Origin of the sequence: Solitalea lacus (genome assembly GCF_022014595.1) — a bacterium.
GTDB lineage: Bacteria > Bacteroidota > Bacteroidia > Sphingobacteriales > Sphingobacteriaceae > Solitalea > Solitalea lacus.
Genome location: NZ_CP091740.1, coordinates 173,015 through 288,357, shown reverse-complemented (window position 1 = coordinate 288,357; position 115,343 = coordinate 173,015). Strand labels below are relative to the sequence as shown.

Below are 115,343 nucleotides of genomic sequence, written 5' to 3'. Positions count from 1 at the left end.
GTCATCTCCTCAATGGGAGAAAAAAAATCGTTGTAAAATTTATGTGCATGAGAATGTTCAATACACAATTTTTGAACATTATTCTACCTCAAATGACTTAAGTCCAATGGCATATTCAGTTGAATTAAGAATTGTAGAAGAATAATAATGAATTCATAACATAAAAGATTAAACTCCATAGTTAACCGCTATGGAGTTTTTTCGTTTAACTACCTTTCTGCAAGCCGTACAGATCCAGTTTTTGCCCTACCCTCATGTGGTGGACTAAGGAGGGATAAGCCAAAAACTGATCTTCGGAAAACTCATTCTATTTTCCTTTATAAGTGGTTACTGGACTGCTTATATAGGGGTGTTACTGGATCGGAATATATAACTGAAAGGAAATTAGGCGTTCCTCATTCCGAAGCTACCTAAAATTCCGCCAGATTCGTAAAGCTATGCTTTACAAGCCCCAACGCTTTTCAGCTTGGAACATTTTAGTCCAATACATTACCCTTATAAAATCTTCCAGGCTTACCCAACCCTTCGCTTTCTGTCACAATTTTTGTCCACTTCTCCATTCGTCATCGTAAAGCTGCCTTTATCTTTTAAATCTAATTCCGCTAAAGCTTCATCCATTTAAAAGCTAACCGCTTTACACGTTTGGCTCGCCTGCTTGTCGTGAAGGGCTGCGGAACTGATCATAGCTTTTGAGAGCCTACACACAAACCTAATTCAAAAGCTTCGCCAGTTCCTTGTGCAAAGCATATCAAAGCATCGCCCTAGCGGGCTTCTTTGCTTTGACCCTTCACTTAACTCGCAGCGGCGAGCACGTTCTGTCGTTGCTATCAATTAACTCAGTCATAAATCATTTTTTATCACTATTTACATGAAAAATTCACAGGTTAACACTATTTCTATGGTTTCCGAAATCTCTTTACGGTATAACCCAAAAGTAAAGGCATCAGATATGAAAACCGTTCATTCATCAAAAGACGCTTACACAATTTTTAAAGGGCATTGGGATGACGGATTGATAGGATTTTTGGAAGAATTCAAGATTCTCTTATTAAAGCGCAGTCATAAGGTAATCGGGATTTATCAGGTTTCCTTGGGTGGGGTTTCAGGAACAGTGGTAGATGCGAAGATCATCTTTGCTGCTGCATTGTTATCGCATGCATCTGCTATTATCCTTTGTCACAATCACCCTTCTGGGACATTAAGTCCAAGTCAACAGGATATTCAACTAACTAAGCAGCTTAAAGAAGCCGGAAGGGTGTTGAATATTGAGATATTGGATCATTTGATAATAACGAGTGATAGTTATTACAGTTTTGGAGATGAGGGGCTTTTATAGCCTCTCTCTTTGACTTGAAACTTATAATTTTAATAATCATATTTATTGTACTTTTGAACTTATGGCAGCATCTGATCAAATAAAAAGCTTAATCAAATCGTTTGGAGATGGGGACGATGAACGTTTTTTTTCTTCTGCAATACAAATAGCGGCATCAGAGGCCCGTCAAGGTCATACTACAATTGCTCAAGAGCTAAAAGAATTGATTGATAGGGCTAGAAAGAACAGATCATTATCTTTTGTTGGTCGGAATAAAACCATTTCAATTTCTCAACCAAAACGGGAACTTAATGAACTTATTGATGTTTTTCAGCCTCAGCTAAAGCTCGATGATATGATTTTGGATACGCATGTTCAGAGTGCGTTGGAAAGGTTAATAGCAGAACAGCAAAAGTGGGAAATAATCAGGCAGCACAATCTTTCTCCTAGAAGAAAAATACTTTTGATAGGTCCACCGGGTTGTGGTAAAACAATGACAGCACAAGCAATAGCTGGTGAACTTGGAATTCCTGTTTTTATAATTCGGTTAGATGGGTTGATGTCAAAATTCATGGGAGAATCTATTTCTAAGTTAAGGCAGATATTTGATGCAATGCCTGATTATAGAGGAGTATACTTATTTGACGAATTTGACTCGATTGGGTCTCATCGTAATCAAGGACAAGATGTTGGAGAAATTAAAAGGGTATTAAACAGTTTTTTAATTAACATCGAGAAGGATCATAGTAATAGTATTATAATTGCTGCAACAAATCTACCAGAGTCCCTAGATAAAGCACTGTTTAGACGTTTCGATGATATAGTTACTTACCCTTTGCCCGGTAAGGCAGAGATTGTTTCAACTATAAAGAAAAACACTTCAGGATTCTCTTTTGATACTAAAATCAACTACAAACAAGTTTCCGAAATCGCAGAGGGTTTAAATTATTCAGATATTGTAAAAGCTTGCGAAGAATCAATTAAAGAAATGATTCTTAGTGAAAATAATGTTTTAAATAAGGACTATTTTATAGCCTTATTAAGGAAGAGAAAATCATAGATGCCAGAATCAGTACAACTACCTCACCTCCAAATTAATGGATATAAAACCGATGAGCCGTATCGATACCCTCGATTGGTAAACATTCAATCTAGATTAGTTGAGCGTGATAGAGCTGCTCATGGAGCAAGAATATTAAATCAGCTTAATAATATTAAAGCACGATTTGAGGAATTGCAAGCAGTGCAACTTCCTCAAAATGTTGAACGAGATGAAGCCATTTATGTAGAATTTGTTTCAGAGTGGAGTTATCCTTTAAAATTTGAAAGTTTATATGATTCTCGAGAGAATTATCAACTTTTAAAGATATCTAATGAAGTGATAGAAAATCAAGAGAGATATCGGGTTCTGGTAATGCTTAAAAAGGGAGGGATTAGTCATTTTATTAAAGCAGTTGAGAAATATTTAGATGAAAGTAGGGACAGAATAAAAATAGATGAAAATGGTAACGAAACACGTAGAACTCCATCCAACAATGCATTATTAGCAAATGTTGAATTAATTCAATTAGCATCTCTTGAAGCATTCTGGAGTGATGCACCAGAAAAACCTTTTCCAAATGTTGAGCAAGAAGTTTGGTGGGAAGTGTGGTTTAGAAAAACTTCCAATGATGATGAAAAGATGCTCAAAGTTCTTAATAATCTTAATTCAATAGGAGCTCAAATTACTAACTCTGATATAATTTTCCCTGAGCATACGATAAGATTAATCAAAGCTTCGGCAATACAACTTTCTCGGTCCTTAATGTTGCTGGATAATCTCTCGGAATTGAGATCACCACAAGAGTTACCAGAGTTTATCACGGATGAAGAAATTACAACTCAAGATAAAGAAACGTGGCTGCAAGATTTAATTAATCGAACGGATAACAGAATCTCTGAAACGCCTGTGGTTATTTGCCTAGTTGATACAGGAGTTAATAATCGACACCCTCTTTTAAGCCCTTTTCTTCCTGACGACAGATTATTTACATTGAAAGATGGCTGGGGAAAATATGATAGTTGGAGTGGAGGTGGACATGGAACAGGAATGGCAAGTTTAGCTGTTTATGGAGACTTAACGGAGGCGTTGGCTTCTCCTGAGCGAATACAAATATTTCATGGATTAGAATCATTTAAATTAATTCAGAGGGATGTAATTAATGAACCTGAATTATATGGTAGTATAACAAAATCAGCGTGCTATACTCCAGCAAGTTCGAATCCTCAAAATCCAAGAGTCTATTGTATGGCAATTTGTGACCCAGATTTTGCATTTAAAGGACGCCCTTCCTCTTGGTCTGCTGCCATTGATAAAATTATTGTTGGAGAGCCAAATAATCAATTGGACCCACCGCAAATATTTGTTGTTAGCGGAGGCAACGTCCATATTGAGGGACATAATGAATATCCAAGTAAAAATGAAATTGAATCAATTCATGATCCGGGTCAATCTTATAATGCAATTACTGTAGGCTCATATACAAGAAAAGAAAGATTAAGTGCCGAAGAACAAAACAACGGGTTTTCAGCATTAGCTCCATATGGAGCTATGTCGCCTTCTTCTTCAACTTCATTATTTTGGGATTCCCAATGGCCAAATAAACCAGACGTTGTTATGGAAGGTGGAAACAGGGCAACCAATGGAACATTTACATTCCTTAGCAATAATCTAAGGTTATTAAGTACCCATAATAATGGGGCTAAAATTTTTCAATCATTTGGAGATACTAGTGGAGCTGCGGCATTGGCCTCAAAAATGGCTGCTGAAATAATGACTAAATACCCGAATTTATGGCCTGAAACTATTAGGGGTTTGATGATACACTCAGCAGATTGGACAAGTGCAATGTTGGGAAATGGGAGAGTCGAACAATTTACTGAACCAAGAAAGAGAGCTTTATTACGCACAGTTGGCTATGGAGTTCCTGTTTTGTCCAAAGCATTATATAGTGCTTCAAATTCATTGACTATAATTGCAGAAAGAGAAATACAGCCTTTCTTACAGAATAATAATAATGATCCGAAATATAATGAATACCATCTTTTTAAACTTCCTTGGCCAGTTGAAGTGTTAAGAGATGTTTTATATACTAATGATGTTAAACTTACTGTAACTTTATCTTATTACATTGAACCTAATCCAGGAAACAGGAGATATTCCAATAGTTTTCAGTATCATTCTCATGCATTAGATTTCATTGCTATAAAACCGAATGAATCTCTTGACATTTTTAAACGTAGGATTTCCTCCGCTTCTGAGCAAGAAGAAATGGAAGAAAGTATAGATACAAGTGGTGAACCCTGGGTTTTAAAAAGGCTTAGAAATAAAGGGTCGATTAAAAAGGACTTTATAGTGATGTCAGGAGCGGATCTTTCAACTAGAAATATCATTGCAGTGTTCCCTAAAAATGGATGGTATAAAACAAGAAAGAAATTAGGAAAAGCAAATACCAAAGTGAGGTATAGTCTAATAGTCTCTCTTGAAACACCAAGAACAGAGGTTGATATTTATACTCCTGTACAAACTCAAATATCAATTGAAAACATAGTCGAAATCCCAATTAATGTTTAAATCAGCGTACCTTTTAGTGTACCTTCATATGAAGGTTTAAATAATAAATAGATTGAAAATCAACTAATTAAATTACATAAAAAGGGTGACGCACAAGCATGAGTGCTGGAGTTTTTCATAACACTGAGATTAGTTATAAGCATATTCCGCAAGATAGGAGCTAGCTAAAATTCAATAATAGGGACACAGAACAGATTCTTACCTTTTATAAGGTAAAAATTGAAAGTTCTTTGTCCCTATTTGTTTCTATAAGTGCCTACTTACAATTCTGGCAAGACGTCTTTTAAACGCTCATCAGTAATCTCCCCTGGGCCTCGCAAATAGTTAAAGGTAACGATCATATTAGAGTGCTGTAAAAGGGAATCATCGGACGATCATATTTTCTATCTTTGACGAGTTCTGTTAGAAATCTGTACTCTTTTTTGTACCCTGAAGCTTCTTAAAAGAAATTTAATAACGAGAATTAACATATTAATTAACCCGCATTATTGATTTAAATAGTTCAATAACAGGAGAAAACAAACTAATTATAGAAGGCTTAATTAACCTTCGGGGTGTAGCGTAGCCCGGTATCGCGCCAGCATGGGGTGCTGGAGGTCGTCGGTTCAAATCCGGCCATCCCGACATAGAAATAAGCTTTCTATATATAAATAGAAGGCTTTTATTGGTAAATCCAAGTAATAATCTATTATTTATCTGATGGTAATTTCGTCTAGTACCAAGGCTCAGCAACAAATTTTACTTTATAACCATTCAGTTCCCAATTCAAAATCTTCGGCAATTGCTGAAATAAGCGAAGTTGGAGCAGATGGAAACCTTAGAATTAGGAATGTAACCCAGCCAACGCTGACCGTTTTTCGTCCGGCCGATGAAAAAGCGAATGGCACCGCAGTAATTATTTGTCCCGGTGGTGGTTATGGATTGCTGGCATTTAGTCACGAAGGGACAGATGTAGCCAGGTTACTCAATGATTGGGGAATAACAGCTTTCGTGCTGAAATACCGTTTGCCCAGTGATGAAATTATGGTAGATAAAAGTATTGGTCCGCTACAGGATGCCCAACGGGCAATTCAATTGGTTCGAGCGCGGGCAAAGGACTGGAAACTTAATGTAAACAGTATTGGAGTAATGGGGTTTAGTGCAGGTGGGCATTTGGCCGCGTCGTTAGCAACGCATTTTGGTAGAGCTTTTATCGATAATCCTGATAAAATTAACCTGAAACCCAATTTTATGATTTTAGCCTATCCGGTAATCAGTTTCAGTAAGGAAATAGGCCATGCCGGCAGCCGGATAGCATTGTTGGGTCCTGAACCCACAGGAGAGCAAATAAAACTGTTTAGTAATGAACAGCAAGTCAGTAGCGAAACGCCGCCTGCGTTTATTATGCATGCACTTGATGATAAAGGCGTGTCGGTTGCTAACAGTACCGCCTTTATGGGGGCTTTGGAGCATAATAATGTTAAGTTTGAAAAATACTTTTATGAAAAAGGCGGACATGGTTTCGGCTTGGTTAATCGGGCAAGTACCATTGCATGGACCGCTTACCTCCAAAATTGGATGGTTAAAAACAAATGGATTCATGTCAATTCCGCTTCCGCCAATTGAACCATTCAGAAAGTTGCAAATTTTTATCTCAAAATGATCCTTAAACTCTATCTTGGACTAGGTTATGACCGGTATACCAATGGCAATATATACGGTAATATAGTAAACTATTCGATTTATCAGGTGGCGGTCAAGTAGAGAGGAAAAACTGATGAGCTTCCAAAGATGCATGGACCTTAGTTAACTGAATAAGAAACCGTACTCCTTTTTAGACTCGTGACTTTCGAGTTGATAAGACAACATAGATTTATACAAATATTCCTTCTTCAATACATTTTCATAAGCTTTAAAAATTATATATAATATATTGTAAATTAGGTATATATAAACAATACAATGCTTTAGGAAAAACAAAATTCAACTATGAAGGAGCTAGAAACAACAACTATCAACGATTTTAAAACGAACTTTCAGGGCGATGTACTTTTATCTTCAGATGTAGGGTATGACGAAGCACGCCAGATCTGGAACGCTATGATCGATCGCAAACCCCGACTGATTGCCCGCTGCAAATCACCAGAAGATGTCGTCCAGGCCGTTAAGTTCGGTCTTCAACATAATCTGCTCATTTCCATTCGGGGGGGAGGGCACAACATTGCCGGTAATGCCGTCTGTGATGATGGCCTTATGATCGACCTTTCATTGATGAAGAGCGTAGTGGTAGATCCGAATACCCGAAGGGCAATTGTTGAACCTGGCTGCACCCTAGCCGACTTCGATAAGGTTGCGCAGGCTCATGGTCTTGCCACTCCGTTGGGTATCAACTCAACTACTGGTGTTGCCGGACTCACACTCGGCGGCGGCTTTGGTTGGTTGAGCCGGAAATACGGTATGACCGTCGATAATCTCCTCTCAGCAAATGTCGTTATGGCCGATGGTAATCTAGTACGAGCGAGCGAAACGGAGAATTCTGACCTTTTCTGGGGTTTGCGTGGTGGCGGTGGGAATTTCGGTATTGTCACTAGCTTTGAGTTTCAACTTCATCCCGTTGGACCAAACGTATTGAGCGGACTTATTGTCTTTCCTTTCGACGAGGCAAAGTCTGTTCTTACACAGTTCGCCCGTTTTACTGAGACGATGCCGAATGAACTTAATGTGTGGATGGTTACTCGAAAGGCCCCTCCACTTCCGTTTCTGTCAGAAAATGTTCATGGGAAGGAGATAATTGCACTTGCCTTGTGTTACCTAGGTGACCCTGTTGAGGGAGAAAAGCTGATAGACCCACTGCGCGGCTTTGGCACGGTTCTAGGCGAGCATATCGGTGTGCAACCTTTCACTGCCTGGCAGCAAGCTTTCGACCCGCTCCTTACTCGAGGTGCGCGCAACTATTGGAAGTCCCATAATTTCAGTCGTATCAGTGAGGGTGTGATCGACAATATTATCGAATATGCAAGCAAGCTGCCGTCATCGCAGTGTGAAATCTTTATTGGTACGATTGGGGGCCAAACAGCCCAAGTAGCGCCTGAAGCGATGGCATATTCATGCCGAGATGCTAATTACGTAATGAACGTTCATGGCCGCTGGGAGTCGGCCCCTGAGGATGAAAGTTGCATAGCTTGGTCGCGCGAATTCTTCGCCAAGACTCAACCGTTCGCCAGTGGAGGAGCGTACATCAACTTTCTCACCCAGGACGAAGCTGAGCGAATTTCGTTTGCCTATGGTTCTACATACAAACGCTTAGTGGAACTCAAGAGGAAATATGACCCGATGAATCTTTTTCGGATGAATCAGAATATCAATCCGGCATGAAAAAAGTTGTGCCAGAAGTATAGGTTGAGCACTTCATAGAGAAGAATTTAAATCATCTAAATAGGTGCTGGAGGGCGGCGTTTCAAATCCGGCCATCCCGACTTTTGGAAAGCTCAGCATTTGCTGGGTTTTTGTTTTCTATTTATAAGCTATTTCATTTACATACTAGACTGGAAGTCAAAAAATTATATTTTTACTCATAGGTAATATCAAGAGAGTGCAAGTTTTTAAACTTGCACAATTATTGCATTATAAAGAAAATTCTATAAATAGTAGTATTAAAATACAAACCACCACAACCTATACCTATGAGGAAGTACTGGTTGACCCTTCTTGTAAATTTTATTTGTCTGAGCCTTTTTGCACAGCAGGTACAAAAAACTGTATTTGAAATCTCGGCTCAGGTAATGACTGATATGGGTTATAACTTTAATCAAGTTAATCCCGATTACTTCGATGTAATGCGTCCTACACAATTGCCGGCATTTAAAAATCAATACGGTACCGACGGTAATGTCTATTTTGGTGTACGTCAGTCTATGCTGGATTTTAAAAGTTTTACACCGACGCGTTTGGGTAAATTAATGACCCGTTTAACATTTGACTTATTTGGTGTGGCAAATGATGCCGGTCGTACGACATTTCATATGCTTTACGCTTATGTGGAGTTAGGCATGGTAGGTTTTGGTCACAACTGGAGCTTGTTTTGCGATTTTGACGGGTATCCAAATACGATTGAATACTGGGGGCCGGTAGGTATGTCTTTGTGTAAAAACGTCCAGTTACGTTTTATTCCACTTAATGGCGCCAATCGGCTGGCTTTTGCACTTGAACGCCCAGGAGCAAGTGCTGACCAAGGCATATACAGTGACAGGATTGAGCTACAAGATGTAGATCCAAAGTTTGAATTACCCGATTTGTCAGCAGAATTTCGTATGACACGTAAATGGGGCTATGCTGAGTTAGCAGGGCTAGTTCGTAAAATTGAATGGGTTGACCAAGGCACTCAGCCTTTTAATCTCGGAGGAAAAGCCGTAGGATGGGGACTTAACCTAAGCACTAATCTTAAATTAGGAAAGAAAAGTGTATTTCTGGGACAAGCAATCGTTGGGGAAGGAATTGAGAATTATATGAACGATGCACCGACAGATATAGGAATCAAAAATCAATTAGGGAATGTTAATTCACCTGTTAAAGGAGTTGCATTGCCACTTTACAGTTACTCCGCTTACCTTAATCATCAATGGAATAAACAGTTCAGCAGCATAATTGGCTATTCATCAATAGTTATTGATAATTCAGACGGACAAAGTGCTCAAGCCTTTCGTATAGGTCGCTATGCTAGTACCAATTTATTGTATTACCCAGTGCCTAATCTTACTGCAGGTGTTGAACTGCAGTGGATTAATCGTGAAAATTTTAACGACGGATGGAAAACATCTGCCACTAAAATTCAAATTAGCCTTAGATATTTTTTTAGTAAAGTCTTTGTACTACATAAGGAAGAATAGCCCCATGATGATATTTAACTTTTAAATGGGGAGGGTAATATTTGTCTTTCGATACAAATGGGAGGGCCGTCAAATCCTTAAAAAATTGTTCTCCGTTTTAAAAAAGTGTTGCTTTTTTTTCCATGCTTCTAAAAAACACACAAGCCTTTTTATAAACCAGGATTGCATCTTGAATGCTTATGCTTTTCTGAGTTCAGTTCTGCAACAGTAGTAGGTTGAAATGGCCCATCGTAGGCCTGGTTGATGCTATAAAGATGGAAACCAATATTATGGTTACTCAAGATTTTACTGTTGGCGAAAAGCGACGAGTGGGCGCTTTTTTTATGTGGCGTGCTTAAAGGCGTGATGATTGCTTTTCGGGTTAACAGCAATAGTCGTTTAACTGATTGTAAATAATCGTCTTGCTTCTGTTTTGTGTTTCTATTACTACTTATGTATCTTTCCGCCCGAAATCAGTCATCAGATAAGTTGAATAAAATTTCTGAGAATAGCATGTCTTTTGTAGATAGTGATTATAAGCAGAATAAGGTCGCTTTTAAGGCCTTGTTCGATTTATATGCGCCTAAAATTTACAAGTTTGGCTATTCTTATCTGAAGTCGACTTATGATGCCGAAGAGTTGGTTCAGGAAGTTTTTATACGGCTTTGGAATCAGAAAGCATCGCTTGATGAGTCCAAAAATATCAAGGCTTATGTTTTTAAAACGGCAGTCAACCTTATTTATGACCATTTGAGAAAAAGGAAGCTTGAAAAGTTACACACGGAGCTTGCTTTATTTCAACAAAGCGAAGAAGATGATTCAACCTGGAACAACCTCGCCCTTATTGATCTTCAAAATCAATTAAACGGCTTAGTTGCTCAAATGCCCGAACAACGAAGGCAAGTATTTACAATGAGCAGGTTTGATGGCTTGAGTTATGATGAAATTGCTCAACAGTTAAATATTTCTAAACGAACGGTAGAAAATCAGATTTACCGTGCAATGACTTTTCTGAAAGAGCATATTGATTCCAAGTACATGTTGTACCTCGCATTCTTCTATTTCTCTTAATACAATCCTTTTTTATTTTTTTAATGAGCGCGTGAGTAGTTACGATTACTTGTACGTATTAGTATTAAATGACCAATTTTAAAAGATGATCATGCGTCTTTTAGCGAGCTTATAATTATGAAATCAGAAAACAAGGAAAAAATCATTCAATCGTTTTACAACTGTGAAATGGAGTTTGAAATTAAGAATGATTTATATAAGCAATTGGAGCAAACAGAAAGTTCGGCAGAGGAACAAACATTAACAGCGCCGCTGTTCGAAAAGATTTGCGAGACGATTGCTGAAAATGAAAAACTGCAAAAAAGAAGAAAGTTGATTCGTCTGATGACTTTGATTGGGTCAAGGGCAGCAATCTTTATTTTTGGAATGCTGATCTATGTTTTTGCTCTTCAGCCTTATTTTAACAGAAAGATCAATGAGTCAGAAATTAGAATTATTGCCGGCAATAAATCGAGTTCACAGACTATTTTACCTGACGGCTCAACGGTTTTTTTAAATGCAAATTCTGAGTTAACCTATAAACTCAACTCTTCTGACAAAAGGGAGGTGTTTTTGAAGGGAGAAGGCTGGTTTAAGGTTGCCAAAATGCCCGAAAAAACATTTATTGTACATGCCGGTCAGTATAAGGTAGCAGTACATGGAACGGTTTTCAATGTGAAAGCTTATCCTCAAAATAAAGAGGTAATAACCACACTGCAGGAAGGTTCTATTGAAATTTTACCCGAAAACGATATTAGTGCAATTAAACCTACCCTAATGATTCCGGGCCAACAGTTTACGTTCAACAAAGAGAAAAAAGAGTCAAGCTTAACTACAGTTCAGCCTGAGCTGGCTTCGGTATGGAAAGAAACAGAGGTGAGATTTGAAAATAAAAACTTCGGGGACCTGCTGAAAATTCTGGAAAGCAGATACAATGTGCAGTTTGAGGTTCATGATCCATCATTGTTTAAATACCATTATGACGGAAGCATTAGGAATGAAAATATTATTCAGGTGCTGAATTTAATTAAAGAAACACTTCCAATTAAATATCAGCTGGTTATGGGCAATGTAATAATGATTGAGAAACAACCTTAATGTATTAGATAAACCAAAATTTATTGCTTATGAAATAAAAAAGATTACAAATGAGGAATTAATAAAAAAGTGCCGAAAGAAAGGTCGAAGAGTCTTTCGGCACGCAAGATCAACTTAAATGAACTTTTGAATTAATCTTTAATTAAAACTATGCAAAAAATAATTAAAAACTACTTTAATCCTATAAATGGATGGAAAAAAGTAGGGTTTAAGTGTATGCTGATTATCCTGTTAGTAGCAACTTTTGATTTAGGAACAGCATATTCACAATCACAAAATCTAACTCTTGATTTTGATAATACACCTATTACAGAGGTGTTTAAGGTTATAGAGGCAAAAACTACTTATCGTTTCTTTTATCAGCGCGAACAACTTGATGTTAATCGAAAAGTTTCGTTGCATGTAAAAAACAAATCGGTTCAAGATGTATTAAACTCATTGTTCGGTGGCTCAAATGTTAATTTCACTATTCAAAAAGACAACCTTATCCTTCTTAAAACCACTAAAACTAGTCAGGGTACAAAGGAAGAAAGCCGCAAAGTAACCGGAATCATCACTGATGAGGAAGGGACTGCTTTGCCAGGTGTTGGGGTTAGTGTTAAAAATTCGACCATTGGCGCCACTACTGATTTTAATGGAAAGTATGAAATAATCGTTCCATCGAGCGGATCGGTATTGGTTTTCAGCTTTCTGGGAATGACAACGCAAGAAGTTAGGGTTGGAGGCAACAGTACCATTAACATAAAGTTACTTAGCAATGTCATTGGGTTGAAAGAAGTTGTCGTGGCAGTAGGTTATGGTTCAGTAAATAAGAAAGACCTCACCGGATCGGTAGCAACTATTAATACTAAGGATTTTAATAAAGGAATTGCTGTTAACCCAGTTGACTTAATTCAGGGTCGTATGCCTGGTATTAACGTAGTTAACAATGGAGGAGAGCCAGGAGCAGGTGCATCGGTTCGTATCAGAGGGTCAAATTCTGTGCGTTCTGGTCAGGACCCTCTATATGTAGTTGACGGAGTTCCATTAGACATTACAGATGCCCAACCTAGTGGGGCAACCATTACCGGAGCGGGTAGTGCCGCAACCAAAAATCCGTTAAACTTCTTAAATCCGGATGATATTGAAAGCATGGATGTATTGAAAGATGCGTCTGCCACCGCTATTTATGGTTCACGTGGAGCAAACGGTGTTATCTTGATTACAACTAAAAAAGGAAAATCAGGCAAAGGTGTATTGACTTATTCGGGAAGTACCTCAATATCTGAACTTCCAAAGCAATTGGACTTATTGAACGCTGAAGAGTTCCTTGCATTCAGAACAGAAAAGGGCTTAACCGGTGGTGATTACGGGGCTAACACCAATTGGCAGAGCCAAATTTACAGAACAGCTCGAACGCAAAGTCACAATTTATCCTATGGAGGCGGTAATGATAAAGGCTCATACCGTGCTTCATTAAGTTATTTAGACCAGGAAGGTATCATTAAAAAAACCGGATTAAAGAAGTATACCGGAAGATTTAATGTGATCCAAAACTTGATAAATGATAAATTACGTTTGGAAGCTAATTTAACTGCGGCTCGTACCGGCGATCAGCGCGTTCCTATTGGAGAAACCGGAGGCTATGAGGGCGATGTGATTTTATCGTCATTAAAATTGAATCCTACCTTGCCTGTTTATAACCCAGATGGTACGTTTAAACAGATGAGTGCTGACGTGCGTAACCCATTGGCAATGATTGACCTGACAAGCGATAATAATCAAACTGACCGTGTTTTAGGTAATATCAGCGGATCTTTTGAAATTATCAAAGGCTTGAAATATAAGATCAATCTGGCTGCTGACCAATCGAATGCATCGAGGAAAGTGATGCAAAATCAAAACCTTATTTATTTAACGAATAAAGGCACTGTGGATATAAGCAATGTTTCTCTGTCGAGTAATTTGATTGAGAATTATCTGACTTATGATTTTAATATTAATGAGAATAACCGTTTTAATGTACTGGCAGGTCATTCATACCAACAGTTTAAAACTTACAGCTATAAGTTTAGTGAAGACGGATTTACCATTACCGACTTTGACTATATCAATAATTTAGGTTTAGGTAATGCTAAAGCGGCTACTGTTGGCTCGTCAATTGTTAAAAATGCGTTGCAATCATTTTTTGGCCGTGTAAATTATTCCTTAAATAATAAGTATTTAGTTACTGCTACGCTAAGAAGCGATGGTTCAACCAAGTTTGGTGCAAATAATAAATATGGACTATTCCCTTCAGCTTCGGTTGCATGGAAATTAAATGAGGAAGAGTTTGTTAAAAATTTAGGTGTTTTCAGCAACCTGAAAATGCGTTTAGGCTGGGGTATTACCGGTAACCAGGAGATTCCTAATAAGATATCTCAAATATTGCTAGGTTCTTCTTCTTCTGGTTTATCAGCCATTTTAGACGGATCGGCCAAAAACGTAACTCCAGGGATTACACTTACCCGTACGCCAAACCCTGATATTCGGTGGGAAAAAACCAACCAGGTAAATGCCGGTATTGATTTTGGATTTGCCAACGGACGTATTACCGGTACCATCGATTATTTCGATAAAACCACCTCCGACGTATTGTTGGAAGTATTCTCAATTTCTCCTGCTCCAACCACTAAAGTATGGTCAAATGTTCCTGATATGAAAATTAAGAACAGGGGTGTTGAGCTTGGTTTAACCGGTATCATTTTAAATAAAAAAGATCTTACCTGGGATGCAGGTGTAAACATCACTACCATTAAAAATGAGGTATCGGGCTTGCCAATGAGTCAGATCACAACGGGCTCGCCAAGTGGTCCGGGTATTACCGGGTTCTCTTCGCAGGTTATTAAAAACGGCTATCCAATTGGTACTTTCTGGGGACGTAAATTCTTAGGGTTTGATGAGTTAGGTAATAGTGTTTTTGAAAAAGACGCCGACGGAGTTGAAATTCAGCAATCTTTAGGATCGGCGCTGCCGAAGTTAACCTATGGTTTTAATACAAGCCTAATTTATAAAGGGTTAGATCTTGTGTTAAACTTTAATGGTGTTTATGGCAATAAGGTTTACAACAACGTTGCAAATATTATCAGTCAGAATACTTTAATTTCTAAAGAATGGAATGCAACGAAAGAAGCTGCTCAAAGTACAGAGAATTCAAACGGTACATTGACTTACAGTAGCCGTTTCATTGAAAATGGATCGTTCTTACGTTTGTCAAATGTAACATTGGGTTACACAGTCAATTTGAAAAACATTAACTGGTTGAGTAAGTTCCGTTTCAATGTAACGGGCAACAACCTGTTTGTAATTACTGATTACTCTGGTTACGATCCTGAAGTTAATGCCGATCACTCATCAGGAGGTGTACCTTCAATGGGTATTGACTGGACAACTTATCCCAAAGCTCGTACTGTCGTTTTCGGAGTAAATGTTGAATTCTAAATTCTAAATGACAATTAAACATGAAAAAAATATATATTCTAGTTAGTGCATTGGCTCTTATCATAAGTTCTTGTTCGGTAAAAGAGGAAATTTTAGATGAAGTTAACGGAGGAAATGTTGTTACTGATAATAAAAATGTTGAAATGATTGTTGCCCCTGCTTATGCTTACTTAAGAGATTTGAATAGCAGATCAGGTGTTTGGGGTGCCTTATTGGCAACTACTGATGAGTTGGCATGGCCGGCAAGAGGGGCTGATTGGGTTTCAGTTGACTATCAGACACTTTGTACGCACAATTATAAACCAACTAATATTTATATCCGTAACACCTGGAATAGCTTTATGCTTGGTGTTACCCGTTGCAATGTGGCGTTACAGTATTTGTCGGCTTTCCCTAAATCAGAGAAAACGGACGTTTACATTGCCGAAGTGAGATTCATCAGAGCGCTTTGCATGTTCAAGCTTGCGGATAACTTCGGAAAGTTTCCGTTCAGGGAGTATACTGAAACCGATTATTCAAAACAACCAACCATTTATAATCGCGAGCAGGCTGTTGAGCGTATCATTAAAGAGATCAATGAGATTATTCCGGTATTAAAGAATAAGTCAGAAGTTCCTTATGGAAGAGTATCAAAAGCAGCGGCTCAAATGCTATTGGCTAATGTTTACTTAAATCATGAGGTTTATACCGGAAAAGCAAAATGGCAGGAAACAATTAAAGCTTGCGACGATATTATTAACTCGAACCTGTATAAAGTTGCTGATGACTATTGGGGTTTGTTCCAATATGATAATGCCAACTACTTACAAAGTACCGAGTCAATTTTATCGGTTATTTATGATGAAACCAATGGTTTAACAGGCTTAGCATCGCCTTCAATTACACTACATTATAGCCAGAAATTTGGGACCTATACAAGTTTATTGAATGGATGCTGTACTACTCCGGCTTTTGTTGATACCTGGGATGTTAATGATAAACGCTTTAAAGATACCCGCTTAGTTAGCCAGTTAGGCTTTAATCAGGGTTTATTAATTGGTCAGCAATATTCAACTGCTGGAGTTGCATTAAAGACACGTACCGGAGATCCACTAATCTATACAAAAAATTTCAGCATTTCTAACTCAAAAGAAGAGCAAGGTGTACGTATCGTTAAGTTTGCTCCTAACCCTGCTTCCACTTCTCCAGGTCAAAATGCCGGAAATGATTTTCCGTTGTATCGTTTATCTGATACGTATCTTATCCGTGCTGAGGCGAAATTTAGAGCAGGTGATGTTGCCGGTGCCTTGACCGATCTTAATTACATAAGAAACACCAAACGTGGGCAACCAGCTTATACTTCGCTCGATTTAGGTAAAATTTTGAATGAGCGCGGATATGAATTGTATTGGGAGGGTAATCGTAGAACTGATTTAATCCGCTTCAATAAATACACAGCTCCTCGTGCTGAGAAGAATTTTGAAACACCTGCTTACATGGTGTTACTGCCAATTCCTATTAGCGCAATTGAGGCCAATCCTAATTTAACTCAGAATATAGGATATAATTAAAAGAAACGATTGTAAGAAAGTTAACCACTATTGGCGGCCTTTGTTTTGTGAAGGCTGCCAATGGTTAACTAATGCATTGTTTACTTTTACAAGGCTCCGCTATGATCATTGCATAAGTGATTTCCTGGTAATTTTTATAATTATATAAATGAAACAATTCGTAATTGCATTGTGCTTTACAATGTTTACAGGCTCGCTTTTGGCCCAAAAAATACAGCCGGTCCCTGTTTGGTTAAAAACAGCCATATTTTATCAGATCTATCCGCAGAGTTTTCAAGATACCAATAATGACGGCATTGGTGATATTAACGGTATTACTCATCGGCTTGATTATATTAAATGGCTGGGTTGTAATGCAATTTGGATCAACCCTTGTTTTGAGTCTCCTTTTTTTGATGCCGGATACGATGTGACTGATTATTACAAAGTGGCTCCTCGATATGGTACCAATCAAGATCTGGAGAACTTATTTAAAGAAGCTCATAAACGAAACATCAAGGTTTGTTTAGACTTGGTGGCGGGACATACCTCCGATCAGCATCCATGGTTCAAAGCATCTCAGCAACAAACACTAAACGAATTTTCGGACCGATACATCTGGACGAACGATTCAACCTTAAAACCGGAAAAGTTTGTTGCCGGTAAATTTGAACGAAATGGCACTTACCGTAAAAACTTCTTTGAGTGCCAACCCGCATTGAATTATGGCTATGGTAAACCCAATCCCGATAATCCATGGGAACAAGCTGTAACAGCAGAAGGGCCTCAAAAGACAAAATCCGAGTTGATCAGGATCATAGATTTTTGGATGGATAAAGGCGCTGATGGATTCAGGGTTGATATGGCGGGCTCTTTAGTAAAGAATGACCCTGATTTAGTGGCAACAAATAAGTTATGGAAAGATATCCGTTCTCATTTTCAGTCGAAATATGCTGATGGGATTTTAATTGCAGAATGGGGTGATCCGGCAAAATCGATCAAAGCTAATTTTATGATGGATTTTCTCATCCACTTACGCAATTCAGGTTATAGTTCTATGTTTTTTAATAAAGAAGGCGTTTATCGACATGATACCTGTTATTTCAGTAGCCAGGGTAATGGCTCTCCGGTCAATTTCATCAACCTCTATAATCAACAATTAAAAGAGGTTGTTGCAGGCAAAGGGTATTTGTGTTTGCCAACTTCCAATCATGATTTTCAGCGTCCGGCAAGTGGCGACAGGAATACCATTGAGCAGTTAAAGGCAGCTATGGTTTTTTTCTTAACCCTGCCAAGCGTTCCGTTGGTTTATTATGGCGATGAGATTGGGATGAAATACATCAGCGGATTACCTAATAAAGAAGGCAGTGTGTTAAGCAAAGGAAATCGTGCCGGAACAAGAACTCCTATGCAATGGGATAAAACCAAAGGTGCAGGTTTCTCGAGTGCCGATCCCGAGAAGTTTTATTTGCCATTGGATTCTTCATTGATCCGTCCTGATGTGGCTACTCAATTAGCTGATACAAACTCACTACTTCATTTTACCCGTAAACTGTTGACTTTAAGAAGCTCTTCCAAGGCTTTGAAAACAGAAGGAACTATTCAGTTTTATAACACTGCTGAGCATACATATCCCTTGGTTTATCAGCGTAAGTTCAAAAACGAAACCTTCTTGATTGTGATCAATCCTTCAGCTAAAGAACAAGCAATTCAAATAAAGTCTGATAAAAACGTTAAAAAGGTAAACCCAACGCTTATTGATGGGGTAGAGTTGAACACTGATAAAAGTAAAGGACTAACCATTACAGCTAAGACCTACGGTTACGGCATTTTCAAGTTAAACTAAAACCAATGTACGAATGCGAAAATTCATACTGCACTTAATTACAGCTTTTGTATTTATTTTTTTTAATGCTAATGCTCAGGTTAACCCCTGGATAATCAAAGCCGACAAGATCGACCCATCCAATTATTCCGGGGTAAGTGTTGCCAATGGAATGATTGGTATTGTTTCATCACCAGAGCCTTTTAAAGTTAAAAACATTGTACTCGCTGGGGCGTATGACCTTTATGGCCGGGGGCGCGTAAGTAACTTTATTAACAGTATTAATTTGTTGAATATGGGCTTGTCAGTAGATGGGAAGTCAATTTCGGTAAATAATATCAACAACTTTACTCAACATCTGAATATGAAGAAAGGAAGTTTCACTTCTTCATTTAATGTTGGTGAAAAGGCTACTGTAAGTTATACTGTTTATTCATTAAGGCACTTGCCTTATTCGGTACTGGTTGATGTAAGTATAAGCGCCAGTCAAGATTTGGAGATAAGCGCTGTTAATAACATGGAAACTCCTGATGCATTACGTGATGCCCAAAATTACTTTAATGAGATTGCTCGTTCGCATGTAAGTATCAGTTTGCTTACCACAACGGCTAAAAGTCCTACCGGTAAAATTGGGTTGGCAGCATCAACCACCTTTTTATTTGATGAACCTAAAGATCGGCAGCCAAACATAATTCATGCTATGTATGATAATAATAAACATAGCATGCGCTTTACAAAGAAAATAAAAGCAGGAACTACCTATTCATATGCAATAGCAGGTGCTATTTTGAGTACAGCTCATTATCCCGATCCATTAAATGAAGCTGAGCGACTTACAATTTTTGCAAAAATGGAAGGTAAGCAACGCTTAATTAGTTTGCATAACAAGGCTTGGGATGATTTATGGAAAAGTGATATTTTGATAGAAGGGGATGATCAGGCCCAGCAAGATGTTAGAAGCATGCTGTATCATTTGTATGCTTTCTCGCGCCAAGGCTCCGGAATGTCTCTGTCGCCAATGGGATTATCGGGTTTAGGATATAACGGACACGTTTTTTGGGATACCGACATTTGGATGTTCCCTCCTTTGTTGGTTTTACACCCCGAAATCGCAGAATCGTTAATTGATTACCGGTTTAATCGATTAGAGGCGGCTAAGCAAAATGCATTTGCCCATGGTTATAAAGGCGCAATGTATCCTTGGGAAAGTGCTGAATCAGGCGACGAAGAAACGCCTGTTTGGGCGTTAAGTGGTCCGTTTGAGCATCATGTAACAGGATGTGTTGCTTTTGCTGCCTGGAATTATTATTGTGTTACACAGGATAGAGAATGGTTGAAAAGTAAAGGTTGGCCAATAATTGAAGCTACTGCCGATTTTTGGGCTAGTCGTGTTGAACGAAACGGCCCCTATAAATTTGATATAAAAAATGTTGTAGCAGCTGATGAGTGGGCCGAAAATGTAGATAATGATGCCTATACAAATGCCGTAGCCAAAGTAAATCTGGAAATTGCTAACCAAGCTGCAAAGCTATTGGGTAAATCAGAAAATGCCGATTGGAGCCTAGTAGCTAAAAATATTCCTATTCTTCAATTTCCTGACGGCGTTACCCGTGAACACGTCACCTATAATGGAGAACCAATTAAGCAGGGTGATGTGAATTTGTTGGCTTATCCGCTTAAAGCAATCTCTAATGAAGAGCAAATCAAGAAGGATCTTGAATACTACCAAACAAGGGTTCCTGTTTCAGGTACTCCAGCGATGACTCAGGCAATTTTTTCCTTGCTCTATGCACGTTTGGGAGATGAGAAACAAGCCTATCATTATTTCCTGGATGCATTTGTTCCAAATTTAAATCCTCCTTTCAGGGTAATTGCAGAAACCAAAGGCGGAACAAACCCTTATTTCGTAACTGGTGCCGGCGGGGTATTGCAAGCGGTTTTAATGGGGTTTGGAGGATTAGATATTACACCAAAAGGCATACAACAAGTAAAAAGTAAACTGCCTGCTCATTGGAAATCATTAACAATAAAAGGAGTGGGACTACAGAAAAAACTTTATGAGATAAGGCCCACAGCCACATTGAAGGAGAAGTAAAGAGGACTCAGATGTTTGAAGGAACTAACATTAGCTTGTCATGCTGAGGTACGAGGCATCAGTTAATTTAATGGACTTCTGTTATGTTCCGCATTATCCCTCGGAAGACGCTCTGTTTAATTAAATGACTCATTCATATGTTCAGAAGAGATTTTATTAAAAATATTGGCCTGTTAGGAGCAGCAGTTTCTGTGCCGGTTGGTGTAGTTAACGCAGTTGATAAAAATGATGATCCAACAACAATTGGTGTTGCCGAAATTGTTTTAAAGGGACAGGTTTTGGGTCAAGGGCAAGGCGTAGCCGGAGTTTCGGTAACTGATGGCATTAACGTTACACGAACAGATACAAAAGGAAATTATCGTTTGCTGAGCAATAAAACCGCTCAGTTTGTTTATATCTCTATCCCTTCGGGGTTTCAGATAGCAAATGAAAATGGTATTGCCAGGTTTTATGTGCCTGTTGATAAGAAAGAAAAGAGCTTTACAACCAATTTTAATCTGGTAAAACTGGAGCAGCCGGATATAAAACATCAGTTCGCCGTTTGGGCCGATCCTCAAATTCAGAATAAAAAAGATGCTGACTTACTTTTAACAACCACCGCCCCTGATTTGCGTGAACTTGTAAAGAGCTACGGAGATAGTGCATTGTTTCATGGCATTTGCTGTGGTGACTTGGTGTTTGATAAACATGAACTTTTTGCTGATTACAAGCAGGCTGTAGCCGTAGCAGGTATTCCATTCTTTCAGGTTCTGGGTAATCATGATATGGATTTTGTGGATGTTCGCAGTGATGAGCAGTCGACAGAAACCTTTAAAAGCATTTTCGGGCCCACTTATTACTCGTTTAATCGAGGTAAAGTACATTATGTAGTGCTTGATAATGTATTTTCCATTGGAGCAGGAAAAAGATACATTGGCTATTTAACCGAAGCTCAATTAAGCTGGTTGGAGCAAGATTTGGCGTATGTATCTAAAGATACCCTTGTTATTGTAACTATGCATATTCCGTCTGATTCAGGCGAGAAGAGTCGACTAGGATTGAAAGAAGAGAGTATTTCAGGCGTCTTGTCGAATCGGAAACAGCTGTACAAAATTTTGGAACCATTTAATGCTCATATCATTTCTGGGCATACTCATTGGAATGAAAACTTAGTCATCAGCGATCGGTTGATGGAACATAATCTTGGTACGGCATGCGGTGCATGGTGGAGTGGTCCGTGTTGCGGCGATGGAACGCCAAACGGCTATGGTATTTTTGAAGTGGATGAAACCCGTTTAACTTGGTTCTATAAATCAACCGGAAAAAATAAAAATCATCAATTTTGTGTGTACGAAAAAGGATATCATAAAAGTTATCCTGATCATGTTTTGGTAAACGTTTGGAATTGGGATGAAAAATGGAAAGTAGAATGGTTGGAAGATGGTGCAGAGAAAGGTGAAATGGAACGAATTGCCGATTTTGATCCGCAAACTCTTGAACTTTACCAGGGTTCAACTTTGCCAGCCTATCGCAAATGGGTAGAACCAATAAAAACAGAACATCTGTTTATGCTAAAACCTTCAACATCTGCAAAACTTATTATGATTCGTGTAAGAGATAGATTTGGAAATGTTTATACAGAGGCTAAAGTACTAAGCTAAGTGAGGATAACAATTCTTTATAACAGAGCGGCAGAAAGGCCGCTTTTTTTGAAGAATACATAGAGTTTGTTTAAAAATAGATAGTGTATAGGGTTAGATAAAATGACAACAACCAGTCCTTACAATAAAAGCAATATCAAGCAGAAATGGGGGTGCTTGAGGCTGTTCAGTTTTGTAATAAATTTAATCAATAAACAAGAAGTCCGAAGGCTGGGATCATGGTAGTTTAATCCCTATTGAACAGATAATTAATACTCATTTAATTGCAAGTAATTGCTCAAAATGATAAAAAGGTTGTCTTTGTTATTGCCGACGGAATTCCTGCAGATGTTATGGAAAAACTCAATCTGCCTAATTTTAAGCAAATTATTAAAGATGGAGCCTATACCAGAATGTATGTTGGGAGAAAAGGGAGGATATAGTGAAACTCCTACGATTTCAGCTGTGGGGTATAATAGTTTGTTAACAGGAGTATGGTTTAACAAACATAATGTGCCCGATAATGATATTAAAAATCCTAACTACAACTATCAAAAAATTTTCAGGCTGTTTAAGGAGCAGGAGATAAGAAATAAATAATTCATTGTTTGCAGAAAACAGGAAATGATCAATTTTCAAATGTCTTTAATCAGTTTAGATTAATTTCAGATCAATTCCTTACCTTTGCCCCCGAAATTTGCTAAGCCTTATGACCTTGCTATTCTGTCATAATCAATTGTTTAGCTAATAGGCGAGTTCTTTATATTCTAAAATATAGCTGCGGTCTTTTCTCAGGTAGATAAATCCTTATGAAAAGACTGTTATTGTTTTTATATAAATTATGCTTGCATAATAATTTAATAGAATCTTTTAACCGATTAATTACTGCACAGTGCCAATTTTAATTTTCTTTTTGTGTCATTGGTTTATTTCCTTGTTTTTCCAAACTTTCTTTCTGCATCGTTATGCTTCGCATAAAATGTTTACTACTAATAAATTTTGGGAAAGAACATTTTATTTCATGACTTTCCTGTTTCAAGGATCATCTTTTTTAAATCCTCGGGCCTATGCAATTATGCACCGCATGCACCATGCATATTCAGATACAGAGAAAGATCCGCATTCTCCCCACTTTTTTGACGATGTATGGCAAATGATGCTTGAAACTCGCCGCATTTATAATGCTTACGTTACCCGGTTAAAAGAACCTGAAAACGAATTTAAAGGTAATTATCCTGAATGGGCATGGCTTGATAAATTTGGCGATTCACTGATTACTCGCTCTTTCATGGGGATAATTTATGTTGCTGTGTATGCCTATTTTATTTTTGGTTTAGGCTATTCTCCATTTTTCTTTTTGCTATTGCCAATTCATTGGTTAATGGGACCTATTCATGGAGCAGTTGTAAATTGGTGTGGACATAAATACGGATACTCAAATTTTGATAATGGTGATAAATCAAAGAATACGACTCCAATAGAATTTTTAATGTTAGGTGAATTGTTTCAAAATAATCACCATAAATTTCCTAACAGTCCGAATTTTGCAAAAAAATGGTGGGAATTTGATCCAGTTTATCCTGTAATGAAAGTACTTCATTGGGTAAGGATTATTCAAATTAGAAAAGTTACTGCTTAAAATATATAAAGCCTTCGTATTCACGAAGGCTTTTTTATTGACCGGTATTGAATAAAAAGTTATTTTGATTTATTATTTCAACTAATTATGAAAAGGGAAAACATTAGTTCAGGGGCCAAATGGGAAGATATTGTTGGCTACAGCCGTGCAGTAAAAATTGGAAACATTGTTGAAGTTTCGGGCACTACAGCTGTTGTAGAGGGAAATATCGTAGGTGTAAATAATTTCTATCTGCAAACAAAAACAGTTCTTCAAAAAATAAGCGATTCATTAGAAAAGGCGGGAGCAAGTATGAATGATGTAGTGCGCACTCGTATATACGTAACTGATATTAATTATTGGGAAGAAATTGGTCGTGCACATGCAGAATTTTTTAAAGATATAAAGCCGGCAACATCCATGATTGAAATAAAAGCTCTTATTGACCCATTATTGCTCGTCGAAATTGAAGCTACGGCTATTATAGCACCAGAGTAGTTTCTTTCTTAGAAATTGTCTCCATAAACGTATTTATACCTCTATTCAATTATTGAGAAAACGTAGTAATACGCAAAATGAAAAGAATTGATGCAAAATGTGTTTAGTTGAATTATTTTAACATCAATTCAATAAACTTATACAGCAGATAACTTTTCATGAAGCAAAAACTGGCGATAATTGGTTCGGGGATAGCAGGATTAGGTGCAGCATATCACCTTAAAGACTATTATGATGTTACAGTAATTGAACAAAACAAAACTGTGGGAGGGCATGCTCATACCATAAGTATTAAGGAAGGAGATAAATTAGTTCCAATTGATACAGCTTTTATGGTTTTCAATAAAAACATGTATCCTAATTTATATAATCTATTTTCTGAACTTAATATACCTATTAAAAAAACCGAGGTTTCTTTTGGTATTCAGCAAAAAAGAACCGAAAGAGAATACTTGACTTCAAGTATAAACGGCATGTTGGCTCAAAGGGGAAATATTTTTAATATAGACCATTTGAACCTAATGCTTCAAATAATAAAGCTAAATAAAAATTGTGGGAGTGATTTAGATAGCAACAAGTTTGCAAATTATAGCCTCAAACAATACGTCAATGAAAAAGGCTTTAGTTATAGCTTGTTAGAAAATTTTTTGGTTCCGGTTTGTTCAGGAATTTGGTCACTTCCTCCACATAAAGCAAATGAGTTTCCGTTTGAATTTCTAGTTCGTTTTCTTAAAAACTGCGGCATTTTGGGCGATCATGGCAATAATGATTGGTATACCGTTGAAAATGGCAGCCAGACTTACATTAAGGTTTTAACTCAAATAATTGAGAAAAATATACAAACCAATCGTAAGGTTGTATACGTAAAGCGACAGAAAGATCTTGATAGGGGTGGGGTTGTTTTATATTTTGAAGATGGTACTTATGAGAAATATCATAAAGTTGTATTCGCCTGTAATGCCGAACAAGTCTTGAGAATTTTAGAAGATGATGCAACAAATTTGGAATACAGCTTGCTACGTAATTTTAAAGTTGAAACGAATACTGTAAAACTTCACACCGATGAGTCAGTTATGCCTAAAAATAAAAGGGCATGGGGTGGATGGAATTACAGGGTTGAAATGGGCAGAACTACTGCAATTTATTGGCTAAATAGGTTACAACAAATAAACGCAAGCCAAAATTATTTTATATCAATTAATGACACTGGATTGGTTGCAGAGGATAAAGTGCTGAAAACTATAGATCGTGAGCAACCTGTTTTTGATTTAAAGGCTATTAAGGCACAGGAATATTTGCCTAAACTTAATCAAGTGCCTGAAAATGAGGGTATGGAAAAAACCACGTATTTTTGTGGTAGTTATTTCAAATACGGGTTTCATGAGGATGCATACACTTCAGCAATAAATTGTTCAAATGCCCTAATAGGGCAAATGAAATATTCACAAGTTGAAATATATAAATGAATTGGGCCGGTTGATTTTTCGGCCCAGCTAAATATTAATGATGGCTATCTTCTTCGTGTGAAGGATTTTCCAATTCGTGTTTACGTTGTTTTTCGAAAACAAGGATAATACAAATAGGTAAAATTAACCCTATAGCAATTACAGAAGGAATCACGTATTGAGCCGGAGCAAGATAAGCCGCTAATGTTGATAACATAATCTTTAAAAATATTTAGCGCAAAAATAAAAAAGCCTGAGCAAAAATTAAGTTAAATTAGAATAAAACTTCTATGAATTCCTGTTTGTACGAATGTTTGGTAATGCATAATCGTTTAGAACCTCGCAAAAGCAGGTTTTATTACAAGAATATTATGTTCTACCTCAACCTGGATGAAATTGATCTGATTGCCCGTAAACGTTGGTTTTTCAGTCGAAATAAGTTTAATATCTTCAACTTCAGAGATGCTGATCATTTAAAAAATGATGAAACAGCAAACCATGAATCAATAAAAGATAGAATTGTTGCTCGATTTGAAGAAAACGGTATTGCGGTTGGAAGTCAGCGTATTATGCTTTTAACCAATGTTTGTACCTTTGGTTACTTGTTTAATCCTGTATCTTTCTATTTTTTGATGGATGAATACAGTGATCCCGTTTGTGCAATTGTTGAAATTAAAAACAAAATCGGCGAACAACGGAATTATTTTATAGGTCGGGAAAATTTGAGAGGTCACCGCTTCTTCCTAGATACACCTAAATTTTATGGATCTCCATTTATCAGTAATAATGTAAACGTTCATTTTAATCTGGAAGTTCCCGGCAAATTGTTCTCAATTAAAATTGATGATCAAAATGTTGAAGGACGCAGAATGTTTATAAGCACCATGATGGGGAAAAAATGCAAATTAAATGCACTAAATCTCCTTTGGTTTGCAATTGTGTTTCCATTTGTAACACTACGAATGGTTACACTATTGCGTTGGCACTCAATAAAATTGATGTTCAAAATTATTATTAGTCCAAACTCATTTGGTAATCAGGACGTTCAGCGTGAAACTTACAAGCCTTACCGTCCTTAATAAATGGTTTTTATTCAAGTTTAATATTTCCAAAGGGAGTTTCTATTACATCCCCTGCTTTTAATTTAGCTCGTTTGCGGGTTTCAACAGCGCCATTAACTTTTATCTGATTTGCCTCAACCAAGGCTTGAGCATGCCCGCCGTTTTCGGCAATACCGGAAGCTTTTAGCAATTTAATCAGCTCTATATATTCCGTATTTAATTTAAATGAAGTCATCTTATAAAAATTTAAGGAGGCAAAGATAAAGAAATAACACTCATAGCTTGATTAATGAACTTTTCACAAGTCTAAAGCTGAGAAGTAAAAATTACGCATATCTTGTTACCTTTGGAAATGTGAAGAAAAATATCCGGCTGGGTGCTTGGATATGGCACTAATATTAATGAAATTGTAGAGATGGAATCGAAAAGACAATTAAAATTTGCCCGTCAGATACAAAAGGACTTAGCGGATCTTTTTCAGCAAGAAAGCAGTAGTCTTTTCCCTGGTAATTTTGTAACTGTGACCAAAGTTCGAGTAACACCTGATTTAGGTATTGCACGCATATACCTAAGTTTCTTAAATACTCAAATTGCGCAGCAGTCGCTAAATTCAGTGAAGGCTCAACAGGGTGAAATAAGGTATAAATTGGCCAAAAAAATCAAGGATCAAGTACGTGTTATTCCTGAGCTGGAATTCTTTGTGGATGACACTCAAGAATATGTTATGAAAATGAATAAGTTGTTTGATGAAATTGAAAAACAACCCAAATCATCGGAAGAAGAATAAAAAAGAAAGGTGAACGATATATTGTTCACCTTTCTTTTTTATTATTTAAATGAGGGTCCTGGTTTTATTTTCAAGTCCATTAATCCATCAAACAAGGCATTGGCCTCTTTGGTATAACCCATCGCCCGGTAATACTTAAGCAAATCAAATACTGCTTTAAAATGATATGGGTTTGCAGCAATTGCAAGTTTATACTCATCGGCAGCCTCAATCATTTCTCCTTTACCCTCTCTAAGTTTAGCCTTGGTATAAAAATAATCAGCCCTTGAAAAATTATCAGATGCTTTTGGTAATGAATTAAATAAGTTTTCGGCAGTGCCAACTCTATTTATGTTTGCCAGAAGGCGTATAAGTCGAGTTTGATACCTTGAGATTGATCTTTGATCTTTTATTAAAGGTTCAATAAAATAAGTAGCCGAATCAGCATCCCCGCTTTGATAGTAGTATTCGGCAATACGCAGCGTGAAATCGGGGCGGGGAGTGCCGGCGGCATTTAATAACTTTTGAGCTGATTGCAAGGTTGCAATAGCATTGTCATATCGTTTATTGTTGGCAAGCGCATCTGCATACTGTCCTAATAGTTCATAGTTTTGGGCTTTTTGCTCAACTTGTTTTTTCAATGTTTCAAGAGCTTCATTATAACCTAACTCAGCTCTGGTAACAGCTGCATACGCAATTTGCTCCTCCCGGTTGTCTCTTAAATAAGTAGAAGTTACAGGAACTGATTTAATAAAGTCATCAGCAGCAAAAACTGCATCAGCAATTAATGCGTTGCGGGTATAAAATTGTTCTATTGTATTTACCAATTCTGCTTTAACCATTGGATCACTCTCAAGGCTAAGAGCCTTGTTGTATAAAGCAGTCTCAGTTTGTATTGATGCAGAAGAGTTACCCTGATTCAGCGATTGAGATTCCAATAGTTTAGCTTTTGAAACATAAAGCGGGGCGTAATTTGGGTTTATTGTCTCCGCTTTTTTCAACAAAGATTGGGAAGCCTCAAAATTGCCTGTGACAGAATGATGATCTGCATAAGCTAGCAATACTGGAAGGTAATTGCTATCATATTGTAAGGCTGTGTCAAGCAATGCTGTATTTGGGGCCTTACGGTTTTCGGTGTTATTAAATATATTAAGATAAACCTGGGCCCAGTTGCTCTTTAAAGCCTTGCTATCACCAGAAATGGCAGCTTGTTCTTTTTTTACCATTGCAGCTATGAAATTATATAAGCCAGGATCCTTTGTTTTAAGATCATGTGAGGTGCACATCGACTTAAAATCAAGAGGATGAACCTTCTCAACTTCAAAATAGGCCGGATATGCTTGTGCATAATACTCATGTTCATTATTAGCTGAATAGTAGTCTAGCATTCTGTTTTCAGCCATCGCTTTTAAATACAATGAGCGAATTGTTCTTAGTTCATCATCTGTTAATGCTTTCATGTGAAATAAATGCACAAACTCATGCAGTAACACATTTCGTTCTCTATAAGCACCACGCTCAACATATTCAATTCCGGCGGCCCCACTGCCAACACCACGGATATCCATCCATTGGCGGTTATCAAAAGTTGTAGCAGTTCTGAAATAATTGCTGTTCATGGCAGTTGCCAAATCAACATGTAACGGGGGGACTGCAAATGTTAAATTTTGCTTTGACAATAATGGATAGTAGGCTGAAGCCGAATACATTTGGCTGGCCACCCATTTTTTTACAGTTTCTCCAGTATAATAGTTTATATCAGGAAAAACAGCTAAAAATCCTTTTTCATTATTTATTTGAAGTGATTTTAAGGCAGTTTCAATAGAATCATAACTAGCTAGATAAGGAATTCGCTTCGATTTTATTACTGCAGCTAAGCCATTATGTGCTGGTCCATAGTTCTTTTTCTTTGCCAGAATGCTTAAAAAAATTGCCTGGGCCGAATCCAATCGCTGTTGACGATTCATATTAAAGGCCATATAATAAATTGAACCACGCATCATGGCCGGAAGAACCGAGTTTGGATATTTCTTCTCAACAAGGCGTGTAGCATCAATAGCCTCCTGAAGTTTATGGTTTTTAATCAGTTGCTCTGATGCAGCAAGCTCTTTGTTCACAGCATCATCATTTTTTTCTGCATAGTTAGAGTATGTTTGGGTGGTATGGCCATTGCCCCAATGCCAGTGAGTTTGAAAATGAATCGGGTTAATGGCGATAGCCAATTGCCACTGTGCTTCCATTTTTAATAACTGCGTGGCATCGCGTCTCCTCCAAATGGCATAACCATAATTGAATCGGGCATCGGCATTAAATGGATCAAGCTCAAGCGCTTTTTTTAAAGGAGTTTCTGCTAATTCTGGTTTTTGATTCCAGAAATGAACATCAGATTCCAGTAGGCACACGTCTGAATTTTGGGGAAATTGCTGCTGTAATTCTTTCGCAATCTTTAAGGCGTCATCATATCTTTTTTGCAATAATCTTACACGGCCGAGTTGAAGCATGGCCTCAGCATACAAAGGTTTATCTTTTAGAACAGTGATTTGTTCACAGGTTTGAGCTGCTTCAGATAACTTCCAAGCCCAGGTTTCCAGTTGTGCTTTTAACAATAAAGCTTTCGGATTTTCTTTTCTGCGCAGTAGCACTCCATTGACTAGTGAGTCAGCTTTTCTGAAATCATTGGTAATTAAAAAATATTCAGCATTTACCAACCGCATTTCTATACCTGGGTTCTTATCTGCTGAGATTAGTTGCAAAGCATCGTTCCACATACCTAATTTAAGCATGCGTTCAATTTTCGGTTCAGGTTTTAACTCTTTATTGGTTAATAACGAGGCACGCTCTTTATCTAAAGCTCGCTTTGCGGCAGCTGTACTATCCGGGTTTATTGCTGACGAATTTAGACCTAGAGCTGTAAATAATGCAACTAAACAAACTTCTTTAATCTTCATTGCTAGGTTGTAAGTACTTTAAAATTCGGTTCGGAACAAATTTGGCGTAATAATCCAATTTGAAATGCAAAATGTCAAATTTTTTAAAATAAAGTTCTTAAATTATGATATGATTCAAAATTTAATATTTAACGAATTGTTAATCAAAAATTTTCAAACAGTTTAATTAAGTCGGGTATCTTGCTTGAAACAAATGAATGCGCTCATGATACAAATCAAAAACAACCCCACAACTCCGCAAGCTAATTTTAAGACGTCATCTGAAAAACAGGAAACAACTAGTATTGGGCTGATTTTTCATATCGATCAGTTAGCAGAAAAGCGATTTCAGGATTTTGAAAGGCATTATGTAAGTAGAAACATTTATTTCAGCGATAAAGTACAAGAACGCTGGGACGATTTTTTTGATAACCTAGATGACCTTAGGTTAAAATAAAATTCTACAATTATATTAATTTGCAGTATATTTGTAAAGTTAATCTATAAGCCATCGAGACAAATCCAGATACGCGCAAGCGGTGGGGCCAATGAGAAAAGGCCCTTTTTTATTTCCCAGAAGTCATGGTTGATTGCTTCTCCTTAAACAAGGCTTAAGGGTTTGAAACCAGGATTGATTATTTTATCATTTGTTATTCCCAACCAATTGTTCAAAACTGTAGCATACACATTTCTGAAATCAATCTGGTATTTTATATCACCGTTATCTAAATCATTCAGGTTCGGTGCAGTGTTAAATATTCCTGCTTTTTTAAGCTTTCCACTAAATAGAAACAAATTGTTGGCAGTTCCATGGTCCGTTCCTCCACTGGCATTTTGTGAAACTCTTCTTCCAAATTCAGAAAAGGTCATAATCAAAGTATCATCAAAATTGCGGGTTGATTTTAAATCTTTTATGAAAGCGGCAACTGCTTCGGAAAAAGCTTTTAATAGGCGCGATTGTTGTCCGCGCTGCGCAATATGAGTATCAAACCCACTCAGTGAAACATAATAAACACGGGTTGAAAGGCCTGAGTTAATGAATGTTGCAATGGTTTTAAGCTCATTGGCGAACTGAGAAATCGGATATATTGCCGTGTTTTTATAAAGCTTTGCCGTATCATTGATGTATTGAGCCGAGGAATAAGTTTCTATCAGTGTTTTATACAAATAACCCAAATTATCCTCATTAAGAAGGTTTTGCTTGGCATCATTTACCGCCATCTTAAAAAATGGTTCGCGTGTGGTTCGGTATAACTGTTCACTGTTTTTTACGGCAATACCTTTGTTAGTAATTCCTTTTAAGGCTAGTGATAAAGATTCATCTACTTCAATTGCTGTATGTGGAGATTTGCACTCGGCACAGTTAGAATCCAGGTAACGACCAATCCAGCCAGTTGGGAGATATTCGTCAGAACCACTGGCAGTATGCCAAATGTCCATGGAGCGGAAATGCGAACGATCGGGGTTTGGATAACCAACGCCATTTAAAATACTCATTTGTCCCTGGTCATAAACCTCCCGTAATGCATCCATGGCAGGATTAAATCCTTGGTAATTATTTAACTTGATGACCTCATTTTCTGCAATATTTAACGAAGGACGTTTTTTGTAATAAAGGTCATCTCCAAATGGTACAATTGTGTTTAAACCGTCATTCCCTCCTGAAAGCTGAATAATCACCAATCGCTTAAAACCGATGTTGTCAGCTGCAATCAATTCTAAGGGCTTTATAAAAGATGGGATTAAAAATGCTCCTGATGCCAGTGCTGTATTTTTAAGAAAATCTCTGCGTTTCATACAGTTATTATTGAAAAAATGGGTAATACCCTAGCAAAGTTGATACTCAGGCATTGATACCAATTGTATAATCAGTTCCTTTACCGTTTTGGATGATAATTCGGATAACAGATTTAGCTTTCTCTTTGCTAAATCAGGAGCAAGTAAATAATCGATCAATTGTTCCTGACTCATGGATTGTGGCAGTTCTTGCATAAATTGGTCCCAGTCTGGAGTCGCTTTCACTCTGCGTTGTATTTGAGTAGTCATTTTTTTCATCATGGCCAGTTGTGCTTCTTCCTCTGGGTCTGGTTTACCGGCTAATTCAATAACGCCATTATTTAAAATGACCGAAGGAATTTTTAACCGGTACATGAGTGTTGAGCTGTCAATCCAGTTTTTTCCACCTGGCCAGCCGCTTACATTGGGTGGATAGAAAAGCATTTGACCTAGCGCCCTTTGTAAAAAAAGCAGCATATCAGTGCTTTCGTAGCTTATATAAAACTGACGGTTTAAACCAACAATGAATTCTATTGGAGACTTGATATTGGCACCAATATTTTCTGAAGCATAAAACCAATCAGCCGTAAAAAGTAAGACCATTGTACTCCCAATGTTATAATTGGACTGATAAAAATGCTCCGCAAGTATGTTCACATGTTGTGGGTTTATTTTATCATTAACAAAAAACTTATACAGTTTGGTGCAGATGAATTGGGATGTTTCCTTATGTTTAAGAATAATGTCGATGATGTCAGTTCCGTCAAAATTACCGGTTTGTTCCATAAAAGTTTTCGGTCCAAAATCGTGTTGGTTAGCTCTGAACACAAACTCGGTGGTTAATGGCTTAAATCCCCATCCGGTAAAGGCTCGTGCTGCTTCTTTAACATCCTTTTCGGTATAATTGCCACGGCCAATCGTAAAAAGCTCCATTAGTTCACGGGCAAAGTTTTCATTAGGGCTATCTTTACGGTTTTGTTGATTATTAAGAAATGCAAGCATGGCAGGAGATCTGGAAACCTGCACCAACAATTCCTTAAAATTTCCCAAGCCATAGTTGCGCATAATATTGTTGAGCTGCTGATTATGAATTGGATTGAAACTTCTACAAGCGAAATGACCGTGCCAAAACAAAGTCATTTTCTCACGTAATTGAGCATTTGTAACGCTCATTTGCTGAATCCAACGGGTGTTAAGGTTTTCAGTACTTTCTTTAAAAAACTTACGCATTGCCTTACGATTTTCCTCACTCATCATTTCCTTTCCCTTCATTTCTTCCAAATCGAGGTTTAAATCTAACTGAGAATAATCATTAGATTCTTCAAAAATTGCCTTAACTATTTTAGCAATTGGCTTATTGTGTAATTGCTGTAGTTTTTTATAAGAAATTCCAAACCCGGCGCGGGAATACAAATGTTGAATAATTTTGGCGGTAGCTTTTTCCATAAATGTCAGTTAACACATCTTTGACCATCTGTTCTGAAATTGGTTTAACTAAGAATTTTAATCTTCTAGAAATACTATCAAATACTTGATAATAAATTAAATAAGTGGATTGACTAATTAATTTAAGTACCTTTGTCATTATAGTTGTTACTATGAAGAGATTTGCTTTTATAGGGCTGATGATGTTCATAGTTCTATCATCATCGTGCCAATGTTGGGCAAAGGGACACGCATATTCAGATTGGCTTTCCATTCTCTTAATTCAACCCGAAAATTCCTTTTCAGAAGTAAAAGAAGAATCCATTAGTTATTTGTCTCAAAATTTGTCGTTGGTTGCAATAGGTATAAGTTTTTTAGCCGGTGCAGCATTTATGGGATTTATTTGGGAAATTATTCAAGAATGGGAAAAGCATCATCATCCACATCAAAATTAAAGCCTCGAAATCTTCTAAAAAAAACTAAGCGGTGTTAGAGGGGCTAACTTCCAACAATGAAATTCTATGTGTAAATTACTGATTACAAATTTGTGCTAGAGGTAATTTTGTATAGTTTTAAGTTTAATCTGTAAAGCTTTATTTATAATCGATAAATCGTATGAAGAAAATTATTGGAGCCTTGTTACTCCTTGGAGCAATCAATACGGCTCAGGCGCAAGAAAATCCATTATGGATGCGTTATCCGGCTATTTCTCCTGATGGGAAAACCATCGTTTTTAGTTATAAGGGAGATTTGTACAAGGTGCCATCTGGGGGAGGGCAGGCTATTCCTTTAACCATGCATGAAGCACATGATTTTATGCCGATATGGTCGCATGATGGGAAATCAATAGCTTTTGCTTCTGATCGTTATGGTAATTTCGATGTGTATGTAATGCCGGCATCGGGTGGAGAGGCTAAACGCGTTACCTATCATTCTTCAAATGATTTTCCATCAGATTTCAGTTCGGATGATAAAAATGTAATTTTCAGTTCGGTTCGACAGGATATTTTTACATCGGCTCAGTTTCCTTACGGACGCATGCCTGAGTTGTATAGTGTTCCGTCTGCAGGAGGAAAAACAACCATGCTGAACTCAAACTCCATGGAAATGGCTCGAGTTAGCAAAGACGGAAAGAAAATCATTTATCAAGATTATAAAGGTTATGAAGATCAATGGCGTAAGCATCATACGTCCGCTGTTACCAAAGATATTTGGCTATTTGATGCAAATGCCAAGACCTATGCCAAGCTAACCAATTTTGCAGGTGAAGATCGCAATCCAGTATTTGGGTCAAATGGTGAAGTGTTTTACCTGAGTGAGGAAAGTGGAACTATGAACGTTCACCAAATGGCTGCAAACGGAGGAAATAGTACAAAAATCACTTCGTTTTCAAAAAATCCTGTAAGATTCTTAACCATCTCAAATGACAACCAGTTGTGTTATTCTCAAAACGGAGAACTTTTTACACAAAAACATGGTGCGCAACCTCAAAAAGTTTCTGTTCAAATTTTGATAGATGGACGAACCAATACAGAAAAGGTATTACCTGTTGGGTCTGGAGCAACGGAAATGGCACTTTCGCCTAACGGAAAGGAGATTGCTTTTGTGTTTAGAGGCGAAATTTTTGTAACCTCTGTTGATGGTGGAGTAACTAAGCGGGTTACCAACACTCCAACACAAGAACGTTCAGTAAGTTTTAGCCCGGATGGCCGTACGTTATTGTTTGCAGCGGAGCGGGATGGCAACTGGGATGTTTATAAAACCAGTATTAAACGCAAGGAAGAAACCTATTTTTATTCATCAACCTTGTTAAACGAAGAACCTGTTATTGCTACAAAGGTTGATGAGTTTCAACCAGCTTACTCGCCTGATGGTAAAGAGATAGCTTTCTTGGAAAATCGTGTTACGTTGCGTGTTTACAAAATCGCTGATAAGTCAGTGAGAACACTTTTAAGCGATGATAGCAATTATTCATATTCAGACGGAGATCAATATTATTCATGGTCGCCTGATAGCAAATGGATTTTAGCAAGCTTCAATGAACCCAATCAATACTTTAATAATGATATAACGTTAATATCAGCTGATGGGAAGCAAAAAATGGTCAATTTGACTCCAAGTGGTTACGGAGAAGGTAGCCCAAGGTGGTCAATGGGTGGAAAAATGATGATCTATTTTTCTGATCGCGATGGAATGAAGAATCATGCAAGTTGGGGTGGACAGCAGGATATTTATGGTATGTTCTTTACTCAGGCCGCATTTGACCGTTTCATTCTCAATAAAAATGATTTTGCTTTATTAAAGGAACAAGAGGAAAAAGAAAAGAAAGAGAAAGACGAAGCGAATAAAAAAGAAGAAGTGTCAAAAGACAAACAAGTTGCCAAGGTTGATGACAAGCTGATTAAAATGGAATTGGATGGAATCGAAGATCGCAAAGTGCGATTAACAATCAATTCGTCCAATATTTCTGATGCGGTAATGTCGCCTGATGGAGAAAAGTTATTCTACTTAACTAGTTTTGAAAAGGGATACGATTTATGGGTTACCGAGCCCCGTACCAAAGAAACTAAAATATTGGCTAAACTAGATGGCGGTCCTGCTGGGCTGGAAATTACTAACGATGGTAAATCTCTATTTGTAATTTCTAAAGGAAGAATCACTAAAATTGAGGCTGAAAGCGGTAAAACTACTTCTGTGGGCATTAATGGCGAAATGCTGCTCAACGGATACGGCGAACGCGAATACATTTTCAACCATGCTTGGCGCCAGGTTAAAGAGAAATTTTATGTTACTAACCTGCATAATGTGGATTGGGATTATTATGGGAAGGAGTACAACAGATTTTTACCTTACATCAACAATAACTATGATTTTGCCGAGATGATGAGTGAAATGCTTGGTGAGTTAAATGCATCTCATACAGGTTGTCGTTATTTTGCACAGGCTGATGGTGGGGACCAAACGGCAGTTTTAGGATTGTTGTATGATGAATCGTACACTGGTAAAGGCCTAAAAATTGCAGAAGTATTGGCAAAAGGGCCGTTCAGCATATCAAAAACAAAAGTTAAAGCAGGTATTGTTGTAGAAAAAATTGATGGAGTTGAAATTACCGAGGATAAGGACTTTAATCTCTTATTTAATCGTAAAGCAGGAAAACTTACCTTGGTTTCGTTTTACGATCCTTCATCAGGTACTCGTTGGGAAGAAAGTGTAAAACCAATTAGCTTAAATGAGCAAAATGAATTGCTTTATACCCGTTGGGTTGAAAACAGAAAAAAAGAAGTAGATAAACTTTCAGGAGGCAAGGTGGGTTACGTGCATGTGAGGAATATGAATGACAACAGCTTCCGTACCGTTTATGAGGAGGTTTTGGGTAAAAATGCTCAAAAGGAAGCATTAATTGTTGATACGCGCTTTAACGGCGGAGGGTGGTTACATGATGACCTTGTTACCTTGCTTAGTGGTAAGAAGTACATCGATATCTTCCCCAGGGAGAAACATCGTGGTCAGGAGCCATTCCGTAAGTGGACAAAATCATCGGTTGTACTGATGGGAGAAGGCAATTATTCAGATGCACATATGTTCCCTTATGCTTATAAAGCCAATAATATTGGTAAGCTGATAGGGATGCCTGTACCTGGTACCGGAACTGCTGTTTGGTGGGAAACTCAAATTGATCCTACTTTAGTATTTGGTATTCCACAGGTAGGAATGCTGGACATTAATGGTAAATACCTTGAAAACCAGCAATTAGAACCAGACGTAAAAGTTGCCAACGATCCAAGTGTAGTTGTTACTGGTGTAGATCAACAACTTGAACGTGCCGTAAATGAATTACTAAAAGGTAGTTTGAAGGCAGAAAAATAATTGTTTAGTAATGTTGCTTCAGGGAATAAGAGCTAAATTCTTTCCCTGAAGTAACATATTAATATTTATTCCTTTTCGCCTCCACTGAAAACAGAGGTTACAAATGACAATAGTAAGCTGAATAAAAGTGCCCACCAAAACCCATCTACAGTAAACCCTTCAATCAGTTTATCTACCCAAATAATAATTAGGGCATTTATAACAAATAAAAATAGTCCGAGTGTTAAAATGGTGATAGGGAATGTGAGGAAAACCAGGATAGGCTTCACTATGGCATTTAATATTCCCAAGACTAAGGCTAATAGGATTGCTGTCCCAAAGGAGTCAATATGAACGCCCGGCAAAATGTACGACAAGCCGAAAGCTACTGCCGCACTAATTATCAGTTGAACGATTAAATTCATAAGAATGTTTTTCTTTAAGTTATTAAAAGCTTCCGATATATGGAATATTATAGGCTATAAACTTCTCCGCTAAGGAGGAGTAGATTAGTCAAGTAATGCTTTAATATCCTCTGTAGTTAATGATTTCTCAAATGAATCTTCAACCGTTATTAACGAACTGGATAGTGATTTTTTCTTCTTTTGCAGTTTTAAAATCTTCTCTTCCACGGAGTTTTTAGTTATGAACTTATAGATAAATACATTTTTGGTTTGGCCTATACGATGTGCGCGGTCAATGGCTTGCTGTTCAACGGCAGGATTCCACCAAGGATCAAGCAGAAACACATAATCCGCTTCAATTAAGTTGAGACCAGTTCCCCCGGCTTTTATCGAGATTAAAAACAATTGAATATCATCATTCTCCTTAAAGGCTTTAATGTTCGCACTTCTGTTTTGTGTGGCTCCATCCAAATAAGCATAATTAATATTTAGGCCATCAAGTACATTTCTAAGCAACTGCAAATGCTTTACAAATTGTGAAAACACAAGTACTTTATGACCTCTGGTCAATGTATTCTGCAACAGTTCAATTACCAATGAAAATTTCCACGAATCAAATTTGTATGACTCATCAACCAGTTTAGGGTGATTAGCAATTTGGCGCAAACGGGTTAAACCCTGTAATACCGGAATCTGCGATTTAGCAACGCCACTTTCTGTTATTAAGCGCAATAATTCATTACGGTAGAATGATTTGGTTTCTTCATATACTTTTTCTTGCTCCTCACTCATTCCGCAGTAGAAAATCTGCTCCGTTTTATCCGGCAACTCTTTGGCAACCTGGTCCTTGGTTCTACGTAAGATAAACGGTTTTATTAAAGCTTGTAAGCGAAGAAGCTTTTCCTCGTCTTGTTTTTTCTCTATTGGAATGATAAACTCATTTTGAAAATAGGTATGCGATCCCAGTAAGCCAGGATTAACAAATGAAAGTTGTGTCCATAAATCAGCAACAGTATTTTCTACCGGTGTACCGGTAAGTATTAATTTATGCTTCGATTTTAGCGTTTTAACTGATCGGGCACTTTTGCTATGGGGATTTTTGATATTCTGACTCTCATCTAAAATGATGTAATGAAAGTAGAATTTTTCCAACAACTCATGATCAATCCGAACAATGCCATAGGTGGTTAAAATTAAATCGTATTTGGCAAATAGTGAAACGTCTTTGTCACGAGCAGCTCCAGTAAAAACATGTACTTTTAGTTTTGGGGTGAATTTCTTTGCTTCACTAATCCAGTTATCAATTAACGAGGTAGGCATGATAAGCAGTGAGGTTTGATGAACGTCACTCTGCTCTTTCACCTTTTGTAAAAGTGCCAGGGTTTGAACGGTTTTTCCTAAACCCATATCATCGGCAAGACATCCGCCTAAATTATAACTACTCAGGAAATTGAACCAGTTGAAACCTGCCTTCTGATAAGGCCTTAATTCACCTTTAAAATGTTCGGGAATTGGAATGTCTTCAATTTCTTCAAACTGCTCTAAACGGCGAAGTTTTCTATCCATTGTAACTTCGGCCAGCTCAGAATTAGCATACTCTTGCACCAAACCAACAAAATGCTTTTTAAGTTTAAGGTGTTTGTTTCCTTCGGCAAAGGCGAACAAGTTACCATAGGTATTAAACCAACTTTCAGGAATTATTGCAATTTCGCCTGATGGCAATGTAAACTCTCGTTTTCGATTAAGAATATGATGTTTTAGATCGATAAACGGAATTTCATACGAACCAAATCTGACAATTGCGTGGATATCAAACCAGTCATTATTTTCTTTAAACGAAAGGTTGATTGACGATTTTCCAAACACATAACGTTTATCTCCCGATTGATCAATTGCAAAGCCGGTTTTTTGTAATTCCTCGAAATGTTCATTGAGCCATTCATGAAGCGAAAACTCATCCGGTTCTGCTGACAATCGGTGTAAGTGAAAATGGTTAGGTATTTCTAGTGTTAAGCCTAAAGTAAGCAGTTCGTTCGCTTTTTTTTGTTCCCAGTTTACAGACCTTTTTATGCGGTGAAAAGCGTAGTTTTCATCTTTTTTTTCAACCGACACGGAAACAGCTGATTGTGAACCGAAAGGGAATTTGTATTTTCCATAACGGAAACTCAAGTCTAAACTTGGAATTTCCTTTTTTAGGTTGAGTTTCAGTTGTGGTGCTGCTTCGTATTTCTCAGTTATTATATCAAAGCCTTCGGCATAAACGTGATGCTTTTCAATCAAAGGAGCAACAAACTTTTCGAAGTACGTTTTTTCAGAAGAACGCGGAATCTCAATAAAGCGCTTGTTTAAGAACGGAACCAGTTTTTTTCCTTCCAATTCACCTTCAAAATTATAAAGCGTGTCATTTAGCAGCATCCAGGCGGGCTGGTTGGCAATAATTTGCGCATCCTTAAACATAAACTCAATGCGCTTGTCTTTATATTTTATGGTAGGAAAATAGCGGGTAGCATCTTCATTCCGTCTGAAATGAAACAGGACCGAAGCAGGTTGTTCGGCAATGCTAATTGATTGCCAGGTTGGGTTGCCTTCTTTCCCCATTTCAAAAACCGCCTTATTGCGCATTAATTCAATAGCTTGACTCAAAGTTGCTTCAATAAAGGGTTGTACTTTGGCCTTTAAGGCGTCAGTCCAGAATTTGGTAAAGAATTCACGCGGACGAATTGGCTGTTTGTGAAAGCGACGGATGATATTTTCTTGTTCAACCTGTTCTAAAAGCGCGATAAGTTGATGGTCAGTATCATCTAAAAAACGAGCAAATTCAGAAGAAGTATGTGAAAACAGGCGTTTATGTACGAGCGAGTAAGTGTACTCACGATTCATTTGAACAATATGGGGCTCAAACAAATAACCCAAAAACTCATGCTGCAACAACGAGTAAACAATTTTAGATGGTTTATTGCTATCAACCCGTAACATATCTTCCTCTGTAAATTAAAAATGCGGGATGCTGATCACCGACAAAATTTTAAAAGTAGCAATTATTCTGAAAAAGACTTCCAAATGCAAGTAAAAAATGAAGGATTTAATTGAAATTTAACAGTGTTGGAAAAATTGAAGCTGTTACCTTTCATAGTTAGCTTAATAAAGATGAAGTGCGGACCTGTTCGGCATCATTCAAGTCGACAATAATAGTTCCGGCTACTAAATCACCTAATCGCTGGTTTTTTTTGGTATATTTTACGGCTATAAAGGCCGGAATACCATAAATGAAAATATCGATTGGATCAAATAATCTTCGCATGAAAGACTCATACAATCCAATTTTATTTCTGTCAAGAGTTAAAACTTTCAGATTGAAGATATGGTGACCCAGTGTTCCGCCTGTAATTCCTTCTACAATTACAAAATAGACAATCCAATAAATCAATAATGGGAAAGCTGTCCAGCCTGTTACCTGTATGGTTTTTTCGGTTTCAGTTCCAAACAGATGTATATACTGGAAGATAATTAACACCCATAAAGAGTAATCAATAAGTGTGGCGAGTACTCTCTTGACCAGATTTGGCTTATATTTCATTATTATTTAGTTCCGGTTTCAAACCGGGGCCAATATTAATAATTATTCTAATAATGAAGCATCTTTAATAACTATTGTTTAAGCAACAGGTAATGCAAAAGCAAACATGGCACCTTCTCCAAGTTCACTTTCAACCCAAATACGGCCACTTTGGGCTTCAATAAAATCCTTAGAAATTGCTAAGCCTAAACCGGTTCCTCCGGTAGTTTTATCAATGCCCGGAACTTTGAAATAACGATCAAAGACTTTGCCCCTATATTTTTCTTCAATACCCTTGCCATGGTCCTGTACAGCAAAAACTACCTCGTTGTTATCATTATATACATCAATTTCAACGCTACTATCGGTAGGGCTGTACCTTATGGCATTGGACAGGAAGTTTACCAACACCCATGCAGTTTTTTCCATATCGGAATTCACCATTGGTAAATTCTCGGAACAATTTATTTTAAGTTGCAATGATTTTTGCTCGGCCATTACTTTTATCGCATTTACTGCATAGTCAACGATGGCTTGTGGTTTTGTTTTACGAAAACTCAATTGTATGTTTCCGGTTTCAGCCTGAGCCAGATCAAGTAGTTCGGCTGTTATTTTAAGTAGCCGTTGAGAGTCATCGGCAATGTTATGAATCAGTTGCTTTTGTTCGGCATTAACTACTCCAATTCGATCATCTTCCAGCAACTTTACACTCATTTTTATCGATGAAATTGGTGTTTTCAATTCGTGTGAGATAGTAGCAATAAAATTGGTTTTAGCTTCATCTAACTCATGAAACTTAGTGATATTTTTCAACACAATCACTTTGCCCAAAGTTTTACTTTCATTATTTACATCAAATACTTCCTGAACAAAATAACTTTCCTTACCATTAGCATAAATTTTTAACTCTTTACCAATAAATTGGCCACCAAGAAGGGTCCGCATTAAATCATTAACTAGTGCTACATCCGGAGCATGCTTGCCAAGCAGGTATTCATTTTTGCTTCCCAAAACTGAAATCGCCTGTGGATTGGTAAATAATACTTTGCTGTTTTCATCCAACACAATTATTGGATCATGCATATTATTGATAATGGTTTCAATGCGCTTTTTCTCAAAGAGAATTTTGGCCAAGTTGCTGTTTTCATAAGCATCCAATTGTTTGGCCATGCTGTTAAAAGCTTCAGCCAGTTCTCCAAATTCATCTCCCGACTGGAAATGCAATCGTTGATCGTAGCGCTTGTTGGCAATTTGCTTGATCCCTTCTGTTAATTGTCGAATTGGATTGGCAATATATCCAGGGAAATTGATAATGAAACTGAAGCATACCATAATGCAAATGGCCAGTAACAGCGAAATATAAATAACTGCTTGTTCGGCATTTTTTTGAGCAGTATTGTTTTTTCGCACCAGAGCTTGCATGTTCATCTCGCTAAGTTTAAAAAGCTTCTCACGTATGCTCAATATTAATTCTGGAGACAAAGAATTTTGTGTTAATTGCATGAAGCTAAGATTTATCTCATCAACCAATTCTTTCTCTCCAACTTCTGTAATATTTTGTTTTTCAAGCTTAAGGTTTTTCTTAAATAAAATAAGGGCGGTTTGAATTTTGGCAGGATCTTTTCCCTGAAGTTCATCGAGCTGCTGCAACATTACCTTGGCGTACTCAATTGACTCATAATTGTCTTTTAATATAGTTTTTGAGTCTCTTCCCATTTTATAAATATAATGCGTGCCTGTAAGGCCCATTATTAAAATAATAATGAAAAGAAACCAGAGTCCAAGAGTGAGTTTTGTTTTAGTTTTCATTTTAATGAAATAGAAGAAAGGGAGGTAACCCGATGAACTGTCTCTTAAGTTATGTTTGCAAGATTAAAAATTAAACTGAAACAGGTTAAAATACCAAGGGCCAGCAATAGCGAAATATGCATAATTGCTGCATCGGCTGTTTTTTGAGCTGCAATATTCTTATGTTCTAATGCAAGCATATTTAACTCGCTGATTTTATAAATACGGGTGCGCATTGAATCGGCTAAGGTTGTTGAAGAAGGATTTTTAAGATACAGTTCAAAATCTTTGCTTAATTGCTCAACAATTTCTTTTTCACCAACCTCGGTAATGTTACTTGCTTCAAGGTTCAAATTTTTTTTGAACAGCTGAATTGCCTCTTTTGACTTGACAGAATCCTGATCCTTCATTACGTCAAGCGCCTTAATCATTGCTTTTGCAAACCCAATTGATACATAATTGTCTTTTAATATTGCTTTAGAGCTTTGACCCATTTTATAGATGTATCGTGTGCCACTCAGACCCATAAATAAAATAACAATAAATAAAAACCATAGTCCGAGTTTATGTTTTGTTTTCGCTTTCATTAGTTTATTATTTTAAAGGTTCAACAATAGTTTATTGAAATAAGGTGATTCCTTATGACAGTATTACTATATCAATGTCTTTATCTTCTATTTTTTGCAGGAGCTTCTCAAAAAGAGCTTTCCCTGTCAGTACTTTCCACCAACTAAATTCGGGCTTTCCTAAGCAAATAGTGGTTATGCTATACTTTTCAATAGTTTCCAGCATGCCTTCGGTCACATCATCACTTTTAAGTTTAATTACTTCGGCACCCATTTCCGTCGCCATTTTAAAATTGTTGATCAAATGTCGTTGCAAGTCAAGTTTGATTTTATCCATACTTTCATGCGGAGTTTGTACATATAAGACCATCCACTTTGAATTATAATAGGCTGCCAGTCGGGCCGTTTTTCTAATAATGGTTTTGGCTGAATGTTCTTGCGTACTAATGCAAGCCAAAAATACTTCTTGTCTTTGCCGGATAGTTTTTGGGATCTCAGTATCAATTTTCCTAACTACCTGCCGAGCCACTTCTTTTAAAGCAAGTTCTCTTAACTGAAGAATTTTATCACTTTGAAAGAAGTTGTTTAAAGCAGTAGGCACCTTGGTTACATCATAAATTTTGCCTTCCTTCAGTCGGGAAATAAGCTCATCCGCTGTTAAGTCTATATTTACCACTTCATCAGCCATCAATAAAACACTATCGGGAACCCGTTCTTTAATTTCAGCACCACTAATTTTTTGCGCTTCTTCATTAATACTTTCAATATGCTGAATGTTTACTGCGCTGATAACGTTGATGCCTGCATTTAAAATATCAACTACATCCTGCCAGCGTTTTTCATTCTTACTGCCTTCAATGTTGGTATGTGCAAGTTCGTCAACAATTACCACGTCTGGTCTTATTGTTAAGATTGCATTTAGGTCCATCTCATCTAGTTCTTTGCCCTTATAAAAAAGTTTCCTACGTGGAATTACAGGTAGTCCATGCAGCAATGCATGTGTTTCTTTACGATTATGGGTTTCTATATACCCGACTTTAACATCAATGCCGTTTTTTTGTAAGGATTGCGCCTCTTGCAACATGCGATAAGTTTTACCAACACCGGCACTCATGCCGATGTAGATCTTAAACTTTCCGCGCTTTGAGCGTTGAATGAGATTTAAAAAACTTTGAGCCGTTTGATCTTTCTCTGGCATAATTAGGAATAATAGTGTATGGAATAGCTTGAATGCAACTCTCCATCATCATTGTTTCTTATCTTAAAACGAAATAGACAAGGAAGTTGTGATAAAAGCATCATTGTTTACCAAACTGTTTTCCTTGGTAAAAACCGCATTCTTGCTGTTTAATAATTTTCCTTCAATCCTGAATAATGCATTTTTAATGGGGGCATAATCAAAGTTTAAAGAATATCCTGATGCTTTGAAACCATCAGGAGCTTCTGTAGTGATGATCACTTCATTTTCGTCCTGATAATATTCATAACGTGCCGCCAAAGCCACCTTGTCATTAAACACATATTTGGCTATTAAAGCTCCTCCAAACCAATTGTTCATGTCTGAGGAACCTTTAGTTTTTTGTTCCAATCCATAATCAACTCCAGCAATAAGTCCAAATTTTGATGTTAATTGCAAAATGCCGTAAAAATTATTGAAATAACGCATTAAGCGAACACTATCCGGTTTGTCGTTTCCAATAAATGTGCTATAATTCAATAAAACCTTATTATTGGGTTTATAGGTTACCTGAGTGCCAAAAGCAGGAGTAGAGTTTCCATCAATGCGTGTGATACGCTGCCAGCCGTTTAAATACATAGAGGCGAAGGTCCATTTGCCATTGTCGGAATCATAATTCAGCTTAATGCCGCTCTCGTAATAAGGGGAGTTATCGGCAATAATGCTTCGGGTTAGGTTCCAACAGCTTGGTGAGTGAGCGCTTTCAAAACCTAGGTGAGAGGCAAAAATTCCGGCATCTATCCATAAGTTTTTTTTAGCCGCTAACTTTACACCGGCATTGGCTTCATATATATTTTTTAATACTCCCGGCTCTCCCGAAAGATTGGCATTTGAATAGGATCCAGTCATTAAAGCAAAATTCCCCCTTACCCGGTCAGAAGCTAGAGAACCCTTCACAAATCCCAGGTTTAAGTTTAATTCATTATGCCTGTTGTGTGAATATATAAACCCTTCCTTATTATGATCGGCCGGCTTATTAAAATCATAAGAATAATAGACCTCCAGAAACCCAGAAAACTGGAAATTTTTATCCTGTGCACTAACTTTTCCAATGATTGTAAATAGTGACATGACAATAAGTAATTTCTTCATTCTTTTTAGTAAAAAATAGTCGTTAAACATTAAATTAACAGGGAATAGCTACAGCCTTTATTTTATTTGATCTAATGCAACATTTAACTTCAATATATTAATCTTATTAGGTCCCAAACCAAAAAATTGTTTTTCCGTTTGCTGATCAATTAGATTGTACAACTTTTCAACTTCAATTCCCCTGATTTTTGCAATGCGAGGAACCTGAACTCTTGCTGCTGCTGGAGATAGGTCTGGGTCTAAACCACTTCCCGAAGCAGTTACTAATTCCACAGGAATTTCTTCTTTTTTTACTCCTGGGTTATGCACCATAAAGGTGTCAATTCGGTTCTGAACGATTTTTAAATAATCGGGATTGGATGGACCTTTGTTTGAGCCACCCGAACCAGATGCATTATAGTCAATTGCTGATGGACGACCCTGAAAGTATTTATCGGCGGTAAATTTTTGACCTACATTGGCATAGCCAACAATGCGGTCATTAAATAATACTTTTTCACCGCCACCATTTCCAGGAGCAAATCTTGCAATTCCGGAAAGTGATAGTGGATAGATACCGGCAAGTAATATTGCCAATAAACCGGTAAGAATTACTGAAGGAAGAATATATTTTTTCATTTTATTTCTGATTTAGAAGAAGCTTACAAAAACAGCGTTATTACCAAGTCAATCAATTTTATGCCTATAAATGGAACAATAATTCCTCCCATTCCATAAATCAAAAGGTTGCGACGCAACAGTTTGCTTGCCCCGATTGGTTTGTAAGCAACACCTTTTAATGCCAATGGAATTAACAACGGAATAATAATAGCATTGAAAATCACTGCAGAAAGAATGGCCGATTCGGGACTGGTTAATTTCATAATGTTCAATCCATGTAAAGCAGGGATAGAAGCCATAAACAGAGCCGGAACAATAGCGAAATACTTAGCCACATCGTTGGCAATTGAAAAGGTAGTAAGTGTACCGCGCGTCATTAACAATTGTTTGCCAATCTCAACAATCTCGATCAGCTTGGTGGGGTCGTTATCCAGGTCAACCATGTTGCCGGCTTCTTTAGCAGCTTGTGTACCGCTATTCATAGCAACACCCACATCTGCTTGTGCTAGGGCTGGCGCATCGTTGGTTCCATCGCCCATCATGGCTACCAATTTACCATGAGCCTGTTCGGCTTTTATGTAGTTCATCTTATCCTCTGGCTTTGCCTCAGCAATAAAATCATCCACGCCAGCTTTTTCTGCGATGTATTTTGCTGTTAACGGATTATCTCCCGTAACCATTACAGTTTTAACACCCATTTTACGCAAACGCTCAAAACGTTCAGAAATGCCGGGCTTAATAATGTCCTGCAATTCAACTACTCCCATTATATGTTCATTTTCTGAAACCACTAATGGAGTGCCTCCATTAGATGCAATTTGTTTAACTCGATCTTCTGTTTCAACAGGAATTTTGTTCCCGGCCTCTAGCACGATATTGCGAATGGAATCAAATGCCCCTTTACGTATACGACGATTAGCACCAATGTTAACGCCACTACAACGCGTTTCAGCTGTAAAGCCTATGTATTCTGCCTGTGCAGGTTTAAGGCTAGCAATGTTTATACCTGCCAGTTCAATAATTGATTTTCCTTCAGGGGTTTCATCAGCTAAAGAGCTTAATACACTCGATTCGATGAGTTGCTTACGATCGCTGCCATTTACTGGCCAGAAATTGGTGGCTTTACGATTGCCAATAGTGATGGTTCCTGTTTTATCTAACAACAAGGTGTCAATATCACCAGCAGTTTCAACTGCTTTACCCGATTTAGTGATTACATTGGCACGTAAAGCGCGATCCATACCGGCAATGCCAATTGCCGAAAGGAGCCCCCCAATGGTTGTTGGGATTAAACAAACAAACAGCGAGATTAAGGCTGCAATCGTAATTGGCGTGTTGGCATAATCAGCAAAAGGTTTTAAAGTAATGCACACAATTACAAATACCAAGGTGAAGCTTGCCAACAAAATGGTTAAGGCAATTTCGTTAGGCGTTTTCTGTCGTGATGCACCTTCTACCAAGGCAATCATTTTATCTAAAAAACTTTCACCCGGCTCGGTAGAAACACGCACGATAATTCTGTCTGACAAAACTTTCGTTCCACCGGTAACAGAAGATTTATCACCGCCAGCTTCACGTATTACAGGAGCAGACTCACCGGTAATCGCTGATTCGTCAATGGTTGCTAATCCTTCAATGATTTCACCATCGGTAGGGATGATGTCGCCAGCTTCGCAAATAAAAATATCGGCCTTTTTTAATTGTGAAGAGGCTATTATTTGCTCTTTTCCAACAAGCAGGTCATCAGCTTTTTTAAACAAGCGGGCAGGAGTTTCTTCACGGGTTTTGCGTAAGGTTTCAGCTTGTGCCTTACCACGAGCTTCTGCCAACGCTTCTGCAAAATTGGCAAATAATACCGTTAGCAGTAAAATGATAAAAATGACTAGGTTATATGAAAATGAACCTTGTCCGGAATTGTTTAGTGAATAAACGGTCACAAAAAGCATTATCACAGTTCCTAATTCAACGGTAAACATTACTGGATTACGGAACATGATTTTGGGATTCAGTTTTATGAATGCTTGCTTAATTGCCTCTTTAACTAATGAGGTTTCAAACAATGGTATATTTCTGGATTTTTTCATTTCTTTTTTGATTATGCAGATTACTTCATTGTGAAATATTCGGCAATTGGTCCTAATGCTAAAGCAGGAAAATAAGACAGTGCATTGATAATGATGATTACGGTTAAAGTCATCACCCCGAAAGTGATTGAATCGGTTTTCAAGGTTCCGGCTGATTCAGGAATGTATTTCTTGCCTGCCAATAAACCAGCAATGGCTACAGGGCCAATGATTGGCAAGAAACGCCCAAGGATAAGCACAAACCCTGTAGTTACATTCCAGAAAATATTGTTATCACCCAAGCCTTCAAAGCCAGATCCGTTGTTGGCATTTGATGAGGTGTATTCATACAGCATTTCTGAAAAACCATGGAAGCTGGGGTTGTTGAGCCAGTTGCCTGGCTTAACGGCCCAGTCTGCTGCCGGATGATTCACAATTACATAAGAAGAAATCGCAGTTCCGGCCAATATCAAGAGCGGACTTAACAATGTAATCAGTGCGGCGATTTTCACTTCGCGAGCTTCAACCTTATGTCCCATAAACTCTGGGGTGCGACCAACCATCAACCCCGAAATAAATACTGCAATAATGAGATAGATATAGTAGTTTAAAATACCTACACCACAGCCTCCGTAAAAAGAGTTGATCATCATTCCTAATAATTGGAACATCCCCGAAGCCGGCATGCTACTATCGTGCATAGAATTTACCGAGCCCGTGGAAATAATAGTGGTCATGGTACTCCAATAACCTGACAGGGCCGGTCCAAAACGGACTTCTTTTCCTTCCATGGCTCCTGTTGGTTGTGAAATACCCATTTTTTCAATTGCCGGATTGCCGTTTAACTCTGAAATAAGAGATGGGACAACCAAACACAGCATACCAATGGTCATTACGCCATAAATGACATAAGAGAGTTTCTTGCGGTTTAAGTAGAAACCTAATGCAAAGATCATTGCAATAGGAATAAGCACTTGGGCAACCAGTTCGGTAACAGCAGTGAAATAGTTTGGATTTTCAAGTGGATGAGCTGAATTTGCACCAAACCAACCTCCTCCATTGGTTCCAATGTGTTTAATGGCGATCATTCCGGCAGCTGGACCACGTGATATTTGAACGTGATCTCCCTGAAGGGTTATAATTGAATCTTTTCCTTCATAACTAGCCGGGGTTCCATTAAAAATTAGTATGATGGAAACAACAACACATAATGGCAATAAGATACGAGTGTTTGTTTTAACGAAAATATCCCAAAAGTTGCCAACGTTAGTAGTTGTTTTTGCTTTTAGCCCATTAAATAAGGCAGCTAAAGCAGTAATACCTGTAGCAGCGCTAACAAACATCAGGAAATTTATTACTAATAGCTGTGTTAAGTAAGTTACACCTGCCTCACCAGAATAATGCTGTAAATCGCAGTTTATCATAAAACTGATAACGGTATTGAATGCTAAATCTGGAGTCATATTTGGATTACCGTCAGGGTTTAATGGAAGAAACCCTTGAAAAACCAATAAAAGGAAGCCCAAGACAAACCAAACCATGTTGATAGTTAACAAGGCTTTTAAGAACTGCTTCCAGTTCATTTCTTGTTTTGGATTTATGCCTGAGAATTTGAAGAAAAATCGTTCAAGCGGGGCCATAAAATCCGACCAGATTTTTTCACCGCCAAAAACTTTGGAAATGTACTTACCTAGTGGTATGGCTAATAATACGGTTAGAACGTAAGTAAAAGCTACTCCTATAATTTCTGTGTTCATGGTTAAAATTTTTCCGGTTTCAGTAACACGTAAACGAGGTAAATAAATACCGCAATTGATATAATGAATAATACAGTCATGGTTAAGCCTAAAAATTATATTTTCTCGAAGAAATCGATTGATTTGAAAAACAGCCAAAAACAAACTAGTCCGGCCATGATTAACGCGATGGTCATTTTGATTTTAGTTTAAAAAAATGCGAATGGTTACAGCAAACAGAATTAACAGACTAAAGCCTGTAGTTAAAATTTGATAAGGAATAAGGGCAGTTGTGCCCTGTCGTTTTTGTTGAGCCTTCATGATGGGTTAATATCTTTATGGATACGGTATGCCAAAAGCTATTCCTCAATAGAAGTACTTTAATATAGATTTATAAAAAGGTTTGATTTGTAGCGATATGAACTGAAATATTTTTAGCATCACAAAAAGATCAAGGATAGCGACCTTTTCATTTTGGTAGGGTATTGTCAAAATGGATGGGGGATCTAATTCAAAAATATAAACAATAAAAGGGGCCCCGTTTGAAAGCAGCCCCTTTTACAAATTATTTTTAAAGTTCGGATTTATGGGTTTTAGTTATTTTTTGGAGGTAGCAGCCGGCATATAAGATAATTCGGGATGTAATCTGCCATTCTTATGATCATATTTTTTGGTAACCGTCCAGGTTTTTTTCATTAAGGCGGCCCCCTCTTCACCTAACATCTTATCAAGTTCTTGAGACCGCTTATAAAAATCGGCTTCACTTTTAGCTCCCTGTACTACAATAAATGCAGGTTCTAACCCAATGTCGGCAATATTGAGTCGGTAACCACTTGATACTTTTTTCTTTTCAAATAGGGCTTTCCATTCTTTAGCAATTTGTATAGCTTCTTTTGTTTTGGAAGGATCGAGATAATAGAAATCCCAGTGGCGGAATGTTTGATCAGCCGGAAAATCAGGCATGTAAGAAAGATCGGCTCTGTAACGAACCATAAAATCGCGGTGAGTATAAAAGGTGCCATCATACTGGTTCATTTTGGCTTCAAACGTCTCTTTTCCCACCGCTTTTTCCAAATCAGTAAAGGTTTTATCAACCATATCCACAGCGCCATATCCACTTATTGGGATAACATATATAAAGGTAAAATCGTCGCGGCTAGCTACCCAATAAGGCATCGCCCCATTATTATGTTTCATCATGATATCAGCCAATCCTTTAGCTGCCTGGACATACTGATCCACCTTTTCAGGAATCACCATGTCTTCATGAACAAGATACAGCTGGCCTTTAGGTTCTTCCTGGGCTTTGATCGTGGTAAAACTGAAAAGGCTCAACAACGTCAGAATGAAATTAAAAATTGAACGGGTTTTCATAATCACCTCCTTCATTTAAGTTTATTAATTGGTTACAAATGAGTTCAACTTTAGAGTCGATATAACTTATAGAATGATGGTAATGAGCATTAGCGAGAGGCAACTGCTATTTATGAGGGATACAGTCTGAATGAGTTTGCTGTTATCTTAAAGTTACAATAATTTAATTAAGTAAATGATAGTTAGCGTTTTATAGTATAGTCGTGCTTGGTAGATTAGAAGTCTATAGGTTGTTGTGGAACGAAAGTTTAAAGAGTAATGAAAAATATAGTTAGAAAATATAGTTAGAAAGAATAGTTATAAAATTACTTAAATTAAATAACTCACCTTTTTAAATTTTATACTCTTCAATTTTCCGGTAAAGCGTAGTCAATCCAATATTGAGTAACCTTGCGGTTTCAGTTTTATTGCCACCTGTATGTTGTAGCACTTTTTTAATATGGAGCTTTTCAACAGAAGCTAAATCAAATGAAGAAAAGCTTGGCGCTTCACTAGCAGAGTAGTGTTGAATCTCGAAAGGCAAATCAGTCGCACTAAGGTCCTTCCCATCACATAAAATTATAGCTCTCTCCATAATATTTTTCAATTCCCTAATGTTTCCCTGCCAATTATAATCCTTTAATCGATCTATAAATTCAGCATTCATAGATTTAATAGGCTTGTTATTTTTAGCAGAGAAATAGCGCAAGAAAAATGAAGCTATCTCTTGAATGTCAGTTTTGCGTTCTCGCAGCGGGGGCAAGCTTATTTGAAAAACACTCAATCGGTAATATAAGTCAAGGCGGAAATGACCCTTATCGCTTTCTGCTTTTAAATCGCGGTTGGTGGCTGCTATAACTCTTACATTTACTTTGGTAGGTTTGGTGTCGCCTATTTTTAAAAACTCACCGCTTTCCAACACTCGTAAGAGTTTTGATTGCAAGTCGATGTTCATTTCTCCAATCTCATCCAAAAAAATTGTTCCTCCGTCAGCCTCTTCAAATAATCCTTTTTTATCCTTAATAGCTCCGGTGAATGAGCCGGAACGGTGACCGAACAACTCACTTTCAAGTAATTCTTTTGAAAAAGCTCCGCAGTTAATGGCAACAAATGGCTTGCTTTTACGGCTGCCCTCCTGATGTATTGACTGGGCAAAAACCTCTTTCCCTGTCCCTGTTTCACCTAAAAGCAAAACTGTGGCATCAGTGGTGGCTACTTTTTTTGCTAATGCTATGGCTTCTAATATTTGTTTCGACTTTCCAATAATATTCTTGAACAGGTATTGTTCCCCGCTTTTTTTGTTGGTACGTAATATTGCTTTTTGACTTAAAGCTTTATCCATTGCTTTAGCTACCAAGGGAATAATCTTGTCATTGTCGTCGCCTTTAGTAATATAATCAAAAGCCCCGTTTTTAATGGCCTTTACGCCATCGGCAATCGTTCCAAATGCAGTTAACACAACAATTTCAATTTCAGGGAATCTTGTTTTTATGGTTTGTGTCAGCTCAACTCCGTTTGCATCGGGCAGTTTGACATCGCTTAACACCACATCAATTTGTTCAAGTTCAAGTTTTTTTAAACCCTCTTTTCCTGTTGCCGCTTCTATAACTATATAGCCTTCTAAAGAAAGTATACGCGCAAGTAGTTTCCGAAGTTTTTCCTCGTCATCAATTATCAGTAGTGTGCCTTGATTCATCTTAAGAAGAATAAAGAACAAAGGAACAAAGAATTAAACTTATTACGAATTAAGAGTTACTTGTTGAAATTCATAATTCATTTATTGGCAAGAATAACCCTTAAACATTCCTGAATCTTTCAAACAATTACTTTTACTTAAATTGCGCGTTAATTCATAATAGATGAAGAAGAAGTACTTAGTTCTGTTAGTTTCAGTTTTTGGCTTATTTCAGGGGGTTAATGCACAAGAAAAAGACAAGCCCAAATGGGATGTTAATAATCCTGGATCACCATCAAAAAAAGTGAGTTTTACAGTCAGGGAAGGCACCTGGATGAATTTGGATGTTAGTCCGGATGGGAAAGAAATTCTATTTGATTTGCTGGGCGATATCTACGTGATGCCAATTACTGGAGGGAAAGCCAAACTTCTCAGAGGGGGATTGGCTTACGAAGTTCAGCCAAGATTTAGTCCTAATGGGAAGATGATTTCATTTACTAGTGATGCCGGTGGAGGAGACAATATTTGGCTTATGAACCACGATGGATCTAGTCCTCGTCAGCTTACTAAAGAAACCTTCCGATTACTTAACAATGCCGTTTGGACGCCTGATAACCAATATATTATTGCCCGTAAACACTTTACAGGTTTTAGATCACTAGGTGCGGGAGAGATGTGGATGTATCATATTTCGGGGGGGGAAGGACTACAGCTCACTAAAAAGAAAAATGATCAACAGGATGCAGGGGAGCCGGCCCTATCTCCTGATGGTCGTTTTTTGTATTGGAGTGAGGATGAAACTCCTGGTCCATTATTTCAATATAACAAGGATCCTTACTCTGGAATTTATGCTATAAAAAGTATGGATCTTAAAACCGGCGAAGTTCATGAAGTAACAGGAGGTCCTGGAGGAGCAATCAGGCCGCAGGTTTCACCCAATGGAAAGCTGCTGGCATTTGTAAAGCGAATAGGATTGGAAAGCGTACTCTATCTTCAAAATATTGAAACAGGGGAAGAATGGCCAATTTATCAGCCATTGTCTCATGATCAGCAGGAAGCATGGGCTATTTTTGGTCCTTATACCAACTTCAACTGGACTCCTGACAGTAAAAACATCATTATTTCTGCAAAAGGCAAAATCTTGAATGTTGATGTAGCACAAAAAAAGGCTAAGGAAGTACCATTTGAGGTAACAGCTGAGCATACCATTGCTGATGCCCTACATTTTCAACAAGAGGTTTATAAAGATGAGTTTGAAGCAAAAATGATTCGACAGGCGGCAACTTCTCCTGATGGTAAAAGGTTGGTTTTTAATGCCGCAGGTTACTTATATGTAAAAGAATTGCCAAATGGTAAGCCTGAGCGTATAACCAAAGGAAACGATTTTGAATTTGAACCCGCATTTAATTTAGAAGGCAGTGCATTAGTTTTTGTTTCATGGAATGATAAAAGCAAAGGGTCATTAAACAAGTTTGAGTTTAAAACTGGGAAAATTGTAAAGCTAACTTCTGAAAAGGGTTTCTATTTTTCACCATCGTATTCCCCCAAAGGAGACAAAATTGTGTTTCGCAAAGGAAACGGGAATGAGTTAAGCGGTTTTTCATTTGGGAAAAATCCAGGCATTTATACCATACCTGCCTCAGGAGGCACGGCTAGTCTCTTATGCAAAGAAGGAAGTCAACCACAGTTTAACAATGATGGAACACGTATTTTCTATTTAACGAATGATGACGGGAAGAAAGTGTTTAAGAGTGTTGATGTTAATGGAACCAGCCCAATTTCGCATTTTTCTTCACAGTACGCCAATCAGTTTGTTGTAAGCCCGGATAATAAATGGATTGCATTTACAGAGCTGTTCCAGGCGTATATTGCTCCTTTCCCTGCAACTGGATCAACAGTTGACCTTTCGGGTAAAACCAGTGCTATTCCGGTATTTAAAGTGTCTAAAGATGCAGGCACCTGTTTGCACTGGTCAAGGGATAGTCAAAAACTGCACTGGTTATTAGGGCCAGAATATTTCACCCGATCAATTCAAAATTCATTCAATTTTGTTGAGGGCGCACCAGGTAAACTTCCTGCTTTAGATTCAACAGGAGTTAAAATTGGGCTAACCCTTAAGTCAGATGTACCTGAAGGTAAGATTGCTTTCAAAGGAGCACGCATTATTAGTATGAAAGGTGATGAGGTAATTGAAAATGGAACAATCGTAGTTGAAAAAAATAAGATTATTGCAATCGGAGATATTACTTCAGTTTCAATTCCTTCCGATGCCAAGGTGATTGATGTTGCTGGTAAAACAATCATGCCTGGCATGGTGGACGTGCATGCTCATATTTCAGCGGGAGCAGGAGGGGTTTCTTCAAAAACTCAATGGCCATATTATGCCAACCTTGCTTTTGGAGTTACTACCACACATGACCCATCTAATAATACAGAAATGGTGTTTAGTCAAGGTGAAATGGTTAAAGCTGGTTTATTGGTTGGTCCGCGTATTTATTCAACCGGGACTATTTTATACGGGGCCGATGGGGATTTCAAAGCGGTTATTAACAGTTTGGACGATGCCCGTTCACATTTGCGTCGTTTAAAGGCGGTGGGTGCTTTCTCTGTTAAAAGTTATAATCAGCCACGTCGTGAGCAACGTCAGCAGGTAATTCAAGCTGCACGTGAATTGCAGATGCAAGTGGTGCCGGAAGGAGGTTCTACTTTTACTCATAATATGAGCATGATTTTGGATGGACATACCGGAGTTGAGCATAACATACCTGTTTCGGATGTGTATGAAGATGTGAAACAATTATGGAATTCAAGTAAAACACAATATACACCTACCTTAATTGTTGCTTACGGAGGACTAAGTGGAGAGTATTATTGGTATGATAAAACTAATGTTTGGGAAAACAACCGATTGTTAAACTTTACTCCTAAGGCGGTTATTGATGCACGTTCCCGTCGTCGTCAAACCACTCAAGAAAACGATTACAATCATATCTCCGCGTCAAAAGTTTGTAAGTACTTAAGTGATGGGGGAACAAAAGTAAATATGGGTTCTCACGGACAAATTCAAGGTATTGGGGCGCATTGGGAATTATGGATGCTGGCCCAAGGAGGAATGACGGCCTTGGAGGCAATTCGAAGCGCTACCTTAAATGGAGCCCTCTATTTAGGGATGGATAAGGAAATTGGATCATTGGAGATTGGTAAACTTGCTGACATGATTGTGATGAATAAAAACCCGTTGGAAAATATTCGCAATTCCGAAAGCATTAAATATGTAATGTTGAACGGACGTTTGTATGATGCTGAATCAATGAATGAGATTGGAAATTATAACAGGCCACGGGGTAAGTTTTTTTGGGAAGAAGGCAATAACAGTGAAAATTTCCAGTTTAACAGTTTAACAAACAGTTTCCTGCATAGCGGTTGTAGTTGTTTTGGAGTTCATTAAACTCAGAAGTTAAAATACAAACTGCACATATAAAAAGGAGGATCTGCTTATTAGATCCTCCTTTTCTTAAGTATTGATACTCAGTTTATTCAACTTCAATCTCTCCCTCAAAAACGTATTCTGCAGGGCCTTCCAAATATACATCGCTGAAGTTAATTCCATCAGTAGTAGTTGCCGTAACTGACAAGTCTCCACCCATTGCCTTAATTTGAGTAGTATGTGTTCCGGTAATTCCTTTCTTTTTCATCATGGCTAAAGCCACGGCTGTAACTCCTGTGCCGCACGCAAGCGTTTCATCTTCAACTCCGCGTTCATAAGTACGTACTATCAGATGATCACCTTTGTCTTCAACAAAGTTTACATTGATGCCTTCCGCTTTGAAGCGGTCATTGTAACGAATAGACCTTCCTTCTTTAAAAACATCCAGACTCTTTACATCAACTACCTCTGAAACATAATGAGGAGAGCCAGTATTTAGGACAAAATGATCGGGCTGTTCTTCAATTCCTTTTACGTCTATCATTTGTAAACTAACGCCTTTGTCGGTCATTTTGGCATAATGAGGGCCGTCTACAGCAATAAAATTGGTTTCGGCATTAAAAATGCCTAGATGATTGGCAAAGGCAGTTATGCATCTGCCGCCGTTGCCACACATGGTACTTGGATTGCCATCAGAATTGGCATAAATCATTTCGAAGTCATATCCGGGATGATTTTGCAGTAACATAATTCCATCTCCTCCAATACCAAAACGGCGATCGCATAGATGGCGGAATAGTTCTGTATTGATAGAAATGGGCGAGGTCCTATTGTCGATTAATACAAAATCATTTCCTGCGCCTTGATATTTAAAAAACTTAAGTTTCATTAAATTTTAAATTTGATATACTAAAACTTAAATACGAATCGTTTCGTAGTTTGTAAGTTCAATTTTACAAAACTAAAATAAAAGGCATTTGGTTTTTGTAATAAACGAGTATTAATTTTGAGTTAGAAGGAATAGTAAAATAGAAAACATGAAAAAAATAGCTTTAACATTATTAACTGCCTGCGTTGGTGGTGTAGTGGCCGTTGGGGCATACAAAGTTTTCGAGAACAAAAGCGAAATTTCAATTGAAGACAAACAGAATGTGAAGTTTGTTAGTTGGGGTGAAAAAGGGAGCATGGTTGGCTCAGCCGGCGATGTTGACTTTACCGGTGCAGCAGCATTGGTAACCCCCGGTGTTGTGCATATTAAAACTACCTATACTTCTGGTAGGGGGCAGCAGCAATATAACCCATTCGGTGATATGTTTGACGATTTCTTTGGGGGAAGAGGGCGGAGCCGTCAACCTCAAAAAGCTTCAGGTTCGGGAGTGATTATAGCTCCTGATGGTTACATTGTTACCAATAATCATGTTGTTGAAGGTGCCGATGAAATTGAAGTAGTGTTGAATGATAAACGCTCGTTTAAAGGAAAACTTATCGGTACTGACCCAAATACTGATTTGGCTTTGATTAAAATAGAAGAGAAGAACCTACCTTTTGTTAAATATGGTAACTCTGATAATGTAAAGGTCGGGGAGTGGGTGTTGGCAGTAGGTAATCCTTTCAATCTTACCTCAACCGTTACAGCCGGAATTATAAGTGCAAAAGCCCGTAATATAGGTATTTTGAGAAATGATGATCCGGACTCTCGTCCAATTGAAGCATTTATCCAAACCGATGCAGCAATTAATCCTGGCAATAGTGGGGGCGCATTGGTAAATACTAATGGTGAATTAATTGGAATTAATGCAGCCATTGCTTCTCAAACTGGAGCTTATGAAGGATATGGTTTTGCTATTCCTGTTAATCTTGCAAAAAAGGTAATTAACGATATCTTAAATTTTGGAACTGTACAGCGTGGTTATTTAGGTGTTCAGTTTAATGAAAACAGTGCCGAGCTTGCTCAGGAAAAAGGTCTGAAAACTATTAACGGTGTGTATGTTGAATCCGTTATGGAAGGTGGTGCTGCTGAAGCTGCTGGGGTTAAATCAGGAGATTTAATTACCAAAATTGAAGGTAATGTTATTAAATCGGGTGCTGATTTGCAGGAACAGATTGGTTTACACCGTCCTGGTGATGCCGTGAATTTAACGGTTTTACGTGCTGGAAATGAGAAAAATATTAGAGTGATTCTTAAAAATGCCGAGAACACAGCATCATTGGTAAAATCAACTTCGAGTGCTGCATATGATAAGTTAGGGGCTAAATTTAGTCCGTTGAGTGATGCAGAAAAACGCAAATATAGAGTCCAAAGTGGCGTGAAAGTAACGGCCTTAAAGGAAGGCGGCGTGTTAGCTCAGTATGATATTCAGCAAGGTTTTGTTGTTACCCGAGTGAATGGTAAAACTGTTTCTTCAGAAGAGGATGTTAAAGCGGCCTTAAAAAACAGTAAAAATGGCATGGTCAATTTAGAAGGAATTTATCCGGACGAACCAAGCTCTCGTTACAGTTTTTCATTCCCTGTTGCAACGAAATAAAATTATAATAAGTTTAAATGAAAACCGACCAGTACTGGTCGGTTTTTTTGTTTATGGGGGTAATGTAATTCAATTCAAATGTCATATTATCAAAGCATTATTAAAAGTTGATTAAATAATACTACAACACTTAAAAACTAAAATTAGGTGGATTTTCTTTCTTGTTATGTAATAATTGTGTAATTTAAATATTGATTTTCGTCGTCCTATTCGTATAAACATTCGTTTTCGTTCAAGTTACTGCTGATTACTTGCATTGCCATTCAAATTTTATCGGTTTAAATGAATTTAAGAACAGTACTTTTTTATCATAAATAAATTGTGAACCATGAAAAAACTAATTTACGCTCTCTCTCTTTTATTAATCTTTTCCCCGCTTACATTGCTTGCCCAAAAGCAAATTGACTCAACCGTAGCGAAGTCAATTATTCCAATTGGAAAACAGGAGCTGTTAAAAAATGTAGATCTCATTGCTAATATCAGAGCAGCCGGAAATGCCTATTTTAATGATGGGTTTAATAACTTCCGTTTTCAAATGGAACAATTCAGGCTTGAGTTTAAGGGAAATGTTAGTAAGCGGACATTCTTTCGCTTCCGTGATCGATACACTCGTCCGGCCACCTCTGAATCCGTAGATAATATCAGCCGCTCAACAGACCTTGCATTTGTTGAGTTCAAAATGAAAAAGGATTCGGAGTTTTGGTACATGTCGATTGGTAAAATGTGTGCTGATTGGGGAGGATATGAGTTTGATGCTAACCCTATTGATATTTATCAGTATACTGATTTTATTGATGCAGCGGATAATTTTTTAACCGGTATTGGTACCCGATTTAATCTGAACAAAAACCATTCTTTGTCTTTCCAGGTATTAAATACCCGTACCAAAACCTTTGCAGAATTATATCCTGGTGATGTTAATTTTGTACAGGAAAGCAAAGCTCCTATGGCTTACATCGCTAACTGGAGAGGAAATTTATTGGATGGTAAATTACAAACCATATGGTCGTATAGTTTATTCAATGAAGCCAAAAACTTTTTTATAAACTATGCATCAATGGGTGTACAGGTAACCCCATCTAAAACGTTCAGGATTCAATTTGATTACAAATGGTGTAGTGAACAACTCGACCGCGAAGGTATTATCACAAAGTACATAGTAAGTGGGCCTGCTTATGATAACAGAACTGCTCAAGGAACAGTTTATAACAGTTATTGGACTCGGCTTGATTTTAGGGTGATTCCTAAATTGAACTTGTTCTTTGTAGGTTTTATAGATAAAGGCCGTTGGGATAATGCAGATACTTATTATACTAATGCTGATTCCAAACAACAAATTTATACAGGCTATTGTTATATCCCTGGAATTGAAGTCTTACCTTCTAAAGACTTAAATTTAAAAATCTTTGTAAGTTATGTGGGTCATAACTACCGCTTTACAGATTTTTCTAAAACAACTCTAAATAATGTAGATTACAATAATAACAGAGTCACTTTTGGAATAATTACGCCACTGGTATTCTTATAGCTTGAATTGAAAGCCAATCTTTAATATTATATAAATATGTCATCAGTTAGAAAAGAGCACGATTTTCTTGGAGAAAAAGAAATATCAAATTCGGTGTACTATGGGGTACAAACTTTACGAGCGCTTGAAAACTTTAGTATTACCGGAATTCCTATTTCGAAAGAGCCATTGTTCATTCAGGCTTTTGGATATGTAAAAAAAGCGGCGGCATTAGCTAACCGTGACAGCGGAGTGCTGGATCCTAAAATTGCAGAAGCAATTGTATATGCAAGTGACAAGTTAATTGCAGGCGAATATAATGATCAGTTTGTTTCAGATCTTATCCAAGGGGGAGCTGGAACATCATGTAATATGAATGCCAATGAAGTTATTGCAAATATCGGTCTGGAGTATATGGGGCACAATAAGGGTGATTACGAGTATTTGCATCCCAATAACCATGTGAATTGTTCGCAATCAACTAATGATGCTTACCCGACTGCGTTTAGGATTGCTCTTTATAAGAAGATAGATATTTATGTTAAGGCATTAGAAGCGTTACAAACGGCATTTTCACGCAAAGCAGAAGAGTTTAAAGATGTTCTGAAGATGGGGCGCACCCAGTTGCAAGATGCTGTTCCCATGACATTGGGTGATGAGTTTCATGGCTGGGCAACAACCATAGGAGAAGACATTCAACGTATGCGGGAATCGCAAAAGCTAATTTGTGAATGTAATATGGGGGCTACTGCTATTGGGACTCGTATAAATGCACCCGAAGGCTATCCTGAGCTTTGTACAAAATATCTTGCTGAAATCTCAGGTATTCCAATTACACTGGCAGAAGATTTAATTGAGGCTACATCTGATACGGGTGCCTATGTTCAGATCTCAGGAACGCTTAAAAGGAGCGTCATAAAAATTTCAAAGATCTGTAATGATTTACGTTTGTTATCATCTGGGCCAAGAACTGGGTTGAATGAGATTAATCTGCCCAAAATGCAGCCCGGATCTTCAATTATGCCTGGAAAAGTAAATCCTGTAATTCCAGAGGTGGTTAATCAAACAGCTTATTACGTTATTGGTGCTGACGTTACCATAACTTTGGCAGCAGAAGCAGGTCAATTGCAACTAAACGTGATGGAACCCGTAATTGCCTTTAGTTTATTCACCTCATTGGAATATATGACCAATGCCATTCATACGCTTATTTCAAAATGTATTAACGGGGTTACTGCCAATGTAGAAGTTTGCCGCAATCTGGTAATGAATAGTATCGGTATTGTAACTGCTCTTAATCCGATTTTAGGATACGAAGAATCAGCGTCTATTGCCAAAGAAGCACTTAATACAGGCAAATCTGTTCATGATATTGTAGTAAAAGAACGCAAAGTAATTTCACAGGAGAAATGGGATGAGATCTATAGCATGGAAAACATGATTCACCCTAAATTCATTAAAGAATAAATTAAACAAATAAAGAATATCTATATGAAACGCTCTCTCTTTAAATTAGTCTTAATTGTGCTAGCAGTAGGGTTTACGGTTACTGCGCTTGCACAAAACACCAGGGTTAAAATTTTGGCTACCGGAGGTACCATTGCTGGAGCTGGTGCAGCTGCGGAAAGAGCCGCTTATACAGCAGGCAAGCTTCCTATTGATGAATTATTGAACGCTGTTCCCCAAATTCATAAACTGGCAAAAATAACTGGAGAACAAGTAGCATCAATTGGTAGTCAGGACATGTCAATTGAAGTTTGGCTTAAACTGGCTAAGCGGATTAATGAGATTTTTGCCAAAAATGAGGCCGATGCTATAGTTATTACACACGGGACTGATACCCAGGAAGAAACAGCGTATTTTCTTGACTTAGTTGTGAAATATAACAAGCCGGTAGTTTTGGTTGGCGCAATGCGTCCTGCAACCGCAATCAGTGCCGATGGACCTAAAAACTTGCTAGATGCAGTGGTTGTTGCCGCCGACCCTAAGAGTCAGGGTAGAGGTGTAATGCTAGCAATGAACGAACGTGTTTTTGATGCCCGTTCGGTAACAAAAACTAATTCTACTTCACTTGAAACATTCCTTTCAACTAATTTCGGGCCTGTTGGGTTGATTTATGATCAAAAGGTGCAATACTATTATAACCCTGTTCGTAAGCCAGGAAAGGATACTCCATATGATGTGTCTGGATTGACCAGTTTACCAAGAGTCGATATTGCATATATGTATGCTGATGCTGACCCCACTGCAATTGAAGCATTTGTTAAAGCTGGAGCAAAGGGCATTGTATTTACCGGTGTAGGTAATGGCAATATGAATAAGAAAAACTATGATGCTATTAAGGCTGCCACTTCAAAAGGTGTTGTTGTAGTGCGTGCTACCCGTACTCCTGGAGGTAGGGTTACCCTGCATGATGAGGTGGATGACGACGCTTTAGGAACGGTAGTTTCTGATGACCTTAATGCTCAAAAAGCCAGAATTTTATTGATGCTTGCCTTGACAAAAACGTCTGACAAAGCAAAGGTTCAGGATATGTTCTTCCAATATTAATAGCATGGCATGGATTATTTTATAGAAATCACGCCTTTTCCGTTATTGAAGTTTTGATTAATAAAAGCTTTCTCGGGATTTACGTGCCCTGGAAAGCTTTTTTGTTTTTCTATAACGTATATATCATGTAGGAAGTGAAGGTATTGGCTACGCCTCTTTCATTAGCTTATATAATTTTAACTATCATCTATGATTTGGCTACAATTCATTGTTCTACTGACCATGATTCTTATCGGCTCCCGTTTAAAAGGAATCGGTTTAGGGTTAATGGGAGTGTTGGGTATGTTTATCTATGTGCAGGTATTTCGATTACGCCCAACTGAGCCACCGCAGGATGTAATGTTGATCATCCTTTCAATTGTGACTACCGCTGCTACATTACAAGCCGCCGGGGGATTGGATTATCTGGTAAGTATTGCAGAGCGGGTGATTCGTCGTAATCCGAAGCAAATTACCTTTGTGGCCCCAATAACTACTTATGTACTCTGCTTATTTGCAGGAACTGCTCATATTGTTTATTCATTGCTTCCAATTATTGCAGAAGTATCAGCAAAAAAGAGAATTAGACCTGAAAGGCCATTAAGTGCTTCAGTAATTGCTTCTCATTTAGCGTTAACAGGCAGCCCTATGTCGGCAGCAACAGCAGCATTAGCAGCTATTTTGGCATATCCAGGGGCTTCAATTGATGTTATGAAAGTGTGTATTCCGGCGTGTTTGTTAGGGGTACTTGCCTCCTGCGCATCTGTATATAAAATGGGGAAAGAGCTGAATCAGGATCCTGAGTTCTTGGAAAGAATGAAAGATCCAGAATTTGCCAAAAGCTTGGAATCGGAAGATGACGCTAATATTAAGGAGTTAAAACCAGGAGCTAAGATCTCCGTAGCAATATTTGGTATTGCAATATTTATGATTTTAATAGGAGGGGCGTTTCCTCACCTTGTGCCCGAAATGGCAGAAGGATCTGCCAATTTTAGTGTTAATGCTGATGGATCACTTAAAATGGTTACAATTATTGAAGTAGTTACTTTGTCGGCAGCAGCACTAATAATGTTAATCACAAAAACCTCACCAGCCGAGATCACAAAGGCAAGTTTATTTACCTCAATGGCATCGGCCGTTGTATCGGTATTTGGAGTGGTTTGGATGAGTTCCACCTTTATGGCGAATAATGAGCCTGTGATTAAAGAGCTGATGGGTACGATTACGGCTTCATATCCATGGCTATTTGCGGTAGCCATTTTTATTATGGGAATGTTGATGTTTAGCCAAAGTGCAACTACTAAAACGATGATGCCATTAGGGCTCACTTTAGGCCTTGCTAATCCATCTTTAATTGCAATGTTTCCGGCTGTAAACAGCGATTTCTTTTTGCCGGGCTATCCAACCTTATTGGCAGCCATAAACTTTGATCGAACAGGCTCTACAAAAATTGGCAAGTATGTGCTTAATCATAGTTTTATGATTCCTGGATTGGTAGGTATTGCTGTTGCCATTATTGTAGGATTTATTTTAATTGGTCTGTTGGGAATAGGAAAATAAGGTAATACACCTGATAATTTCTACTTATTATTTGGGATGTTTGATAAAAAACAATAGAATGAATCTAAATAAGACCCATTATAAGCGTTTTTTCAATTTTTAGATACATTTGTGTTCCAAAATTAAAATCTCGTAAAAATGAGTAGTTCTTCATCTTTTTTTACATCATCACTTGGGCGAAAGTTTGTGATGGGGATCACTGGCATCTTCTTAATTACATTTCTTATTGTTCACGTGGGAGTAAACTCACTGATTTTTTTTGACAAATCAGGTGAATTGTTTAATGCCGCAGCTCATTTCATGGGAACCAATTGGGTTATTCGCTCCATGGAAATTGTATTATTTGCAGGCATCATCTTACACATTATCCAATCATTAATTCTTACTCGTCAGAACAAGGCGGCTCGACCGCAAGGGTATGCTATTTCAGGATCTAATGTTAATAGCAGTTGGTACTCACGTTCAATGGGTTTACTGGGTACATTGATTTTGATCTTTCTTATCATTCACCTAGGCGATTTTTGGGTAAAAGCCCGCTTCGATGCCAAAGGAGGAATTCCTGAAGGTGCTGCTGGGATGCACGATATGTATTCTGAAATGAAAGAAGTATTCAGCAACATTGTGTTAGTAATTGTTTATGTGTTGTCTATGATTTCTTTGTCATATCACTTAATGCATGGTTTTCAAAGTTCATTCCAATCGTTAGGATTAAATCATTATAAATATACTCCGGCAATTAAAGCTATTGGTAAATGGTATTCAATCATTGTTCCTGTATTATTTGCTTTAATGCCTCTTTACGTTTATTTCGTTATTAATAAGTAAAATCTGATCATAACATGGCTTTAGATTCAAAAATACCTGAAGGCCCTTTGGCGGAAAAATGGAAAAAATACCGTTCAACCGTTCCATTGGTAAACCCTGCAAATAAGCGTAACCTTGAAATCGTAGTTGTCGGATCAGGTTTGGCTGGTGCCTCAGCTGCTGCTTCTCTGGCAGAGATGGGTTACAAAGTGAAAGTTTTCTGTTATCAGGATTCCGCTCGTCGTGCGCACTCAATTGCAGCACAAGGTGGTATCAACGCAGCGAAAAACTATCAAAACGACGGTGACAGTGTTTATCGTTTATTCTATGATACAATTAAAGGTGGTGACTACCGTGCACGCGAAGGAAACGTTCATCGTTTGGCAGAGGTGAGTGGTAACATCATCGATCAGTGTGTGGCTTCAGGTGTTCCTTTTGCCCGCGAATACGGAGGATTGTTGAGTAACCGTTCTTTCGGTGGTACTCAGGTGCAACGTACTTTTTATGCTGCCGGTCAAACAGGACAGCAACTGTTGTTAGGGGCTTATTCCGGCTTGCAACGTCAGGTGGGTATGGGCTCGGTGAAAATGTACACCCGTCATGAAATGTTAGACGTGGTAATCATCGATGGAAAAGCACGTGGTATTATCGCCCGCGATATGGTTACCGGTAAGCTTGAACGTCATTTCGGACATGCTGTATTGTTATGTACTGGTGGTTACGGCAATGTGTTCTTCCTTTCAACAAATGCGATGGGTTGTAACGTAACTGCAGCCTGGAAAGCACATAAGAAAGGTGCTTTCTTCGGAAACCCATGTTACACTCAAATTCACCCTACCTGTATCCCTGTTTCAGGTGATCACCAATCGAAATTAACCCTTATGTCGGAATCGTTGCGTAACGACGGTCGTATTTGGGTTCCAAAGAAAAAAGAAGATGCAGAGGCTTTACGTACACGTAAAAAAGGCCCTAATGATATAGCTGAAGACGATCGTGATTATTACTTGGAGCGTCGCTACCCTGCATTCGGTAACTTGGTTCCTCGTGACGTGGCTTCACGTGCTGCTAAAGAACGTTGTGATGCGGGTTACGGTGTTAACGCTACCGGTCAAGCGGTTTACCTTGATTATGCTGCGGCGATTGAACGTTATGGTAAAATTGAGGCCACTAAGCATGGCATCGAGGCTTCTCCTGCAAAAATTATTGAACTAGGAAAAGCTGTTGTAAAAGAGAAATACGGAAACTTGTTCGATATGTACGAGCAAATTACAGGTGTGAATCCTTACAATGAGCCAATGCAGATTTATCCGGCAGTACACTATACTATGGGTGGTGTTTGGGTTGATTATAACCTTATGACTACCGTGCCTGGTATGTATGCCTTAGGAGAAGCTAACTTCTCAGATCACGGAGCTAACCGTTTAGGTGCTTCGGCCCTGATGCAAGGCTTGGCAGATGGTTACTTTGTAATTCCTTACACTATCGGTGCATACCTGTCAAATGAGATCCGCACCAAGGCAATTCCTACAGATCACCCGGCATTTGTGGAAGCCGAAAATAAAATAAAATCTCAAATTGACACTTTATTAAATATTAAAGGAAGTAAGACCGTAGACTATTTCCACAAGAAATTAGGTAAGATCATGTGGGATAAATGCGGAATGGCTCGTAATGCAGAAGGTTTAAAACAAGCTATTGAAGAAATTAAGGCATTAAAAGTAGAGTTCTGGAAAGACGTTCGCGTACCAGGTGCTGCAAATGAACTTAACCCTGAATTAGAGAAAGCTGGTCGTGTTGCCGATTTCTTGGAATTAGGAGAGTTAATGTGTAAGGATGCTTTGAATCGTAATGAGTCTTGTGGTGGTCACTTCCGGGAGGAGTACCAAACAGAAGAAGGCGAGGCGATGCGTGATGACGAAAGCTTTGCATATGTAGCTGCTTGGGAGTTCAAAGGAGAAAGCTCTTGGGAACTTCATAAAGAAGAACTTAAATTCGAGAATATTAAAATTGCTCAACGCAGTTATAAATAACAGATAAGAAATAAGAGTCGAGAATTAAGACAGACTTCTTGGCTCTTAATTCTTGATTCTTTAATCTAAAAAACTACTCAAAATCATGAGTGACGGAAATATGAATTTGACGCTGAAAGTTTGGCGTCAAAAAAACGAAAATCAAAAAGGAGAGTTAGTAACCTATCCGGTTAAGAATGTATCACCTGATATGTCTTTCCTTGAAATGTTCGACGTGTTAAACGAAGAATTGGTTGAAAAAGGACAAGAGCCTATCGCATTCGATCACGATTGTCGTGAGGGTATTTGCGGTATGTGTTCAATGTATATCAACGGACGTCCACATGGTCCTAAGGAAGGTATTACTACTTGCCAATTGCACATGCGTTCTTTTAACGATGGTGATACAGTTGTAGTAGAGCCTTGGAGAGCAACTGCTTTCCCTGTAATTAAGGACTTAGTAGTTGATCGCTCATCATTTGATCGTATTATTGCTGCCGGCGGATTCATTTCGGTTAACACTGGTAACGCTCAAGATGCAAACTCTCTTCCAATTTCTAAAGAGGATGCGGATAAGTCATTTGAAGCGGCTGCATGTATTGGATGTGGTGCTTGTGTTGCTACATGTAAGAACGCATCAGCGATGTTGTTCGTTTCGGCAAAAGTATCTCAATTGGCTTTGTTGCCTCAAGGACAGCCTGAGCGCTATTCACGTGTTCAAAACATGGTTGAGCAAATGGATAAAGAAGGTTTTGGTAACTGTACTAATACCGGAGCTTGCGAAGTGGAATGTCCTAAAGGTATTTCATTGGAAAATATCGCACGCATGAACCGTGATTATTTCACTGCAAAAGTGGCTCATTAATAGAGCATAAAGTGCGTGAATAAAAAAAGACAGCCTAAAAGCTGTCTTTTTTTATTGCAAACGTTTTAAGAGTATTAGTTTTTTGCTTGAGCATCATGTTTTAATTGGTTGACCGAAATCTGCAGAAATACGTTGAAAATATTTATGAAGCAAATGATCGTGGTTTTCAAAAAGCGGAAATCTCGGTTTTACGTCAAGCCGATGCAGCTTCATGCCTAAAAAGTAGTTTATTGGAGTAACCATCGCTTCCAAATTTGGCTTTTTCGCAGTATCAAAAAATGTGAGTATATTAACTAAAGTCTAACGGCTGTCACATAATTTGAAAAACTATGCACATTACCTTTCACGGGGCCGCACAAAATGTTACCGGCAGTAAACATCTGATTAGTACACGTTCAGGCAAACAGATTTTGCTTGATTGTGGAATGTTTCAGGGAGGTGGAGCTGAAACTGAAGGGTTGAACTCTCATTTCGGCTTTAATCCGCAGGAGGTTGACACGTTAATCTTGTCACATGCCCACATTGACCATTGCGGACTAATTCCCAGGTTGGTAAAAGAAGGGTTCAGTGGAAAAATTTATTGTACGCCTGCTACAATAGATTTAACGAAATTGCTGCTTCAGGACTCCGCCCGAATACAAGATGCTGATATTAGTTTCATAAATAAAAAGCGAAAGAGAGAAGGGCGACAACTTTTAATCCCCTTATATACTTTAAAAGATGTAGAGGCTTGTTTTGATCAGTTTGTTCCCATTAATTATGGTAAATGGTTTAGAATTGATAATGAAGTTGAAGTTTTGTTTACAGATGCGGGCCATATTATTGGGAGTGCTGCAGTTCATTTGAATATCAGGGAAGAAGGGGAGCAAATCCGGATTACTTTTAGTGGAGATGTTGGAAGATACGGAACTGAAATATTGCGATCTCCCCAATCATTTCCTCAGGCACAATATATCATTTTGGAATCTACTTACGGAAATACTTTGCATGACGATGCTGCGCCTGCAGAAAGAGATTTGCTTCATTACATTAAACATACCTGTTTTAAGAAGGGAGGAAAACTGATTATTCCGGCATTTAGCGTGGGGCGTACTCAGGAGCTTTTGTACCTTCTAAATAATCTTGAAAACGCAGGTGAATTGCCTCCTATAGATACGTTTGTTGACAGCCCACTTTCAGAGCGAACAACCAGGGTAGTTAAAAGTTATCCAGAATACTTTAATGAAGATGTGGAATCTATCTTAAAGTATGATAAGGATCCATTTGATTTTAAGGGCCTTCATTTTGTTGAGGATTTGGAAGAGTCAAAGGCGTTAAATTTTAGAAAAGAACCTTGTATTATAATTTCTGCCTCGGGTATGGCGGAAGCCGGTAGAGTAAAGCACCATATTGCCAATGGAGTAGGCAATGAGAAGAATACTATTTTGTTTGTGGGGTATTGTGAGCCAAACTCATTAGGAGGGCGGCTATTAAACAAACCTGAAGTTGTGCATATTTTTGGCACGAAGTATTTGGTAAAAGCCGAGGTCGGCAAAATTGATTCATTAAGTGCTCATGGAGATTACAAGGATTTGTCTAAATTCTTGTCTAGTCAAGATCCTTCTAAAGTGAAGGAAGTCTTTCTTGTTCATGGTGAGTATGAGGTGCAACGAGAGTTTAAAGAAAAACTGCAGCTTCAGGGCTTCAATCATGTTGAAATACCGTATCGACATCAGCAGTTTACGATTTAAAAAGAAAAGCAGTCTAAATTAAGGCTGCTTTTCAGTGTTTATTTAGGTCGATTATAATTTAGTTTGCAGAAATATCCCCGCCACTTGATTCATTCTTTTTAACATTCTTTGGATTGCCTTTGTATGAAATATCTCCACCACTGCTTGCATCAGCAGTAAGTTGCTGAGTAACAGTAATGTCGATATCAGAACCACTACTAGCTTGGGCAACGCAAATTGTCGATGTAAGTTTGTAAGCGTCTACATCGCTGCCACTTGATGATTTTACATTAAAAGATTTTGCTGTGCCGCTAAGTTCGGCATCAGAACCACTAGATGTTTCGCAGATCAATTCATTTACATTAAGATTAAGTTTTAAGTCGGCACCTGAAGAAGCTTCGGTAAACAATTTGTTAGCTTTAATCTGGTTGGTTGATGAAACATCGGAGCCACTACTGGCAACAATAGAGTTTAGATCTTTGGCTGTTACATAAACTTTACGGGTTTGGTTATTCCAGCTCCAGCTCGACCAACTGCTTTTTTCTTCATAAATTTCCAAAACACCGTTTTTAACAACAGTCTTAATTTTGCCAATAACATCATCGTCTGCAGTAACTGTAACTTTCTCAGTAGTTCCTTGCGTTATGTAGACATCAATGCCAGCACTTACTTTAATTCCATGAAATCCGGAAACGTTGCGAGTTTCTGTTTGATCAGTTTTCTTTGTTACTGTATTTTTTAATGAAAAATCTGTAGCAAAGACTTCTGGCGTAGACGCAAAACCTATTGCTGTTAATGCAAAAAGAAGATTTGTTTTCTTTATAAAGTTCATATTTAAATGGATTTGTTTCTTTTTGCATATCTGACGCAAGTATCCTTATAAATGTTGCACCTGAATTAAAACTTTTTATAATCGGGAGCTGGAAAGAACAAAATCTGCAGATGCATTTGCTTTTTCAAGTCGTTTTTTAGTTTCCATTGCAGCAGTACCTTTTTGTTGGGCAATCTGCGAATTAAACAATCCAGTTAGGGCCCAACTGTTTTCAGGAAATTTTTTTAAGGCCTTTAAATAGACTTCTTCCGCTTCACGGCTTCTGCCAGCTTCTAATAAAACTGCTCCATAATTATTCTTAACTGGGTTGGGCCAATCGGCTGGTTCATTGTAATATAAGTCTTCCTCAAGCTCCATTGCTGTTTTAAGAGCCGGCAAAGCCTTGTTGTAATCCTTTTTGCTCGCATTAATTTCACCCTCCAGTACATAAGCTGAAATAGTTAGCAGTTTGGCAGCCGTATTTGTCTGAAATATGATGAGCTCTTTAACCGTTTTTTCAGACACTAGCGACTGTAATACAGCCTGGTGTTCAGTAGCCATTTCAATTCGGTTCAAACGTGCGTTAGCCATTCCTGCGGCATAATGATACAGTCCTCTCAAAAATGGAAATTCCTTTGGAGGTTCTTTTAACTTCAAGATTTCATCCCATTTGCCGAAGCGCACAAGCGCATATACTGGAGTAGCGTATAAGTTTTGAGCATACCCTGCAAAAATGGGATCCGCTAAAAAAGCCTCTGGTATGCTTTCTTTTACTTTCTGCGCATATGTAAGAGCCTCTTTGCTCTTTCGCTCCAAGGTTAAAGTGGAATATAGAAAATGAATATTATGTTCTGGGTAGGCAACACTAAGCATACCGTCTTTCAAGTTCTTCTCATCTACAGAAATTGCAAATTTATTGGCCTTAGTTCCCTCTTCATACTGACCAGTTTGTATATAAATGTGTGATGGCATATGAACCAGATGGCCAGCCCCCTGAACCAATGTTTGTAATCTATTAGCAGAAGCCAGGGCTCTTGATGGGTTAGGAGACGCTTCAACCGCGTGGATGTAAAAATGATTTGCGCCAATATGCTGAGGATTGCGTGAAAAAATGTTTTCCAAAATGGTTAATATCTCATTTGTCCAGGGTTGGGGCGATCCGTCTTTTTGCCAAAAATCCCAAGGGTGTAAATCCATTAGCGCTTCAGCGTATAAGGCAGCAATATCATTGTCTGTCGGATAGGTTTCAGTTATTTTTTTCATTGCCCCGGCATAAGCTTTGTCGAGGAATGAACGGTCTACATTTGGATATATATTATAACGTTTAGTTATGGCGTCAATTAATGCTTTTTCTTTTTCATTACATTTATCCATTAGCGAAAAGGCTTTTTGTGTCAATGCAAATACTTCAGCACTCTTTGATGTATCCATAGGCATATTTATGTTGGGTCCCATACATAGGGCTTGTCCCCAATATGCCATTGCCATATTTTCATCTAATTTGGCCGCTTCTTTAAACGAACGACCGGCTTCTGCGTGATTAAATGCATAATAAAGGGTTAATCCTTGGTCAAAATACTTTGCAGCCCGTTCATCCTTTGTACTTGTTGGGAAATGATAATTGCCAAGGCCAGTATAAAGTATTGGTGGAATGGTATCTGTATTCAAACTGAATTTGGGACCACCAAAACAAATAGGAATTCCGGCTTGTGAATTAACGGATTTATTAATTAAAGAATGATCAATTTGACTTCTAATTAATAATAATGTAATGGTAGAAAAAAGTAGAGCGCTTTTCATTGTAGTTGAAGTTTGGTATAAGAAGAAATTTACAAAAAATACCTGACAGTCAACGTTTAAAGAGAAGTAATATTGAAGGAAAATATACTCTAGTCCGATGATGTTTGCGGCTTATCGGACTAGGTATTTAAAACTGTTTTAAGCCAATTCAGCTCTAACTGCCTGTTCGGCTTCAAGTACAATTTCTTCAATGTTTCTTCCTTGAGATTCAATTCCTTTTAAAACCGTCCAACTTACACTTTCTCCTGCTGATAACGGGAATTTACCAAAGCGGTGTATCCGCCAATTGTTCTTTATTGCAACTGGAACAATTAATGCATTAGGCGCTTTTTTAAGTAAAATATTGAGGCCGCCAACTGCAAAGTTTTTCATTTGTCCGTTTTTTGAGCGGGTACCTTCGGGGAATATAACTACTGAATAATTATGCTGGGCAACTAGTTTACCTAGTTTAGCAATTTCTGTTAAGGCTTGTTTTGAATCTTTACGGTTTATTAAAGCTGCACCACTATTTCTTAAGTTATAAGAGATGCTTGGTATACCTTTCCCCAATTCAATTTTAGAAACAAATTTTGGGTAATATTTGCGTAAGAACCAAATTATGCCTGGTATATCAAACATGCTTTGATGGTTTGCCGCAAAAATTATAGGCCGGTCGTTGGGTGGCGTAAATTTAAATTTCACTTTTATGCGAGTGCCAAGTATTGTTAAGCTATACAATAGAAAGAAGTTTAGCACATCAACAGATTTTTTATGTGCTTTTTTGCCAAACACTTTTAAAGCGATGATTTGAACAATATGAAAAATGCCCAAGAATGAGCCAAAGACTAAATAAAATAGGGGAGTAAGAATGTATCCCAAAATTTTCTTCATTAGTATTAATAGTATTATTTTGATAACAACATTTGAAGCTTCACTTTGAATAAAGCGGCAATAGTTATTGAGTCTGTTATTTCCCCATTAAGGGACATGTTAAATGCTTCCTCAAAAGGAATTTTTTTAACAATAAGTTGTTCTGTTTCCTCGGGAGTGGCTTCAAATTGAGTTAAGTCTTTTGCAAGATAAATAAATGCTTTTTCGTCCGTAACCGAATTAGATAAATGCATCTCTTGTATAAGTTCCCACTTTTCTGCCTTTAGTCCAGTTTCTTCCAGGAGTTCCCTTTTCGCCGACTCCAAAGGAGAGATTTCCAATGGCCCGCCACCTTCCGGAATTTCCCAGCTGTATGAATCAGTAGCGTAACGATATTGACCAACGAGCCAAATGTTGTTTTCATCATCCATAGGCACAATACCTATAGCGTAGTTTTTGAAGGAAACCACACCATAAATTCCATTGCCGCCAGAGGGGTTGATGATCTTGTGTTCGGTAAGTTTAATCCAGGGGTTATTATAAATCTCTCTCGACTCAAGAGTTACCCAAGGGTTTTCTAATTCTTGCATGCGCAAAAATAGGAATAAAAAAAAATCCCTTCGGGTTTTCGAAGGGATTAGTGTTTTTATAAACCGAATGCGGCTTTGATTTTATCTACATAATCAAGTTTCTCCCAAGTGAACAGTTCCACATCTTTGGTAATTGTCTTACCATCAGGCAGAGAAAATGATTTTGAAACAATTTCATTTTTGCGGCCCATATGTCCGTAAGCTGCTGTTTCCTGGTAAATAGGGTTTCTTAATTTCAAGCGAGACTCAATGAAATAAGGACGCATATCAAATAGCTCACTTAGCTTATTGGCAATTTCACCATCAGTAAGATTAACCTTTGAAGAGCCGTATGTGTTTACATATAAACCCATTGGTTTAGCAACACCAATTGCATATGATACCTGAACCAATGCTTCGCTACAAACTCCTGATGCTACTAAGTTTTTGGCTATATGACGGGTTGCGTAAGCGGCTGAACGGTCCACTTTTGATGGATCTTTACCAGAAAACGCGCCGCCTCCATGAGCTCCTTTTCCTCCGTAAGTATCTACAATAATTTTGCGACCGGTTAAGCCGGTATCACCATGTGGTCCACCAATAACAAATTTACCGGTAGGGTTAATATGGTAGTTAATATCGTTAAATAAAGCTTGAATCTCAGACTTTTGTTTTGCCTTAACTCGAGGAATTAGAATGTTGATGATGTCGTTTTTGATCTTTTCTGCCATGTTAGCTTCTGAATCAAACTCATCATGCTGCGTTGAAACTACAATTGCATCAATACGCACCGGCTTGTGATCATCAGAATACTCGATAGTTACTTGTGATTTGGCGTCAGGACGCAAATAAGCAATCTCTTTATTTTCTCTGCGAAGCGCTGCAAGCTCAATTAACAGTTGGTGAGCAAGATCAAGGGCTAGTGGCATGTAGTTATCAGTTTCGTTAGTTGCATAGCCAAACATCATTCCTTGATCACCTGCTCCTTGGTCTTCAGGGTTGGTTCTTTCTACACCTTGATTTATATCGCTTGATTGCTCATGAATTGCCGACAAAACACCACAAGAATTAGCTTCAAACATGTATTCACTTTTGGTATAACCAATTTTACGAATTACATCACGCGTAATTTGTTGAACATCCAGGTAAGTTTTTGATTTTACTTCACCAGCCAACACAACTTGTCCGGTTGTTACCAATGTTTCACAGGCAACTTTTGAATCCGGGTCAAAAGCCAAGAAATTATCTATGAGCGCATCTGAAATCTGATCTGCAATTTTATCCGGATGTCCTTCTGATACCGACTCCGAAGTGAATAAATAAGCCATATACTTCCTATAAATCTACTGTGATAAATTTGAAAACTGGTTGCTGATTGTTGCGGAGAAAATGCGGAAATATGTTTTAGCATTTTTTTTTGTGGTTGCAAGCAATCAAATCAGTCCACATTAATTGCCGCAAAAATAGTAATAATTTTATTTTCGGTAAATAAATAAAAATCATTAAGTCGATAGGAAAGGTAGGAAATTATTTTTTGGACAATTCAATCACTCCATTTTAAATCCAAACTATATTTTGTACATCTTTGCATTAGCGTGCTTTAGCATGTTTTTAGAGAAGTGAAAAAAAATATCCTATTTGTAATTAATCCTATTTCTGGCGGTAAAAGCAAGAAAAGAGTAGAGCAGTTAATCATTGATCATCTGGACCATTCCATGTATGAATATGAAATGGCTTATTCTAATGCTGTTGATCATGCCCGGAAGCTTTCCAAATCAGCTGTGCATTTAGGATTTGATGTTATTGTAGCTGTTGGAGGTGATGGAACCGTAAACGAGGTAGCCAGAGGTATATTGAGCATGGGAGCTTCAGCTACATTAGGTATTGTGCCTTATGGCTCAGGTAACGGTCTTGCCAGGCATCTGCAGATACCGATGGATGTGGAAAAGGCTATTCAGATTCTCAACCAAAATGAAATAAAGATAATTGATTCGGCTGTTTTGAATGATATTCCTTTTTTTAACGTTGCCGGAATGGGGTTTGATGCTCATATAAGTGCAATGTTTGCTAATAATAAAAAGAGGGGACTTTCAGGATATATTAAATCTGTATTTCAAGAGCTAAAAAACTATAAGCCGGTTAATTATAATCTTTCTATTGATGGAAAGGTCATTAACAGGGATGCATTTATGGTAAGTTTTGCCAATTCAACTCAGTTTGGGAATAATGCACATATTGCACCCTTAGCAAATATTACAGACGGTTTACTCGATGTAACAATAGTGAAGCCTTTTGCGTCATATCAATTTCCGGTTTTAGCATGGCGTTTAATGAACGGTACTGCCCATAAATCTCCCTATGTTGAAATAATTAAAGGTAAGGAAATACAAATTAGCCGAAACAAAGATGAAGCAGTACATTTGGATGGAGAACCTCGCTTTTTAGCAGGAACAATTGATGTGAAAATTGTTCCTGCCTCAATGAAAGTGTTGGTACCCCTTAATAATAATTCAAAGTAATCGTTAGAATTATGTCTAAGAAAAAAAACATTAGCGGCATTATGTACTCAACGGATCCTGATTTTCAGTTTCAATACGAACGGGAAGAAATTCAGGAAACTTTGCCACCTAATCAACAGAACTTAAAAGTTCAGTTAGATAAAAAACAAAGAGGCGGTAAAATGGTAACGTTGGTTACAGAATTCGTTGGAACTGAGCAAGACCTTGAAACACTGGGCAAAATGCTAAAGTCGAAATGTGGTGTAGGGGGTACAGTAAAGGACGGAATGATTGTTATTCAGGGCGATTTTCGAGATAGAATTATGGCATTGCTGCAATCACTCAATTATAAGGTAAAAAAAGTTGGTGGATAGTTTGCGACCACCTTTTCTTGGCCTATTTTATTTAAACCTCGATTTTGTTAGTGTATTTTAGACGCTATCTCTCCATCTTTATGCCTGGGTATTTGCCTTTTTAGCCTATTTTGCACATTTTTGCCTTACCAATCAATCAAATATAAATTTTTTATGGAGAATGAATTAGGCATCAAGGCTCCGAACGCTACTTTAGCAACCGTAGGGTTAGGTAATGTAGCCGCCGCCTATTGGAATTTATCACCAGCAGAACTTGTAGAAGAAGCCATTTGCCGCGGGGAAGGCCATCTGGTAGATACAGGTGCATTATCAATTGACACAGGAGAATTTACAGGACGATCACCAAAAGATCGCTTTATCGTTTGCGATGACATTACCCGTGATGAGGTTTGGTGGGGGGATATCAACATTAAATTTGAGCCCGAAAAGTTTGATCAATTGCTACATCGTATGCAGGCGTATTTGGCCGGTAAAGAAGTGTTTGTACGTGATGCTTATGCTTGTGCAGATCAAAATCATCGCCTAAACATTCGTGTTGTAACCGAAACAGCTTTTCAAAATTTATTTGCTAACAACTTATTCCTTCGTCCAACTAAAGAAGAAGTATTAGCATTTGATCCTGAATGGACAATTATTGCTGCTCCGGGTTTTAAAGCTGATCCTCAAATTGATGGTACACGCCAGCATAATTTTGCAGTCATGAACTTTACTCGCAAAATGATCATTATTGGCGGAACTGGTTATACTGGAGAGATTAAGAAAGGTATTTTCTCTGCCCTTAACTTTATTTTACCACATCAAAAGCAAGTGCTTTCTATGCACTGTTCGGCTAATATTGGTAAAGATGGGGATACCGCCATTTTCTTTGGTCTTTCTGGAACAGGTAAAACAACTCTTTCGGCTGATCCAGAGCGTTCATTAATTGGAGACGACGAGCATGGATGGGCAGGTGAAACGGTGTTTAATTTTGAAGGTGGTTGTTATGCTAAATGCGTTGACTTAACCGCAGAAAAGGAGCCACAGATTTTTAATGCCATTAAGTTCGGTTCACTTTTAGAAAACACTCGCTGTTATGCAGGAACTTCTACTGTTGATTTTTCAAACATTGATGTTACCGAAAATACACGTGTATCATATCCGATTAATTATATAACTAATGCTGTTAATCCATCGGTTGGTGGGGCTCCTAAGAATATATTCTTTTTAACAGCAGATGCTTTTGGGGTTTTACCTCCGATTTCCAAATTAACAAAGTCGCAAGCCATGTTCCACTTTATTTCAGGTTATACTGCAAAAGTTGCAGGAACTGAAGCAGGTGTTACTGAGCCGCAGGCAACCTTTTCAGCGGGTTTTGGTAAAGCATTTTTGCCACTTCATCCAACTAAGTATGCCGATTTATTAGGTAAGAAGATGGATGAGCATAATGTAAATGTATGGTTAATTAATACAGGATGGACCGGAGGCCCTTATGGCGTAGGTTCTCGTATGAAATTGGCTTATACCCGAGCTATGATCACAGCTGCCCTTAAAGGGGAATTAAATGATGTAGCTTATACTGCTGATCCAATATTTGGACTAAATATGCCTGTTACATGTCCTAACGTGCCACAGGAAGTGTTAAATCCGCGCAACACCTGGGAGAGTAAAGAAGCATATGATCAAAAAGCAAATGATTTGGCACAGCGCTTCATTAAGAATTTCGAGCAGTTTGCAGATAATGCAAGTGCTGAACTGAAAGAGGCACTGCCGAAAATGTCTGTTCAAGTTTAATTTTTTATTATAGTTTGTGTTTGCAACAAGTCCTGGGTTCATTCCAGGACTTTGTTATTTTTTACCCAGTTGTTATGGAATATATGTAGTACTTGCATCATTAGATAAAACAGTTATAACCAGGCACAGAAGCACATATTATTGTTACTAAATCTTTGTATATTTTAAAAAGGTTTCTTGATCGAAATCAAGCTTAAAGAATAAAATTTTGAAAATGATAGGCTTTACCAATGTTAAATAATTGATAATCGTTTAAAAAAAATTTTTTATTATAGAAAAACTAATATTTTTGCAAACGCTCAAAAAAATAAACAGCACAATTGAAACTTAATTAAGTGATTAAAGATTAATTAAATTTTTTTAAACAATGGCAAACGCAGCACAACAAACAGCTAAAAAAGTAGAGAACACTAAGTTCAATTCAAATTTTGCGGCTTGGGTAATTCCTACCTGTGTAGTGGTAGGTATTTTGATTTACAAATTCATTTTGGGTAGCCCGTCAAACTTTGAGGGTGGGGTAGTAGGAGGTCATCCTATAGCAGAAGGTGCTGGTCACTATTTAGGCCTGGTATACATGGGTGGTGTTATCGTACCTATCCTATTATCATTAGTATTGATTAACCTTACGGTGGCTATTGAACGTTTCATTACTATCTCTGCAGCTTCAGGTAAAGGTTCGGCTCAAGCTTTCGTTTCAAAAGTTCGTTCATTATTGAACGCTGGTAACGTAGATGCAGCTATCAAAGAATGCGACATCCAAAAAGGTTCAGTTGCTAACGTAGTTAAATCCACTTTGGTTAAATACAAAGAGATGGAAACTGCTAGCGGTATGGATGTTGATCAAAAAGTATTGGCAATCCAGAAAGAGATTGAAGAGTCGACCACTTTGGAATTACCAATGTTAGAGAAAAACTTGGTTATCACCGCTACTTTAGCGTCAGTTTCGACCCTATTCGCTCTTTTAGGTACAGTATTGGGTATGATTAAAGCGTTCTCGGCTCTTGGTAATGCAGGTGCTCCTGACTCAGCAGCTCTTGCGGTAGGTATCTCTGAGGCACTTATCAACACTGCATTGGGTATTGGCAACTCTGCTATCGCGGCAGTATTCTACGCTTACTTTACCACTCGTATCGATACTATTACTTACGCTATTGATGAGGCTGGTTACAGCATCGTTCAAAACTTTGCAGCTAAACACAAGTAAGACTTACTTGTTTGTTATAGCTTGGTAGCTAGATAATTAATAGATTATTTGTACGTTAATAAATAAAAGATGGGAAAAGTTAAAGTTCCGCGCAAGAGTACGATGGTGGATATGACAGCGATGACCGACGTGGCTTTCTTGTTGTTGACCTTCTTTATGTTGGCAACGCAGTTTAAGCCAGAGGAAGCTGTTGTAGTTGATACCCCGTCTTCTATATCGGAAATAAAACTTCCTGATACCAAAGTGATTTTGATTTCTGTTGATAAGGGCGGAAGAATCTTCTTTGGATTAGAAGGAACGGAATTTAGAAAAGCCCTATTGGATAATATGGCCGCTAAAAGACAAATATCTTTTACGCCGGCTGAGAAAGAAGAGTTCTCAAAGTTAGCTAACTTTGGTACTCCGATGAATGAGTTGAAAAGCTACTTAGCAATGAGTAAGGATCAGCGTAAGAAATACAATGAACAAACTAAAGGCGTTCCTTGTGATTCTACTCAAAATGCAACAAATGAATTGAAAGACTGGTTAATAGAATCACGTCGTGTAACCAATAGCGCTGCAGTTATTGCTATTAAAGGTGATCGCGAGTCAAATTATCCAGTAGTAAAAAATATCATTGCTACGTTGCAGGCTCAAAAGGCTAACCGTTTCAACTTTATTACCAATATGGAACAAGCTCCTAATTTGTAAACTTTTTAAAGAAATTTGAGCAATGGCAGATATAGATACCTCCGGGGGCGGTGGACATAAGAAGGGCGGAAAGAAAAGAGGCAAGAAGCTCTCAACTCGTGTGGATTTTACTCCAATGGTTGACCTTGGTTTCTTGTTGATCACTTTCTTCATGCTAACCACCTCTATGAGCAAACCATCCGTTATGGATATTAATATGCCTGTTAAAGAAGAAAACATGAAAGAAGAAGATAAGACCAAAATCAAGGCTTCTCAAGCGATGACAATTCTTTTAACGGGGAAAGATCAAATTGTTTATTACTTCGGTATCGGGGAAGAAGTTCAGAACCCTTTGGTTACGAACTTTGGAGCTAATGGAATTCGTAAGATTTTGTTAGAAGAAAGTCGTAAGCGTAACCCATCTCTTGACTCTATCAAGATTTACAAACAGATGGCGCAAGACAAGAAGATATCTGAGGAAACATTTAAAGCTAATTATTCAAGAATCAGGAACAACAAAGAGGGCCTAATTGTCTTAATTAAAGCTGATGATAAATCTCTTTACAAAAACCTAGTGGATATTTTGGATGAGATGAACATTACCAATAATGGTCGTTATGCTATTGTTGATATCACTCCTGGTGATTTGAAAATGATTAATGATAATCCTTACGTTCAAAAGTAAGATAAAAACATTGTCGAGAAATGGCAGGAAAGATAGATTTAGAAGATAGCAGATGGTGCGAACAAGTCTTTGAAGGACGAAATAAAGCATACGGAGCTTATGATCTGCGCAAGCAGTATTCTAAGAACATGAAGAAAGGTACCGTATTAGCTATTATTTTCTTCTCTTTAGGCATAGCTGCTCCAGTTATTGCTCGCATTATCTCAGGTGTAATTCCTGAAGATAATGAAATAAAAGTGGTTCAGTCAAATGAACTGATGGCTCCGCCGCCAGTGGATAAAACTCAACCACCTCCACCTCCGCCACCATCAGAACCACCTCCACCTCCGGTGAGAACAACTATTAAGTTTACTCCTCCGGTAATTAAAAAGGATGAAGAAGTTCGGGATGAAGAACCACCTCCTGTACAGGATGAAATTAAGGCGGAAGTGAGTACTCAAACCGTAAAGGGAACTGATGAAGGACCTGCTCCTGTTGAAGAACCAGTAATTGGTACTGGTACCGGCAACGAGGTAGTAGAAGATACTCAGGAAATCTTTTTACATGTTGAGGAAAACCCTGAGTTTCCAGGTGGATTGGAGCAAATAGGTAAGTTCATTGGAAAAAACCTTCGTTATCCAGCAATGGCTCGTGAAAATAACGTTCAAGGTCGTGTAATGGTTACTTTCGTTGTTGAGAAAGATGGATCAATTACCGATGTGAAAGTTCTTCGCGGAATTGGTTCTGGATGTGACGAAGAAGCTGCACGCGTTGTGAAAGCAATGCCGAAGTGGAAGCCAGGCAAACAAAATGGTAGACCAGTGCGTGTACAGTTCAGTTTACCAATTGTATTCCGTTTAGATTAATTTTTTAACATCAATTTAGCTCTCATGGAGCAACAGTTTGATAATAATTTTAAGCAAAAATCGCCAAAAGAGCGATTTTTGCTAATTTTAGGGGTGGCCTTCATTATTGCTTATCTTGTTTTGGGCAGTATGATTATTTTCAAACCCAATGTTTTGGTTGGAATGTCGAAGAATAATAAAATTATTCTTGGAAGCGCTATAATTTTGTACGGAGCGTTTAGATGTTACAGGCTCATTAAAAAAAACAATTCTGAATATGAATAGGTCACGCTATAATAAAATCGGCTGGGTCACTTTAACAGTGCTTGGAGTGGTAGGTCTGATGGGTTGTGGAAGTAATTCTAATCAAAAAGCATTGGATACGACCACCACAGGAGAGATCAATATTTCTGTAGACGAAACATTTGAACCCATTATTCAAGCCGAGCTAGATGTTTTTCATGCTCTTTATCCAAAGGCTAAAATAAATCCGCACTTCAAAGCTGAGGGAGATGCTATTGCTGATCTGATCAAGGATTCGGCTCGAGCAGTAGTTGTTAGTCGTGAACTTACGGCTGATGAACTTAAGCCTTTGCAAGATAGGAAACTTGTTGTACGAAGTACCAAGTTTGCAATTGACGCAATTGCATTGATAATAAATCCGGGAAATACTGATTCAACCTTTTCAATGCCTAACCTTCGTGATATCTTTTCTGGGAAAGTGACAAAATGGAGCGAATTGGGTAACACGAATCTTAATGAAGATATTTCAGTTGTATTTGATAATCCAAATTCAAGTACAGTGCGGTATATGAAGGAATTAGCAGGGAAGAATCAATTTTCTTCAAAAAATTTCTTTGCAGTTAAGACGAATAAAGAGGTAATTGAGTATGTTAGTAAACACAAAAATGCCTTAGGAATAATTGGTGTGAATTGGATTAGTGATACAGACGATACTACCGCAAATAGTTTTCTTAAGAAGATTAAAGTTGCAGCAATTGCTCCGGATGATGGCCAACCCGGTTCGGGTGAATACCGTAAACCGTATCAGGCTTACATTGCGCAAGGTTTCTATCCTTTAGTAAGAAGGGTGTATCTTTTAAGCAGAGATTCGCATATGGGCTTAGGTACAGGATTTGCAGCTTTTGTCGCTGGGGATAAAGGTCAACGTATTGTACTGAAGTCTGGTTTGGTGCCTGCGCGTATGCCTGTTCGCTTAGTGGAGCTATCTGATAAAAATTTGTTTGAATAAATTTATTTTTTTGACTATGAAGATGATAAAGAAGGCTTTAAATATAACCGTAGCGTTGTTTTGCATAGCAGGATTCGCTTATGGCCAAAGCATCAATGATGTAAGAAAAGCTATTGAAGTGGAGCAATACGAGAAAGCTAAAGCTATGTTGAGCAAGTTAGCTTCTAATCCGGCGACTACTGCTGAAAGCTATTATTATATGGGCGATGTTTATGTAAAAACACTTGAATTTGACTCAGCCCAAGTATTTTTTGACAAAGGTGTGGCGGCAAATCCACAGTTTGGTTTGAATTATGTGGGACAAGGGAAACTAAGTATCCTTAAAAAGAACTTTGTATCTGCTAAGCCGTTGTTTGACAAAGCTATTGCCCTTGGTCAGAAGGAAAAAGACTACAGACCTTATCTAGAAACTGCCAAAGCTTATGCCTTAGCTGGTGAAGAGGGCGATGCCGCATCAATTGAGACTGCTATTGCTTACATTGAGCAAGCCAAAAAGATTGCGTCTAAAAATCCTGAAGTTTATACTACCTTAGGTAATGCCTACCTGCTTAAAAAGGATGGTAACAATGCAATAGCAAATTACAACAAAGCTCTTGAGTTAGATAAAAACTATGTAGCGGCTTATGTAGCACAATCACATATTTATCGTGGTGCTCAAAACTATGAATCATCATTAGCACCATTGGAAAAAGCGATTTCGATTGATCCAAACTATGCTCCTGCCTATCGTGAGTTGGCAGAACTATATGCTGTTTCTGGGCAATACGCTAAAGCAACTGAAACTTACAAGAATAAATACTTGCCTTTAACCGATGCCTCATGTAACTCAAATACCCGTTATGCAAGCGTGTTGTTCTTGGCAAAGCAGTACCAATCAGCATATGATCAAATTAATTTGTTGTTGAAAACTTGCCAAGTTAAACCTGTAATGTACCGTTTATTGGCATATTCTGCGTACGAGATTAAGAAACCTACAGAAGCTTTGGAGGCCATGAATACTTTCTTCCAAAAGCAACCTGAAAGTAATGTCATAACTCAGGATTATGAATACATGGCTAAAATTTTATCGGATAATAAGAAGGATTCGTTAGCAATTGCCTATATGCAAAAGGCTTTAGTAAAAGATCCTTCAAAAATAGATCTTTATCCTTTGCTAGGTAAGATGAGCTATTTGTCAAAGCAGTATCCAACGGCGATCAAGGCTTATGATAGCTATTTTGCTATTCCAAATGTAAAAAAGCAACCTGTTGATTATTTATACTATGGGTTATCTGCAATGAGAGTTGAAAATTATAAAAAGGCGGATAGTGCATTTTTAAAGGTGACTGAGCTTTCTCCAACTTATATTCAAGGCTATTTATATCGTGGTCAGGCTAATGCAGCCCAAGATAAAGATAGCAAACTTGGTCTTGCAAAACCTTATTATGAAAAAGTAGTTGAATTGGGTGAAGCAGACAAACAAAAGAATGCTAAATATCTTATTGAAGCATATGATTATTTAGGAAGTTATGCTTATTTAGTTCAAAACGATTTGACTGCAGCTAAATCATTTTATAACAAAGTCATTGAAATCGACCCAGCTAATCAAAAAGCATTAGAAGTAATAAAAGGTCTGAATACAACTGGAGGTAAGAACAAAAAGTAGTTTGTTCTTACTCTTGATTGAAATTTCTTAATAAAATATTCAACTAAAGAGAAGGTTTGTTTTAAACTTACCTTCTCTTTTTTATTTTTGCAAAAAAAATCACAAATAGTACATTATGTTATTACTAGAGCAGTTACCTGTTAACTATGCACCAATTGCTTTTCAGTTTTTTGTAGCCATTGGTTTTGTGGTAGTTACCATGTTGGCCACTCACCTTATTGGCCCGAAGCGTAAAACTTCAGATAAATTGACCCCTTTTGAATCGGGAGTAGAGGCTCAGGGTAATGCTCGCCAGCCAATTTCTATTAAATATTTCCTGGTAGCAATTTTATTCGTTTTGTTTGACGTGGAAGTAATCTTTATGTACCCATGGGCGGTTAATTTTAAAGAACTTGGCCTGTTGGGAATGATAGAAATGTTTACGTTCATGGCATTTTTGCTATTAGGATTCATTTATATCATTAAAAAAGGTGCCCTTAAGTGGGAATAGTGTTTAGAATTGTTCTAAAAACGACCCAAGGCATGATAGAACAATATTTATCTGATTATTGTTGTACTTTTGTTACTCTTTTCTATTGTTAAGAGGACTTTTGAGAAAAATTTCAGCGTATGAGCGATATTAAAATGGTTGAGGCCCCTCCGGGCATAGAAGGAGCCGGATTTTTTGCAACCTCTCTTGATAAAGCGGTGGGTTTAGCCCGTTCGTATTCTTTATGGCCTTTACCTTTTGCTACTTCTTGTTGTGGTATTGAGTTTATGGCTACAATGGGAGCCCATTATGACTTGGCACGATTTGGTGCTGAGCGTTTGAGTTTCTCACCACGCCAAGCCGATTTGTTGATGGTAATGGGTACCATTGCAAAGAAAATGGCACCGGTACTGCGTCAGGTTTATTTGCAAATGGCCGAACCCCGTTGGGTAATGGCTGTAGGTGCATGCGCATCTAGTGGTGGTATATTTGATACTTATAGCGTATTGCAAGGTATAGACGAGATTATTCCTGTTGATGTTTATGTTCCTGGTTGTCCTCCTCGTCCTGAGGGGATTATTGATGGCTTAAACCGAATTCAGGAATTGGTACAAAACGAGTCATTACGTCGTCGCGATTCAGAAGAATACAAACAGTTATTAGCAAAATACGGAATTCAATAATATGGCAGTAAAAGAGATTAACAATCAGGCTGTATTGGAGAAATTGCAAACTAAGTTTGCTGATGCTATCTTCAATGTGAGTGAACCGCATGAATTTCTTACGCTTACTACTACTAAGGATAAGATTATTGACGTAGTTCAATTCCTTTACAATGATGATGAGTTGAAGTTTCGTTTTCTTACAGATATTTGCGGTATTCATTACCCTGAACAGGAATTGCCTCTAGGAGTAATTTATCATTTGCATAGTCTTACCAATAATGTGCGCATCCGTATAAAAGTTTTCCTTCCAGAGCATGCTCCACGTATTGCATCACTTACAGGTCTTTTTTTAGGAGCAAACTGGATGGAACGTGAAACATATGATTTCTTCGGAATCATCTTTGAAGGCCACCCAGATTTACGACGTATTTTGAACGTAGACGATATGGTTGCTTTCCCAATGCGTAAGGAGTTTCCATTGGAAGATCCAAACCGTACGGATAAGAACGACGATTACTTTGGCCGTTAATCACTGTTGCTCTACCGAGTAATGGAATGCTGCATTTTATGCAGAGGGCAATGTTCCTCAATTGAATTACTGGATTAAGGAGCAAATTCATAAACTAAAAAACCAAAATGTTGGATTGTGAATTTAAAATGAGGGCATTTATAATTCATAATTCTTAATTCAACATTACAACGTATATGGCTCACATTAAATTAGGTGAACACTCATTAGAAAAAGAAACGACCACCCTTAACCTGGGACCTACGCACCCGGCTACACACGGGGTGTTTCAGAATGTCCTTGAATTGGATGGTGAGCGCATTGTAAGTGCGCAATCGACGATAGGATATATTCACCGTGCTTTCGAAAAAATCTCCGAGCATCGTCCGTTTTATCAAATAACTCCACTTACCGACCGGTTGAATTACTGTTCGGCGCCAATTAATAACATGGGTTGGCATATGACGGTTGAAAAACTCCTTGGCATACAAACTCCTAAGAGAGTGGATTATATGCGAATTATTGTGATGGAGTTGAGCCGTATTGCTGATCACTTGGTTTGTAACTCGGTTATCGGTGTTGATTCAGGAGCATTCACCGGGTTCTTATACGTATTCCAAAAACGTGAACACATTTACGAAATTTTCGAAGAAATCTGTGGATCTCGTTTAACAACAAATATGGGTCGTATTGGTGGTTTCGAGCGCAATTTTAATGATGTGGCTATTGCAAAAATCAAAACATTCATTGATGAATTTCCTGAGGTAATGCGCGAGTTCGAGAACTTATTCAATCGTAACCGTATTTTCATTGACCGTTGTGTTGGTGTTACACCGGTAAGCGCTGAGAAAGCATTGTCATATAGCTGGACAGGACCATTATTACGTTCATGCGGTGTAGATTACGATGTTCGCGTTGCCCAGCCATATTGTTCATACGATGAATTTGACTTTGAAATTCCTGTAGGTACAACAGGTGATATATACGATCGTTTCCTTGTGCGTAATGAGGAAATGTGGCAAAGTTTAAGCATCATTAAGCAGGCCCTTGCTAAGATGGAAAAGGAACCAAAAGGGGTGTTCAATGCTGAAGTTCCTGATTACTGCTTACCTCCTAAGGAAGATGTTTACAGTTCAATGGAATCATTAATCTATCACTTTAAAATTGTGATGGGAGAGGTTCCAATTCCAAAAACAGAAATATATCATGCAGTGGAAGGTGGAAATGGTGAGTTAGGCTTCTATTTAGTTACTGATGGAGGACGTGCTCCTTTCCGTTTACACTTCCGTCGTCCAAGCTTTATCAACTATCAGGCATATGCCGATATTGCTAAGGGAGGAATGATATCCGATGCAATTTTAGCTATGAGTAGCTTAAATGTCATTGCCGGAGAGCTTGATGCATAAAATAAAGCAATAGACATTGAGACTAAACTTTAACAGAGTTCAAAATGTCAGGTGCATGTATAAATAAGAAATGGTAAAAGGTTTTGAGCAAGGAGGATATCTGATAGCTCAAATCTCAAATCTTACTTCTAAAAAGAAATGTTAGCAGTAAAAGAAATAAAGTTTTCCGCAGAAGCGCAAAAAAAAGTCGATGAGATTATTGCGCGCTATCCAGAAGGCAGACAAAAATCAGCATTGTTGCCGGTTTTACACCTGGCTCAAGCTGAGTTCGGCTGGTGCAGTACTGAAGTAATGGATTATGTTGCTTCATTGCTCAATATCTCCCCAATTGAGGTTTACGAAGTTGCATCGTTTTACACAATGTTCTTCCTTAAACCATCGGGCAAATATGTACTGGAGGTTTGCCGTACCGGCCCATGCTGTTTAGTTGGTGCCGAAAAAATCATGAAGCATCTGGAAGAAAAATTAGGAGTGAAAGAAGGGGAAGTTACTTCTGATGGATTATTCTCATTCAGAGGGGTTGAATGTTTGGCCGCCTGCGGTTACGGACCTGTTTTACAGATTGGACCTGAATATACTTTCTATGAAAATCTGACTGAAAACAGTGTTGATGAATTGTTAACACAGCTAATGAATAAGAATTAATTCGGGTTTAATATGACTCAAAAGATATTACTTAAAGATATTAACGTTCCCGGAATTAACACCTTTGACGTTTATCGCAAGCAGGGTGGTTACGCTGCGGTTGAAAAAGCGCTGAAAACCATGTCGCCTGATGACGTTGTTGAGGAGGTTAAAAAATCAGGTTTACGTGGGCGTGGTGGCGCAGGGTTCCCTACGGGCATGAAATGGAGCTTTTTGGCAAAACCAGAAGGTGTTCCTCGTTATTTGGTTTGTAATGCTGACGAATCAGAGCCGGGTACTTTTAAAGACCGTTATCTGATGACTCATACGCCTCATACCCTAATTGAAGGGATGATCGTTTCAAGTTATGCATTAGGCGCAAATACTTCATATATCTATGTTCGTGGCGAGATGATGCCTCAAATTCGTATTCTGGAAAAAGCAATTGCTGAAGCTAAGAATGCAGGATTTCTTGGAAAGAATATTTTAGGCTCTGGCTACGATCTTGAAGTGTATGTACAACCAGGAGGAGGTGCATATATTTGTGGAGAGGAAACAGCCTTATTGGAATCACTGGAAGGTAAACGGGGTAATCCACGTATTAAACCTCCGTTTCCAGCTATTGCCGGTTTATACGGTTGTCCAACAGTAGTAAACAATGTTGAGTCAATTGCTGCTGTTAGTTGGATTGTGGTGAACGGCGGTGATGAATATGCGAAAATTGGTATCGGTAGAAGTACCGGTACTAAATTGATATCGGCCTCAGGAAATATTAATAAGCCTGGTGTTTATGAAATTGAGCTTGGATTGCCAGTGGAAGAGTTTATTTACTCTGATGAATACTGTGGTGGTATTGCTAACGGAAAACGTTTAAAAGCGGTAGTTGCCGGAGGTTCATCTGTTCCAATTCTTCCTGCCAATTTAATTTTAAAACTAGCAAACGGTCAACCTCGTTTAATGTCATATGAATCATTATCTGAGGGTGGTTTTGCAACCGGAACCATGTTAGGTTCGGGAGGATTTATTGTGATGGACGAAGACTCATGTATTGTACGAAATACATGGAATTTCTCACGTTTCTACCATCACGAATCATGTGGACAATGTTCGCCTTGTCGTGAAGGAACAGGCTGGATGGAGAAAGTGTTGCACCGTATTGAATATGGTCATGGAAAAATGAGTGATATCGACTTATTGGTTGATGTTGCGAAGAAAATTGAAGGAAATACTATTTGCCCGCTTGGCGATGCGGCAGCATGGCCTGTGGCAAGTGCAATCCGTCATTTTCGTGATGAGTTTGAGTGGCACGTTAAAGAACCTAATGCTGCAATGGAAGGCAACTATGGTTTAGCTAACTATGCTGATCCGATTCCTGTTGTTGAAACGGCAAATTAATATTTAAGATTAGATAGATGATAGGTGATTTGATGTCGTAAATCAAATCTCAATTCTAACAAAGACTATGTCTGAAAAGGTAAAAGTAACGATAGATAACATTGAAATAGAGGTTGATCCGGGAACAACCATCCTGAATGCAGCTCGCATGATAGGAGGAGATATTGTTCCACCTGCAATGTGTTACTACAGTAAACTAAAGGGCAGTGGCGGTAAATGCCGCACTTGCTTGGTTAAGGTTTCTCAAGGCTCTGCTAAAGATCCGCGACCAATGCCTAAGTTGGTGGCATCATGTCGTACAACGGTAATGGACGGCATGATAGTGCAAAACATAACTTCTCCAGAAGTTATTGAGGCCCGTAAAGGTGTTGTTGAATTTCTCTTGATCAACCACCCACTTGATTGCCCTGTATGTGACCAGGCGGGCGAATGTCATTTACAAGATCTTTCTTTTGAACACGGTAAAGACCAAAGCCGATATGAGTTCAAGCGCCGTACTTTCGAAATGATTGATATTGGTGATAATATTAAGCTGCACATGAATCGTTGCATTTTATGTTACCGTTGTGTTTATACAGCTGATCAAATTACCAATCAACGTGTTCATGGTGTTTTAGGAAGGGGAGATGCTTCTGAAATCGGCACTTATATCTCTAAAGCTATCGATAATGACTTTTCAGGCAATGTTATTGACGTTTGTCCTGTAGGAGCTTTAACTGACAAAACTTTCCGCTTTAAAAATCGTGTTTGGTTTACCAAGCCAGTAGATGCACATCGCGACTGTGATAAGTGCTGTGGTAAGGTTACTTTATGGTACAAAGGTGAAGATGTAATTCGTGTAACCGGACGTAAAGACCAATACGGAGAGGTAGATGAATTTATCTGTAATACTTGTCGTTTCGATAAAAAGAAAACAAATGACTGGACAATTGATGGCCCTACTAAAGTAAGCCGCCATTCAGTAATTTCGGCAAATCATTACGAGGAAAAAGAATTGTTACCTGTAATAGACAGAAAGATTTTATAGTAGTTAATGCAAAGCCCTAACAGGCTTTCAAGCTAAAGAAAATGGAATTATCAATTATAATAGAAAAGTTTCTTTTAATTACGGTTGTGTTGGTGGTGAGCCTTGTGGTTGCCATGTACATGACTTTGGTTGAGCGTCGTTTTGCGGCGTTCTTTCAAGATCGTTTAGGTCCGAACAGAGCAGGACCTTGGGGGATTTTGCAGCCATTGGCTGATGGTGTAAAGTTGTTCACTAAAGAAGAGATTCTTCCTGCCAATGCAAACAAATTATTGTTTATAGTTGGCCCTTCATTGGCAATGTTCACTGCAACCATCGGTTCGGCAGTTATTCCATGGGGAAGAGATCTGGTATTAGGAGATAGAGTAATTTCCTTACAGGTAGCCGATATCAATATAGGCCTGTTATACATTTTTGGAGTAGTTTCTTTAGGTGTATACGGAATGATGATCGGAGGTTGGGCGTCTAATAATAAGTACTCTTTAATGGGAGCCATTCGTGCGGCGTCGCAAAGTATCAGCTATGAGATCGCAATGGGGTTGGCTATTATTGCCATCTTGATGGTTACAGGTACTTTAAGCTTGCGCGGTATTGTTGAGGGACAATCAAGTTCATTGATGGGTATTTCAGGTTTAGGATGGAACGTGTTTTATCAACCTGTAGCATTCCTTATTTATTTGATTTGTATGTTCGCCGAATGTAACCGTACACCATTCGATTTACCTGAATGTGAATCAGAGCTGGTTGCCGGTTACCACACCGAGCACTCAAGTATGAAATTAGGTTTCTACCTGTTTGCCGAATACATTAATATGTTTGTTTCATCAGCTGTTGTATCAGCATTGTTCTTTGGAGGTTATAACTTCCCTGGTCAAGATGCTTTAGCTGCAAGTGGTGTTCATGCAAATATTATTACCATTATTGGTTTGGCAGCATTCTTTTTAAAGATTGCATTCTTCCTGTTCCTGTTTGTATGGGTGCGTTGGACCATCCCGCGCTTCCGTTACGATCAGTTGATGCGTTTAGGCTGGAATATGTTAGTGCCTTTAGCGATCGCCAATATTGGAATTACAGGTGTGGTTATGTATTTGACAGGTCATATTAAATAATAAACTAACTTCACTTAGTTTCTAAGTGCTGTATAAAATAGAAGATGGAATCATTAACCAATAGAAAAAAAGTAGTAGAGCAAAAACCAATGACCTTTTTGGAAAGGATATATTTGCCTGCTATTTTCCAAGGGTTGGGAATTACGATGAAACACTTTTTCAGGAAGAAAGCTACTATTCAGTATCCTGATGTTAAGCGTGAATTCTCAACGAACTTCAGAGGAATTCATTCCCTGAAACGTGATGAAGAGGGCCGTGAGCGTTGTACCGCATGTGGTTTATGTGCATTATCATGTCCTGCAGAAGCAATTACAATGATAGCTGCTGAACGTAAACCTGGAGAGGAAGCCTTATATCGTGAAGAGAAATATGCAGCAACTTATGAAATCAACATGCTGCGTTGTATTTTCTGTGGTTTTTGTGAAGAAGCTTGTCCTAAAGAGGCTATTTATTTGGATGGCGATATTCCGCCGGCAAATTTCGATCGAGATAATTTCATTTATGGTAAGGACAAATTAGTTGAACCTATCCATAAAAAATAACTAATTGATTAAATTCGCGGCGTTTTTATCATGACAATTACACAATCATTATTTTACTTTCTGGCATTTGTGGCCATCTTCAGCTCTCTGCTTGTAGTGTTGGTTAAAAATCCTGTACACAGCGTGTTGTATTTGATTTTGACATTCTTTACACTAACAGGTGAGTATATTTTGTTGAACGCGCAGTTTGTCGGAATTGTAAATATTATCGTTTATGCAGGTGCAATTATGGTATTGTTTCTATTCGTTATCATGTTGCTTAACCTTAACGTTGAAACAGAACCCCAAAAAACTAATCTGCTGAAATTTGTAGGAGTTATTACCGGAGGTGTCGGCTTGGCCGTACTTACTGCTGCTTTAAAATCTACAGATCCTTCAAACACAGTTGTTCTACAAAACGCTGATATGGGTTTGGTTAAAAACTTAGGTCAGGTTTTGTTTAAGGAGTTTCTATTACCATTTGAAATAGTGTCTATTCTGTTTCTTTCGGCCATGGTGGGCGCAGTCCTTTTGGCCAGAAAGGAGCCAAAACAATAAGATGGAAAATATAACAAACGCCATTACTCTGGTTCCGCTTAATCATTACATTCTGTTAAGCTCCATTATTTTCTTCATTGGTATTATCGGAGTACTTACTCGCCGAAATGCCATTGTTATATTCATGTCAATTGAGTTGATGTTAAATGCCGTTAACTTGTTGCTTACTGCTTTCTCTGCATATCGAGGGGATGCCGCAGGTCAGGTATTTGTATTTTTCATTATGGCTGTTGCAGCTGCCGAGGTTGCTGTAGGCTTAGCCATAATTGTAATGATTTACAGAAATACCAATTCGATTGATATCGATCTGTTAGATAAACTTAAAAATTAAAATGATTAAGGTAGCGACAGAGTAGCTGTCGCGCTGAATAAATACGCAAATTGAACTAAAGATGACGGAACAATTAGCCTGGCTGATACCTGTACTTCCCTTAATTGGTTTCCTAATCAACGGATTGGGTTACAAGAAAAATCCTAAAGGTTTAGTAGGTCTTGTTGGCTGTGCCAGTGTTTTAGGATCGTTTATCCTGAGCATTCTGGTATTTTTTGATATTAAAGCAAATGGAGCCAAAACCATAGATTTGTTTGATTGGATTTCGGTAGGTTCTTTAAAAATACCTTTCTCCTTCCTGCTTGATCAGCTTACCTCAATAATGCTGTTAATCATTACAGGAGTAGGTTTTCTTATCCACGTTTACTCAACCGGTTATATGCATGATGACGAAGGTTACGGTAAGTATTTCGCTTATCTTAATCTCTTCGTGTTTTTTATGTTATTGCTCGTTATGGGTTCTAACTATGCAATCATGTTCATTGGTTGGGAAGGTGTTGGGTTATGTTCTTATCTGTTAATCGGATTTTGGTTTAAAAATACCGAATATGCAAGTGCTGCTAAGAAGGCATTCGTCATGAACCGGATAGGTGACTTAGGGTTTTTGATTGGAATCTTCATGTTGTTCTCTACTTTTGGTAGTATCAGTTATGCTGATATTTTTCCGAATGCGTCAACCGTCAGTACTTCTGTTTTGACAACCATTACATTATTGCTTTTTGTTGGAGCTATGGGTAAGAGTGCTCAGCTGCCATTATATACATGGTTGCCTGATGCGATGGCGGGTCCAACTCCGGTTTCAGCACTCATCCACGCTGCTACCATGGTTACCGCAGGTATCTACATGATTGCCCGTTCAAATGTGTTATATATCTTATCTCCTGTTTCAATGGCTGTGGTTGCTGGGATAGGATTGGCTACGGCAATTTTTGCGGCTGTTATTGCTTTAACACAAAATGATATTAAAAAGGTATTGGCCTACTCAACGGTAAGCCAGTTAGGCTATATGTTCTTGGGTCTGGGTGTTGGTGCTTTTACAGGAGCATTTTTCCACTTAATGACTCATGCATTCTTTAAGGCGTTATTATTCTTAGGTGCAGGTAGTGTTATTCATGCTATGAGCGGTGAGCAGGATATGCGCCAAATGGGAGGTTTGAAAAAACACCTTCCTGTTACTTGGTTTACCATGTTAATGGGAACACTGGCAATTGCAGGTATTCCTCCATTCTCTGGTTTCTTCTCTAAAGATGAAATCTTGGCCCATGCATTCCAGGTTAGTCCTACTATTTGGGCTATAGGTGTGGGTGGTGCCTTGTTGACAGCTTTTTATATGTTCCGTATGTTCTTTTTAACCTTTAATGGTAAATTCAGAGGGACTGAAGAACAACATCATCATTTACACGAATCTCCGGCATCAATGACTATTCCGTTAATTGTATTAGCCGTGCTTTCTGTAATAGGAGGATTTGTTGGTGTGCCTGAAGTACTAGGTGGCTCGCACCTGTTGAATGAATTCTTATCGCCTGTTTTTGCTCAGTCAATAGAGATATTAGAGCATAACCAGCATGGTCATTTATCACATGCTACTGAATATGCATTAATGGCGGCTTCGGTCGTAGGCGTGTTAATTTCAATTTTCTACGCGTATACGGTGTATGTGAAAAAGGCTAGTGTTCCGGCAGGAGATACAGCTCGTCGTTCTGGATTGGAAAAAGCATCATATAATAAGTTTTATGTTGATGAATTATACAATGCAATCTTTACACGTCCATTAGATAATTTATCACAGATTTTCTATCGAGTATTAGATAAGTCGGTTATCGACGGAGTTGTAAATGGCTTTGGACAATTAACGCAGTGGTCGGCAGATAAAGTGCGTCGTGTGCAGACTGGTAATATAGGTAGCTATATGTTTATGATGGTGGTGGGTATTATTTTAATTCTGGTATTTAACTTTTTGTTTTAGAGAGAGATGATCAATTATATAACGGTATTACTGGTTTTATTCCCTCTACTAGGTTCAGTAATTGTTGCTTTAACCCGTGGAGAACAAGCTAAAAAACTTGCGCTTGGGTTTTCATTGGTGGAACTAGTGTTTGCTCTTTTTGCTTTGTCGAAGTTTGATTATGCAAACCCTGACTCGCAATTTATTTATAACAAACCTTGGGTTGAGTCATTAGGCATTAGTTTTAAGGTAGGTATGGACGGTATCAGCCTGTTGTTAGTTCTGTTGACAACAATTTTAGTTCCATTAATCATCCTTTCATCTTTTCGTAAAGAGTTTCGTAAGCCGTATGCTATTTATGGTTTGGTTCTTTTTATGCAAGCCGGATTGGTAGGTGTATTTACTTCTTTAGATGCATTTTTGTTTTATGTTTCGTGGGAAGCGGCGCTTATTCCAATCTATTTTATTTCTGCTATTTGGGGTGGCGAGGATCGTATACGTGTAACCTTTAAATTCTTTGTATATACCATGTTTGGTAGTTTGTTCATGTTAATTGGTATTATCTATTTATACATGAATACACCTGAGCATAGTTTTGATATCAGCCAGTTTTATTTAGTTTACTTAGATAAGGACACTCAGTCTTGGTTGTTCTGGTGTTTCTTTTTGGCATTTGCCATCAAGATGCCTGTATTCCCGTTCCATACTTGGCAGCCGGATACCTATACAACTGCTCCGACAATTGGAACTATGTTGTTATCAGGTATAATGCTTAAAATGGGTATTTATGGAGTAATGCGTTGGTTGTTACCTGTATTTCCATTAGGTGTAATGCAATGGGGGCAAACTGCATTGATATTATCATTAATCGGGGTGGTTTACGCTTCAGTTATTGCCTTCACTCAGAAAGATATAAAACGATTGATAGCATATTCATCAATTGCACACGTAGGATTAATCTCTGCTGGAATCTTTGCACTGAATGCTCAAGGAATGCAAGGAGCAATGATTCAAATGATATCTCACGGTATCAATGTTGTAGGTTTATTCTTTGCAGTTGAAATTGTTTTAGAGCGTACTAAAGTTCGTGAAAGTTACCTTTTAGGAGGTATTGCGGCTAAAGCTCCTGTGTTTGCAGCAACTTTCCTAATAATTTTATTGGGAGCAGTAGCTTTGCCACTAACTAACGGTTTTGTTGGGGAATTCTTATTGTTGAATAGTATTTATCAATACGACATTTGGTACGGTGTTGTTGCAGGATTAACGATCATTTTTGGAGCAGTATACATGTTGCGAATGTATCAAAATGTAATGTTTGGTAAAGAAGGAACTGCTTCTGTTGGCTTTACTGATATTGTTGGTTCTGAGAAATTGGTGCTTTTTCTTATCTGCGCTATGGTTGTATTCTTCGGATTTCAACCCAAATTTTTGCTACAGATTTCTGAGGCATCAGTAAATAACCTGCTTGAGATTATTAAATTAAAAATGCAATAATAATTAGTGCATTGATAAATAAGGAGCCAAATAGGCCATTATCCTAAATCAATGTACCCATAATAATAACTAAGAATGACATCAATTATAATTATATCAATTACTGCGATCCTTGTACTTTACATGGGCTTGTATAAGGCCAAAAGTGCATTGTTACCTGTTTCAGTTATGGGCTTGGTAGCTTCGGCCGCATCACTGGTTTTAGAGTGGGGAACCAACAAATCGTATTTTAACGATATGTTGGTATTTAATAATTATGCCATTGCTTTTAGTGTTTTATTAATTGTTACTACATTATTGATTTTCCTGCTTTCTGGCCACTATTTTGAAAAGATAAGCTCAAATGTTGCCGAGTATTATTCCATCCTGCTTTTTGCTTTAACTGGTGGAATCGTAATGGTTTCGTTTCAGGATATGTCCATGCTGTTTATTGGTATAGAGATTTTATCTGTAAGTATGTATATCATGGCCGGCATTAAGAAATTTAATACTGCATCTAATGAGGCCGCATTGAAATACTTCTTAATGGGTTGTTTTGCCACTGGTATTTTGTTATTTGGTATAGCACTAGTTTATGGTGCTACCGGAAGCTTTAACATTACTCAAATTGCAGGTAAAGCTGGAGATGAGCCTTTATTGTTTTACTCTGGAGCAATTTTTATGCTTATGGCCTTAACCTTTAAAGTAGGTGCGGCACCATTCCATTTCTGGACTCCGGATGTTTATCAAGGTTCACCTACTTTAGTTACTTCTTACATGTCAACTGTGGTGAAAACTGCTGGTTTTGCAGCTTTCCTACGGTTATTTAGCCTGGGTTTTTCGAGTGTGCCTCCAGTTTGGACGGTTACGTTGGCAGTAATTATTGTTCTTACCCTATTTATTGGCAATGTTACGGCTGCTTATCAGCAAAACGTTAAACGAATGCTTGCTTATTCAAGTATTTCGCATGCCGGATATATGCTTATTGCAATTTTAGGAATGGGACAGGCTTCATCAAGTGCTGTACTGATTTACTCAATAGCATATTCTATTGCTTCTGTAGCCTCTTTTGGAGTACTAATCGCTGTTAAAGAGCAAAAGGGAACAGATGATCTAAGTGCATTTAATGGATTAGGAAGAACCAATCCGGTGCTAGCCTTTGTGATGACTATAGCAATGTGTTCATTGGCCGGTATCCCTTTAACTGCCGGTTTCTTTGGTAAGTTTTACATCTTCGGTGTAGCAATTTCGATGCATTATACTTGGTTGGTTGCTATTGCCGTTTTAATGGCAGCTGTGGGAGTATATTACTACTTCCGCGTAATTATTGCCATGTATCTTAGAGAGCCACAAACTGAGCAGACTATACAGTTGAGCAACTCATATCAGTTCGTATTGATGTTATGTGTGCTAATAACTTTAGTTCTAGGTATAGCTCCTAGTATCATGACAAATATTTTGTAGGCATTTAAATATTGCCTTACTTTATTATTTATTAGTGTACCTTCGCTATCGTCATGCAGGAAATTTTAGAGTTTTTCAAACACATCATTGATCCTAATTGGATTTTGGCGCAACCGTTTGCTTTTTGGTTGCTATTATTTATTGTTTTCGCTGAAACAGGCCTTTTTGTAGGTTTTTTTCTTCCTGGTGATTCATTGTTATTCATTACAGGATTGCATTTGGCACAATATCCAATGAATGTTGTCTCTAATGTTGAAGTAGGCGTTGTTACTGTTACCTTGGCAGTTGTCCTTGCAGGTATTTTGGGTAATAGTGTTGGTTACTGGTTCGGCCTGAAAGCTGGCCCCACGCTTTTTAAGAAAAAAGACACCTTTTTCTTCAAACAAAGGCATTTGCACGCCGCCAGCGAATTTTATGAAAAGAGAGGGGCTGGAATGATTGTTATGGCTCGTTTCTTACCAATCATCCGTACTTTTGCTCCAATAGTGGCAGGTATTGTTAAAATGGATCCCAAGAAGTTCCTTTTCTTCAATATCATCGGCTGTATAAGCTGGGTGACATCAATGGTATTTATCGGGTATTTTCTAGGGCAGGCCTTTCCTTGGTTAAAAAACCACCTGGAGCTTATTGTGTTAGGAATTGTGATTATCACTACGATTCCTGTTGTGCTAGGGTACTTAAAATCAAAAGCAAAGATTGATAGTAAAACCAATGCTGAAGTTTAGTATTGTGAATATAATTTTAAAAATATAGATATCTAATAATTATGGGAGTTGATCCGTGGCATTCGGTTGAGCCGGGAAGTAAAGGGCCGGAAGTAGTAAATGCAATTATTGAGATCCCTAAAGGGTCTAAAGCTAAATATGAAGTTGATAAAAAAACCGGTTTGTTAAAACTTGACCGCGTTTTATTTTCTTCAGTAATGTATCCAGCTAATTATGGCTTCATTCCGCAAACTTATTGCGATGATAATGACCCATTGGATATTTTGGTATTATGTTCAGAGGAAGTAATTCCGTTATCTATAATCGAAGCTAAAATTATTGGAGTAATGCATATGATTGACGGTGATGAGCGTGATGACAAAATCATTGCTGTAGCCAATAATGATATGTCTGTAAATCACATCAATGATTTATCTGAACTGCCTCCGCATACTGAAAAAGAGATTGCGCGTTTCTTCTCAGATTATAAGGCATTAGAACACAAAGACGTTAAAGTAGAGCATTTTTTAGGTAAGCGTTATGCTTATAAAGTGATTAATGAGGCAATAGAGCTTTACGATAAGACATTCAGGAATAAGAACTAAGCTATATGGCAACAGATTCCGTCACGGTTTTCGATATTTTTCTTATTCTATTTTTAGTATTTCTGAACGGATTTTTCGTTGCAGCAGAGTTTGCAATTGTGAAAGTCCGTTCTTCACAAATTGACCTTAAGGCCAAAGAAGGCAGCGCTGCTGCTAAAATGGCCAAACACATTGTCAGGCATCTTGATGGATATCTTGCTGCCACACAGTTAGGCATCACCTTAGCCAGTCTTGGTTTAGGTTGGTTTGGTGAACGGACTGTTTCTGCCTTGATTATTAATTTATTTGATTTGCTTAATGTTCAGCTGACTAATCCTGAACTTGTAAGTCATACCATTGCTGCATCAATAGCCTTTACGGTAATTACCATTTTGCATATTGTTTTCGGTGAGTTGGCTCCAAAGTCATTCGCCATTCAACGGCCGATTTCAACCACCATTGGAATAGCTTATCCTTTGCATTTCTTTTATTTAGTATTTAGACCATTTATTTGGTTGTTGAACGGCATGGCTAACCTTATTCTTAAAGCTGTGGGTATAGAACCTGCTCATGGGCATGAAGCACATAGTTCGGAAGAGTTGCAGCTAATTTTGGAACAAGGCAAACAGAGTGGGGCACTTGAAGAATCTGAGCACGATTTAATTCAAAATGTGTTTGATTTTCAAGAGCGTATTGTGAAGAACATTATGATTCCACGTACGCAAATTGCAGCTATCGATATTAATACAGCTCCTGATGATGTTATAAAAACGATAGTTCATGAAGGGTATACACGAATTCCTGTGTATGATAAGACTATCGATAACATTATCGGTATTTTGCATGCAAAGGATATTTTGGCTCGTGTTGCAAACAAGCAATCTATCGTTTTAAAAGAGATGCTTCGAGAGCCATTATATACTCCTGAATCAAAGAAGATCAGTGATTTGCTAACCGAACTTCGTCAGCAGCGGAAGCCTATTATGGCCATAGTACTTGACGAATTTGGAGGGACTGCCGGCATGGTAACTCTTGAAGATATAGTTGAAGAATTGGTTGGGGAGATACAAGATGAGTACGATGAAGAAGCCCCTGTTGTGGAAGAAGTTGCTGATAATGAATGGATTGTCAATGCATCTGCCCCTATTACAGATGTAAATGAATTCCTGCCATCTGAACTTCCTGAAGATGATGATTATGATTCTGTTGCAGGATTGATGAATGTTATTTTCGAACGTATTCCTGATGTTGGTGACAGTATGGATGCATATGGCTATAATTTTACCATTCTTAAGAAATCAAATCGAATGATTGAATCTGTTCGAATTGTAATGTTAAGCATGGAGCCAGGAGAGCCGGAAATTTAACTACCGATACTTAACATCTCCGATTAGCTCAGCGTTGGGAGAAATTAATTCAAGATTCAATAGTTTTCACATGCATTTGTTTTACACACCTGATATTGCAGGAAGTTCATACCAGCTTAATGAAGAGGAAAGTAAACATTGTGTTAGAGTATTGCGCCTAACTACCGGAGATATAATATATCTTATTGACGGTAGGGGAGGTTTTTATAAGACTGAAATTATAGATGCGCATCCTAAAAGATGCGCATTACATGTTTTAGAGCATATTGAAAACTATGGCAAGAGAAATTTCTACTTACATGTAGCCATTGCTCCCACTAAAAATATTGAGCGAATAGAGTGGTTTTTGGAAAAAGCAACTGAAATAGGAATTGATGAGATTACTCCAATCATTTGCCAACGTTCAGAGCGAAAAGAAGTAAAGACTGAGCGCCTGAATAAAATCATCGTTTCAGCAATGAAGCAAAGTTTAAAAGCTTTCCAACCAAAACTAAATGAAAGTGTCGATTTTAAGCGTTTTATAGTTCAACGATCCGAAAAATGCAAGTTAATAGCCCATTGTATTGAATCTGATCGCAAATCTTTGGGTCAAACGTACCATAAAGGACAGGAAGTCCTTGTGCTTGTAGGTCCGGAAGGCGATTTTTCTGAAGAGGAAATAAATTTTGCATTACAAAACGATTTTAAGCCGGTAACTTTAGGCGAAAGTCGTTTGCGTACAGAAACAGCCGGTTTAGTGGCTTGTGCACAACTGAATTTTTTGAATGAATAAGAATTTTTAAAAAATTACACATCTTCTACCTATATATTACTTATTCCTATATTTATAGCTCAATAAGTAGTTAAAGTATGTTAGCAAACGCAAAAAAAGTACTTAGACAATATAATCGTTTTACCGGTTCTTATTTTTTGGGTCATTCTATTTCTTTTGTATTACTTCTTTTGCTCATACTCCACACTTCATTCATCCCTCCTTCTTATAAATTAGCACGATTAAAGTACAATGGTGGAGGGGATTGGTATGGAGACAGGACCGCATTAATTAACCTTGCCAGATTTTGCAATGAAAATATTGGAACTAGCTTTTATCCTGAAGAAGCAATAGTGGAACCAGGGAGTGGAGAACTCTTCAATTATCCGTTCGTCTTTGTTACGGGGCATGGCAATATTATTTTCTCCCAGCAGGAGGCGACTAATTTGCGCAACTACTTAATTGGAGGAGGGTTCTTGCATATTTGTGATAACTACGGGTTTGATAAGTTTATCAGACTGGAAATGAAAAAGGTGTTTCCTGAGCTTGACTTTATAGAGCTACCTCCGAGCCACACGATATTCCAACAGAAGTATAAATTTCAGAATGGCTTACCTAAAGTTCATGAACATGATGGAAAGCGCCCGCAAGCTTTTGCACTAATCTATCAAGGAAGAATCGTTTGTTTTTATGATTACGAAGCGGACTTGGGCAATGGATGGGAAGACGTTGGAGTTTATCCTGGAGATTCACAAGAGATTCATCAAAAAGCATTACAAATGGGAGCAAACCTTGTTCAATACGCTTTAAACAATTGATCACTTTAGCATAATTTTAACTAAGTTTGGCATCTATATCATTAAAACCTTAAGATGTACAAAGCCAATATTAATAAAAAGCAAACGTTAACTATTTCCCTGGAAAAAGGACGTTTGTTGATAAATAATGTTCCTGTTACTGCCGACGTTAAAGAGCTTTCTGAAGATAGTTTTCATGTACTAAACATTGACGGTAAATCATTTAATGCCGAGATTCTTGATGTAGATCCTGCTCATAAGACTGCTATCGTTGTAGTAAATGGTAATAAATACACCGTTGAGTTAAAGGATAAATATGATGAGTTATTGCATAGCTTAGGTATGGATGTGGCCGGGACTCATAAAATGAATGATTTAAAGGCTCCTATGCCAGGTTTGGTACTCAAGGTTTTGGTTAAAGAAGGAGATGAGATTAAAAAGGATGATGCCTTATTGGTATTGGAAGCGATGAAAATGGAAAACATTATCAAAGCTTCTGCAGAGGGGGTAATCAAGACAATAAAGGTTAAGGAGAAGGACACTTGCGAGAAGAATCAGGTGTTGATAACATTTAAATAGAATAGCAATATTTTAAATATTGAACCCGTTGAATGAGCTTCAGCGGGTTTTTTTATTGCTTGTCGGCCATGTGAATTAAGTTTAACTCTCTCAAAGTGAGCAGCATTATTTGTTTTATGGATTCTTTATTTTTCTTATTTTTCAATTTCAATATAAATGGTTATGAATAAGCGGATTTGGTGCGGATTTGCTCTGATTTTTTTTGTGTTTTTTGCAAAGGCTCAGGCACTAAAATCTCCAGATGAATTTTTGGGGTATAAACTGGGTAGCAGATTTACCCCTCACTATAAAGTGCTTGCATACTTTGATTATATTTCAAAAGTATGCGCTACAGTTAAACTACAGCCATATGGTGAAACATATGAACATCGTGAGTTGACTGTTGCTATTGTTGCTTCACCTGAGAATAGTGAAAAGCTTGAAAGCATTCGTTTAAATAATTTGAAGCTAGCTGGAGTGGTGCCGGGAGCCGCTTTGCCTAACCAGCCAATTATTGTGTGGCTAAGCTACAATGTACACGGTAATGAAGCAGTATCTACCGAAGTAGCGATGAAAGTCTTGTACGAGTTGGTTAATCCGGCCAATTATAAAACCAAGCAATGGTTGAAAAATACTGTTGTAATTATTGATCCATGCTTAAATCCTGATGGACGAGAGCGTTACGTTAATTTTTACACCGAAAGGGTAGGAAGGAATCCCAATTTGAATGCAATTACGCGTGAGCATCAAGAGCCTTGGCCTGGAGGCCGTTCCAACCATTACTTGTTTGACTTAAATCGGGATTGGGCATGGCAAACCCAAAAAGAAACACAGTACCGTGTGGCTTTGTTCAATAAATGGTTGCCTCAAATCCATGTTGATTTTCATGAGATGGGGATGAATGAACCTTATTTTTTTGCGCCAGCGGCAGATCCATACCACGAAGCATTGACGCCATGGCAACGTGAATTTCAAACTAAGATAGGCAAGAATAACGCAAGCTATTTTGATCAAAATAACTGGTTGTATTTTACCAAGGAGGTTTTCGATTTATTTTATCCGAGTTATGGAGATACTTACCCAATGTTTAATGGAGCAATTGGAATGACGTATGAGCAAGGTGGCTCCGGGAGGGCTGGTTTGGGAGTAATCACTCGTGAAGCGGATACATTAACACTAAATGATAGGATTGACCATCATTTTACAACAAGTATATCCACAATTGAGGCGGCTTCATTAAATGCGGAATATGCAGTGAAGGAGTTTGGGAACTATTATGCCTCATCCAGAACCAATCCTAAGGGTATTTATAAGTCATATGTGATTAAAGGAGAAAATGCAGCTAAAATCAAAGATTTTGCCGCAATGCTTGAGAGGAACGGTGTTGAGTATGGCTATGGATCATCTGTAAAATCAGCTACTGGGTTTAATTATTTCACTGGTAAAAATGAATCGTTTGCAATAGAAAGGAACGATCTAGTTATAACTGCTTATCAACCCAAATCAGTGCTATTAAACGTTTTGTTTGAACCTCGCCCTAAACTGGCTGATTCCATTACGTATGATTTAACTTCTTGGGCGTTGCCTTATGCTTGGGGTTTACAGAGCTATGCAAGTGGAGCCGTGATTAAGCCTGCATCTAAGAATATTGAAAATGAACATACATTAAGTTTAACTGTTCAACCGGTTGCTTACATTGCCGAGTGGAAAAGTTTGGCATCTGCTAAATTGCTGGCTAATTTGTTGCAAAAGAAAGTGAATGTACGATTTGCTGAGACTACATTTGAAATAAACAATAAAACCTATGCTCCCGGAACTTTAATTATAACCAGGTCTGGTAACAACGGTATAGGATATAACTTTGACCAAGTTGTGAAAACAGCAGCTGCCGATGTTGGGATAAATCTTGATAGGACTTTAACAAGTTTCGTAAGCAAAGGTGCTGATTTTGGGTCATCATCGGTTCATCTTATAAAAGCTCCTCGAATTGCCGTTCTAACCGGCAGTGAAATTTCTGAGAATGCGTATGGAGAAGTTTGGCATTTCTTTGATCAGCAGCTGAACTACCCTATTGATGCCATTGAAGCCAGCAATTTTGATAAATTAAAATTGAACGATTACTCAGTTTTGATTTTGCCTAATGGTAACTACTCATTTTTGTCGGCTGATAAAGATTTAGGGAAAATTAGAGAATGGCTAAAAAATGGAGGGCGTTTGATTGCAATGGAAAATGCCGTTGCCCAACTAGCTGGTAAATCCGGCCTTGTTTTGAAGCCAAAAGTAGAGCCGGGAGACGAATCTGCGAATGAATCTAGTATTCATTTGTATAGCAGTCGATCAAGAAACGACCTTTCTGAAAATAGTATAGGCAGTATCTATAAGCTTAAGCTGGATAATTCGCATCCACTTGGTTTTGGCTTCGGAAATGTATATTTCTCATTGCGTCAAGATGTGAATACGTATCAGCTCTTACCAAAAGGAAATTGGAACGTAGGCGTAATTGGAGAAAATGGTTTGGTAAGTGGTTTTGTTGGATACAAAGCAAAAGCCAAATTAAAGAATACACTGGTTTTCGGAGTTGAAGATGTTGGAAGCGGCCGAGTTATTTATATGGCCGATAATCCGTTGTTTCGAAGTTTTTGGGAGAATGGTAAGCTGTTGTTCAGTAATGCAGTTTTCTTAGTTGGACAAGAATAGAATAATAAATGAATAAGGGGGAGCTTTCGCTTACCCCTTGAATTGTAAATATGAATAAAGAGAAGTTTACTTTTCAATGCGTTTGAAACTGTCTATCACCGAGCTGGTAAAATCTTTGTCGGTATAATGAATAGTAACTTCGTAAAACAGTTTCTCAGGAATTGAATTGTACGCAATGTGTACTAGTTCAGTGATTTTGTAATATCCGTTTCCTAAGTTTCTTACAATCATTCTTTCAATGGGTACTTCCAGCTTTGTGGTATAAGGCTTCAGCTTATCCATTGTGTACTTCTGTGCTATAGTTTTGGCAGAAGATTCTGCAGACATTGGGTTTTTGAGTTTAACGGACTGATTTTGGCCGTTTAAAAACATTCCCATGATGAATACCATCATCAAGTAAGAGAGCTTGTATAATAGATAGGTTTTCATGAGGTGCTAGCTTTAAAGTTTAACCAGTTTAGTTTTGATTGTATATCATCTTGTTAACTCTTTCAACTATGACGCATTGCTTAATGTTAATGTTGCACTTTTAGGATAATAAATTTAAAATATGGCCGCAGAGTGAACAAGTAACCTCTAACGGCCATTGGTTATAGTGATAGTTAACGCAGTTCTATTGATTTAGTTGTTGCATCCTTTACCCACCAGCTGTCATTATCGTTAGGATCTTGAGCGTCCTTTTTTCTTTGGAAAGTTATACTGTACGTACGTTTCTCATCATTTCCATCCGACTTGCGAATTCTTGCTTCGGAGATAACTCTAAATGTTCCTTTTTCCACCTCCTCAACATTTTGATTATAAATATCAAAAGTGCCGTTTTCATCTTCTAGACTGAATTTAGAGTTGATTTCGTCACGAGCCATACCTTTTAGAGTTTCGTCAAGGTCAGGGTTGCGCTCAAATGAGTTCGAGACAGTGTAGTTACTGCAACGAATGCCATTTTCTGTTACAATCCAGGTTTTGGTTGAGGATTCATCTTCGTGATCATGGTGTGAATTGTCATCTTCACATTCATAAAAATATGGGTCACGCATAATTGAACTCATTTTTTGATCAGCTATTATTTTGCTATTCAATGGTAGCTGAAGAATTAATTCAACTTCTTGAACTCTCCATAAACCATTGTTTTTAAGTTCATAATGGCGGTTGAAAGTTAAGGTTGAATCTTTTTGTAAGTAGTTGTATAAAATGTTTTGCGAGTTCTCAATTGCGTTGTCAAAGTTTTTGCCTTTTGATTTGTAAATTTTAATCAGATGTGGCTTATTATCCGGACTGCGTTCTATTTTCAGGTTTACTTCATCGAAATCAAAATCATCACTGTAGTGGGCGATAGACTTTCCGCTTTTAAGGGTGATATTAAATTTAATACTGTCATTAGAGGTTAGCCATTTTTTATCATCTGCAAGCAAATACCAAGTATTGTTTTTTACAGGGGTTAGGTCAATTGTTTGACGAATAGAAGCTTCTTCTTTAAAGCTTGCAGCCGATTTGCCTGCGTAAACAGCAAAGGCAAATAAAGCAATCACCCAAATGGCCAACATAGAAAAACCTACAGTTTTATTGAGAAAGCTTCTGTTAAAAATTACCTTAACACCAAGCCAAATGATGAAAATAGAAGGAACCAATACCAGGAAAAAAACAGAGAGCCAAAGAGGGATACGGTAAGCAGGGGCAATAAAGTTTAATGGCGGAAAGTTTCCAAGGCCAAAGGATTCTGAAAAAACCAGTGCAGTTGAACCTGTAAAAATAGCCAGCAAGGCGGCTATTGCAGAAAGTATAATAACTACTCCAATAAAGATCACAAATGCTTTCAGTCCCCATTTTAGTATACTGCCGAGCACTTCGAAAAAGCTGTTAAAAAATGACTTTAAACCTGAATTACTTTTAACTTCATTGATTTTATCATTGGCCGCTTTTTTTATTGATGCCAGGGTTGCAGCTTCTCCTTTCATGGCCATCTTATCAGCAACGGTCTTTGCTTCAGGCACGGCAAGCCATAGGATGATGTAAATAATCAGACCGAAACCCCAGGTTATAGTTAACAAGGCCCAAATTAGGCGCACCCAGGTAGGGTCAATCTCCATATAATTTGCAACACCCGAACAAACCCCGCCAATTATCTGGTTGTCGGTATCTCTGAAAAGACGGCGTTTAACTTTAGGGAAATCCTCCGAAAACATACTTGTAGAGCCATTTGGTGTTTGAGTGGTTTCAGTGTCAGGATCAAAATCACTTACTTTACCCATTTTATTAATCACTTCCTCAACATCGGCTAAAAAGATAACCTGTTTGTTATCAGAGGTTAATCTTTCTGTGAATAATTCAGCAATACGGTTTTCTATATCAGTAATGATTTCGAAGCTGTCTGTTGAGGCTGAAAAGTGTCGCTTAATGTCATTCATATACGACTTAAGTACATCGTAAGCATCTTCTTCGATATGAAAGATGATACCACTTATATTAATTATTATTGTCTTGTTCATTTTAGTAGCGTTATTGGTTGTTCAGTTATTCGTTGTTTGTGTCGTTTGTTTCAGGTGTGGTGTTGGGGCGAGTTGTTTCAACCGTAATTACATCGGTATTATTATTTGAAGTTGTGGTGGTTACGGCATAAACTAACTCTTGCCAGGTAATGTTCAATTGCTCCAAAACTTTCTTTCCGTCATCAGAAAGCCTATAATATTTTCTAGGAGGTCCTGAAGCTGATTCTACCCAGTTGTAAACCAAAAGTCCATTATTTTTTAAGCGTGTTAACAGAGGATAGAGTGTGCCCTCCACAACAAGCAGCCGGGCATTACGCAATTCCTCCATAATATCAGAGGCATATATTTCCCCTCGGGAAATTATAGAAAGAATACAGTACTCAAGTATTCCTTTCCTCATTTGGGTTTGCGTGTTTTCGATTATCATATTACAAAGATATATGTTTTTCATAATACCATGTAATGCATAGTACTAAATGTAATAGGTATTTTACATATAAATTTGATAATCAATTTCGGAAAACAGGTTTGTTTGTTGTTGAAAATGAAATATTTACAAGCAATTATTGCAGAATAATTATTGATTATTCATTAAACGTAGATATTTAATAATAAATAAAGCTGAAAATAAATAGACGTGAATGATATAAAAATTGAACATCAATTCTGGTCGGTGAATTATTATACTGATAATGATTCTAAAATCTTGTGAAGAATCTTGCAATGAGAATGCTTGTGAATGGCATAAAAGACAAGGAGAGTTTGAAGCTATTGCTAGGGTTTAAAATTTTGAAAATCAGATAATAATGTTAAATTAGATATATCTAAATGCTCTCTATATGAAAAATTATTTACACTACTTGCTGGTGGTATTCATGTTTGGATTATCAGCTACAGCATTAGCGCAGCAGCGCACTATTACCGGAAAGGTAACATCTGCTGACGATAACCAGCCTCTCCCCTCGGTTACCGTTTTAATTAAGGGAACTAGCACAGCAACACAGACAGATTTGGATGGAAAATACAGCATTAAAGCGGCTAATGAGGCAACATTGGTGTTTTCCTACATAGGCTATTTAAGCCGAGAGGTTAAACTGGGAAGTTCCAATGTGGTTAACATTGCTTTGACAGTAGATTCTCGCCAATTAGGTGAAGTTGTTGTTACTGCATTGGGTATTTCAAAGGAGAAGAAAAGTTTAGGCTATGCTACAGGTACTGTTAAAGGGGATGATCTTACACAGGCTAGAGAGGTAAACGTGGCTAACTCATTATCTGGTAAGGTTGCAGGTGTTAGCGTTTCCTCTCCTGCTTCAGGCCCAGGAGGCGCAGCTAATGTAATAATTAGAGGATCTTCTTCTTTAACGGGGTCATCTCAGCCTCTTTACGTATTAAATGGAGTTCCAATGGACAATAGTAACTCGGGAACGGCAATTGGCGAAGGATCTGCCGGACAATATGGAGGTGTGGATTTAGGGGACGGTATTGCCAATATTAATCCCGATGATATTGAGTCCATTAGCGTGTTGAAAGGGGCCGCGGCGGCCGCTTTATATGGCTCAAGGGCGGGTGCAGGTGTAATTATGATAACCACAAAATCAGGTAAAGCTCAGAAAGGAATTGGAGTTGAATATAATACGACTTATCAGATTGATGAAATAACAGATTTAACAGACTATCAATACGTTTACGGTTCCGGTCAACAAGGTCGAAAACCTGTGAATGTTTCTGAAGCAAAAGCAGCAGGATTATTAAGCTGGGGAGCTAAACTAGATGGCTCAAATGTAATACAGTTTGATGGAGTTGCTCGTCCCTATTCTGCTAATACTGGGAATATGAAAGACTTCTATCGAACAGGGGGAACATTTATCAATACCCTTGCTTTTAGTGGAGGAACGGAGACTGCAGCTTTTAGATTTTCTGCAAGTAATACAGATAACAAGGCTGTAATCCCCAATTCAGATTTGAACAGATGGAGTTTTAACCTGAATTCTAATGCCAAACTTAGTAAGAAACTTTCTGCGGCGGCGATAGTGAATTATATTGTTGAAGAAGCCAATAACCGACCTGCTCTTTCTGACTCACCAGGAAACTCAAATTTCGGCATTGCATTCCTTCCTACTAGTTTGAATGCACAACAAACGCTTTCTCCAGGCTATAATGCTGATGGCAGTGAGATTCAATTTAATGCAAATACATTCGTTACCAATCCGTATTTCGCAGCCAATCGGTTTATTAATGATACACACAGGAATAGGATTATTGCCAATTTTAGTTTAAAATATAATATTCTTGACTGGTTATATGTTCAAGGGCGAGTGGTTCAGGATGCATATAACGATAGGTTCAAAAATGTTACCCCAAACGGTACAGCCTATCTTCCTGATGGAAGCATGAATGATAATAGTACCCGCTACTCTGAATTGAATATGGATGTACTTTTCGGGTTAAATAAGGATTTGTCTAAGGATTTTACATTAGGTGCAACGCTTGGCGCTAACGGTCTGAAAAGGGATGTTGAATTAACGAATATTTTCGGTAGTTCTTTCGTAATTCCATTTCTATATACCATTCCCAATACAGAATCAAAAAATAACAGGTATTACGATTTCAATTCACGGATAAATTCAATTTATGCTACTGCAGATATTGGCTATAAAGGAATGTTATATCTAAATCTGTCTCTGCGCAATGATTGGTACTCTACTTTAGCATCTCCTACTGCAGATAAGTTATCCTATTTATATCCAGCCGTTAGTTCTTCCTTTATTTTTAGCGAGGTTTGGAAGCCTAAAGCACTAACTTATGGAAAAGTTAGGGTAGGATATGCAGAAGTTGGCGGCGGAGGAGATCAGCCATATAAAACTACCTTAAGTTATAATATTGCCGGTTCAATTAACGGAGTACCTATTGGTCAAATTGTAAATCAGGAAATTCCTAATCCACAGCTTGAGCCAAGGGCAATTAAAGAATTCGAGGCTGGAACGGAATTAAAGTTCTTTGATAGTCGCTTTGGAATAGATTTTACTTATTACAACAAACAAATTAATAATGATATCATACCTGTTACTACCTCATTTTCTACAGGTTATGCATCTGCGTTTCTAAATGTTGGTAAGCTTAAAAATACAGGTGTTGAGCTGATGTTGACAGGTACACCTGTAAAGGCTCCTAGCGGATTTACATGGAATGTTTCATTTAATGGCTCAGTTAATAATAGTGAGGTTGTTAGCCTTTCAAATAATCTCTCCAGCATACAAGTTGGGATTTCTAGAACCGGTAATGCGTTTATTCAACAGGTTGTTGGAAAACCAGCTTCTCAGGTGATGGCCTTTGACTATAGTCGTGACGCTAATGGACAAGTGATTGTTGACGCTAATGGAGTTCCAGTAAAAGGAAACCTGATTCCTTATGGATCTGGATTGTATAAGTATAATACAGGATTAAACAATGAATTCTTTTATAAAAATTGGAATTTCTCGTTCCTGATTGATGGGAAATGGGATGCTAAAATTTTCTCAGCTACCAATTTTTATGCAACTCAGGCAGGCTTAGAAAAAAGAACATTGACTGACAGAGACAGGGCAGGTTTCGACTCACAGTCTTATTATACAAATTTTGCCAATAATGTTTCCGGTCAATTCGTTGAAGATGCAAGCTTTATCAAGCTTCGTCAGGTCTTACTAGGTTACACATTTCCAAGTTCACTCTTTAACAATAGAATTCAGAGTTTGAAACTGAGTTTTGTTGCACGAAATCTTGCTATTCTGATGAAGAAAACCGAGAACGTTGATCCGGAGTCGAATTATAACAACTCAGCAGCTCAGGGTTTAGAATTAGCAGGAGTGCCGCCAACAAAAAGTTTCGGTCTCAATTTGAGTGTTAAATTCTAGTTACTTGGATTATTAATTCAGATATTATTATGAAAAATATATATAAAAAAATACTAGTACTGATGACATTGTCATTGGTTTTTAGTGTTTCCTGTACAGAAGACTTTGAGTCTATAAATACAGACCCAACAGGAGCTTCAGGTTCCGATATTGATCCCAATATTTTGCTCTCGAATGTTGAGTTGGTTTATACTGGTTCTACCGATTTCTCATACGAAACCTGGCGTGCTAATCTAATTTATTGTTCGACCATGATGCAACAATTGTCATCTGTTAATAGCTATTGGGTAGGGGATAAATCAAGACGGAATGATGGGTATCTGTTTGCGTATTGGGAAAGAGCATTTAACGAACAGGTAAAGATTGTGGTTGATTTAATGACTTTAACAAAAGATAAGCCACAGTATAGCAATTTATATAATACGGCCAGAATCATGAGGGCCCTTATATTTCATCGTATCACTGATTTGTATGGAGATGTTCCTTATACAGAAGCTGGTTTGGGTTACTATAATCAAATTTTAACTCCTAAATATGATAAACAGCAGGATATTTATGCTGATATGTTAAATGAACTTGATGAAGCTTCACAGGCTCTGGATCCCTCAAAAGATGTTCTTAAGAATGATTTGATTTATAATGGTTCAATTGCTAATTGGAAGAGGTTTGCTAACTCAATACAATTAAGGTTAGCAATGAGATTAGTAAAAGTTGATCCCGCAAAGGCCAAGGATTATGCTGCGAGAGCTATAGGAAGGGGTGTTTTTGATTCTGAAACACAAGATGCCAAGGTGTTTGGTTCCGAAGAACAAGATCGGTTAACTAAGAATAGGAATGCTCAGGTTATATTGCAAGGCTATGAGAGAAGTGCTGACAGAATTTCGGCAACTTTTGTTAATTGGTTTAAAAGTAAAAATGATCCGCGATTAGCTTATTATGCTGAAGATCCAGCAACTGCTGCTCCTGCTACCAATGCTTCAATAGGGATGCCAAATGGATATGATTTAGGAGGAGTGAAGAGTATTGAAACTGCGCCAGGTTATCCAGGGTCTTTGAATGGCTATGTGCAGCCCGCAACTAAAACGATTGAATTTAAGAGCCCTACGTTTTTTATGACAGCAGCAGAGGCTCAGCTTTTGGCTTCAGAGGCAGTTTTAAGGGGTTATGTAGCCGGGGATGCAAATGCCTACTTTAAAAAAGGAGTTGCTTTAGCTATTAAATCGTTTATTCACTATGGAATTGCAGTTAATATAGCAAACGCTGATGCTTATGGAAATAGTCTTGCCTTAACAGGGGGGAATGAACTAAGGGATATTAATGAGCAATTATGGGCCGCTTGTGGTGGTACTTATAATTTCTATGAATCCTATTCCAATTGGAGACGAACCGGTTTTCCTGTTCTAATCCCAACAGATTATCCAACCTCCGTAATTGGGGCTGCAATACCCAGAAGATTTACTTATCCAACAGGTGAAGCTTCGGTTAATGCAGCAAATTATCAGGCTGCTGTTGCTGCCTTACCAGGAGGCGACGCTCTAACAAGCAGAGTATGGTGGGATAAATAATTTGTACGTTTATTAGTTTAAAAAATAGGGGGTAAGCATTGGCTAATCCCCTATTTTTTTTGAATAATGAAGCACTTGTTATGGGTCACTTTTGTCGGTTTTCAGAAAAATAAATGACTAGTTCTATGCGTGCATTTGATGTTTTTAACTGCTTTCTTATTAAGAATATTTACTAACTGCAATGGATTTTTCAAGTATTCTGCTTCAAAATACTATCCTTAAAGTAAAAAAAATATGACAAATTAGAAAACATCGTAACAATAACATTTAAATAGGTGTTGTTTTTTCTAGTTTTTAATGTCAAACTAAATTTTGTAAAGCACCAATAAGCAATAATTTATCGTGTTTTATTATCCATTTTCCATTGTATACAAAATAATGTTTTGATGTTTGGCAAATGTCAGAATGTAACAAATCTGTTTCAGTTGGTTTTGAAACTTAAAAACATAGAGATAGCTTAGGGGCATTAAAATTTAGTTATATGAAGAAAAGGTTACTCTATTTAATGGCGGTATTACTTTTAGTTAATACGGCCTTGGCGCAGAATCGTACTATTACTGGTACGGTTACTGACAAAGCCGACGGGGGCCCAATCCCCGGCGTGAGCGTCATTGTAAAAGGCACCTCAGTAGGTGCTCAAACTAATGTTGAGGGTAAGTACTCAATTGCAGTTCAGCAAGGCGCTATTTTA

The 115,343-nt window shown here is 37.9% G+C and carries 93 protein-coding genes and 1 tRNA gene (2 of these 94 running past the window's edge); 67 read left to right on the top strand and 27 right to left on the bottom strand.

Annotated elements, in window-relative coordinates; translation table 11 throughout:
* The 19 genes from L2B55_RS01150 to L2B55_RS01060 form a co-directional block, all read left to right on the top strand.
* A protein-coding gene (locus L2B55_RS01150; protein WP_237848465.1) for a hypothetical protein crosses the window boundary here: on the top strand, nucleotides 1-145 show its end. It extends 398 nt beyond the left edge of the window; the window shows 145 of its 543 coding nt (coding positions 399-543); its start codon lies off the left edge, out of view; its stop codon occupies nucleotides 143-145.
* 723 nt (nucleotides 146-868) lie between these two features.
* Nucleotides 869-1,336, top strand: coding sequence for a JAB domain-containing protein (locus L2B55_RS01145; RefSeq protein WP_237848464.1), 468 nt, complete (start codon nucleotides 869-871; stop codon nucleotides 1,334-1,336).
* 61 nt (nucleotides 1,337-1,397) lie between these two features.
* Nucleotides 1,398-2,375: an AAA family ATPase gene (locus L2B55_RS01140; protein WP_237848463.1), complete on the top strand. Its 978-nt coding sequence runs from the start codon at nucleotides 1,398-1,400 to the stop codon at nucleotides 2,373-2,375.
* A complete protein-coding gene (locus tag L2B55_RS01135) occupies nucleotides 2,376-4,928 on the top strand; it encodes a S8 family peptidase (RefSeq protein WP_237848462.1) in 2,553 nt (850 codons plus the stop codon).
* Nucleotides 4,929-5,478: 550 nt separating this feature from the next.
* Nucleotides 5,479-5,552, top strand: a tRNA-Pro gene (locus L2B55_RS01130).
* 75 nt (nucleotides 5,553-5,627) lie between these two features.
* The gene (locus L2B55_RS01125) at nucleotides 5,628-6,533 is read left to right on the top strand and encodes an alpha/beta hydrolase (RefSeq protein ID WP_237848461.1); all 906 of its coding nucleotides are present in this window, start codon (nucleotides 5,628-5,630) and stop codon (nucleotides 6,531-6,533) included.
* Nucleotides 6,534-6,896: 363 nt separating this feature from the next.
* Nucleotides 6,897-8,282, top strand: a complete 1,386-nt coding sequence (locus L2B55_RS01120; RefSeq protein WP_237848460.1) for an FAD-binding oxidoreductase — start codon at nucleotides 6,897-6,899, stop codon at nucleotides 8,280-8,282.
* A gap of 308 nt (nucleotides 8,283-8,590) precedes the next feature.
* Entirely contained in the window at nucleotides 8,591-9,793 is a 1,203-nt protein-coding gene (locus L2B55_RS01115) for a DcaP family trimeric outer membrane transporter (protein ID WP_237848459.1), read from the top strand.
* 432 nt (nucleotides 9,794-10,225) lie between these two features.
* Nucleotides 10,226-10,843, top strand: a complete 618-nt coding sequence (locus L2B55_RS01110) for an RNA polymerase sigma factor (protein WP_237848458.1) — start codon at nucleotides 10,226-10,228, stop codon at nucleotides 10,841-10,843.
* A 117-nt stretch (nucleotides 10,844-10,960) separates the two neighbouring features.
* Nucleotides 10,961-11,920 (top strand): FecR family protein, encoded by a 960-nt coding sequence (locus tag L2B55_RS01105; protein ID WP_237848457.1) that lies wholly within the window; start codon nucleotides 10,961-10,963, stop codon nucleotides 11,918-11,920.
* A 150-nt stretch (nucleotides 11,921-12,070) separates the two neighbouring features.
* Nucleotides 12,071-15,379 (top strand): TonB-dependent receptor, encoded by a 3,309-nt coding sequence (locus tag L2B55_RS01100; protein WP_237848456.1) that lies wholly within the window; start codon nucleotides 12,071-12,073, stop codon nucleotides 15,377-15,379.
* A gap of 20 nt (nucleotides 15,380-15,399) precedes the next feature.
* On the top strand, nucleotides 15,400-16,929 hold the full coding sequence (locus L2B55_RS01095) for a RagB/SusD family nutrient uptake outer membrane protein (RefSeq protein ID WP_237848455.1): 1,530 nt from the start codon (nucleotides 15,400-15,402) through the stop codon (nucleotides 16,927-16,929).
* 148 nt (nucleotides 16,930-17,077) lie between these two features.
* Nucleotides 17,078-18,754, top strand: coding sequence for an alpha-amylase family glycosyl hydrolase (locus L2B55_RS01090; protein WP_237848454.1), 1,677 nt, complete (start codon nucleotides 17,078-17,080; stop codon nucleotides 18,752-18,754).
* A gap of 13 nt (nucleotides 18,755-18,767) precedes the next feature.
* Nucleotides 18,768-20,828: a kojibiose hydrolase gene (locus L2B55_RS01085; RefSeq protein WP_237848453.1), complete on the top strand. Its 2,061-nt coding sequence runs from the start codon at nucleotides 18,768-18,770 to the stop codon at nucleotides 20,826-20,828.
* Between the two features lie 137 nt (nucleotides 20,829-20,965).
* The gene (locus tag L2B55_RS01080; RefSeq protein ID WP_237848452.1) at nucleotides 20,966-22,468 is read left to right on the top strand and encodes a calcineurin-like phosphoesterase C-terminal domain-containing protein; all 1,503 of its coding nucleotides are present in this window, start codon (nucleotides 20,966-20,968) and stop codon (nucleotides 22,466-22,468) included.
* 375 nt (nucleotides 22,469-22,843) lie between these two features.
* Nucleotides 22,844-23,047, top strand: a complete 204-nt coding sequence (locus L2B55_RS01075; RefSeq protein WP_237848451.1) for a hypothetical protein — start codon at nucleotides 22,844-22,846, stop codon at nucleotides 23,045-23,047.
* A 292-nt stretch (nucleotides 23,048-23,339) separates the two neighbouring features.
* Complete coding sequence (locus tag L2B55_RS01070; RefSeq protein ID WP_237848450.1) at nucleotides 23,340-24,086, top strand: acyl-CoA desaturase; 747 nt, start codon at nucleotides 23,340-23,342, stop codon at nucleotides 24,084-24,086.
* Between the two features lie 87 nt (nucleotides 24,087-24,173).
* Nucleotides 24,174-24,563 carry a RidA family protein gene (locus L2B55_RS01065; protein WP_237848449.1) on the top strand — a complete coding sequence of 130 codons (390 nt, stop codon included), beginning with the start codon at nucleotides 24,174-24,176 and terminating at the stop codon, nucleotides 24,561-24,563.
* A 158-nt stretch (nucleotides 24,564-24,721) separates the two neighbouring features.
* Complete coding sequence (locus tag L2B55_RS01060; protein ID WP_237848448.1) at nucleotides 24,722-26,029, top strand: NAD(P)/FAD-dependent oxidoreductase; 1,308 nt, start codon at nucleotides 24,722-24,724, stop codon at nucleotides 26,027-26,029.
* Between the two features lie 34 nt (nucleotides 26,030-26,063).
* Here the strand turns inward: L2B55_RS01060 and L2B55_RS01055 are convergent, their stop codons facing one another.
* Nucleotides 26,064-26,225: a hypothetical protein gene (locus L2B55_RS01055; protein WP_237848447.1), complete on the bottom strand. Its 162-nt coding sequence runs from the start codon at nucleotides 26,223-26,225 to the stop codon at nucleotides 26,064-26,066.
* A gap of 73 nt (nucleotides 26,226-26,298) precedes the next feature.
* Between L2B55_RS01055 and L2B55_RS01050 the strand changes: the two genes are divergently transcribed.
* Nucleotides 26,299-27,087 carry a DUF1365 domain-containing protein gene (locus L2B55_RS01050; protein ID WP_237848446.1) on the top strand — a complete coding sequence of 263 codons (789 nt, stop codon included), beginning with the start codon at nucleotides 26,299-26,301 and terminating at the stop codon, nucleotides 27,085-27,087.
* 10 nt (nucleotides 27,088-27,097) lie between these two features.
* Here L2B55_RS01050 and L2B55_RS01045 read toward each other — a convergent pair whose 3' ends face one another.
* A complete protein-coding gene (locus L2B55_RS01045) occupies nucleotides 27,098-27,304 on the bottom strand; it encodes an RNA-binding S4 domain-containing protein (RefSeq protein WP_237848445.1) in 207 nt (68 codons plus the stop codon).
* A 180-nt stretch (nucleotides 27,305-27,484) separates the two neighbouring features.
* Between L2B55_RS01045 and rbfA the strand changes: the two genes are divergently transcribed.
* Nucleotides 27,485-27,856, top strand: a complete 372-nt coding sequence (gene rbfA, locus L2B55_RS01040; RefSeq protein WP_237848444.1) for a 30S ribosome-binding factor RbfA — start codon at nucleotides 27,485-27,487, stop codon at nucleotides 27,854-27,856.
* Between the two features lie 41 nt (nucleotides 27,857-27,897).
* Here rbfA and L2B55_RS01035 read toward each other — a convergent pair whose 3' ends face one another.
* A complete protein-coding gene (locus L2B55_RS01035) occupies nucleotides 27,898-30,783 on the bottom strand; it encodes a tetratricopeptide repeat protein (RefSeq protein WP_237848443.1) in 2,886 nt (961 codons plus the stop codon).
* A 205-nt stretch (nucleotides 30,784-30,988) separates the two neighbouring features.
* Between L2B55_RS01035 and L2B55_RS01030 the strand changes: the two genes are divergently transcribed.
* Nucleotides 30,989-31,219: a hypothetical protein gene (locus L2B55_RS01030; RefSeq protein ID WP_237848442.1), complete on the top strand. Its 231-nt coding sequence runs from the start codon at nucleotides 30,989-30,991 to the stop codon at nucleotides 31,217-31,219.
* Between the two features lie 143 nt (nucleotides 31,220-31,362).
* Here L2B55_RS01030 and L2B55_RS01025 read toward each other — a convergent pair whose 3' ends face one another.
* Nucleotides 31,363-32,559 (bottom strand): DUF1501 domain-containing protein, encoded by a 1,197-nt coding sequence (locus tag L2B55_RS01025; RefSeq protein WP_237848441.1) that lies wholly within the window; start codon nucleotides 32,557-32,559, stop codon nucleotides 31,363-31,365.
* Between the two features lie 30 nt (nucleotides 32,560-32,589).
* On the bottom strand, nucleotides 32,590-33,984 hold the full coding sequence (locus L2B55_RS01020; protein ID WP_237848440.1) for a DUF1800 domain-containing protein: 1,395 nt from the start codon (nucleotides 33,982-33,984) through the stop codon (nucleotides 32,590-32,592).
* A 152-nt stretch (nucleotides 33,985-34,136) separates the two neighbouring features.
* On the opposite strand from L2B55_RS01020, the gene L2B55_RS01015 reads away from it, so the two are divergent.
* Together L2B55_RS01015 and L2B55_RS01010 are read left to right on the top strand one after the other, a co-directional pair.
* Nucleotides 34,137-34,418 (top strand): hypothetical protein, encoded by a 282-nt coding sequence (locus L2B55_RS01015; protein ID WP_237848439.1) that lies wholly within the window; start codon nucleotides 34,137-34,139, stop codon nucleotides 34,416-34,418.
* 160 nt (nucleotides 34,419-34,578) lie between these two features.
* Complete coding sequence (locus tag L2B55_RS01010) at nucleotides 34,579-37,830, top strand: S41 family peptidase (RefSeq protein ID WP_237848438.1); 3,252 nt, start codon at nucleotides 34,579-34,581, stop codon at nucleotides 37,828-37,830.
* 65 nt (nucleotides 37,831-37,895) lie between these two features.
* Here L2B55_RS01010 and L2B55_RS01005 read toward each other — a convergent pair whose 3' ends face one another.
* The 13 genes from L2B55_RS01005 to L2B55_RS00945 all read right to left on the bottom strand — a co-directional run bounded on the left by L2B55_RS01005 (nucleotide 37,896) and on the right by L2B55_RS00945 (nucleotide 53,900).
* The gene (locus L2B55_RS01005) at nucleotides 37,896-38,234 is read right to left on the bottom strand and encodes a phage holin family protein (RefSeq protein ID WP_237848437.1); all 339 of its coding nucleotides are present in this window, start codon (nucleotides 38,232-38,234) and stop codon (nucleotides 37,896-37,898) included.
* 84 nt (nucleotides 38,235-38,318) lie between these two features.
* Entirely contained in the window at nucleotides 38,319-41,189 is a 2,871-nt protein-coding gene (locus tag L2B55_RS01000; protein WP_237848436.1) for a DEAD/DEAH box helicase, read from the bottom strand.
* Nucleotides 41,190-41,346: 157 nt separating this feature from the next.
* A complete protein-coding gene (locus L2B55_RS00995) occupies nucleotides 41,347-41,790 on the bottom strand; it encodes an RDD family protein (RefSeq protein WP_237848435.1) in 444 nt (147 codons plus the stop codon).
* A gap of 78 nt (nucleotides 41,791-41,868) precedes the next feature.
* Entirely contained in the window at nucleotides 41,869-43,578 is a 1,710-nt protein-coding gene (locus L2B55_RS00990) for a HAMP domain-containing sensor histidine kinase (protein ID WP_237848434.1), read from the bottom strand.
* A 44-nt stretch (nucleotides 43,579-43,622) separates the two neighbouring features.
* The gene (locus tag L2B55_RS00985; RefSeq protein ID WP_237848433.1) at nucleotides 43,623-44,144 is read right to left on the bottom strand and encodes a hypothetical protein; all 522 of its coding nucleotides are present in this window, start codon (nucleotides 44,142-44,144) and stop codon (nucleotides 43,623-43,625) included.
* Between the two features lie 52 nt (nucleotides 44,145-44,196).
* Complete coding sequence (locus L2B55_RS00980; protein WP_237848432.1) at nucleotides 44,197-45,321, bottom strand: sensor protein KdpD; 1,125 nt, start codon at nucleotides 45,319-45,321, stop codon at nucleotides 44,197-44,199.
* A gap of 63 nt (nucleotides 45,322-45,384) precedes the next feature.
* Nucleotides 45,385-46,452 (bottom strand): porin, encoded by a 1,068-nt coding sequence (locus tag L2B55_RS00975; RefSeq protein ID WP_237848431.1) that lies wholly within the window; start codon nucleotides 46,450-46,452, stop codon nucleotides 45,385-45,387.
* 57 nt (nucleotides 46,453-46,509) lie between these two features.
* The gene (kdpC, locus tag L2B55_RS00970; RefSeq protein WP_237848430.1) at nucleotides 46,510-47,070 is read right to left on the bottom strand and encodes a potassium-transporting ATPase subunit KdpC; all 561 of its coding nucleotides are present in this window, start codon (nucleotides 47,068-47,070) and stop codon (nucleotides 46,510-46,512) included.
* Between the two features lie 23 nt (nucleotides 47,071-47,093).
* Nucleotides 47,094-49,136 carry a potassium-transporting ATPase subunit KdpB gene (kdpB, locus tag L2B55_RS00965; RefSeq protein WP_237848429.1) on the bottom strand — a complete coding sequence of 681 codons (2,043 nt, stop codon included), beginning with the start codon at nucleotides 49,134-49,136 and terminating at the stop codon, nucleotides 47,094-47,096.
* A gap of 20 nt (nucleotides 49,137-49,156) precedes the next feature.
* Nucleotides 49,157-50,872 carry a potassium-transporting ATPase subunit KdpA gene (gene kdpA, locus L2B55_RS00960; protein WP_237848428.1) on the bottom strand — a complete coding sequence of 572 codons (1,716 nt, stop codon included), beginning with the start codon at nucleotides 50,870-50,872 and terminating at the stop codon, nucleotides 49,157-49,159.
* Between the two features lie 2 nt (nucleotides 50,873-50,874).
* Nucleotides 50,875-50,952 (bottom strand): K(+)-transporting ATPase subunit F, encoded by a 78-nt coding sequence (kdpF, locus tag L2B55_RS00955; RefSeq protein WP_237850312.1) that lies wholly within the window; start codon nucleotides 50,950-50,952, stop codon nucleotides 50,875-50,877.
* Between the two features lie 496 nt (nucleotides 50,953-51,448).
* A complete protein-coding gene (locus L2B55_RS00950; RefSeq protein ID WP_237848427.1) occupies nucleotides 51,449-52,240 on the bottom strand; it encodes a hypothetical protein in 792 nt (263 codons plus the stop codon).
* Nucleotides 52,241-52,556: 316 nt separating this feature from the next.
* Complete coding sequence (locus tag L2B55_RS00945) at nucleotides 52,557-53,900, bottom strand: sigma-54-dependent transcriptional regulator (RefSeq protein ID WP_237848426.1); 1,344 nt, start codon at nucleotides 53,898-53,900, stop codon at nucleotides 52,557-52,559.
* Between the two features lie 163 nt (nucleotides 53,901-54,063).
* Here L2B55_RS00945 and L2B55_RS00940 point away from each other — a divergent pair, with 163 nt between their 5' ends.
* Nucleotides 54,064-57,327: an amidohydrolase family protein gene (locus L2B55_RS00940; protein WP_237848425.1), complete on the top strand. Its 3,264-nt coding sequence runs from the start codon at nucleotides 54,064-54,066 to the stop codon at nucleotides 57,325-57,327.
* An 85-nt stretch (nucleotides 57,328-57,412) separates the two neighbouring features.
* Here L2B55_RS00940 and dapF read toward each other — a convergent pair whose 3' ends face one another.
* Nucleotides 57,413-58,195, bottom strand: a complete 783-nt coding sequence (gene dapF, locus L2B55_RS00935) for a diaminopimelate epimerase (RefSeq protein WP_237848424.1) — start codon at nucleotides 58,193-58,195, stop codon at nucleotides 57,413-57,415.
* Between the two features lie 148 nt (nucleotides 58,196-58,343).
* On the opposite strand from dapF, the gene L2B55_RS00930 reads away from it, so the two are divergent.
* The 9 genes from L2B55_RS00930 to L2B55_RS00890 all read left to right on the top strand — a co-directional run bounded on the left by L2B55_RS00930 (nucleotide 58,344) and on the right by L2B55_RS00890 (nucleotide 70,835).
* Entirely contained in the window at nucleotides 58,344-59,831 is a 1,488-nt protein-coding gene (locus L2B55_RS00930; protein ID WP_237848423.1) for a Do family serine endopeptidase, read from the top strand.
* A 328-nt stretch (nucleotides 59,832-60,159) separates the two neighbouring features.
* Nucleotides 60,160-61,359, top strand: a complete 1,200-nt coding sequence (locus L2B55_RS00925) for a porin (RefSeq protein WP_237848422.1) — start codon at nucleotides 60,160-60,162, stop codon at nucleotides 61,357-61,359.
* Between the two features lie 36 nt (nucleotides 61,360-61,395).
* Nucleotides 61,396-62,805, top strand: coding sequence for an aspartate ammonia-lyase (gene aspA, locus L2B55_RS00920; RefSeq protein ID WP_237848421.1), 1,410 nt, complete (start codon nucleotides 61,396-61,398; stop codon nucleotides 62,803-62,805).
* A 24-nt stretch (nucleotides 62,806-62,829) separates the two neighbouring features.
* Nucleotides 62,830-63,888 (top strand): type II asparaginase, encoded by a 1,059-nt coding sequence (locus L2B55_RS00915; protein ID WP_237848420.1) that lies wholly within the window; start codon nucleotides 62,830-62,832, stop codon nucleotides 63,886-63,888.
* A gap of 189 nt (nucleotides 63,889-64,077) precedes the next feature.
* On the top strand, nucleotides 64,078-65,427 hold the full coding sequence (locus L2B55_RS00910; RefSeq protein ID WP_237848419.1) for an anaerobic C4-dicarboxylate transporter family protein: 1,350 nt from the start codon (nucleotides 64,078-64,080) through the stop codon (nucleotides 65,425-65,427).
* Nucleotides 65,428-65,565: 138 nt separating this feature from the next.
* On the top strand, nucleotides 65,566-66,252 hold the full coding sequence (locus L2B55_RS00905; RefSeq protein WP_237848418.1) for a succinate dehydrogenase cytochrome b subunit: 687 nt from the start codon (nucleotides 65,566-65,568) through the stop codon (nucleotides 66,250-66,252).
* A gap of 14 nt (nucleotides 66,253-66,266) precedes the next feature.
* Complete coding sequence (locus tag L2B55_RS00900) at nucleotides 66,267-68,261, top strand: fumarate reductase/succinate dehydrogenase flavoprotein subunit (protein WP_237848417.1); 1,995 nt, start codon at nucleotides 66,267-66,269, stop codon at nucleotides 68,259-68,261.
* Between the two features lie 85 nt (nucleotides 68,262-68,346).
* Nucleotides 68,347-69,105: a succinate dehydrogenase/fumarate reductase iron-sulfur subunit gene (locus L2B55_RS00895; protein ID WP_237848416.1), complete on the top strand. Its 759-nt coding sequence runs from the start codon at nucleotides 68,347-68,349 to the stop codon at nucleotides 69,103-69,105.
* A gap of 329 nt (nucleotides 69,106-69,434) precedes the next feature.
* Nucleotides 69,435-70,835 carry an MBL fold metallo-hydrolase RNA specificity domain-containing protein gene (locus L2B55_RS00890; protein WP_237848415.1) on the top strand — a complete coding sequence of 467 codons (1,401 nt, stop codon included), beginning with the start codon at nucleotides 69,435-69,437 and terminating at the stop codon, nucleotides 70,833-70,835.
* A 58-nt stretch (nucleotides 70,836-70,893) separates the two neighbouring features.
* Here the strand turns inward: L2B55_RS00890 and L2B55_RS00885 are convergent, their stop codons facing one another.
* From L2B55_RS00885 to metK, 5 genes are all read right to left on the bottom strand, one after another.
* Nucleotides 70,894-71,646 carry a head GIN domain-containing protein gene (locus L2B55_RS00885; protein ID WP_237848414.1) on the bottom strand — a complete coding sequence of 251 codons (753 nt, stop codon included), beginning with the start codon at nucleotides 71,644-71,646 and terminating at the stop codon, nucleotides 70,894-70,896.
* A gap of 75 nt (nucleotides 71,647-71,721) precedes the next feature.
* Nucleotides 71,722-73,425: a tetratricopeptide repeat protein gene (locus tag L2B55_RS00880; protein WP_237848413.1), complete on the bottom strand. Its 1,704-nt coding sequence runs from the start codon at nucleotides 73,423-73,425 to the stop codon at nucleotides 71,722-71,724.
* A gap of 138 nt (nucleotides 73,426-73,563) precedes the next feature.
* Nucleotides 73,564-74,295: a lysophospholipid acyltransferase family protein gene (locus tag L2B55_RS00875; RefSeq protein ID WP_237848412.1), complete on the bottom strand. Its 732-nt coding sequence runs from the start codon at nucleotides 74,293-74,295 to the stop codon at nucleotides 73,564-73,566.
* 14 nt (nucleotides 74,296-74,309) lie between these two features.
* The gene (locus L2B55_RS00870; protein WP_237848411.1) at nucleotides 74,310-74,864 is read right to left on the bottom strand and encodes an NUDIX domain-containing protein; all 555 of its coding nucleotides are present in this window, start codon (nucleotides 74,862-74,864) and stop codon (nucleotides 74,310-74,312) included.
* A 56-nt stretch (nucleotides 74,865-74,920) separates the two neighbouring features.
* Complete coding sequence (gene metK, locus L2B55_RS00865; RefSeq protein WP_237848410.1) at nucleotides 74,921-76,171, bottom strand: methionine adenosyltransferase; 1,251 nt, start codon at nucleotides 76,169-76,171, stop codon at nucleotides 74,921-74,923.
* 291 nt (nucleotides 76,172-76,462) lie between these two features.
* Here metK and L2B55_RS00860 point away from each other — a divergent pair, with 291 nt between their 5' ends.
* From L2B55_RS00860 to L2B55_RS00715, 30 genes are all read left to right on the top strand, one after another.
* On the top strand, nucleotides 76,463-77,362 hold the full coding sequence (locus L2B55_RS00860) for a diacylglycerol/lipid kinase family protein (protein WP_237848409.1): 900 nt from the start codon (nucleotides 76,463-76,465) through the stop codon (nucleotides 77,360-77,362).
* 11 nt (nucleotides 77,363-77,373) lie between these two features.
* The gene (locus L2B55_RS00855; RefSeq protein WP_237848408.1) at nucleotides 77,374-77,715 is read left to right on the top strand and encodes a translation initiation factor; all 342 of its coding nucleotides are present in this window, start codon (nucleotides 77,374-77,376) and stop codon (nucleotides 77,713-77,715) included.
* A gap of 153 nt (nucleotides 77,716-77,868) precedes the next feature.
* Nucleotides 77,869-79,485, top strand: coding sequence for a phosphoenolpyruvate carboxykinase (ATP) (pckA, locus tag L2B55_RS00850; protein ID WP_237848407.1), 1,617 nt, complete (start codon nucleotides 77,869-77,871; stop codon nucleotides 79,483-79,485).
* A 367-nt stretch (nucleotides 79,486-79,852) separates the two neighbouring features.
* A complete protein-coding gene (locus L2B55_RS00845) occupies nucleotides 79,853-80,689 on the top strand; it encodes a MotA/TolQ/ExbB proton channel family protein (RefSeq protein ID WP_237848406.1) in 837 nt (278 codons plus the stop codon).
* A gap of 69 nt (nucleotides 80,690-80,758) precedes the next feature.
* On the top strand, nucleotides 80,759-81,379 hold the full coding sequence (locus tag L2B55_RS00840) for an ExbD/TolR family protein (protein WP_237848405.1): 621 nt from the start codon (nucleotides 80,759-80,761) through the stop codon (nucleotides 81,377-81,379).
* Nucleotides 81,380-81,401: 22 nt separating this feature from the next.
* On the top strand, nucleotides 81,402-82,043 hold the full coding sequence (locus L2B55_RS00835) for an ExbD/TolR family protein (RefSeq protein WP_237848404.1): 642 nt from the start codon (nucleotides 81,402-81,404) through the stop codon (nucleotides 82,041-82,043).
* A 20-nt stretch (nucleotides 82,044-82,063) separates the two neighbouring features.
* Nucleotides 82,064-82,888 carry an energy transducer TonB gene (locus L2B55_RS00830; protein WP_237848403.1) on the top strand — a complete coding sequence of 275 codons (825 nt, stop codon included), beginning with the start codon at nucleotides 82,064-82,066 and terminating at the stop codon, nucleotides 82,886-82,888.
* Nucleotides 82,889-83,144: 256 nt separating this feature from the next.
* Entirely contained in the window at nucleotides 83,145-84,119 is a 975-nt protein-coding gene (locus L2B55_RS00825) for a PstS family phosphate ABC transporter substrate-binding protein (protein ID WP_237848402.1), read from the top strand.
* A gap of 16 nt (nucleotides 84,120-84,135) precedes the next feature.
* Nucleotides 84,136-85,764, top strand: a complete 1,629-nt coding sequence (locus L2B55_RS00820; protein ID WP_237848401.1) for a tetratricopeptide repeat protein — start codon at nucleotides 84,136-84,138, stop codon at nucleotides 85,762-85,764.
* A gap of 115 nt (nucleotides 85,765-85,879) precedes the next feature.
* Nucleotides 85,880-86,254 carry an NADH-quinone oxidoreductase subunit A gene (locus L2B55_RS00815; RefSeq protein WP_237848400.1) on the top strand — a complete coding sequence of 125 codons (375 nt, stop codon included), beginning with the start codon at nucleotides 85,880-85,882 and terminating at the stop codon, nucleotides 86,252-86,254.
* Nucleotides 86,255-86,373: 119 nt separating this feature from the next.
* Nucleotides 86,374-86,916, top strand: a complete 543-nt coding sequence (locus L2B55_RS00810) for an NADH-quinone oxidoreductase subunit B (protein ID WP_237848399.1) — start codon at nucleotides 86,374-86,376, stop codon at nucleotides 86,914-86,916.
* Between the two features lies 1 nt (nucleotide 86,917).
* Nucleotides 86,918-87,427: an NADH-quinone oxidoreductase subunit C gene (locus L2B55_RS00805; protein ID WP_237848398.1), complete on the top strand. Its 510-nt coding sequence runs from the start codon at nucleotides 86,918-86,920 to the stop codon at nucleotides 87,425-87,427.
* Nucleotides 87,428-87,603: 176 nt separating this feature from the next.
* Nucleotides 87,604-88,812 (top strand): NADH-quinone oxidoreductase subunit D, encoded by a 1,209-nt coding sequence (locus L2B55_RS00800; protein WP_237848397.1) that lies wholly within the window; start codon nucleotides 87,604-87,606, stop codon nucleotides 88,810-88,812.
* A 138-nt stretch (nucleotides 88,813-88,950) separates the two neighbouring features.
* Entirely contained in the window at nucleotides 88,951-89,457 is a 507-nt protein-coding gene (locus tag L2B55_RS00795; protein ID WP_237848396.1) for an NADH-quinone oxidoreductase subunit NuoE family protein, read from the top strand.
* A 12-nt stretch (nucleotides 89,458-89,469) separates the two neighbouring features.
* Nucleotides 89,470-90,831, top strand: a complete 1,362-nt coding sequence (gene nuoF / locus L2B55_RS00790) for an NADH-quinone oxidoreductase subunit NuoF (protein WP_237848395.1) — start codon at nucleotides 89,470-89,472, stop codon at nucleotides 90,829-90,831.
* Nucleotides 90,832-90,898: 67 nt separating this feature from the next.
* Complete coding sequence (locus tag L2B55_RS00785; RefSeq protein ID WP_237848394.1) at nucleotides 90,899-91,858, top strand: NADH-quinone oxidoreductase subunit G; 960 nt, start codon at nucleotides 90,899-90,901, stop codon at nucleotides 91,856-91,858.
* A 41-nt stretch (nucleotides 91,859-91,899) separates the two neighbouring features.
* Entirely contained in the window at nucleotides 91,900-92,964 is a 1,065-nt protein-coding gene (gene nuoH, locus L2B55_RS00780) for an NADH-quinone oxidoreductase subunit NuoH (RefSeq protein WP_237848393.1), read from the top strand.
* Nucleotides 92,965-93,008: 44 nt separating this feature from the next.
* A complete protein-coding gene (locus L2B55_RS00775; RefSeq protein WP_237848392.1) occupies nucleotides 93,009-93,506 on the top strand; it encodes a NuoI/complex I 23 kDa subunit family protein in 498 nt (165 codons plus the stop codon).
* Nucleotides 93,507-93,536: 30 nt separating this feature from the next.
* Nucleotides 93,537-94,043 (top strand): NADH-quinone oxidoreductase subunit J family protein, encoded by a 507-nt coding sequence (locus tag L2B55_RS00770; RefSeq protein WP_237848391.1) that lies wholly within the window; start codon nucleotides 93,537-93,539, stop codon nucleotides 94,041-94,043.
* Nucleotide 94,044: 1 nt separating this feature from the next.
* Entirely contained in the window at nucleotides 94,045-94,374 is a 330-nt protein-coding gene (nuoK, locus tag L2B55_RS00765; protein ID WP_237848390.1) for an NADH-quinone oxidoreductase subunit NuoK, read from the top strand.
* A gap of 61 nt (nucleotides 94,375-94,435) precedes the next feature.
* Nucleotides 94,436-96,340 carry an NADH-quinone oxidoreductase subunit L gene (nuoL, locus tag L2B55_RS00760; RefSeq protein WP_237848389.1) on the top strand — a complete coding sequence of 635 codons (1,905 nt, stop codon included), beginning with the start codon at nucleotides 94,436-94,438 and terminating at the stop codon, nucleotides 96,338-96,340.
* Nucleotides 96,341-96,346: 6 nt separating this feature from the next.
* Nucleotides 96,347-97,813, top strand: coding sequence for a complex I subunit 4 family protein (locus tag L2B55_RS00755; RefSeq protein WP_237848388.1), 1,467 nt, complete (start codon nucleotides 96,347-96,349; stop codon nucleotides 97,811-97,813).
* 75 nt (nucleotides 97,814-97,888) lie between these two features.
* Complete coding sequence (locus L2B55_RS00750) at nucleotides 97,889-99,256, top strand: NADH-quinone oxidoreductase subunit N (protein WP_237848387.1); 1,368 nt, start codon at nucleotides 97,889-97,891, stop codon at nucleotides 99,254-99,256.
* A gap of 53 nt (nucleotides 99,257-99,309) precedes the next feature.
* Nucleotides 99,310-99,981 (top strand): DedA family protein, encoded by a 672-nt coding sequence (locus tag L2B55_RS00745; protein WP_237848386.1) that lies wholly within the window; start codon nucleotides 99,310-99,312, stop codon nucleotides 99,979-99,981.
* 41 nt (nucleotides 99,982-100,022) lie between these two features.
* On the top strand, nucleotides 100,023-100,565 hold the full coding sequence (locus tag L2B55_RS00740; protein ID WP_237848385.1) for an inorganic diphosphatase: 543 nt from the start codon (nucleotides 100,023-100,025) through the stop codon (nucleotides 100,563-100,565).
* 5 nt (nucleotides 100,566-100,570) lie between these two features.
* Entirely contained in the window at nucleotides 100,571-101,911 is a 1,341-nt protein-coding gene (locus L2B55_RS00735) for a hemolysin family protein (RefSeq protein WP_237848384.1), read from the top strand.
* A gap of 70 nt (nucleotides 101,912-101,981) precedes the next feature.
* Nucleotides 101,982-102,683 carry a 16S rRNA (uracil(1498)-N(3))-methyltransferase gene (locus L2B55_RS00730; RefSeq protein WP_237848383.1) on the top strand — a complete coding sequence of 234 codons (702 nt, stop codon included), beginning with the start codon at nucleotides 101,982-101,984 and terminating at the stop codon, nucleotides 102,681-102,683.
* Between the two features lie 77 nt (nucleotides 102,684-102,760).
* A complete protein-coding gene (locus tag L2B55_RS00725; protein WP_237848382.1) occupies nucleotides 102,761-103,480 on the top strand; it encodes a DUF4159 domain-containing protein in 720 nt (239 codons plus the stop codon).
* Nucleotides 103,481-103,534: 54 nt separating this feature from the next.
* Nucleotides 103,535-104,038: an acyl-CoA carboxylase biotin carboxyl carrier protein subunit gene (locus tag L2B55_RS00720; protein WP_237848381.1), complete on the top strand. Its 504-nt coding sequence runs from the start codon at nucleotides 103,535-103,537 to the stop codon at nucleotides 104,036-104,038.
* A gap of 162 nt (nucleotides 104,039-104,200) precedes the next feature.
* Entirely contained in the window at nucleotides 104,201-106,714 is a 2,514-nt protein-coding gene (locus L2B55_RS00715) for a M14 family metallopeptidase (protein WP_237848380.1), read from the top strand.
* Nucleotides 106,715-106,780: 66 nt separating this feature from the next.
* On the opposite strand, the gene L2B55_RS00710 is transcribed toward L2B55_RS00715, so the two are convergent.
* The 3 genes from L2B55_RS00710 to L2B55_RS00700 all read right to left on the bottom strand — a co-directional run bounded on the left by L2B55_RS00710 (nucleotide 106,781) and on the right by L2B55_RS00700 (nucleotide 109,624).
* Entirely contained in the window at nucleotides 106,781-107,143 is a 363-nt protein-coding gene (locus L2B55_RS00710; protein WP_237848375.1) for a hypothetical protein, read from the bottom strand.
* 173 nt (nucleotides 107,144-107,316) lie between these two features.
* A complete protein-coding gene (locus tag L2B55_RS00705) occupies nucleotides 107,317-109,197 on the bottom strand; it encodes a PspC domain-containing protein (protein ID WP_237848368.1) in 1,881 nt (626 codons plus the stop codon).
* 25 nt (nucleotides 109,198-109,222) lie between these two features.
* On the bottom strand, nucleotides 109,223-109,624 hold the full coding sequence (locus L2B55_RS00700) for a PadR family transcriptional regulator (protein ID WP_237848363.1): 402 nt from the start codon (nucleotides 109,622-109,624) through the stop codon (nucleotides 109,223-109,225).
* Between the two features lie 412 nt (nucleotides 109,625-110,036).
* Between L2B55_RS00700 and L2B55_RS00695 the strand changes: the two genes are divergently transcribed.
* From L2B55_RS00695 to L2B55_RS00685, 3 genes are all read left to right on the top strand, one after another.
* Nucleotides 110,037-113,087 carry a SusC/RagA family TonB-linked outer membrane protein gene (locus tag L2B55_RS00695; protein WP_237848361.1) on the top strand — a complete coding sequence of 1,017 codons (3,051 nt, stop codon included), beginning with the start codon at nucleotides 110,037-110,039 and terminating at the stop codon, nucleotides 113,085-113,087.
* A 29-nt stretch (nucleotides 113,088-113,116) separates the two neighbouring features.
* Nucleotides 113,117-114,652, top strand: a complete 1,536-nt coding sequence (locus tag L2B55_RS00690) for a SusD/RagB family nutrient-binding outer membrane lipoprotein (protein WP_237848355.1) — start codon at nucleotides 113,117-113,119, stop codon at nucleotides 114,650-114,652.
* Nucleotides 114,653-115,133: 481 nt separating this feature from the next.
* Nucleotides 115,134-115,343: the 5' portion of a SusC/RagA family TonB-linked outer membrane protein gene (locus tag L2B55_RS00685; RefSeq protein ID WP_237848353.1), read on the top strand. The gene runs 2,976 nt beyond the window's last position; 210 of the gene's 3,186 nt are visible here — the first part of the coding sequence; it begins with the start codon at nucleotides 115,134-115,136; the stop codon falls past the right edge of the window.

What these genes read in the sequence shown, in the direction of transcription:
- L2B55_RS00940 (WP_237848425.1), top strand. Translation starts at nt 54,064, where the DNA reads ATGAAGAAGAAGTACTTAGTTCTGTTAGTTTCAGTTTTTGGCTTATTT.
- L2B55_RS00810 (WP_237848399.1), top strand. Translation starts at nt 86,374, where the DNA reads ATGAGCGATATTAAAATGGTTGAGGCCCCTCCGGGCATAGAAGGAGCC.
- L2B55_RS01120 (WP_237848460.1), top strand. Translation starts at nt 6,897, where the DNA reads ATGAAGGAGCTAGAAACAACAACTATCAACGATTTTAAAACGAACTTT.
- L2B55_RS00890 (WP_237848415.1), top strand. Translation starts at nt 69,435, where the DNA reads ATGCACATTACCTTTCACGGGGCCGCACAAAATGTTACCGGCAGTAAA.
- L2B55_RS01035 (WP_237848443.1), bottom strand. Translation starts at nt 30,783, where the DNA reads ATGAAGATTAAAGAAGTTTGTTTAGTTGCATTATTTACAGCTCTAGGT.
- L2B55_RS00820 (WP_237848401.1), top strand. Translation starts at nt 84,136, where the DNA reads ATGAAGATGATAAAGAAGGCTTTAAATATAACCGTAGCGTTGTTTTGC.
- L2B55_RS01145 (WP_237848464.1), top strand. Translation starts at nt 869, where the DNA reads ATGAAAAATTCACAGGTTAACACTATTTCTATGGTTTCCGAAATCTCT.
- L2B55_RS00725 (WP_237848382.1), top strand. Translation starts at nt 102,761, where the DNA reads ATGTTAGCAAACGCAAAAAAAGTACTTAGACAATATAATCGTTTTACC.
- L2B55_RS01105 (WP_237848457.1), top strand. Translation starts at nt 10,961, where the DNA reads ATGAAATCAGAAAACAAGGAAAAAATCATTCAATCGTTTTACAACTGT.
- L2B55_RS00910 (WP_237848419.1), top strand. Translation starts at nt 64,078, where the DNA reads ATGATTTGGCTACAATTCATTGTTCTACTGACCATGATTCTTATCGGC.
- L2B55_RS00950 (WP_237848427.1), bottom strand. Translation starts at nt 52,240, where the DNA reads ATGAAGGAGGTGATTATGAAAACCCGTTCAATTTTTAATTTCATTCTG.
- L2B55_RS00715 (WP_237848380.1), top strand. Translation starts at nt 104,201, where the DNA reads ATGAATAAGCGGATTTGGTGCGGATTTGCTCTGATTTTTTTTGTGTTT.
- L2B55_RS01060 (WP_237848448.1), top strand. Translation starts at nt 24,722, where the DNA reads ATGAAGCAAAAACTGGCGATAATTGGTTCGGGGATAGCAGGATTAGGT.
- L2B55_RS01045 (WP_237848445.1), bottom strand. Translation starts at nt 27,304, where the DNA reads ATGACTTCATTTAAATTAAATACGGAATATATAGAGCTGATTAAATTG.
- L2B55_RS00885 (WP_237848414.1), bottom strand. Translation starts at nt 71,646, where the DNA reads ATGAACTTTATAAAGAAAACAAATCTTCTTTTTGCATTAACAGCAATA.
- L2B55_RS01000 (WP_237848436.1), bottom strand. Translation starts at nt 41,189, where the DNA reads ATGTTACGGGTTGATAGCAATAAACCATCTAAAATTGTTTACTCGTTG.
- L2B55_RS00840 (WP_237848405.1), top strand. Translation starts at nt 80,759, where the DNA reads ATGGGAAAAGTTAAAGTTCCGCGCAAGAGTACGATGGTGGATATGACA.
- L2B55_RS01095 (WP_237848455.1), top strand. Translation starts at nt 15,400, where the DNA reads ATGAAAAAAATATATATTCTAGTTAGTGCATTGGCTCTTATCATAAGT.
- L2B55_RS00705 (WP_237848368.1), bottom strand. Translation starts at nt 109,197, where the DNA reads ATGAACAAGACAATAATAATTAATATAAGTGGTATCATCTTTCATATC.
- L2B55_RS00800 (WP_237848397.1), top strand. Translation starts at nt 87,604, where the DNA reads ATGGCTCACATTAAATTAGGTGAACACTCATTAGAAAAAGAAACGACC.
- L2B55_RS00995 (WP_237848435.1), bottom strand. Translation starts at nt 41,790, where the DNA reads ATGAAATATAAGCCAAATCTGGTCAAGAGAGTACTCGCCACACTTATT.
- L2B55_RS00845 (WP_237848406.1), top strand. Translation starts at nt 79,853, where the DNA reads ATGGCAAACGCAGCACAACAAACAGCTAAAAAAGTAGAGAACACTAAG.
- L2B55_RS00975 (WP_237848431.1), bottom strand. Translation starts at nt 46,452, where the DNA reads ATGAAGAAATTACTTATTGTCATGTCACTATTTACAATCATTGGAAAA.
- L2B55_RS01030 (WP_237848442.1), top strand. Translation starts at nt 30,989, where the DNA reads ATGATACAAATCAAAAACAACCCCACAACTCCGCAAGCTAATTTTAAG.
- kdpF (WP_237850312.1), bottom strand. Translation starts at nt 50,952, where the DNA reads ATGACTGTATTATTCATTATATCAATTGCGGTATTTATTTACCTCGTT.
- L2B55_RS00740 (WP_237848385.1), top strand. Translation starts at nt 100,023, where the DNA reads ATGGGAGTTGATCCGTGGCATTCGGTTGAGCCGGGAAGTAAAGGGCCG.
- L2B55_RS00905 (WP_237848418.1), top strand. Translation starts at nt 65,566, where the DNA reads ATGAGTAGTTCTTCATCTTTTTTTACATCATCACTTGGGCGAAAGTTT.
- L2B55_RS00830 (WP_237848403.1), top strand. Translation starts at nt 82,064, where the DNA reads ATGGCAGGAAAGATAGATTTAGAAGATAGCAGATGGTGCGAACAAGTC.
- L2B55_RS00870 (WP_237848411.1), bottom strand. Translation starts at nt 74,864, where the DNA reads ATGCAAGAATTAGAAAACCCTTGGGTAACTCTTGAGTCGAGAGAGATT.
- L2B55_RS00925 (WP_237848422.1), top strand. Translation starts at nt 60,160, where the DNA reads ATGAAAAAACTAATTTACGCTCTCTCTCTTTTATTAATCTTTTCCCCG.
- L2B55_RS00985 (WP_237848433.1), bottom strand. Translation starts at nt 44,144, where the DNA reads ATGAAAGCGAAAACAAAACATAAACTCGGACTATGGTTTTTATTTATT.
- L2B55_RS01135 (WP_237848462.1), top strand. Translation starts at nt 2,376, where the DNA reads ATGCCAGAATCAGTACAACTACCTCACCTCCAAATTAATGGATATAAA.
- L2B55_RS00915 (WP_237848420.1), top strand. Translation starts at nt 62,830, where the DNA reads ATGAAACGCTCTCTCTTTAAATTAGTCTTAATTGTGCTAGCAGTAGGG.
- L2B55_RS00900 (WP_237848417.1), top strand. Translation starts at nt 66,267, where the DNA reads ATGGCTTTAGATTCAAAAATACCTGAAGGCCCTTTGGCGGAAAAATGG.
- L2B55_RS00785 (WP_237848394.1), top strand. Translation starts at nt 90,899, where the DNA reads ATGTCTGAAAAGGTAAAAGTAACGATAGATAACATTGAAATAGAGGTT.
- L2B55_RS00745 (WP_237848386.1), top strand. Translation starts at nt 99,310, where the DNA reads ATGCAGGAAATTTTAGAGTTTTTCAAACACATCATTGATCCTAATTGG.
- L2B55_RS00690 (WP_237848355.1), top strand. Translation starts at nt 113,117, where the DNA reads ATGAAAAATATATATAAAAAAATACTAGTACTGATGACATTGTCATTG.
- L2B55_RS01005 (WP_237848437.1), bottom strand. Translation starts at nt 38,234, where the DNA reads ATGAATTTAATCGTTCAACTGATAATTAGTGCGGCAGTAGCTTTCGGC.
- metK (WP_237848410.1), bottom strand. Translation starts at nt 76,171, where the DNA reads ATGGCTTATTTATTCACTTCGGAGTCGGTATCAGAAGGACATCCGGAT.
- pckA (WP_237848407.1), top strand. Translation starts at nt 77,869, where the DNA reads ATGGAGAATGAATTAGGCATCAAGGCTCCGAACGCTACTTTAGCAACC.
- kdpC (WP_237848430.1), bottom strand. Translation starts at nt 47,070, where the DNA reads ATGAAAAAATATATTCTTCCTTCAGTAATTCTTACCGGTTTATTGGCA.
- L2B55_RS01055 (WP_237848447.1), bottom strand. Translation starts at nt 26,225, where the DNA reads ATGTTATCAACATTAGCGGCTTATCTTGCTCCGGCTCAATACGTGATT.
- L2B55_RS01140 (WP_237848463.1), top strand. Translation starts at nt 1,398, where the DNA reads ATGGCAGCATCTGATCAAATAAAAAGCTTAATCAAATCGTTTGGAGAT.
- L2B55_RS00825 (WP_237848402.1), top strand. Translation starts at nt 83,145, where the DNA reads ATGAATAGGTCACGCTATAATAAAATCGGCTGGGTCACTTTAACAGTG.
- L2B55_RS00945 (WP_237848426.1), bottom strand. Translation starts at nt 53,900, where the DNA reads ATGAATCAAGGCACACTACTGATAATTGATGACGAGGAAAAACTTCGG.
- L2B55_RS01085 (WP_237848453.1), top strand. Translation starts at nt 18,768, where the DNA reads ATGCGAAAATTCATACTGCACTTAATTACAGCTTTTGTATTTATTTTT.
- L2B55_RS01090 (WP_237848454.1), top strand. Translation starts at nt 17,078, where the DNA reads ATGAAACAATTCGTAATTGCATTGTGCTTTACAATGTTTACAGGCTCG.
- L2B55_RS01025 (WP_237848441.1), bottom strand. Translation starts at nt 32,559, where the DNA reads ATGAAACGCAGAGATTTTCTTAAAAATACAGCACTGGCATCAGGAGCA.
- L2B55_RS00930 (WP_237848423.1), top strand. Translation starts at nt 58,344, where the DNA reads ATGAAAAAAATAGCTTTAACATTATTAACTGCCTGCGTTGGTGGTGTA.
- kdpA (WP_237848428.1), bottom strand. Translation starts at nt 50,872, where the DNA reads ATGAACACAGAAATTATAGGAGTAGCTTTTACTTACGTTCTAACCGTA.
- L2B55_RS00755 (WP_237848388.1), top strand. Translation starts at nt 96,347, where the DNA reads ATGATCAATTATATAACGGTATTACTGGTTTTATTCCCTCTACTAGGT.
- L2B55_RS00730 (WP_237848383.1), top strand. Translation starts at nt 101,982, where the DNA reads ATGCATTTGTTTTACACACCTGATATTGCAGGAAGTTCATACCAGCTT.
- L2B55_RS01110 (WP_237848458.1), top strand. Translation starts at nt 10,226, where the DNA reads ATGTATCTTTCCGCCCGAAATCAGTCATCAGATAAGTTGAATAAAATT.
- L2B55_RS00895 (WP_237848416.1), top strand. Translation starts at nt 68,347, where the DNA reads ATGAGTGACGGAAATATGAATTTGACGCTGAAAGTTTGGCGTCAAAAA.
- L2B55_RS00855 (WP_237848408.1), top strand. Translation starts at nt 77,374, where the DNA reads ATGTCTAAGAAAAAAAACATTAGCGGCATTATGTACTCAACGGATCCT.
- L2B55_RS01075 (WP_237848451.1), top strand. Translation starts at nt 22,844, where the DNA reads ATGGAGCCTATACCAGAATGTATGTTGGGAGAAAAGGGAGGATATAGT.
- L2B55_RS00720 (WP_237848381.1), top strand. Translation starts at nt 103,535, where the DNA reads ATGTACAAAGCCAATATTAATAAAAAGCAAACGTTAACTATTTCCCTG.
- L2B55_RS00700 (WP_237848363.1), bottom strand. Translation starts at nt 109,624, where the DNA reads ATGATAATCGAAAACACGCAAACCCAAATGAGGAAAGGAATACTTGAG.
- kdpB (WP_237848429.1), bottom strand. Translation starts at nt 49,136, where the DNA reads ATGAAAAAATCCAGAAATATACCATTGTTTGAAACCTCATTAGTTAAA.
- L2B55_RS01115 (WP_237848459.1), top strand. Translation starts at nt 8,591, where the DNA reads ATGAGGAAGTACTGGTTGACCCTTCTTGTAAATTTTATTTGTCTGAGC.
- L2B55_RS01100 (WP_237848456.1), top strand. Translation starts at nt 12,071, where the DNA reads ATGCAAAAAATAATTAAAAACTACTTTAATCCTATAAATGGATGGAAA.
- L2B55_RS01010 (WP_237848438.1), top strand. Translation starts at nt 34,579, where the DNA reads ATGAAGAAAATTATTGGAGCCTTGTTACTCCTTGGAGCAATCAATACG.
- L2B55_RS00775 (WP_237848392.1), top strand. Translation starts at nt 93,009, where the DNA reads ATGGAATCATTAACCAATAGAAAAAAAGTAGTAGAGCAAAAACCAATG.
- nuoH (WP_237848393.1), top strand. Translation starts at nt 91,900, where the DNA reads ATGGAATTATCAATTATAATAGAAAAGTTTCTTTTAATTACGGTTGTG.
- L2B55_RS00990 (WP_237848434.1), bottom strand. Translation starts at nt 43,578, where the DNA reads ATGAAAACTAAAACAAAACTCACTCTTGGACTCTGGTTTCTTTTCATT.
- L2B55_RS01080 (WP_237848452.1), top strand. Translation starts at nt 20,966, where the DNA reads ATGTTCAGAAGAGATTTTATTAAAAATATTGGCCTGTTAGGAGCAGCA.
- L2B55_RS00835 (WP_237848404.1), top strand. Translation starts at nt 81,402, where the DNA reads ATGGCAGATATAGATACCTCCGGGGGCGGTGGACATAAGAAGGGCGGA.
- L2B55_RS00695 (WP_237848361.1), top strand. Translation starts at nt 110,037, where the DNA reads ATGAAAAATTATTTACACTACTTGCTGGTGGTATTCATGTTTGGATTA.
- L2B55_RS01065 (WP_237848449.1), top strand. Translation starts at nt 24,174, where the DNA reads ATGAAAAGGGAAAACATTAGTTCAGGGGCCAAATGGGAAGATATTGTT.
- nuoL (WP_237848389.1), top strand. Translation starts at nt 94,436, where the DNA reads ATGACGGAACAATTAGCCTGGCTGATACCTGTACTTCCCTTAATTGGT.
- L2B55_RS00875 (WP_237848412.1), bottom strand. Translation starts at nt 74,295, where the DNA reads ATGAAGAAAATTTTGGGATACATTCTTACTCCCCTATTTTATTTAGTC.
- L2B55_RS01020 (WP_237848440.1), bottom strand. Translation starts at nt 33,984, where the DNA reads ATGGAAAAAGCTACCGCCAAAATTATTCAACATTTGTATTCCCGCGCC.
- L2B55_RS00710 (WP_237848375.1), bottom strand. Translation starts at nt 107,143, where the DNA reads ATGAAAACCTATCTATTATACAAGCTCTCTTACTTGATGATGGTATTC.
- L2B55_RS00815 (WP_237848400.1), top strand. Translation starts at nt 85,880, where the DNA reads ATGTTATTACTAGAGCAGTTACCTGTTAACTATGCACCAATTGCTTTT.
- dapF (WP_237848424.1), bottom strand. Translation starts at nt 58,195, where the DNA reads ATGAAACTTAAGTTTTTTAAATATCAAGGCGCAGGAAATGATTTTGTA.
- L2B55_RS00750 (WP_237848387.1), top strand. Translation starts at nt 97,889, where the DNA reads ATGACATCAATTATAATTATATCAATTACTGCGATCCTTGTACTTTAC.
- L2B55_RS01050 (WP_237848446.1), top strand. Translation starts at nt 26,299, where the DNA reads ATGAATTCCTGTTTGTACGAATGTTTGGTAATGCATAATCGTTTAGAA.
- aspA (WP_237848421.1), top strand. Translation starts at nt 61,396, where the DNA reads ATGTCATCAGTTAGAAAAGAGCACGATTTTCTTGGAGAAAAAGAAATA.
- L2B55_RS00770 (WP_237848391.1), top strand. Translation starts at nt 93,537, where the DNA reads ATGACAATTACACAATCATTATTTTACTTTCTGGCATTTGTGGCCATC.
- L2B55_RS01125 (WP_237848461.1), top strand. Translation starts at nt 5,628, where the DNA reads ATGGTAATTTCGTCTAGTACCAAGGCTCAGCAACAAATTTTACTTTAT.
- L2B55_RS00980 (WP_237848432.1), bottom strand. Translation starts at nt 45,321, where the DNA reads ATGCCAGAGAAAGATCAAACGGCTCAAAGTTTTTTAAATCTCATTCAA.
- nuoF (WP_237848395.1), top strand. Translation starts at nt 89,470, where the DNA reads ATGACTCAAAAGATATTACTTAAAGATATTAACGTTCCCGGAATTAAC.
- L2B55_RS01015 (WP_237848439.1), top strand. Translation starts at nt 34,137, where the DNA reads ATGAAGAGATTTGCTTTTATAGGGCTGATGATGTTCATAGTTCTATCA.
- L2B55_RS00880 (WP_237848413.1), bottom strand. Translation starts at nt 73,425, where the DNA reads ATGAAAAGCGCTCTACTTTTTTCTACCATTACATTATTATTAATTAGA.
- L2B55_RS00795 (WP_237848396.1), top strand. Translation starts at nt 88,951, where the DNA reads ATGTTAGCAGTAAAAGAAATAAAGTTTTCCGCAGAAGCGCAAAAAAAA.
- L2B55_RS00805 (WP_237848398.1), top strand. Translation starts at nt 86,918, where the DNA reads ATGGCAGTAAAAGAGATTAACAATCAGGCTGTATTGGAGAAATTGCAA.
- nuoK (WP_237848390.1), top strand. Translation starts at nt 94,045, where the DNA reads ATGGAAAATATAACAAACGCCATTACTCTGGTTCCGCTTAATCATTAC.
- L2B55_RS00735 (WP_237848384.1), top strand. Translation starts at nt 100,571, where the DNA reads ATGGCAACAGATTCCGTCACGGTTTTCGATATTTTTCTTATTCTATTT.
- rbfA (WP_237848444.1), top strand. Translation starts at nt 27,485, where the DNA reads ATGGAATCGAAAAGACAATTAAAATTTGCCCGTCAGATACAAAAGGAC.